Origin of the sequence: Pseudomonas sp. 2024-210 (assembly GCF_045062345.1) — a bacterium.
Taxonomy (GTDB): Bacteria; Pseudomonadota; Gammaproteobacteria; order Pseudomonadales; family Pseudomonadaceae; genus Aquipseudomonas.
This window is the reverse complement of sequence record NZ_JBJGEJ010000006.1, coordinates 10660-126002: the sequence shown is the minus strand read 5'-3', so window position 1 is coordinate 126002 and position 115343 is coordinate 10660. Positions and strand designations below refer to the sequence as shown.

Here is a 115343-nt window from a genome sequence, read left to right as displayed (position 1 = left end):
CATCAACGGCAAGGCCGAGCAGCAACGCATCAGCAGTGCCACGGTCGAACGCGTGCGAGCGGTGGTTGAAGAGCATGGCTTCACCCCCAACCCGCAAGCGGCCGGGTTGCGTAGCCGGCACACACGCACATTGGGGTTTATCCTTCCCGACCTTGAAAACCCAAGTTATGCGCGTATTGCCAAGCAATTGGAAAAAGGCGCCCGTGCCCGTGGCTATCAGCTACTGATCGCCAGCTCCGATGATGCACCCGACAGCGAGCGCCAGTTGCTCAAACTGTTTCGTGCCCGTCGTTGCGATGCCCTGTTCGTCGCCAGTTGCTTGCCCGCCGAAGATGACAGTTACAGCACCCTTCAAGCGCTGGGCATGCCGATTATTGCTATTGACCGGACGCTGGACCCGGCGCGCTTTTGCTCGGTGATCAGCGATGACTGTGAGGCCAGTCTGCAATTGACCCGCAGCCTATTGCACCCTATACCGCGACAAATCGCGTTGATCGGCGCTCGCCCTGAGCTGAGCGTCAGTCAGGCGCGGGCCTCGGGGTTCAAAAAAGCCCTGGAGCACTTTGACGGCGACATTCTGATCGAGCACGGCAGCGCCTTTAGCCGGGAGTGTGGCCGACGCATTATCGACGAGTTGCTGGAGCGTCTCGGGCATTTTCCCGAAGCGCTGGTGACTACTTCGTACGTGTTGCTGCAAGGCATGTTCGATGCATTGCTGGAGCATCCAGAACATACACCGCCGTTACGTCTGGCCACCTTTGGTGACACTCAGTTGCTGGACTTTCTGCCTTTGCCCGTCAATGCCATGGGCCAGCAACATCAAATGATTGCTGAAAAGGCGCTGGACCTTGCCTTGGCGGCCATTGAAGATCAGCGTTATGAACCCGGCATCCATGCCATTTCCCGCGTGTTCAAACAGCGCATTCATCAGGCCTGAACATGCATTTGATCGACACCCACACTCATCTCGACTTTCCGGACTTCGATGCTGATCGCGATCAGGTGCTGAGCCGCAGTCGGGCATTGGGTGTCGAGCAAATGGTGGTGTTGGGGGTCTATCAAGGTCATTGGCAGCGGCTTTGGGACTTGGTGCAAACAGACCCTTGTTTGTTTGCCGCATTTGGCTTGCACCCGGTGTACCTCAATCAGCACCGGGCCGAGCATGTCACTGCACTGGGCGAATGGCTGAGTAGACTGGCCGGGCATCCACAGGTGTGTGCCGTGGGTGAAATTGGCCTGGATTACTTTCTTCCCGAACTCGACCGAGAGGGTCAGCAACAGTTATTTGAAGCGCAGTTGCAATTGGCGGCGGATTTCGACCTGCCTGCCTTGCTGCATGTTCGGCGCAGCCATGCGCAGGTGATTGCGACACTCAAACGCGTTCGGCTTAGACGCGGCGGGATTGTTCATGCGTTTGCGGGCAGTCGGGAAGAGGCGCGCGAGTATATAAAGCTGGGGTTTAAATTGGGCTTGGGCGGTGCCGCGACATGGCCGCAGGCTTTACGGATGCGCAGGGTAATTGCTGATTTACCATTGAGTGCCATTGTGCTGGAGACGGACGCTCCGGATATGGCGCCTGCCATGTTTGCCAACCAGCGCAACAGCCCGCAGCATCTACCGGCCATCTGCCAGGCGCTGGCGCAGGTGATGGGTATCAGTGAAGAGCAGTTGGCTGAGGTGACGACGTTGAATGCGTGTGAGGTGTTTAACTGGAACCCTCACCCCAACCCTCTCCCAAAGGGAGAGGGAGCTAAATGAAGGTGATCTTGAAACTCCACTCGGTCAGTCCCCTCTCCCCCCGGGAGAGGGTTAGGGTGAGGGGCGTTTGACGTTTAGAGCAACAACGTCCACACCGCAAAACCGGCATACCACAACAACGCTGCGCGCAGCAGCAAAGCCCACAGCGCGTCCAGACTCGAAATACCCTCGGGCCCCGACTGCGGTGCCGCGATTTCTGCCGCCGCACAACCGGCCTTGTTGATCAACTGCTCTGCGCTAATGTCCCAGTTCAACAACTCATGCAACATCACTCGGCCCACCGCCGCAAAATTGCCCACCAACGCAAAACTTGCCGCCAGCAACCGCACCGGCACCCAGTCAAAAGCATGGCGAAGTTGCTGCGCGCGCTCAACCAAAGCCGGGGTTTTGCCTTGCTCAGCAGCCAGCGCCAGCAAGCGATAGCTCAAGGCCGCCACCGGCCCCAGCAGGAAGTACCAAAAAATCACCGCAAAAAAACCCTGATACGACTGCCATAGCAAATGGCTTTGAACTTGAGCCATTAATTGCTCGCCATTTTCAGCAGTGATACCGATGTCACGCTCCGCAACATGAGCGCCCGCCTGCAAGTCACCGCGGCGCAAGGCATCTCGAAAAGGTCCTAGCCCGGCCTTTATATCGCCTCTGCCCAAGCTGTAGATCACCACCAACACATGCACGGGCAGCGCCAACAGCCCATACGCCACAGGTTCAAGCACCCACAGCAACAAGGCCAGAACGACCACTGGGCATAGAATCAGAATGGCTAATACCAACCAGGGACGGGTCGCGAACTTCGGGCTGGCTTCCAGGGTGTGCAATTCTCGCAGCCAGCCCCGATCACGCTGAAAACGCTGGCGCAAACTTGAAAACTTTTCGATCACAATCGCCAGCAGTAACACCACAAAACTCATTGCATCTCTCCTGTGTGCTGCAACGCACCGCGATAACGCTGCCAATCAAACGCAGGGCCCGGGTCTGTTTTACGCCTGGGGGCCACGTCGCTGTGGCCACATATCCGCTGCACGGTAATGGCGGGGTAAGCCCCTTGCAGTTGCAAGGTCAAATCGACCAACGCGTCGTATTGCGCCTCGGTGAACGGTAACTCATCGGTGCCTTCAAGTTCGATTCCCAGCGAAAAATCGTTGCAAGCCTCACGACCGCCAAAGCTTGAAACACCTGCATGCCATGCGCGATCAAGGCATGAAACAAACTGTGTGATCTTGCCATCCCGCTCTATCAGAAAGTGCGCACTGACTTTCAATTCTTTGATGCTTTCAAAGAATGGATGCTCTGTGGCATTCAGGTGATTCTGAAAAAACGCCTGGACCTTTCCGGTGGCAAACTGGCCGGGCGGCAAGCTGATGTTGTGGATAACCAGCAAGGAGATTTCGCCATCAGGGCGCTCATTGAAGTTGGGCGACGGGCAATGGCACACGCCTTCACACCAACCGCTAGCGGGGTCCAGCAGCATACAGTCTCCTTCGACAGCTCAAACCAAAGGCGCAGTATGCCGCGATGTGCACACCGATGGGCAGCAATCTGCCGTGGTCGCCTTAACGCGCCAGGCTGTCGATGACCGACGCCAGTGCCCGATCGAATAACAGACTTTCATCGAGCAGCACCATCGCACCGCAGCGCAACTGTGCAGTCAGCTCGCAACGGGTTTTTTCCAGCACCCGAAGACCGCTTCGATTGACAAAAACATAGCGGCCCTCAGGTTCGACAATCGCAATCAGCTTGCAACGCTGGCGAACGCCCTGCCCAACCTTGATTTCGATCCAACGGCCGATGCGCAGTTGACTGACCCACAACAACCCCAGATGATCCTGCTCGTCCGGCCCGGCAGAGGGCCCGGCTGGCACCTGCTGAGAAGGCGTCGACAGGTCATCGCCCAAGGACAATTCAAGCACTTGGATGCGCTCTCTTTCAGCGTTGGTAAATAACAGAAGATCGTGACACAAAATTTCTAGAGCTTCAGGCGCGTCCCCTGAATAAGCAGCCAATTGCTGCACGACGTGTTCAATGTGTGCGTGGAGCGGGTCATTAGCGCAATCAAGGTTCCCGTCCCACCCGATGGCGGCCTGCGCCATAAGATTGAGCAAGCGTCGCGCCGGATGACTGTCAGAACTGAAAAAGCGCTGGTCCCTTTGCGCAATGTTGAGTATTGGCTGCTGCACTTGGGCGATGAGATGTTTAAGCGCCGGCGAAAGGGTGCGATCACCGCTGATGTATTCAAACAGTTGGCCGACCAACTGGCTCGCATATCCCCCCGCCCCAGGAACACCCTGAGCATTGTCCGACGTGACAGCGCAGACGTTGGGCAATACACCCATGGCGATCAACAACTGATTGGCATCGGCATACAGTTGCCCGGTATGCCTGAGCAGGTAATGTTCGAATAACTGCAGCGTGATCAGTTTGACTTTGATGTCGACACCTTGGTCGCGCTCGGCCTGAAGAAAATACTCACACAGCATCGCCGGCCCCAGAGGGTTGCTCTGTTCATCCAGCGTTACCCAGCTCAAGGTGTTGAAACGCGTACTCAAATGGCACAAAGCCCGATGATCACGAATCAGCACTTTGGACACCATCGAGTTGACAGCCTGGGCACGTTCAAAATCATTGCCCAGCAACGTAGAAACACTCGGGGACAGACCTTTGCCCAAAAAAGTCGGTTCATTCACCGGAGGCTGGGTCAGCGTGATAAATGCATCAAACAGGCGGTAGAGAAAACCACGCTCAATATTTTTACGCTTAAGCCGCAGGTCGCGCATGGCCTCGAAATACAGGCTTTGCTCCGCATCGCTCTGGGCTTTGTCGGCCATTTCGAACAGGGTTTTATCCGCATTATCAAACAGCACCTGCATCTGCTGCTTGAGTTGCTGTGCCGCCTTGTCATGCACCTGTGACAGGATTACGGGCAAGCGGGTAATCGGCGAGTGCGTCGCCGACTCCGTTGAGGCCCATTGTGGCCCCCCGCCTTTCCCGTCAATGTGCATCCCGCCCTCCCGTCTTGAGCGTCAAAGCTATGACGCCAAATAGAGGGCGAATTATCTTGTAAATCATGCCGCTTGTGCCAGCAGACTCTTCACTTCATGGCATGCGAGGATGAATTAAACCTCAAACTGCCAAAAATCGCACAATTGGAGCCGTTTACCCTTGGTGTCGCGCGCACCTTGGGTTCATTCCCGGCATGCCTCTATAATCGAAGCACTTTGTTTGTGGAGCTCGTTATGCCGAATTTACGTCTGGCCGACCTCACTGCCGAAATCGAAGCCAACGTGCGCCGTGCGTTAGCCGAAGACCTCGGCAGCGGCGACATCACTGCACAGCTGATCCCGGCCGAGCGCCTGGCAAAAGCCTCTATCATTACGCGCCAAGCGGCTGTCATCAGCGGAACAGCGTGGGTCGATACCGTGTTTCGTCAGCTGGACCCGCGTGTTGCAGTGCATTGGCAAGTGTCCGATGGCGAGCGGGTAACCCCTGACCAAATACTCTTTCACCTTGAGGGTCCGGCTCGCTCTCTGCTCAGCGGGGAACGCAGTGCCCTGAACTTTCTGCAACTGTTGTCGGGGGTGGCAACTCACGCGCAGTCGCTGGCCGATCAGGTTGCCGGAACTCAGGTTAAATTGCTCGACACCCGTAAAACCCTGCCGGGCCTGCGTCTTGCTCAGAAATACGCCGTGACCTGTGGCGGTTGCCACAATCACCGCATCGGCCTGTATGACGCCTTTTTAATCAAGGAAAACCACATTGCAGCCTGTGGCGGCATTGCTCAGGCCATCATTGCCGCGCACAAAATTGCACCGGGTAAACCCGTGGAAATCGAAGTAGAAAGCCTGTCTGAACTCAAGGAAGCGCTGGCGGCCGGGGCAGACATCATCATGCTCGACGAGTTGAGCATGGACGACATGCGCGAAGCCGTGCGACTTAACGCGGGCAAGGCCAAACTGGAAGCCAGCGGCGGTATCAACGAAGCCACCCTGCTCCCTATTGCCCAAACCGGCGTGGACTACATTTCGATTGGCGCCATGACCAAGGATGTCAAAGCGGTGGATTTGTCGATGAGATTGAGTGTGTAGCGGGGCTTCAGCGGCAAGTCACAAGCGGCAAGCTACACGTTGGTTTTACGCTTCTAGCTTGCCGCTTAAATCTTAAAGCTTGCCGCTGCTTCAAACCCCAACAACCATTGTTTGGCGGCCAGCCCGCCAGCAAACCCGGTCAAGCTGCCATTGCTGCCAATCACGCGATGGCAAGGAATGATGATCGGGATCGGGTTGCGTCCGTTGGCTGCGCCCACCGCCCGCGAGGCTTTGGGCCGATCAAGCTGTTGCGAAATCTGCCCGTAGCTGGCCGTCGTTCCATAAGGAATGGTCGTCAGCGCCTGCCATACCGACTGTTGGAAATCAGTGCCCTGGGGCTTGAGCAGCAGATCAAAAGCTTGCCGTTCTCCCGAGAAATACGCTTCGAGCTGGTGACGAACCTGCGCCAACTGTTGCGCTGAATGCACCCAGCCGTCTAACGGCTCGTGCGGGCGCTTCTCAAACTCGAAACGCACTTCACGCAGTCCTTCATCATCGGCAACCAAAAACAGAGGGCCGATAGGTGAAGGCATTTGATCGTAATAAATAAGGCTCATGCTCTTTCCTTGCGTGCTGCCGCCGAGTCTGTGGCAGCGCGCCATAAATACATGACGGAATAGGCCCGCCAGGGGCGCCAGCTTTCAGCCAGCGATTGCAACGCTTTTGTCGTCAAGGGTGCGCCGTGGGGGTTGGCCTCGCGCCGCAAAATCAAGTCTGCTGCGGGAAACGCATCCGGGTGTTTAAGCACGCGCATGGCGATGTAATGGGCCGTCCATGGGCCGATGCCCGGCAATTGCACCCACCGCTCAATAAATGTGGATAAAGGTTGCTCAAGGGCAAAATCCACACGCCCTTCGATCAGGGCACGCGCAATCCCTTTGATTGTATCGATACGCGCCTGAGTGATGCCCAGCTGTCCCAGATCCGCGTCGGCCATTTGTGCAGGGCCGGGAAACAACCTGTCAAGGTGGGTGCCGGCCGGGGACTCAATGACCCTGCCGAAGCGTTGCACAATGCGACTGGCCAAGGTACGCGCGGCGGCCACGCTGACTTGCTGGCCCAATACTGCCCGCACGGCCACTTCAAAACCGTCCCAACCGCCCGGCAGCCGCAGGCCCGGATAGCGGGCGATTATCGGCGCCAGCAGCGGGGAGGCGCTTAAGGTTTGATTAATCGCACGTGGGTCAGCGTCCAGATCGAACATCCTCCTAACCCGCGAGACCACGCCCAGCATGTGGTTGGGTGCCACATTTAACAGTTCCAATTGCAACGCATGCTGCTCACCGGGCCACGCACTGATCCTCAACCAACCGGGGGCATCGCCTGCATCAAAAACCCGTTGATAGCTGTGCTCATCCACCAGTTCAATGCCGGGTAACGCACGGTTCTTTAAAAAACCCAACAGCGCCTCGAAATCATAAGGCGGGCGGTAACTCAGGCGCAGTACCAACGCAGTGTCCGCCCGGGCTTTTGGGCTGCGTCTGAAGGCTCTGGGCTGCACGTGATTAGCCTCGGCAAAGGCTGCATTGAAACGCCGCAGGCTACCAAAACCTGAGGCCATAGCCACTTCAGTGATCGACAGAGGGGTTTCGGTCAATAGTTGTTTGGCGAAAAGCAATCGCTGAGTGGCATGCACCGCCATCGGGGGGGCGCCCAAATACTGGACGAACAACCTGCGCACTTGCCGGGCGCTGACGTGCAAGCGTTCAGCCAGCCTCTCCAGCGAGTGTTCGGCCAAAAAGCCTTCATTGATCAGTTTCAATGCTCGGGCTACTAAGTGCTCACCCTGCTGCCAGAAGGGATTACCCGGTGCCAGTTCCGGACGGCAACGCAAACAAGGACGAAAACCCTCGGCTTGAGCCGCCGCAGCGCTGGGGTAATACACCACGTTTACAGCTTTGGGCGCGCGCGCCGGACATACCGGCCGACAGTAGATGCGCGTACTCAGCACCGCTGTAAAAAACACCCCATCAAACCGCGAATCGCGGCTTAAACGCGCGATTTCGCAGGCGGCGGTGCTGGGTACGCAAAGACTGTCGGATGTGTTCATAGGCCGCACGATAGCACTGGCAATGGGTCAAATCTCGCCATTTTCGGACGTGTAAATACACGGCTTTAGTCGTGGAGAGTGGAACGAGGCTGCGACCAAGGACGACGTCCTCGTAAACCCAGCCAATGCGCTCCTCTTGGATTACCGAACTGAATGGCTTCACGACTGCTGCGCAGCCGATCGCAGCCTCGTGCCTCGTCAGCGGCAAGATTACTTGCACGCCCCTTTTTCCAGACACGTACCGCTTTGTGTCCATACAAGGGTGCTGCCCGATGCACTCAAAGCAGGCGTCAGCACGCTGGTCCAGCCACCCGCCGCCTGTGTGCCGGTCATGGTAATTACGCCATCAACCACGGTCATGCCTGCTGCCAGATTGTCCGTCGCATCGGCCGGACCAGGAATGCCATGACTCCCGGCATCGCATACCGCCAAATCATTGCTCTCGCTGTAGCACAGTGCTACCGCGGTTTTGTAGGTGTTGCTGATGGTGTTCACTTCCGCGAACCGGGCCTTCATCGTGTGCTCGGTGTAAGCCGGCAATGCAAAAGAGGCGATCAGGCCAATAATCGCTACCACAATCATCAATTCGATCAGGGTGAAGCCTTTTTGTTGTTTCACAAGTCATCTCCAAAATAAGGACGCGGCACTTTGGCCTTATGCCTTAGCCATTCTGAACCGCCAAAAATGGCGCACAGGCTATCAAGGTTAGCCCGCCGATGCTCCATAACCGCGCCGCTGACACCTTTAGACACGCTCCAATGGACAACCTGACAAGAACGGCACCTAGTCTTTTGGTTCAGCGCTCGCATGAGCTATCAGCGCCACAAGGACTAGCCGTATGCCTACACAACCCGTTAAGACCCGCCTGTATCGGTGGGAAGGCACAGATCTCACGGGGGCCAAAACCAAGGGGGAAATCAGCGCCGAAAGTCAGGCGATGATCCGCGTTCTGCTGCGCCGCCAAGGCATTACCGCAGGTAACATTCGACGTAAAACACATCGGGGGCGGTCCAGCGGTCAATCCATCAAGTCGTTGGATATCATGCTGTTCACCCGCCAACTGGCCTCATTGATCAAAGCAGGCATTCCACTGTTACAAGCCTTGGACGTTATCGCCGAAGGGGTTGAACTCCCGGCCATGCGCCAGCTGGTGAACGACCTTAAGCAGGACATCAGCGCAGGCACCAGCCTGGCCAATGCATTACGTAAACAACCGGCGCACTTCGACGCCCTTTTTTGCAATTTAATTGACGCGGGCGAACAGGCAGGCGCCTTGGATGTACTGCTGGAACGCATAGCCACCTATAAAGAAAAAACCCAGGCACTGAAAAAGAAGATGAAGAAGGCCATGACCTACCCTATCGCCGTCGTGATTGTGGCAGTGATGGTGTGCGCTATTTTACTACTCGAAGTCGTGCCGCAATTTGAACGTGTGTTCAGTTCGTTTGACGCTCAACTTCCCGCGCTCACCCTGTGGGTCATCGCGTTATCGCAGGTGCTTCAAGACTACGCACTGGGGTTACTGTCAGCGGTGTGCCTTGTGATTGCGGGCCTGGGTTATTGGCACAAACATTCCGAACCGCTGCGTCAAAGCATCGATAAATGGCTACTAAAAATGCCCGTTGTGGGTAACCTGCTGCACTTATCGGCCATTTCCCGCTTCGCCCGCACACTCGCAACAACCATTGGCGCCGGGGTGCCCTTGCTGGAGGCGCTGAATGCTGTCGCCGGCACCACGGGCAATAACGTTTATAAAGACGCCGTGCTACAGCTTAAACATCAGGTGGCCACGGGATCGCAGATCCATGTCGCCATGGCCGCTACCGGCGTATTTCCGGTCATGGCGATTCAGATGACAGCCATTGGCGAAGAATCCGGCACACTGGAAAGCATGCTTGACCATCTGGCCACCTATTATGAAAACGAGGTCGACACATTGACCGATAGCCTGACAACCTTGATGGAGCCAGCCATCATGCTGGTATTGGGCGTCATGGTAGGCGGTCTGGTAATCGCTATGTATCTACCCATATTCAAACTAGGCCAAGTAATTTGAGCATGATCGACTTGTTCACCCGTTATCCCGACCTCTTCGTTGCCAGCGCACTTGTACTTGGGCTGCTTGTCGGCAGTTTTCTCAATGTGCTGGTGTGGCGCCTGCCCCAGATGCTTGAGCAAGACTGGCAAGCGCAGGCTCGCGAGTTACTGTCTCTGCCCGTGCCTGACAAAGGCCCTGTGTATAACCTGATGCTGCCCCACTCTCATTGCCCGCACTGCCAGCACCGCTTGCGTGCATGGGAAAACATCCCGCTAATCAGTTACCTGTTCTTGCGCGGCAAGTGCTCTGCGTGCAAAAAAGCCATTAGCCCGTGTTACCCCCTGACCGAGCTGGGCTGTGGATTATTGTCAGCCTTTATCGCCTGGCATTTTGGCGTCAGTGCGCAAGCAGGCTGGATGCTCGGATTGACCTGGGGTTTGATCGCCATTTGCCTGATCGATCTGGAGCATATGATCGTTCCTGATGTGCTGGTGCTGCCCCTGCTGTGGCTGGGGTTGCTGGTTAACAGTTTCGATACCTTTACCAGCCTGTCGCAGGCGGTTTGGGGGGCAGCATTGGGCTATGCCTGCCTGTGGTCGATCTTTTGGGTCTTTAAACTGCTGACCGGCAAGGACGGTCTGGGCTATGGCGATTTCAAATTGCTGGCCATGATCGGCGCGTGGGGCGGCATCGTGGTATTACCGCTGACCCTCCTGCTTGCCTCACTTACGGGCGCAGTGGTGGGCGTGTGCATGCTGGCCTTGCGCCGAACGCAAACCTCGACTCAGATCCCCTTTGCCCCCTATCTGGCCATTGCTGGCTGGATTGCATTGCTCTGGGGTGATCAAATAACCACTTTCTATTGGCAGCTTTCGAGTTGATATGAATACCCCTTCTGCACAACCCTGGATTCTCGGCCTGACTGGCGGCATCGGCAGCGGCAAAAGTGCTGCTGCCGAGCATTTTGCGGCGTTGGGTGTCCACGTGGTTGATGCCGACCAGGCGGCGCGCTGGGTTGTTGAACCGGGGCGCCCGGCGCTGAGCAAAATTGCTGAACACTTCGGCGAGCACGTTCTGCAAGCCGATGGCCAGCTCAATCGCGGCGCGTTGCGCGCACTTATTTTTAGCGAACCTGAGCAACGTCGCTGGCTCGAAGCCCTTCTGCACCCGCTGATTCGTGAAGAAATCACTCACAATCTGGCACAGGCTCAATCGCCCTACGCCATTCTGGTTTCACCGCTATTGATCGAATCCGGGCAATACACCACGACTCAGCGAGTGCTGGTGATCGACGTGCCGCAGGCGTTGCAGATTCAGCGCACGCTTAAACGCGACAACACCAGCGAAGAACAGGTACACGCCATTCTCAAGGTACAAGCCAGCCGCGAAGATCGCCTTCGCCACGCTGACGACGTGCTCACCAATGACCGCGACCTGGAAGCGCTCAAGACAGAAGTCGAGCGCCTGCATCATTTTTATTTAACGTTGAGCGGAGGCCAACCATGACCAAACCTATGACCATAGACTGCCCGACTTGTGGCACTGCCGTGGAATGGAAGACCACCAACCCGTTCCGTCCATTTTGCTCCGACCGCTGTAAATTGATCGACTTGGGGGCATGGGCCAGCGAAGAACATAAGATTCCGGTAAGCCCGGACGCTGAGGATGATCTGTTCTCCGAGGACTTGCCTGAGCGACTGCACTAAACGAGGAGCTGGGCAACTGGTACAAGCCCGAACGTGTTTCGGGCTTTCAGTCACTCCTGTTTCAAGGCTAAGGTGCTTGCATGGACGATTCAGATTATCTGCGCCTGCTTACGATCCAGGCCGAACAAGCCAATGCTTTTCTATCCAATGCACGCAAATGGGAGCGTGAGCGCTGGGTATGCCAGCGCCTGCTCCAGGGGTTAAATGTTCCCTACCACACCGAAGATTTCACGCCCGCAAGCCAGGAACCCCCGGATGTCCTGTTTGGCGAAGCGCGCTTCGAAGTGTTTTTTGTGCTGGATGAAGGTCGACGCTTGAATGACGAATGGCGCGAAGAGCTCCAGCGCCGACGCAGTGCTTATTCCCTGAGCCAACTGGTGCGCCGTGAAGCGCGCCCCAAACGCATTCCTGCGAGCAAGCTGTTGCAACGTCTGGGACCCACCTTGCATAAAAAAGCCAAGAATTATTTAGAACGCGACATCGATCTGGGGCAGTTGGACATCATTGCCTTCTCCAGCCTCAAACGTGAAGTCCTGGACCTTAACAGCCACTTCCCACCGCCAACCGAATATTTGCGTATGGGTTGGCGCTCTTTATCGCTCGTAGGTCCGACCTTCGCCCGTGTGCTGTTCGCGCAACCGAATGCCCCGGATTTTTTGCGCAACAACCTGGGCCGCAGCATTATTTTTGATGTGGGTATCAGTCTGTGAGCCCTCTGCAAGAGTTGATTGCGAACGTCCCACAATCCGGGCTCGTGCGCTGGATTGGCGTGCGTCCCGAGTCTCGTGCCGAAATGCTGGTGCTGGATGCCGTCGAAGCTCGGCGCGAAGCCGGGCTGACCGGCGACCATGCACGACCCGGCGCTCGCAATGCCCGACAAGTGACACTCATTCAGTGGGAGCATCTGGCTGTGATCAACTCATTGCTGGGACGGGCAACAGATCAACCGGTTCTGGCGCAAGACTTGCGCCGCAATCTGGTGGTCAGCGGGATCAACCTGTTTAGCCTTAAAGGCCGACGCTTCAAGATTGGCCAGGCCGTTTTCGAAACCACGGGCTGGTGCCAGCCCTGCGCCCGGCTAGAGCAACGCCTGGGTGAGGGGACTTTTCAGGCGGTACGCGGCCACGTCGGTATCACGGCACGGGTAATTGAAAGTGGCATCATTCGTCTAGACGACCAAGTACGTGTCGAGCCGCTGGGCCCCAACGGCTATGCTTCATTTCATCCCGGTTGATCAAGGCTGTAGCGTTCACACCGCCTGCAACGTCTATCGGATGAGGCCTTAAATATGTCCAGCCGCCTGAACCCAGATGATCAAAAGCATGTCGAAGAGTACCTGCTGCTTCCTCAACATCAAGTTGAGCGCCGGCCTTTCAGGCCTTGGCTGCTCCTTGCTGTGGTGGTGATCGTGGTCATTGGCCTCGGCCTTTTGAGCCGCCTCCTGAGTTATCTGGCGCTATGAGCTGCTTAGCGCTCGCCCGGATGGCTCAGGCACAGAATTTTTTTTCAAGCCTTGTGAGTGATACCTATGTCCCATCGTATTGTTATTGTCGGCGGCGGCGCCGGCGGCCTGGAGTTGGCGACCCGCCTGGGCAAGACTCTGGGTAAGCGCGGCAAAGCCAGCGTCACGCTGGTCGACGCCAACCTGACCCACATCTGGAAGCCGTTGCTGCATGAAGTCGCCGCGGGCTCGCTGAACTCCTCTGAAGACGAGCTCAACTATGTCGCCCAAGCTAAATGGAACCACTTCGAGTTCCAGCTGGGGCGCATGAGCGGTCTGGACCGCGATGCTAAAAAGATCTCATTGTCGGCGACCCTCGACGAAAACGGCCAGGAGTTGGTGCCTGCGCGCGACTTGAGTTACGACACGCTGGTGATTGCCGTAGGGAGTACAACCAACGACTTCGGCACCCAGGGCGCAGCGGAGCACTGTTTGTTTCTCGACACCCGCAAACAGGCAGAGAAGTTTCATCAGCAACTGCTCAATCACTACCTGCGCGCGCACGCCGGGCAAACTGATGCCGTTGAGCAAATCAGCGTCGCTATTGTGGGTGCCGGGGCCACCGGAGTTGAACTGGCCGCCGAACTGCACAACGCCGCGCACGAGCTGGCGGCTTACGGGCTGGATAGGATCAAGCCGGAAAACATGCACATCACCCTGATCGAAGCCGGTCCACGGGTATTGCCTGCCCTGCCGGAACGTATTGGCGGGCCTGTGCATAAAACCCTGGAAAAGCTTGGTGTCAGGGTGCTGACTAACGCCGCCGTGAGCGAAGTGACTGCTGACAGCCTGATCACCAAGGATGGCCAAGTCATCCCTGCCAGCCTGAAAGTATGGGCGGCTGGCATTCGGGCACCGGGCTTTCTGAAAGACATTGCCGGGCTGGAAACCAACCGCATTAACCAATTGGTCGTGCGCCCTACCCTGCAAACGACGCACGACGACAACATTTTTGCCTTTGGCGACTGTGCGGCGTGCCCGCAACCGGGCAGCGACAAGATGGTCCCACCTCGCGCGCAAGCCGCTCACCAGCAAGCCTCGCTGCTGGCCAAGTCGTTGAAGCTGCGGCTGGAAGGTAAAACACAACTGCCGGACTACCACTACCGCGACTACGGCTCGCTGATTTCGCTGTCGAGTTTTTCGGCGGTGGGTAACTTGATGGGCAGTTTGATGGGAACCGTCATGCTGGAAGGCTGGTTAGCGCGAATGTTCTATATCTCGCTGTATCGCATGCACCAGATGGCGCTTTACGGGACGTTCCGCACGTTAATGCTGATGCTTGGCAGCAGAATCGGACGCGGCACCGAGCCGCGCCTGAAACTTCACTAAATAACCACCCGCTGCCCCGCGAGCAAGCGCTTGCGGGGCCCAGGGCCTAACGACCCGTGTGGTTACCTGCCTCACCCTCGCGCCCCTTGAAGCCATGAGGCTGGTGCTCATCGAAGAACTCAACTGCGCGCTTGAAGTCCGCCAACAGTAACTTGGCCATGTCGATCGACAGGCCCTGCTTGACCAAAATCCGCTGCACGACGACGTTTTCGACATGTGCAGGGAGGCTATACGCCGGTACCAGCCAACCGCGGGTACGCAGCCGATCCGCCAGATCATAGAGCGAATAACCCACTTTTGCGTCAGGCTTCAAACGCCATGTCAGCGCTGGAATGCCCAGCTGTGGATTACCGTCATAGAGCATTTCGAACGGGCCGATCTTGACCACTTCGCTGGACAAAAATTGTGCCGTCTCATAGCACGCCGAATGAATTCGCTCGTAACCTTCACGCCCCAAGCGCAAGAAATTGTAGTACTGCGCAATGATTTGTCCCGCCGGACGCGAGAAGTTCAAGGCGAAGGTTGGCATGTCCCCGCCCAGGTAATTCACGTGGAAGATCAAACCTTCAGGGAGCTCTTTGACGTCACGCCAGATCACCCAGCCTGCCCCCAGCGGTGCCAGGCCAAACTTGTGCCCCGAGGTGCTGATGGACTTGACGCGTGCGACACGGAAATCCCAAAGAACATCCGGGGCACAAAACGGAGCGAGCATCGCACCACTTGCACCGTCGACGTGAATATCAACGCTCAGGCCAGTGCGCTTGTCCAGATCATCCAGCGCATCCGAAAGCGGTTTTACCGTTTCATAGAGACCGGTGAAGGTCTGCCCAAACGTTGGTACTACCACAATCGTATTTTCATCAACACGCGACAGCATGTCTTCGGGCGTCATAAACCACTGACCTTCGGACATCGGCACTTCACGAATTTCGACATCCCAGTAACGGGCAAATTTGTGCCAGCAGACTTGTACCGGACCACAGACCATGTTCGGTGTGGACGTAGGCTTACCTGCCGCCTTGCGTACCGCACGCCAGCGCCACAGAGCAGCGAGACCGCCGAGCATGCAAGCCTCACTGGAGCCTACGGTTGAAGTGCCGATAGTGGTCGCCGCTTCCGGGGAATGCCATAGGTCCGCCAGCATGTGAATGCAACGGTTTTCCAGCTCGGCGGACTGAGGGTATTCGTCCTTGTCGATCATGTTTTTGTCGATCGACAGGTCCATCAGTTTGTGAACTTCATCCTCTTCCCACGTTTGGCAAAAGGTGGCGAGGTTCTGCCGAGAGTTGCCATCCAGATACAACTCATCATGAACCAACTGAAACACATCCTGAGGCGACTGCTCAGCCTCGGGGAACTGCTTGATCGCGGCGGTATGCGCCAGCGTAGAAGAACCAAATACCGGGTCAATGTCCTTATTGCTCTTGATACGGTGAAGGGCCATGTCTTCTCTCCTTGAGTATGGGTCAACCGGGGAGCCTGCCTTGATCAACTGCGGCTCGGGTCAAGCCCAGCCAGCATAGACAACCTTTTGGGGTCTGTTGTCCGATATTCGATCAGCGTAAATTTTCCGATCTATAGTCTTGTTTCTTCAACGTACTCACGGAGCGAGCACTATGAAACAACGACCCACCACCCTTAACAGCGAGGTCAAGCAGGCACTGACGATGCGCTCCAGCGGTATTCCGGCAACCATCACGGCAAAAACGCAAGTTACATTCCCTACCTGGCCTCAGTCCCTTCGAATCTGTTTGGCATCAGCATCATGTTTTGCGATGGCACGCATGCCGAAGTGGGCGACACCGATTACGCCTTCGCCATTGAGTCGATCTCCAAGGTTTTTACGCTGGCGCACGTGCTGGATGAAGTAGGCCCCCAAGTCTTGCGCAGCAAGATCGGCTGCGACCCGACCGGCGAAGCTTTTAACTCGGTGATTGCCGTGGAACTGCACAAGGGGCGCCCCCTTAACCCCTTCGTCAACGCCGGCGCGATGGCGACTGTGAGTCTGATCAAGGCCGAGACGGCGAAAGATCGCTGGGATCAGATTCAAACCACCTACAACGCTTTCGCAGGGCGCGAATTACCAGTCAACGAAGAAGTTTATCAATCGGAGGCCAGCACCAATCAGCACAACCGCGGCATTGCCTGGCTGTTGCAAAGCTATGGCTATATGCACGCCGACCCTATGCACGTGTGCGACGTCTACACCCGCCAATGCTCCGTTTCGATTACCTGCCATGACCTCGTGACCATGGGCGTGACACTGGCCAACGGCGGTGTGAACCCGATCACCGGCAAGCGCGCTGTGGCCGCTAAAAATGTGGCACCGATTCTTTCCGAGATGACCTTGAATGGCCTGTATGACACCACGGGCGACTGGTACTACAAAGTCGGCTTGCCGGGTAAAAGCGGGGTCGGTGGTGGGATTCTGGCCGTAGTGCCGGGCGTGTGCGCCATTGCCGCCTTTGCCCCGCCTCTGGATGTGGCGGGTAACAGCGTGCGCGGCCAGCTAGCCGCCGAGCACCTGAGCCGCACGCTTAATCTAAGCCTGCTGCACGAATTCGCGTAAAGGAGCGAGACATTTATGGCTACTTCCAGCAAAGCTAAAACATACATGTCGTGGCTCACCATCTGCTTCATGATGGTTGCCGCTGTTGCCAGCATCCGCTCCTTGCCAAGCATGGCGGTCTACGGCTTAGGCTCGGTGTTTCTGTACGTGATTCCGGCGCTGCTGTTCTTCATTCCGGTGTCACTGGTTGCTTCTGAACTGGGCACCGGTTGGAACGGCGGGATTTACGGCTGGGTGCGCCAAGCGTATGGCGACCGACCGGGCTTTTTCATCATGTGGTTCATGTGGGTACAAGTGGTCACCTGGTACCCCATCGTCCTGGGCTTTGGCGCCAGCACGCTGGCTTACCTGATCAATCCTGAGCTGGCCAAGAGCGGGGTTTTCACCACCGCGGTGATCATCGTCCTGTATTGGCTATCAACGTTCGTGGCGCTTAACGGGCTGACAGCCCTGTCGAAATTGACCTCCTGGTTCATGTTGCTGGGCACGGCCTTACCCGCTGCGCTCTTGGTGCTGCTCGGCGTGGCCTGGCTGGTACTGGGGCATAAATCGGCAACACCGCTGACGTGGGACGCGCTGATTCCAGCCATTTTCGACACCCACACCACAGTAAAAACGGGCGCTCATAATCTGCACCCGGACTTTTGGCAGGAATTTACCGGGGCCATCACCGGCCTGGTGCTGATCGTCAGCAACTTCCTGGCGTTCGCCGGTATTGAAATGAACGCTATTCACGCCCGTGAGCTGCGCAACCCGCAAAAAGAAATGCCGCGCGCAATCCTGTTGGCGTTCTTCATGATTCTGTTGGTGTTCATCCCGCCGACCGTGGCGATTTCGCTGGTGGTACCGGCGGATTCGACCAGCCTGACCGCGGGTGTGATTCAGGCGTACTCCGCCTTTTTCGAAGGCTTCGGCATACCCTGGGCAACGCCCATTCTGGCCATCCTGCTGATTATCGGTGCATTGGGCGGGGTGCTGGCCTGGACGGCCGGGCCATCAACAGGCCTGCTGTTCGTCGGTAAAGCCGGCATGCTTCCGCCCATCTTTCAGCAAGTGAACAAAAAGGGCGTGCAGAAAAACATCCTGTATTTACAGGCCATCATCGTCACTCTGCTTTCGACGATTTATATCTTTATCGACAACGTATCCGATGCCTTCTGGATGATCAGCGCCATGGCCGCGTTGATGTACCTGATCATTTACGTGTTCATGTTCCTGGCCGCCATGAAGTTGCGTAAAACTCAGCCCAACGTCAAACGCGGTTATGTGCTCAAAGGGCTACACGGCTGGTGCTATCTGGGACTGTTTTCGACCTGCGTGGCGCTGATCTTTGGCTTTATTCCACCGAACAGTTTCAGCAGCATGCCGTTCTTTGAATACGCGGGGATATTGCTGCTCGGGCTGATCATCGCGGGCATACCGCCCTTTATCTTCTATGCGGTGCGCAAACCTTCATGGCAGATGGTGCCCAAGGCAGAAGCCGATCAGTACTCAGCAGCACTGCAAGACTTGCAAGATGCAGACGACAAGGCTGCTGCAGCGACGGCCGCAAGCAACGGCACGACGTCATCGACCCCTCCTCCCGCGCCAGCGGCAACCTAAAACGCCTGTGGTCCTGCCCAGGGCAGTGACCACAGACTGGGTTTAACGCAGGTATAAAAAAGCGTCCCAACGGACGCTTTTTTTATGAGTAACGCGAATACGGATCTTGATAGAGCCATTTTTTATCAAGCTTTTCAGAACAAACCATGCATTACCCGCATACAAAAAAAGATACTTTTTAATCAAGACAGGCTCTTTGGCTAAGTTAAGCTCGGACGCATTTTGCTGTGCAATACACACAATTTTTACTCCACACGGGTCTCTTCCATCATGAGCAATCAGGGTACAGGTTCATGCATCAAGGCCAATAAAGAGATCAAGCACACGTTTTTGTACCTGTATTTAACCATCTTCATCCCCTTTGGCCTTGGGCATTTTGTGTCCTACCTGTTTCGCACAGTCAACGCGTTGATCTATGTGGACCTTGAAAGAGAACTGAACCTGCCCGCCAGTAGCCTGGGCTTGCTGACCGGCGTTTACTTTCTGACCTTTGCGGCGGCGCAAATCCCGCTCGGCGTCCTGCTCGACCGCTACGGGCCGCGAAGCGTGCAGGCCCCCATGCTGCTGTTTGCTGTAGCAGGCTCGCTGATTTTCAGCGTTTCCCATACCGAGCTGGGTCTGATTATCGGTCGCGGTCTGATTGGCCTGGGTGTCGCCGGCTCGCTTATGAGTGCGATCAAGGCGTGCGCCATCTGGCTGCCCGTCGAACGCCTGCCCCTGAGTACCGCGTGCCTGTTATCCGTAGGCGGTCTTGGCGCCATGGCGTCCACTACGCCACTGCATGAACTGCTCAAGTGGGTGTCATGGCGAGAAGCATTTCTGATGCTGGCGCTGCTGACGTTGTTCGTCTGCGTGATCATCCATATCAGCGTGCCGCGCACTTATAAGCCCAACCCTACAACGCTCGCCGAAATGTCAAAGGCCGTAGGAAGGCTTTACTCCTCGTGGGTATTTTGGCGATTGGCGCTGTATTCAGTGTGTGCACATGCGATCTACATGTCAGTGCTATCACTGTGGATGGGACCGTGGCTACGTGATGTCGCCCAGTTGAGTGAGTCCAGCATGGCCAATACATTGCTCTGGGGAACCGTGGCGATGGTTGCAGGCTCTCTGGCATTCGGCTCGATCACCGACTACCTGCGCCGCTTCGGCGTACAGCCGATCATGGTGTGCGGGTTCGGGATTTTTATTTTTATCGTTTTTCAATCGCTGATGATCAGCGGGCTGCCGATATCGCCCCTGATGATTGCAACGGGTTTCAGTTTCTTTGGTACGTCCACCACCATGAACTACGCGATCGTAGCGCAGTCGGTGTCGCCTGAATTAGCCGGACGAGTTAGCTCGTCGTTCAACCTGGTGGTGTTCGTGCTTGCCTTTGTTCTGCAATGGACAATGGGGGAAATTCTGAACCTGTGGCCAGCAAGTGGGCAAGGACACCCCGTGGAGGCTTATCGGTGGTCGCTGGGAATAATGATCGCGTTACAAGTGCCGGGAATGTTGTTATGGCTGAGTTTTAAGCCATGGAAACTGAAAACAATAGCGGTTCAATGAGAACTGTGCCCTTAGCCATATTTAACGACATCAATGACCCGCTCATCAATGACTGCTCCATGCACCTGACGGCCGCCTGCGTCTTGCCAATCTGATGCCGTCATTCAAGAATCATTTCGTCCTGATATTGATTGATACTCAAGGGGCACGCTCGGCCATGCTGGAGATAGTCGCTCTGGCTTCGGATCAGCAAATGCTCGACGGCTAGCTGCACGCGAGCACGCGGTTGCACTTTAATTACCCCAGCGTTACCCTTCCGACGTCGCTGCTCATCAGCGAACGGGTTTAGCGGCCCGATAAACAATAGGCGCACAGGCGCCCCCATTACGATTGCAGGCGCTTTTTTTGCGTCAGCTTCTTCGTTATGGCGGCTGTGCGTGGGAGACCTTCGGGTCTGCCGGGTTCCTATTGTCCCGGTCCGCTAACCTGCGCACAGCTGCCACCCTAATTCGTTTAGCGGCGAACCGTGGTAGCTCCTCAACAATAGGAGTAATGCCAGATGCACGCTCTCAATCCGTTCAAAAAATGCCTGAAGCGTACTGTCGACCTGCCCAACGCCCTAGAGCTCGATGTGAAACGAGGTGACCTATGAACGTCTCCCCGTTGATCAAAACCGTTGGCGGCGCCACCTTTGGCGCCTGCAACGCAGAGAACCAGCGCCTGTTCAGCGTCATTGCCGGCATCTCGGGCGAAGAAGCCCTACAACACGCCTCATTACTGTTGAACTGTGTCAACCGGCTCTCTTATCTGGGCGCCATGGACGATGGCCACGAAACCATGCGTTGGGCGTCGCACTACCTCAGCGAGATGGCGAAGGCGATCATTGATGACGTGACCCTGGGGCTGCAAGACGTTCCCTAGCGGTGCGGGCTTGGTTCAAAAAACCGTGGGCAACCCAATCGCTACACTTCACGGTCACTAAGGCCAGTGCCCGAGCTGGCGCCAGCCCTGGCACCCCGACGCCAATCACCACACATTCGATATCGACGTTCAGCCCCCGCCCCTGCCGTCAAACTGCGTGATCAGCGTGGCGACCTTCTCCACATCTCCATCCGATAAATGATGATGACAAGGAAGTGTCAGCATTTGTCGGGACAGACGTTCGGTCGTGGGCAACACTGTGTGCGCCTGACTGCTGGACCAGGCTTTTTGCCAATGAATGGGCACCGGATAATGAATGGCCGTTTGAACACCATTCTGAGCCAGAAACGCCTGCAGCCCGTTACGGTTGGCAGACTGCACGACATAGTGATAGTAGGAGCTTCCAGGCTTGCCGCCCCCCAAGTCTGCTCCCGTTCGGGTTGCGCTCAGGGCTTGATCATAGAACGCGGCGATTTCCATGCGTCGTTTCAGCCACTGATCCAGATACTGCGCTTTGACATTGAGCGCTGCCGCCTGCAACGCGTCGAGTCGCGAGTTAATACCAAACCGGACCGATTCGTTACGTGTTTCCAAGCCATGATTGCGCGCGATACGCGCGTATTCGGCAATCTTCGGATCGCGGGTGACCAGCATCCCGCCATCCCCCAGGCCTCCAAGTGTCTTCAGGGGGTGCATTGAAAAGGCTGACGCATGACCGCGAGTTCCAACTTGCCGGCCGTCAATCGTGGTGCCTATCGCCTGTGCGCAATCCTCAATAACGGCCACTCCACGAGAGCGACACGCGTCGATGATTGCATCAATATCCAGCGGACGTCCGCGCAGGTAGACAGGAATGACGGCTTTGGTCCGATCACTCAGAAGGGGTGCAAGGGTGTAGACGTTCATCAGCTCATCATGACCCACGTCCGCCAGGACCGGCCGGGCACCGGCAGAAACAATTGCCCCGACGGTGGCAACAAAGGTGTTGCTGCAGGTGATCACCTCGTCACCGGGGCCAATCTCAAGCGCACGCAACGCCAGAAACAACGCATCCGTGCCTGAGTTGAGGGAGACGGCGTGCGCCCCGCCGCATCGACCCGACATCCAGGCTTCGAACGCCAGAACCTCATCGCCCAGAATAAAGTCGCCCGATTGCAGTAATTCCTGCCAGCGCGCAAAGATCTGACCCGAGAGATCCTGAGCCTGTTCCTGTACGTTATTGCACTTGATCATGACGCGCACTCCTTGGCATGAACAGGAGGGCAGTCAGGGCAATCAGCAGTATTGCGACCGCACTGACGACGGCGGTGAGCGTCAGGGTCTGGGAGTAGCCGATCATCCCGCCGACCACACCGCTGCCCATATAAATAAAGGGGTGCGCGCCGCTGGTGACGACGGTATCAACCGCCACGACTTTGCCCAGATCCTTCTCCGGGGAAAGTGTCTGCATGGCGGTTGCCCAGCCCGTAAGCCAGGAGGCTTCGACGATACCGACGAATGTCGCCCCCAGAATAGCCATCCATGCCAACGTACCCAGCCCGAGCAACGCCATGGCTCCCGCCAGAAACAGCCCGCAAATGACCGCAAGCCTCACCAGTCGCTCATGCCCCGAAGCCAGCACGGTGATGACCGAGCCGACACAAGCGCCGAACCCCGACGCTGCCAGGCAATAACCCCACATGTCTTCGCTGAAGCGATGACTGATCGCGTAAGGTGCAACCACCAGAAAAATCGGAAAACACAAAACGTTCAGCAACAGCGTCGCGGCAAATCCCAGCAACAGCGTCGCGTTATTGATAACCACAGTGACGCCATTGAGCGCTTCACGCAGCGAGAACTCTTCGTCTGATTCATGATGGCCGACATTCGGCAACTGAGCGGTGAAAATTGCAGCGCAGAAGAAGGTCAGGCCATCGATCAATATCCCCCAGACCGGCTCCCACAGAATGATGAACACGCCCAGCGTGGCCGGGAACAGAATAGCGACCAGATTATCAATGAAGTTCATCGCTCCGTTGCCTGCCACCAGTGCTTGTTTGGGCAGCAGATTGACCAGCAGAACCTGAGCGCATGGCCGTGAAACACCGATGCCGATACCGAAGATCAGATAGGCGAGCACCAACAAACCCCAAGGCGCCCCTGTCATGAGCAACGCAACGACGGCAAGTTGCGCCAATCCTCTGGCCGTATCGGTATAAATGAGCACCTGTCGAGGCGACTTTCGATCCGCCAGCATCCCCCCGGCCAGAGCACCGATCACCGTTCCGACGCCCACTGCGGCCATGACGAAGCCAAACACATCCCCTCCTAAACCTTCTCGAATAAGCGCTATCGGCAGCGCAGCCAGACAAATCGCATCGCCAGCCATCGACAGGCCCTGGCCGATGAGCAGCTTGCGAAAAGGCAAGACACTCAGCGCTTCGTTATAGGGTGAGAAGCGATCCTTGATAGGCATCATGGGCGCTCCTCCTGGATGCCTATTTGCCCATCCTGCCTGCGCACGGTCGCCAACTGTCGATCGCCCTGGCGGATTTCCAGTTCACCGTCACCGAGTACGGAAACCCGTAGTCGCTGGCCTCGGAACTGCAGGGTGAAATGGTAGGCATCCCACTGTGCGGGCAACCTCGGGCGGAAGGCCAGTTGGCCCGATCCGATATCAAGTCCCGACAGCCCTTCCACCAATCCCTGCCAGGCTCCGGCATAGGCAGAAAGATGCAGCCCATTGCTGTACTCGACGACCGGAGTGAAATCCAGGTTGTATCGGGTGGCACGGGCAATGAAATCGGCGCTGATTTGCGTCATGCCCAGATGCGCAGCAACGACAGCATGCGGGCCGTAACTCAACGACGACTCATGTACCGTACGCGGTTCGTAATAATCAAACGCTACACGCTTCACAACCTCTGGAAAATCGTCGGGAAACATCGCCATTAACAATATGATGTCGGCCTGCTTGATCAGCTGCGAATCAAAGTTCTGCAGTTTCTCCGCACTTTCCCGCTCGGTCTCGTCGGCGAACTGAGGCCCGCGCTTTTTGTTGATACGCAGCCGAGTGTCCGGCAATGCGGCATAACCTTCGAACTCTTCAGGAATGGACACCCCGCCCACCGTGATCCAGGGGAGGTAGACATTGTCGGCTATCAATTGCAAGCGCCTGCGCTCGGCTTCCGGCAGTCCTGGAAAGCGCGGCCGGTCGCACAGCGAAAGCGCTAACCGGATACACCACCGCAGCATGTAATTGGTAAAGAAGCTGTTGTCCACATGGTAGTGATACTCGTCTGGCCCCATGACCGAGTTCACCACATACGCCTGTTTGACCTCGGACCACTGGAGCACCGACGCGGCAAATCGAGCGCTTTCAATCAGCATCTCGAAGCCGCGAGACACCATGAATGTGTCGTCACCGGTCACTTTCCAGTAGTGGTTCACCGCATAGCAAACGTCTGCCGAAATGTGCAAAACCTCATCGACACTCCACTCTCGTCGAATGCTCTGATCAGGATAGGAGAGCACATAATGCGGACCATTTTCCCGTCCCAGGTCGTTGGATGCTTCCGGAAAACGCGCTCCGGAAAAGCCGCTGGCACGGGCAAACTCCAGCGCTCTTTGCAGGGAGTTGTAGCGATAGTCGATCAGCGCTTTGGCGACGTCCGGCTCGTTCCAAATCCAGAACATGCACTTGTGCAATTCGGTGTCGAAAAAGGTCGCGCCAGAGTGGTAAGTGCTGGTCAGGCCTCGGGCCGGCGAGAGCGTACCATTGGCCCTGTTCACCGTTCCCAAGCCATGTTGCAGCAACTGAAATACCGCGTACTTCATGCCTAGATCAGTGCGCCCCTGCGCTGTCTGGACAGTGACTTCATGCTCGCTCCAGATCCTGGACCATAGACTCAGGTGACCATTCTGGATCCCGGCAACATCGAAATCGCAGAAACGCGCGTCAGGTGTATTGCCCTCGCCATCAACCCCGACCCGCCAATGCGTAGCAAGCCGATGCTGACTGACCGTAGCAAAGTCCAAGGTTACTGAAGCAACACACCCCTCTTGCTTCTGGCGCCATGTAACGACAGAACGTGCAGGTGAGTCGATCTGTTCGATGCGCACGTTATAGCGCAGCCGCTGTTCTGCCGTATGGACGATTACACTGAAAGACGCTTGATCGAGAGTGCTTTGCCCGAAGTCGTAATGCCGGGCTGTCAGCCAGTCACAAGCCCCCAGGTATTCGTTCAAAGCACTGCCGTCCACACCGTAATCAAGCCGCAATCGGTGTGAACCGGTAGCAGCGCCAACGCGTTTCAAACTGACCTGTGTCGACACCCCGCAATCATCAGGGGCATCAATGAACTGACTTACCGTCAGCTCATACATCACTTCCCCCAGTTGAAACTGCTCGCAACTGCTGACCGTCGCCTGATCCAGCGCCAACACCACCGTAGGATCATCGCTTAGAGGCTCGAGAGGTTCGCCGGTGTCGACATCATAAAGCCGCAGGATTGCCGGCGCTGGCAAGGAAATGATTTCCCGCGAAACGCCAACGCCGGCCGCATAGGCACCCGCCATCAGCAACTGCGTGCGCCGGGTGCGTGGCGATGCTTTGGGCATGTGCGGGCGCACGCCTATTGAAGGATTGGCCAGCGTCGCCACGCACGCTGCAAAGGACGACGAGCTCAATTCGATCCCGATGATATCCTCGCAATAGTCTCCATAAGAAATGGTCAACACGACGCACCTCCTGGCGCCTGATACGACCAGTCGTTGTGCAGCATGTTGCGCACGTTGTGATAGCGGATATCCGATAACACATCGCTACTGTCGTTGAAGTGTCCTGACTGCCACTGCTCGCAGAGCTCCACGATAGCGTCCCTGATCGAGTAGATGAATTCGAAACCCAGAGTCTGCTGTACCCGCCGGGAATCCAGACGATAGGATCGAACATCATCACTGAGGGTCGTGGTGATAGGCACGTTGACAAGGAAGTAACGATCAACGATCTCTTTCACCTGATCGGCAATATCGCTCACCGTATGGTTCTCGTACCCGACATTGATTGCAGTGCCGCAAACCTCGCCTAGAGATTCACGTTCGACGAGCACCGTATACAACCGGGTAAGATCGCCGATATGAACATTGGGACGATACTGACTACCGCCAAACACCCTAATTTCACCGCGTGCCAGCGCACTGACGGTAAGGATGTTGACAGTCAGATCCAGGCGCTGGCGGGGAGACCACCCGCATACCGTTGCGGCTCGAACCGCAACGGTTTCAAAAGCTGAATCGGTGAGTTCGAACAGTATTTTCTCTCCATCAGCCTTGAATCGGTTGTAGTCGGTAATAGGCACGCAGGGTTGACGCTCATCGACTAAGGGTTCCGCATTGATGCCGTAGACACTCGCTGACGATGCATAGATAAAACGCCGGCAACCCAGACGCTTAGCGCTACACATAAGATGCGGCAGGCAATCGATATTTATTGATTGCCCAAGCTCAGGGGCCGAATTGAAACTTGGGTCGTTTGCCACAGCGGCAAGATGCACAACGGTTTCGACTCCCTTAAGCGACTGTTCTACGAGTAACGGATCGCGGATATCACCCTTGATGAACTCCAGAGCGGGATGGTTCATCAGACCTTCGAGCCCGTTGGCGAAATACAACGCATCCAGCACCCGGACCTTGTAACCGGCAGCCAGCAGTTTGGGCACCAGACGCGAGCCGATGTAGCCCGCGCCACCTGTAACAAGAACAGTCGAATTCTTAATCATGGCTATTCCTTCCCTGTGGCTTGTTCTCCAGAGTGAATTCATCAAGCGATGACAGTATTGAAGCGCGAGGATGAACAGCCATGGGTTCAAGATGATGACGGCGGATCTGCCAGGCACGGAGTCCCAGGTCGCATGCCAGATCAGTCACATAGGGGCTGTCATCAATAAGATGAACACCCTGCGGATCGTGGTTGCCAATGAGTTGTTGAACCAATGCTTGGCGCGTCTGATACGACGCCTGCCGGGTAATGGATACCTTCGTGTTACGCAGCACATTCGAGCGATCCAGAGCCGCCTCAAACAACTGCGGCGCATTCAGAGAAGCCGTATAGAACCTCACCGGCTGCGCTGAATATTCAATGCGCTCCAGCAATCGCAATGCATCATCGAACAGATCGGTGCCGGGCGAGAGCCTCAAAAATTCCTTCTGTTTATAGGCTGCCAGTTGGTCAGCACTGAACGATCCGACCTTTGCACCGCCGACATCATCGTTGGTCAGCTCCAGCAGTCGTGAAGCGCCTTCCATGCGTGGGCGGCCGGCAATGTGCTCAATGTATTGCTGCCGCGTCAGTTGTTTTCCTGAAAACTCATGGGCTGCATTGCACCAGGCTTCGAAATGCGGTGTATCAATCATTGTTCCGTCGAGATCAATCAGCAAAAGTTTCGACATGGTTGATTACCCGTCACCTGTTCGTGGACATGACCAGCCTGGCGATTCTGGAAGTCGAGTCGAATATCTTGTCGTCCGTGAGAATCATCCGCCCACCTGCACGTTCAACCAGTTCCCGCTCCGCCTGAAGTCTGGCATCCGATCCATCAATGTAATCCGCACCCTTGAAGTACAGATTGGGACGCAGCGTCTTGATCACGAATTCAGCAGTTGGCGTATGGTTGACAATGACGTGATCGCAATAACGGATGGAAGCCAGAAGCTCCGCGCGTTTCTGATCGGGAAACACCGGTCGATCCGCACCTTTGTTGACGTACTGGTCTGCTGTGACCGATATGAATAGTCGATCAACCATCGTACTGGCCCGCTGCAGATGATGAATATGCCCAGGATGAACAATGTCGAAACAGCCGTGACAAAGCCCGATGGTCAAACCTTTTACGCGGCAATAAACAGCCTCATCCTGCAATGCAGTCATGTCATTTAAAACGCCCATAATGAATTCAGCCCTTTGAGATAAGAGATTTAGCCATGATGTTCAAGTGTTCAAAATCACCCCAATAATCGGGAAGCTGTCCGACGATTTGAAAGCCATTGCGTAAATGAAAGCGGTAGGCGGCCCGTTCTCTGTCTATATTGCCGATATCCAGACACAGCCAGGTTTTCCCATGTTCCAAGGCATATTCTTCAATTTCGGCATATAACAACGAAGCGACACCATATCGACGATATTCACTATCAACGATTAACCAGTCTGCCCATAAGACATGCTTTGACGGGATGAGGCCTGCGGCGCAGCCCATCGTCCCGATCACCCTGTCGCCAAGAGCGGCGACAAAGCGGGCGCCCTCATAATTTGGTTCATCAAGTTCATTCGCAAATTGCTGTCCGGCAGACTCAGAAAGATCCTCCCCAGAGGCAATCTGGGCGACCAATAACAGGACTGCCGGCATGTCAGCCTTTGTGAATTGGCGAATATAAATATCCTGAACCAGTTCATTTTTCATGGAATTGAATCCTCTTGAGTGCCGAGTCCAGCCGTTCACAAGCATCCGCTATCATTTCTGGCGTGTGCGATGCACTCAGGGTTACAGGCTCTGGACAATAAGCAAGCGGCATCAAGAAGCCGTACAAGTTGTACTTGCGGGACAGCAGGTCAAATAACTTCTGGGCAAACTCGATCGGGTAGAAACCTTCTATCTCCTTCATTGTGCGGGGACGCTCGTAAGCTCCGATGTGGACGCCGACTCGACCGCCATAACCATCGATATGACAGGGTATCCGGTGCTGATCGAACACTTCCCTTAGTCCCGATTTCAAGCGAGACTCAAGCATGGCTATATGCTGATGTACCCGCCCGTCCTGCAGGTGATCAATGGCGGCAAGCGCGGCGGACACGGAAAGGTATCGGCCCGTGTTGGTCCCGCTGATCTGTAGCGGGCCACGCGGCGAGATAACGTCCATATACTCGGCTTTGCCGGCAATTCCAGCGATCGGCATTCCGCAGCCAAACGCCTTGCCGAACGCGGCTATGTCGGGAATGACACCGAAATCCTTCTGCGCACCACCGATGTTTGCACGAAACCCGGTCAGCACTTCGTCGAAGATTAATAGCGCACCATGCTGAGTCGCCAGCGACCGCAAATTTTGCAGAAACCCCTCGTCCGGTTTGATGCAACCGATGTTTAAGGCGACAGGCTCCAAAATCACGCCTGCCACATCGTCCTTGTACTTTTCAAACGCATTCTCCAGCGCTTCAAGATCGTTCCATGAAACCGCTACCGTTAACTTTCCGAACTCGCCCGGAATACCAACGGTGCCTGACAAACGCTCCAGCTCACCCCCCGCCAATACATCTGCGGAGCGCGGCGAAGAATCCACGTTCCAGGTCAGAGAGTCATTGAGCCCATGAAAATGGCCTTCAAATTTTATGATGATGCGTCTGCCGGTAACGGCACGAGCAATACGTGTTGCATACATGGTGGCTTCCAGGCCGGAATTCACCAGTCGCAACTTTTCGGCGCAAGGTACGGCTGCACAAAATTTTTCGCTCAATAGACGATGTTCATCGGTTTCATATTGCTGGAGAAAACCTCGCTCCAATGCTTTGACAATAGAACTTTTGATAACGGGGCTATCGTGTCCCAACAGACAAGAGCCCCAACCCATAATGTAATCATCGCACCATTCGCCCGACGACAATTGAATACGCGCACCCGCAGTATTCTGCACATTTATCGGCCCAACTACTGACAAGTGATTCCATCCTGACAGCACATTGCCAACACGTGTTTCTCTTATATAGCTCATGACTATTGATACTCATGTTATGAACTTTAGAGTGTCTTAATATTCAGTCCCGCCCTTACTGAGAAAATGGTGCAACAACTAAAAATACAACTGCTAACAAACGTATAACCCAGCAAACAGTAGACTGCTCGGAGTTAAGAAAACTTCCAATCAAACGCAAAAAGTATTGAAACATGCATTGGAGTTTTATGGAGTAAAGTCCTGATACTGCGCGCCACAAAAAGGGCAAATTGAATGAGTGGAGAGGTCTTCTCCGAAAATAACGATCGGCACTATAGGGTAATGGCGATGTGAGCAATCAGTGTGATTTATCTCGACCACGTTATCAGCCCTCTTTGAAGAAGTCCGCTCTGGCAAGCCAATATATCTTCTAATGAGGCCAGGCCAAAAACGAGCACCCTGTTTTAGGTTTGAGATGCGCTCTATAAACTCCCTATAAAACTGGCACTTAAAGTTCTATTCGTAAACCACGAAAGCATACTTTCGACCAAAATAGTCAAAACCTACAAACTTGCCAGATATTTCCTACATATCAATTTTTATTTCTGTTCACGCCTCGTTCAGAGGGCTGCTGCAGATTGACATCAGCCCGTTCGAACCTACTGTTCGCCATAAGACGTCTGCATGTCCACGCCGATATCTCGGCAAAGTGCACACCTGAGGAGGGCGATTCTTATCAAACCGCAGGCACAAAAAAGCCGGTCATCCCTGAGGATAACCGGCTGTTTTGGTCTTGCGATATGGTGGGTCGTGTGGGATTCGAACCTACGACCAATTGGTTAAAAGCCAACTGCTCTACCAACTGAGCTAACGACCCAAAAAACAGGTTTGAAAATGGCTCCACGACCTGGACTCGAACCAGGGACCCAATGATTAACAGTCATTTGCTCTACCAACTGAGCTATCGCGGAACTGCATATTTCAATTAAAACAGTATAAAAAAAGCGTCCCTGCGGACGCTTTTTTTATGGCAACTGATGCAATTGGCATCAGCACCGTATTTTCCACACCCATTACTGACGGGCAGAAAATGGTCGGGGTAAGGGGATTCGAACTCCTGACATCCTGCTCCCAAAGCAGGCGCGCTACCGGACTGCGCTATACCCCGGTAAAAAAAAGGCACCTTCAAGAGGCGCCTTCTGCGATCAGTGCTTTTGGCCTCTGATCTTAAGATCTAGCTTCAGCGAACTGAAACCAAAAATGGTGGGTCGTGTGGGATTCGAACCTACGACCAATTGGTTAAAAGCCAACTGCTCTACCAACTGAGCTAACGACCCAAAAATGGTCGGGGTAAGGGGATTCGAACTCCTGACATCCTGCTCCCAAAGCAGGCGCGCTACCGGACTGCGCTATACCCCGGCTTGAAAATGGCTCCACGACCTGGACTCGAACCAGGGACCCAATGATTAACAGTCATTTGCTCTACCAACTGAGCTATCGCGGAACTACATATTTCAATTTACAACATTACTGCCTTACAACTTTGCAGCACTCTTTGACTTCTTCGTATCACTACGCTTGCGTCTCTGAGGCGGGCCATTTTACAACCTTTGAAACCCTTGTCAACCCTTATTTTTCGTTAGAAGACAATGATTTAGCTCTTCTAGCGGGCTTCCTGGTTTGGGCCAAGTTGCCGTTACGGGTGACTGACTGCGGGGCGCATCTTACAAGCGTTTTCCTTACAGATCAACACTCTAAGAAAAAAAAGACCTCGCAAAGCGAGGCCTCTCTTAAAACACCGCCACAGAGCGTTATGTGAAGACGATTTCGTCGTCTTTCACAGTGGCCACCACTGTGGTGCCCGGCATGAACTGACCCGAAAGAATCAGCTGTGCCAGCGGGTTTTCGATCCAACGCTGGATCGCACGTTTCAGAGGACGTGCGCCATAGACAGGGTCGTAACCTACCGCTATGAGCTTGTCCAACGCTTCCTGGCTCAACTCCAGGCTCAGGTCACGCTCAGCCAGACGGCTACGCAGACGACCCAGCTGGATTTCAGCAATACCTGCAATCTGATCACGGGCCAGAGGCTCGAAGATCACCACTTCATCAATCCGGTTCACAAACTCCGGACGGAAGTGCGTGCTGACAGCATCCATCACCGCTGCCCGTTGCGCTTCGCGATCGCCTACCAGTTCCTGGATCTGTGCAGACCCCAGGTTGGAGGTCATCACGATCACCGTGTTGCGGAAGTCTACGGTGCGACCATGACTGTCAGTCAGGCGGCCATCTTCAAGCACTTGCAGCAACACGTTGAACACGTCCGGGTGAGCCTTTTCGACTTCGTCGAGCAAGATCACCGAGTACGGTTTGCGGCGTACAGCCTCGGTCAGGTAACCGCCTTCCTCGTAACCCACGTAGCCAGGTGGCGCACCAATCAGTCGAGCCACGGAGTGTTTCTCCATGAACTCGGACATGTCGATCCGCACCATCGCCTCTTCCGTATCAAAGAGGAACTCGGCCAACGCCTTGCACAACTCAGTTTTACCCACACCGGTTGGGCCCAGGAACATGAACGAGCCGCTTGGACGGTTCGGGTCACTCAGCCCGGCGCGCGAACGGCGTACGGCGTTGGACACGGCCACTACGGCTTCGTCCTGACCAATCACGCGTTCATGCAGCAAGCTTTCCATTTTCATCAGCTTGTCGCGCTCGCCTTCGAGCATCTTGGATACCGGAATACCGGTCCACTTCGACACGACTTCGGCAATTTCTTCTTCAGTCACTTTGCTGCGCAACAATTGGTTCTCGGTCTTGTTGCTGTGCTCATCGACCATTTGCAGGCTGCGCTCCAGATCGGGAATGACCCCGTACTGCAACTCGGCCATGCGATTGAGGTTGCCGCTACGACGCGCCACTTCAAGCTCTTGGCGCGCTTGCTCGATCTTTTGCTGGATCTGGGCAGAACCCTGCACTTCGGCTTTTTCCGAGGTCCAGATTTCTTCCAGGTCAGAATACTCACGCTCATGGCGCTCGATTTCTTCCTGCAATTTCTCGAGGCGTTTTTTCGCAGCCTCATCCTCTTCTTTCTTAAGCGCCTGAGCTTCAACCTTCAGTTGAATCAGGCGGCGCTCAAGACGGTCCAGTACTTCAGGCTTGGAGTCGATCTCCATGCGAATACGGCTGGCCGCCTCGTCCATCAGGTCAATCGCCTTGTCAGGCAACTGCCGGTCGGTGATGTAACGATGGCTCAGTTTCACTGCCGCGATAATCGCGCCATCAGTGATCGCCACTTTGTGGTGAACTTCATAGCGTTCTTTCAAGCCACGCAGAATCGCGATGGTGTCTTCTTCGCTGGGTTCATCCACCAATACTTTCTGGAATCGACGCTCAAGAGCGGCGTCCTTCTCTATGTATTGGCGATATTCGTTGAGCGTGGTGGCACCGACACAGTGCAGCTCACCACGCGCCAGCGCTGGCTTGAGCATGTTGCCCGCATCCATTGCGCCTTCGCCTTTACCGGCGCCGACCATGACATGCAGTTCGTCAATGAACAGGATGATTTGCCCTTCCTGTTTCGACAGCTCATTGAGCAACGCTTTCAGACGCTCTTCGAACTCACCGCGGAACTTGGCACCGGCAATCAGCGCACCAATGTCCAGCGACAGCAGACGCTTGCCTTTCAGTCCGTCAGGCACTTCGCCATTGATGATTCGCTGGGCCAGACCTTCAGCAATCGCGGTTTTACCCACACCCGGCTCACCGATCAACACGGGGTTGTTTTTAGTCCGGCGTTGCAACACTTGAATGGTGCGACGAATTTCATCGTCACGACCTATCACTGGGTCGAGCTTGCCTTCTTCAGCACGCTTGGTCAGGTCAATGGTGTATTTGTCCAACGCCTGACGCGACTCTTCCGCGTTCGGATCATTGACCGCTTCACCGCCACGCAGGTTGTTGATGGCGTTTTCGAGCGCTTTCTTGCTGACGCCCTGCCCCAGCAACAACTTGCCCAGCTTGCTGTTTTCATCCATCGCAGCGAGCAACACGAGTTCGCTGGTGATGTATTGATCACCTTTTTGCTGTGCCAAACGATCCGCCTGATTCAGCAGGCGCGCCAAATCCTGCGACATATTCACGTCGCCAGTAGGATTCTGAATTTTTGGCAGTTGATCGAGCTCTTTGGTCAGCTCTTTACGCAGGCTGTTTACATCAAAACCGACTTGCATCAACAACGGCTTGATCGAGCCGCCCTGTTGTTCCAGCAATGCCTGCATCAAGTGCGCAGGCTCAATGGCCGGATGGTCAAGGCCTACGGCCAAGGACTGAGCATCGGACAACGCCAATTGCAATTTGCTGGTTAATCTATCTATACGCATTCGTCACCTTCCTTATGAGCAGGCCGGAGGGATGGAAACTCCTGAATGAAGAAACCTGCCAGATACCATAGTAGATGCGGGCGAATACGGGAGTTTCAAGATGGACAGATTTGATGCAGATCAGCTGGACGGTCTGTCGATCCAGACCAGAGAGGCAAAGCGGCCAGTGCGAGGACTGCGCCGGTAGGAGAAAAAGCGCGGATCAGTCACGGTGCAATAACCCCCGCCATACACGGCCGTGATACCGCATCGAGCCAGACGCAGGCGCGCCAGCTCATAAATATCGGCCATAAAGCGTCCCGGATTGATACTCGGAACGAAAGCGGCGGCGGACAGCGGCAAGTCTTTCACAAAGACCTCCCTGACCTCGCCTCCCACCTCGAATGCGGTAGGTCCGATAGCCGGGCCTAGCCAGACCAGCACCTCTTGAGGCTCAACATTGAGGCTTTTGGCGGTGGCTTCAAGTACCCCGGCGGCGAGTCCGCGCCAGCCCGCATGAGCCGCAGCCACGCGCGTGCCGGCACGATTGCAGAACAACGCGGGCAAACAGTCGGCCGTCATGACCGTGCAGGCAATACCGGGCGTAGAGGTCCAGCTGGCGTCAGCTTCAACGACGCGGCCCGGTGAAGCAGGTGCAACGAAAACCCCGTGAACCTGGCTAAGCCAAGCGGGCTGTACGTCAAAAATATGGGTGAGACGCTGGCGGTTGGCAGCAACGGCCAGGGGATCGTCATCAACATGGTCGCCCAGGTTCAGGCTGTCGAACGGCGCCACACTGACGCCGCCCGCACGGGTGGTCACGCAGGCCCTGATGCCTGCCGGCGCAGGCCAGTCAGGAATCAGGAACGTATTCACCCGATGAATGCCTCACGGTCTTGCTTGAGTAGCGTCAACAACCAGACAAAATCGTCCGGCAGTGGCGATTCCCAGCTCATGCGCTTACCGGTCGTCGGATGATCCAACTCAAGGAAACGCGCATGCAGCGCCTGACGCGGGAAGTTTTTCAGTGATTCGACCATCGTCACGTTGGCCGCTGGGGGAATACGGAAGCGACCGCCGTAGGCAGGGTCTCCGACCAACGGGAAATTGATGTGCGACATATGCACGCGAATCTGGTGCGTACGGCCGGTCTCCAGTTTGACCCGCACATGGGTGTGGGAACGGAAGCGCTCAAGCACACGGTAATGACTCACCGCCTGCTTGCCGCCTTCCATTACCGCCATGCGCTGGCGCTGCTGACCGTGACGGCCGATGGGCGCATCAATCTTGCCCCCGGCGGTGACGACACCAATAACGATGCACTCGTAGATCCGGCTGACACTTCGGCTCTGCAACTGGGTGACCAGTTGTGTCTGCGCCTGAATGGTCTTGGCGACCACCATAAGGCCCGTGGTGTCTTTGTCCAGGCGATGCACGATACCCGCACGCGGCACATTGATAATGTCCGGTACGTGATGCAGCAAGGCATTGAGCAAAGTGCCATCGGCATGCCCCGCAGCCGGGTGTACCACCAGGCCCGCAGGCTTGTTGATGACCAGGATGTCATCGTCTTCGTAAACGATGTCCAGGGGGATGTCTTGGGCGACCCACTCACCCTGGGCTTCCTGCTCGGCAGTCAGCTCCAGGATGGCACCACCGTGAACAATGTCACGGGGCCGAACAACGGCTCCGTCCACAGTCAGGCGGCCGTCTTTGATCCAGGCGGAAAGGCGCGAGCGCGAGTGCTCAGCGAATAATTGTGCGGCGACTTGATCGAGGCGTTGGCCACCCAGTTCGGACGGCACCTCTTCGCGAAGTTGAATTTTCTCGGACATGCTCATCAGGACCGCGCCAAGCCTTTGGTTTCGGCTGCGCGCTTGTGGTTAAATACGGCGTCTTTTGCCCCGAGGCTTTTCACGGGGCGCTCATCATAACAGGACGGACCCGCCCAAGACAGCGGCCGTCATAGGGACGCAAGCCGCCATGCAAGTGAGACACCTGCTGCTGATCGCCATCCTCGCACTGACCGCCGCCTGCTCGTCGACCAAAGAAGTCGTGGACGACAACTTGAGCGAAGTCGAGCTGTACCAGCAGGCGCAGGCCGACCTGGATAACCACAGCTATACCAGTGCTACCGCCAAGCTGAAGGCTTTAGAGTCGCGCTATCCGTTCGGACGCTATGCCGATCAGGCTCAGCTCGAACTGATCTACGCCTACTATAAAAACTCCGAACCGGAAGCTGCAAAATCAGCTGCCGAACGGTTTATCCGCCTGCACCCACAGCACCCGAACGTCGACTATGCCTATTACCTTAAAGGCTTGACCTCGTTCGATCAGGACGTTGGCCTGCTGGCGCGCTTCCTGCCGCTGGACATGTCCAAGCGCGACCCGGGTGCCGCACGCGACTCTTACAACGAGTTCGCTCAGCTCACCAGCCGCTTCCCGGATAGCCGCTACGCACCCGATGCCAAGCAACGCATGATCTACCTGCGTAACTTGCTGGCCGCTTATGAAATTCACGTTGCCGACTACTACCTGACCCGTCAGGCCTATGTAGCCGCGGCTAACCGTGGACGCTACGTGGTCGAAAACTTCCAGGAAACTCCGTCGGTAGGTGACGGTCTGGCGGTGATGGTTGAGGCTTACCAGCGCATGCACCTCGATGAACTGGCCAACACCAGCCTCGAAGTACTGAAAGACAACTACCCGAACCACCCAAGCCTGGTTGACGGTCAGTTTGTGCCGCAGGTGTCCGATTCGGATAACCGCTCGTGGCTGAGCAAGGCTACGCTGGGCCTGATCGAATCGAGCACACCGCTGCCGCCGGGTGAAACGCGCGCCAACCTTGATATTCAGAAGCAATATCAGGATGCCAAGGATTCGATTCCTGCCGAACTGAAGCCAAAAGACGCCGACGGCAACGTCATCCCTGAACCGGAAGCGGAAGGCAAAAGCCGTTCGTGGTTGAGCTACATGACCTTTGGTCTGTTTGATTGATCAATCAGCGCCACAAGAAAGAGCCCTTCGGGGCTCTTTTTTTATGTGCAATTTGGCCCTGTGCGCCTGCGGAGTCCTTGGCTAAACTGACGCATCTTCTTTCTAATAGCGAATGACCATGTTTCGTCTACTGTTGTGGGCTGCACTGATTGCTGCGGGCGTGTGGTGCTGGCGTAAATACAAAGCGAGTATTGCCGCGTCTAAAAAGTCGGTGGATCCCGGCGCGATGCCGATGGTGCGTTGCGCCCACTGCGGCGTTCACTTACCCCGTGATCGCGCACTGAGCCAGCAGCAAGAATGGTACTGCACCCAGAGTCACCTGGAACAAGGCCCGAAATAATCACGCTGAAAGCCATTCGATACGTAGCCGCGCGAGGCTACGTCCGGCTGCGCAGCCGTCGTAAACCTGTAAATCGGCTAGTTCAGATGTACCGCGTCCAGCCTATTTACGAAGGCTGCGCCTTCGGACGCAGCCTCGCGCTGTTCGTCAGCGGCAGGGATTGCGCTAGAGCGTTTAAATCCGCCCTTCAGGCGCATAGGGCCGCGGGTCGATAATGGGTTCACGCCCCAACAGTAGATCAGCAAACAGATGGCAAGACGCCGGAGCCAAAACCAAACCGTTTCGGTAATGCCCGCAGTTCAGCCATAACCCTTCAAACCCAGCCACCCTGCCGATAAACGGAATACCTTCAGGCGAACCCGGCCTCAATCCGGCCCAATGCGCCACCGGCTGAGCATCTGCCAAGGCTGGGATCAACTCAACCGCCGATGCCTTCAAACTTTCAAGGGCATTTTGAGTCGGGGTTTTATCAAACCCTTCGTGCTCCAGCGTGCTGCCAATCAAGATATGGCCATCACGGCGCGGGATCGCGTAACGTCCTTTTGCCAGTACCATGCTGGACAATAAATCGGGCGCGCACTTGTACAAAATCATTTGGCCTTTGACAGGTTCAACAGGTAATTCAAGGCCAAGATTGCTTAACAACGCTCCACTCCAGGCACCTGCCGCCAAGACCACCTGGTCAGCCAAGCGCTCCCCTTGGGCCGTCTTCACGCCCAGAATTTTTTCACCCTGGTGAATAAACCCCTGAACCTCACAGTGCTCTTCAATCGTGACATTAGGCATTGCCTGCAACGCCGCCCGTAGCGATTTAACCAGTCGCGGATTGCGAACATTAGCGACACCGGCCATATAAATAGCGCGCAAGTAATAACCAGCACCTAATACCGGCACTGCACGTTCAACGTCCGAAATATCAACTGAACTCAAGGGCCGCCCCTCGCGCTTTGCCCACGCCAGCGCTTGGGCCTCATCGTCAAGGTCTAGCCAGTACAAGCCCGTGGTATGAACCTCAGGGTCCAGGCCCGTCTTAGCTAACAAGCGCTGTGCCAGTTGGGGATAAAAGTCTTGCGACCAATGAGCCAATGCGGTGACCGCCGTGTTATAGCGCCAAGGGTATAACGGAGAAACAATGCCACCACCGGCCCATGACGACTCTTGGCCTACACCGCTACGATCCAGCAATACAACGTGCTCAACGTGCGCCGCCAGATTAAAGGCGGTCAGCAGCCCAATAACACCGCCCCCTACAATTACCACTCGTTGCTGCTTAGCCATCAATCCACTCAGCTCACATAAAAAAACGTTAGTGCCCCCAACACTGCTGCTCTGTCAGGTCCGGAGCGGCTTGCGTAATCGCCATTAAGCCAGTGTGGGCCAATGTGAAGTTGCCGCAGGCATCATCCACCATAGACGCACCTTCTCGGCGGGTGGCCGTCAGCAAGAAGTCGTGATCGCCTAACGCATGGGTTACCCAGTAATGCTTATTGCCCACACTCAAATTTTCAGCCCCCCTGTATACGCCATTTTTCGAAAAAAAACGCTCGAGACTTTGGGATTGCTCCCACAACAAAACCACGATTTGCGAGCGATTGGCACGCTTTACCGAGTCGCTGTAGACCGGATACACGAATGCACCCAGCAGACCGACAATCGCCACTACGACCATGAGTTCTATCAAGGTAAACCCTGCTCCATGCTTGCCCACAACCTGCTCTCCTATTGGATTTGACGCCACATCACACGCCTGAAGACAAGACCTTGGGGCTGCCCTGCCTCTGCACCGACCTGTTGATAACTCACCAATACGCTCTCCAGAACCGTGCGGGACAATCCGCGCAAACCAATGCCTGTTACTCGATAAAATTGGCCGACAGTAATACCCGGCAGGTTTGCCGGCATCCCACCCTCCCCCAAACTCTGGATGCCAAATAAACCGTCGGGGGTGCGCTCCCATATCACCCGCGATACAGGGTCAAGACCCGGCGACTTTTGAGTGCGGGATTCTTGAGGAGGGATGCATTGAACCGCCGAGGCGCACGCAATTAGTCGCGGCCATTGTGCTTGCACCTGGGACTCGCCCTTGCGCAATGCTGTTTCTGCGGCTTGCAATGACTGATGGCCGAACAAGACGCTGCCAGCGATTTTTTGCTGCTGACCCGCGCTTTGCAGGGCTGATACGCCGAGCACGCTCAGCATCAGTAAAAATGTCAGGCAAGCCAGTAAGGCCATGCCCTCTTGATGGCGTGATAAAGACGTCATTAGCGATTTAACCCAATCGATTACGCAGTGCGACAACGAGGTGATAGACCTGATCTTTGACCTGAAACCCGGGATCTCGCAGGGTAAGGGCAATACGCACACTGCGAATGCTGCCCAAATTCGTAGGGTTGGCCTCATAACGCTGAACAGACTGATCGCTGCCTGCACCGGAAACACCGAAGCTCATATCAAATGCGACAACGTTATCCAGCAGTACAGCTTTGTTCGCCCCAACCTTTAGCTGATTGCCTTCGAACCAATAAAAAATCTTACGCAACGCAAAAGCAGTCTCTCCGGGCGCCAAAACAGTCCGCGATCCAGAATAGGCTTGTGCATAACTTTTACAGTCCGAAACCACGGTCCAATCCGGTGGTGACGATTGCGACCCGACATCCGCACTCATCAATGTCAGCGATCGTGAGGTTGCTGAGCCTTGCCAGGTGATGGGTATTTGAAACGCAGCCGGCGCATCGACAATGCGGTCGGCGGCCAGACAACCGAACATGCCGGTCATGCGGATTTCCTGAGCTATTTTGCTTAAGACAAAACGCGCATCCTGTTGCGCCATTGCGCCAGCGTGTTGGGCCAGATAGGTGTACCGGGCACTCAAAAAAACCTGAGTAACCGCTAACACCAACAGCATTCCCAGTGCCAGAGCCACCATCAATTCAATCAGGCCAAACCCTGCATTACGCCATCTCATAGAGCAGCTGCCAGTGCGTCGGCGGAAATCTGACTGGTCAGGGTGATGGTTTGCCGTGCGCCGATTTGCGAGGACGTGCGAGCCTCACTCCACTCAAGGGTGACTGTCACCCCGCTACCAGTGGCCGCAATCATGCCGATTGCACTCTCTCCACCGAAATCGAGAATGTTGCGCTTGAAATCATTCAAATCCTGGCTTACCGAACCACGTGGGGCTGCGCCACCAGCGCTCGAATAACTGTAATCGGCCTGATCGTTCGCACGCACCCGGTCCAGCATGCTGTAAGCAATAAAGCTGGCTTGGGAGGTCATCAGCGCACTGTCGGTGTGTTTTAGGGCACTGAGCTGAACTGCCGCAGCCCCCAGCACACCGCTGGATAAAATCAACGTCGAGACCATCACCTCAATCAAGGTCATGCCACATTGAGGGTATTTGTGTGTTCTAGCCATTTGCCCATCCCTAAGCACTCCCTGGGCGACACGTCCTGTGTCGTCAGGAGGAAAGCCTAGCCTCGGAATTTGGGCCTACCTGTAGGAGAACCCTGGCAAGGCTTACGGATTGTTCTTCGAATGAATCCAAAAGCGCCTTAAACATGATGAAACTGTTGCCAGCGCGGGCTTTTAAACCCTGAGCTATACCTCAAATAGTCAACGAACAGCGCAAGGAAGGCGCCTGCAAATCTGTCCAGGGAGGACCTCGTGAACCAACAAGGCATGAGCCTGATTCAACTGTTATTCGTTCTGCTGATCGTCGCGCTTACCGCTCAGTTCGCCAGTCCGGCTTATAACGTTCTGATTGAACAGCAACGGCGGCAAGTCGCTGCACAGCAATTGGTAAACAGCCTGCGCAACGCCCGCGTCGAGGCGCTGGTGCGTCATCAGACTGTGGTGGTTCATGCATTAGGCGCAGATTGGAGCCGAGGCTGGCAGGTCATTCTGGACGTGAGTGGACGAGGACATCAGGACCCCAACAACCCGGTACTGACACACAGACAAGGCGACTCACGCATTCCGATTGCCGGTAATACACCGGTCAGGCATTACGTGCGTTTTAACCCGCTGGGTGAACCCTTATTGAGTGGAGGGGCGTTTCAGGCAGGGACGTTGCATATTTGCCAAGCAAAGACAGCACAGAGCCACTATCAAGTGGTGTTGGCAAAAACCGGGCGTATCAGCCTGCGCAACGATAAAGCCGCGCAGGCGTTATGTGCTTAAAGCAGCGAGCGTACGCGCAGCTCTTTGGGCATGGAGAAGGTGATGTTTTCTTCGCGACCGGCCAATTCATCAGCGCCGGTAGCGCCCCAGGCGTGCAATTGCTGGATCACGCCACGCACCAACACTTCAGGCGCAGAAGCACCGGCCGTAATACCGATAGTTTGAACGCCGTCGAACCAGCTTTTCTGCAAGTCTTCAGCACCATCGATCAGGTAGGCCGGGGTCTTCATGCGCTCCGCCAGCTCACGCAGACGGTTCGAGTTAGAGCTGTTCGGGCTCCCCACCACTAATACCACGTCACACTCGTCGGCCAGTTGCTTGACGGCATCCTGACGGTTCTGAGTGGCGTAGCAGATGTCATCCTTGCGTGGGCCACCAATAGCCGGAAAGCGGGTGCGCAAGGCGTCGATCACTCGACTGGTGTCGTCCATCGACAGAGTGGTCTGTGTCACAAACGCCAGTTTTTCCGGGTTGTTCACTTGCAGGTTGGCGACGTCTTTCTCATCTTCAACCAGATAAATGGCACCGCCATTACTGGCGTCATACTGGCCCATTGTGCCCTCAACCTCAGGGTGACCGGCATGACCGATCAAAATGCATTCGCGCCCGTCGCGGCTGTAACGAGCCACTTCTATATGCACCTTGGTCACCAGCGGACAGGTGGCATCGAATACTTTCAGGCCACGGCCAGCGGCTTCGGTACGCACGGCCTGGGAAACACCGTGAGCACTGAAGATGACGATGACGTCGTCCGGAACCTGATCCAGTTCTTCGACGAAGATCGCGCCACGGGAGCGCAGGTCTTCAACGACGAATTTGTTGTGCACCACTTCGTGGCGGACGTAGATAGGCGGACCGAATACTTCGAGAGCGCGATTGACGATTTCAATCGCCCGGTCCACCCCAGCGCAAAAGCCACGGGGGTTGGCGAGTTTGATGTGCATGCTAGGCCTCGTGGGACGCGCAGAGAAATAATGCCAATCAGGCCCGGCTTTCGCCGGGCACTGAGTTACAGCGCTTTGACTTCGAAGATTTCCACGTCGAAGGTCAGGGTCTTGCCTGCCAACGGGTGGTTGAAATCGATAGTCACTTGTTCATCATCAAAGGCTTTGACCACACCCGGCAACTCGGTATTGGCGGCATCATTGAAGATGACCAGCAGACCTTCCGACAGCTCCATGTCGTTGAACTGGGAGCGCGCAATGATTTGTACGTTTTGCGGGTTAGGCTGACCGAAGGCGTTTTCCGGCAGAATCTCCAGCTTGCGCTTGTCACCTGCCTTGAAACCAAACAGAGCGGCTTCGAAACCCGGCAACAGGCTTCCGTCGCCGACCTTGAAAGTGGCTGGCGATTTGTCAAAGGTGCTGTCAACGGTGTCGCCATTTTCAAGACGCAAAGCGAAATGCAAAGTGACTTGGGTGTTCTGGCCAATACGTTGCTCAGTCATGAGCGGGTTCTCCGGACTTTTTACTTTTGAACATATCCAGTGCCAGCATCACTGCCCCTACACAAATCGCGCTGTCGGCGAAGTTGAATGCAGGGAAGTACCAGCGATTTTGCCAATGCACCAGAATGAAATCGACAACATGTCCGTAGGCTATGCGGTCATACAGATTGCCCAAGGCGCCCCCCAGAATCAGTGCAAGCGCGATAGCCAACCACGTGTCATTGCGCCCCAGTCGCTTGAGCCACACTAACAGCACGGCGCTAACCACCACAGCAATCAATGCGAACAACCAACGTTGCCAACCCGCACTTTCGGCCAGAAAGCTGAAAGCCGCACCCTCGTTGTAAGCCAGCGTCCAGCTAAAGAGGTCTGGTATCACCACAATCTGTTGGTACAAATGCAGGGCGTTATCAAAATAGACCTTGCTGGTCAGGTCAATGACCAGAACCAGCACAGTCAACCAGAGCCAGCCCAGGCGCCCGAAGCGCCCGGCAGTACTGGTGTTAGGCATAATGACGTACCTCGCCGGCGCCGCTGATGTTGTCGACGCAACGACCGCAGATTTCCGGATGCTCCGGGTTCACGCCAACGTCTTCACGGCAATGCCAGCAGCGCGCGCACTTGGCGTGTGCAGACTTGACCACTTTGAGCTTGAGGCCCGGTACTTCAGTGATCACGGCATCCACAGGTGCCAGTGCAAACGGCGCAACGCTGGCGGTGGAGGTGATCAGAACAAAGCGCAACTCATTGCTCAGCTTGGACAGGTCAGCTGCCAGCCCTTCTTCGGCAAACAGAGTGACTTCAGCCTGCAAGTTGCCGCCAATGGCTTTGGCCGCGCGCAGGTTTTCCATCTCTTTGTTAACCGCAACCTTGACTGCCATGATCCGCTCCCAGTAGGCGCGATCCAGCTCGGTGCCTTCCGGCAACTCGCTCAGGCCTTCGTACCAAGTGTTCAGCATGACCGACTCGTTACGCTCACCCGGCAGGTATTGCCACAACTCGTCAGCGGTGAACGCCAGGATCGGAGCAATCCAGCGAACCAAGGCTTCGGAGATGTGGAACAGCGCGGTCTGGCACGAACGGCGAGCCTTGCTGTTGGCGCCAGTGGTGTATTGGCGGTCCTTGATGATGTCGAGATAGAAGCCGCCCAGCTCCTGAACGCAGAAGTTGTGCACCTTGGAGTACACGTTCCAGAAACGGTATTCGCCGTAATGCAGTTCCAGCTCGCGTTGCAGCAATAACGCACGGTCCACCGCCCAACGGTCCAGTGCCAGCATTTCTTCGGCAGGCAGGATGTCAGTGGCCGGGTTGAAGCCGGTCAGGTTGGAGAGCAGGAAGCGCGCGGTGTTACGGATACGACGGTAGGCGTCTGCACTGCGTTGCAGGATCTGGTCGGAAACCGCGATTTCACCCGAGTAATCGGTCGAGGCCACCCACAGGCGCATGATGTCAGCACCCAAGGTGTCATTGACCTTTTGCGGTGCAATCACATTGCCCAAGGACTTGGACATTTTGCGGCCTGCTTCGTCCACCGTGAAACCGTGGGTCAGCAACTCGCGATAAGGCGCATGGTTGTCGATGGCGCAGCCAGTCAGCAACGACGAGTGGAACCAGCCACGGTGCTGGTCCGAACCTTCGAGGTACAGGTCTGCACGCGGGCCGCTTTCGTGGCCCATCGGGTGCGAACCGCGCAGTACGTGCCAATGCGTGGTCCCCGAATCGAACCAGACGTCCAGCGTGTCGCTGATTTTGTCGTACAGCGGCGCTTCGTCGCCCAGCAGCTCGGCAGCGTCCAGCTTGAACCATGCCTCGATGCCTTCAACTTCAACGCGCTTGGCCACTTCTTCCATCATTTCGACGGTGCGCGGGTGCAGCTCGCCGCTTTCCTTGTTCAGGAAGAACGGGATCGGCACGCCCCAGTTACGTTGACGCGAGATGCACCAGTCCGGACGGTTGGCGATCATAGAGTGCAGGCGAGCCTGACCCCAGGCGGGTACGAACTGGGTGTCTTCGATGGCTTGAAGTGCGCGGGTGCGCAGGGTGTCGCCTTCGACGGGCTCTTTGTCCATGCCGATAAACCACTGCGCGGTAGCGCGGTAGATCAGCGGCGTCTTGTGGCGCCAGCAGTGCATGTAGCTGTGGCTGATGGTCTCGGTGAACATCAACGAACCGACTTCGGTTAGTTTGTCGATGATGTTCTGGTTGGCTTTCCAGATGAACTGGCCACCAAAGAATTCCAGCGACGGCACATATACGCCGTTGCTTTGAACCGGATTGATGATGTCGTCGTTGACCATGCCATAGGCTTTGCAGGTCACGAAGTCGTCTACGCCATAAGCCGGTGCGGAGTGAACCACGCCCGTGCCTGCGCCCAGCTCAACGTAATCGGCCAGGTAAACAGGCGACAGACGGTCGTAGAACGGGTGACGGAAGTTGATCAGTTCCAACGCTGTGCCGGTCGTGGTGGCGATGACCGAACCTTGCAGGTTGTAGCGCGCCAGACTCGGCTCGACCAGCTCTTCAGCCAGCACCAGCAGTTTGTCGCCCACGTCGACCAGCGCGTAGGTGAACTCAGGGTGCACGTTAAGTGCCTGGTTCGCCGGGATGGTCCACGGGGTGGTGGTCCAGATCACGATCGAGGTCGGCTTGCTCAAGGCAGCCAGACCGAAGGCTTCGGCCAACTTGGCTTCATCGGCAACCGGGAAGGCAACGTCGATGGCGGCGGACTTTTTGTCCTGGTATTCAACTTCAGCTTCAGCCAGTGCCGAGCCGCAGTCGAAACACCAGTTCACCGGCTTGAGACCTTTGAACACGAAACCGCCCTTGACGATTTCGGCCAAGGCTCGAATTTCACCAGCTTCGTTTTTGAAGTCCATGGTTTTGTACGGGTTGGCGAAATCGCCCAACACGCCCAAACGGATGAACTCGGATTTCTGACCTTCGATCTGCTCGGTTGCGTACGCACGGCACAGCTCGCGGGTTTTATCCGCGCTCAGGTTTTTACCGTGGGTCACTTCAACCTTGTGCTCGATCGGCAGGCCGTGGCAGTCCCAGCCCGGCACATACGGCGCATCAAAACCCGACAGGGTTTTGGAGCGGATAATCATGTCCTTGAGGATCTTGTTCAGCGCATGACCGATGTGGATGGTGCCGTTGGCGTACGGAGGACCGTCGTGAAGTACGAACTTCGGACGATCCTTGCCAATCTCGCGCAACTTCCCGTACAGGCCAATGCTGTCCCAGCGCTGCAAAATTTGCGGTTCGCGCTGTGGCAGGCCGGCCTTCATTGGGAAGGCTGTGTCCGGAAGGTTTAGCGTGGCTTTGTAGTCGGTCATTTCAGGCTCTTTTTAAGCGGTTGACCCAGCCAGAAGGCTCGGGCGGCGGCGACGTCCGCATTGATCGCCGTCTTGAGCGCCTCAAGGGAGGCGAAACGCTGCTCATCACGCAGCTTGTGGTGGAATGCCACGGTCAATCGTCGGCCATACACATCGCCGGCGAAATCCAATAGATGTACTTCGAGATGGGCGCTGCCATCCCCTGCTACGGTCGGTCTGACGCCGATATTGGCGACTCCCGGCCAGGTTTTACCGTCGATTTCAACGCTGACCAGGTAAACACCGGTCAACGGAGCGCGACGACGCTTGAGCTGGATATTGGCGGTTGGTGTGCCCAGTTGGCGCGCCAGTTTCTGACCGTGCAAAACCCTGCCTTCAATGGTGAAGGGGCGCCCCAGCAAACGTTCTGCGAGGTCGAAATCTGCACTGGCCAGGGCGTCTCGCACCTTGGTACTGCTGATTCGTACGCCATCAAGCTCAACGGTTTGCGCGGCTTCGACCGTGAATTTCTGCATCAGCCCTGCTTGTTGCAGGAAGTCAAAGTCGCCCACCCGGTCACAGCCAAAGCGGAAGTCGTCGCCGACTTCCAGGTGCTGAACACCCAGGCCGTCAACCAGAATGGTATCAACGAACTCTGCCGCGCTGAGTTTGCACAAGCGTTGGTTAAACGCCAGGCACAAGACCCGATCAACCCCGGCGTCGGCCAACAACTGCAGCTTGTCGCGCAGGCGTGCCAGACGGGCCGGAGCCGTTTCAGGGGCAAAGAACTCGCGCGGCTGCGGCTCAAAAATCACCACGCAGCTGGGCAGGCCCAACTCCAGTGCACGCTCACGCAGTCGCTCCAGAATAGCCTGGTGACCACGGTGTACACCGTCAAAGTTGCCAATAGTGGCGACACAGCCCCGATGCTGGGGCCGCAAATTGTGTAGGCCTAGAACCAGCTGCATAACGCGCTTCTTGCTCATAAAGTGGCCGATTATAACCACACCCGGCCCGCTACGACAGGCAACTGCACACGGCAAATCGAGTGAAATCGACAAAATGGACGTCTGACAGGTCATTACCTTACATAAGAGACTTGCGGGCGAAATCCCTCAAACGCAAGCCTAGCAGCAATAACATGCCGAAATAAGTCGCTACACCGGCAATCACCAAGCCGCCCAGACGAATAAACCGTTCGAGCATATGACCCTGATCCCAAGCGGGCATCAACTGCATAAGGCCCAACAATACGGCGGACATCACTGCCACCGCCACCGCCAGTTTGAACAGGTATTTGGTCCAGCCGGGCTGTGCCACAAACAGCTTTTGCTTACGCAATTGCCAGAACAGCAAACCGGCATTGATACAGGCCCCCACACTGATGGCCAAGGCGAGGCCGGCGTGTTGCAGCGGCACAATAAAAACCAGGTTGAGCAACTGAGTGATGATCAACGTGAACACTGCGATTTTGACCGGCGTGCGGATGTTTTGTTGAGCATAGAACCCGGGTGCCAAGACTTTGATCAAAATCAGCCCGAGCAAACCAACGGAATAGGCCACCAGCGCGCGCTGGGTCATCGACGCATCAAACGCACTGAACTGACCGTACTGAAACAGCGAAACCGTCAGCGGTTCAGCCAGGATAGCCAGCGCCAGTGAGCACGGCAGCACCAACACAAAACAAAGGCGCAAGCCCCAGTCGAGGATCCGCGAGTATTCCTGACGGTCTTTGCTGGCATAGGTTTTGGACAGGGTGGGCAGCAGGATCGTGCCCAGGGCAACACCCAGCACCCCAGACGGCAATTCCATCAAACGGTCGGCGTAATACATCCAGGACACGGAGCCCGCGACCAGGAATGACGCAAAGATGGTGTTGATGATCAGCGAAATCTGGCTAACCGAAACACCGAGAATGGCCGGCAGCATTTGCTTCATGACCCGCCATACACCGGTATCGCGCAGGTTGAGTCGCGGCAGTACCAACATGCCGATTTTCTTCAGATGCGGCAGTTGGAACAGCAACTGGGCCAAACCACCCACCAGCACTGCCCAGCCCAACGCCATGACGGGCGGATCGAAATACGGCGTCAGAAACAAAGCAAAGATAATCATGCTTACGTTCAGCAGCGTCGGCACAAACGCGGGCACCGAAAACCGGTTCCAGGTATTGAGAATGGCACCGGCCAATGAAGACAACGAAATCAGCAATATGTAAGGAAACGTGACCCGCAACATGTCAGAGGTCAGTTCGAATTTCTCAGGCGACGTGGCAAAACCAGGCGCTGTTGCCCAAATCACCCAAGGTGCCGCCAGCATGCCGAGCACGGTGACAATGGCCAACACCAACGTCAATAAACCGGCCACATAGGCCACAAAGGTGCGCGTAGCTTCCTCACCTTGCTGACTTTTGTATTCCGCCAAAATAGGCACGAACGCTTGAGAAAAAGCCCCCTCTGCGAAAATCCTGCGCAGTAGATTGGGCAATTTAAAGGCAATAAAGAACGCATCCGTGGCCATTCCGGCACCAAATGTACGCGCGACGATGGTGTCGCGAATAAAGCCCAAAACCCTTGAAATCATTGTGATAGAGCTGACGGCTGCTAGCGATTTGAGCAAATTCATTGAAAGAGTTTTTGCCTATAGAGAAAGAGCAGGCGAACAAAGCGTCCACTTATGCGATACTGCGCGCCGCAACAGCACAGAGCCAAGCTCGCGAGTTTACAGGTCAAGCGCCGGAAATAAATCTCCCGTCTCCCTCGATCCACCACTCAGCGGATCGTATCAATCGCCCTTGACAAGAGTTGTCGTCATCGGCATGATTCGCGGCCTATTTTGTTTGTTATTTCCCAAAAGTCTTTCGAGGAGCTCGACGGTGGCCAACACACCTTCCGCCAAAAAACGTGCAAAACAGGCTGAGAAGCGTCGCAGCCACAACGCCAGCCTGCGTTCCATGGTTCGTACCTACATCAAGAATGTAGTTAAAGCCATCGACGCAAAAGACGCTGCTAAAGCGCAAGCTGCTTATGTTCTGGCTGTTCCTGTTATCGACCGTATGGCCGATAAAGGCATCATCCACAAGAACAAAGCTGCTCGCCATAAGAGCCGCCTGAATGGCCACGTCAAGGCGTTGAACCTTGCGACTGCCGCTTAAGCGACAAGCTTTTTAAAAAACCGACCTTAGGGTCGGTTTTTTATTGCCTGCGATTTATGGGCAACCCAACAATACCTTGCAGGCGTAAAAAAGCTGCGACCGGGATATCCCCGCCGCAGCTTTTTATGCACTCGATTACTGCTGTGGCCACGGCAGAATCGGAATGGCCGTCACCGCATTCTGCGGGCTACCTTCGATCAAGCGATCGCTGTACACAAGATAAACTAGGGTATTGCGCTTTTTGTCGAGGAATCTCACGACCTGCATAGTCTTGAATACCAGCGATGTCCGCTCCTTGAACACCTCTTCGCCATCTTTAAGCTCACCCTTAAAACTGATAGGCCCCGTCTGGCGACAAGCAATAGACGCTTCAGCACGATCCTCAGCCAAGCCCAAACCACCTTTCATACCGCCCGTCTTGGCACGCGAGAGGTAACACGTAACGCCTTCGACCTTGGGATCATCGAACGCTTCGACCACAATACGGTCATTGGGCCCAACCAATTTGAAGACCGTCGACACCGAGCCAATTTCTTCCGCCGACGCCACGATGGGCATCATCAACATCAAACCCAACAGCCCGCCAATCAAGCGCATCCCACACCTCGAAATCAAACCAAAATCAGGTTATCGCGATGAACCAGTTCCGGCTCTGCCATATACCCCAGCACACCGACAATCGCGTCTGACGGCAGCCCGATAATTTTTTGCGCTTCCGGCGCACTGTAGTTGGCCAGACCACGCGCTATCTCTCGCCCGTCGGCCGCCACACAGACCACCATCTCGCCTCGCCGAAAACCGCCTTGCACCGCCTTCACACCCACCGGCAACAAACTTTTATTGCCTTTGGACAAAGCAGCGACCGCGCCATCATCCAGCACCAGCGTGCCACGCGTCTGCAGATGCCCGGCCAGCCACTGCTTGCGCGCAGCCAGCAGACCGCGCTCAGGGGACAACAAAGTACCCAGGCGCTCGCCAGCCTTGAGGCGATCCAGCACCCGCTCCAGCCTGCCCCCGACGATAATGGTGTGCGCCCCAGAACGCGCCGCCAGACGCGCAGCACGTAACTTGGTCTGCATCCCGCCACGACCCAGCGCACCGCCGGTACCACCCGCCACAGCATCAAGGGCAGGGTCGTCGGCACGCGCCTCGTAAATCATTTGTGCATCGGGATTATTGCGAGGGTCCGCATCAAACATGCCGTCGCGATCCGTCAAAATAACCAGCAGATCCGCTTCGACCAGATTGGCGACTAATGCGGCCAGCGTGTCGTTATCACCAAAACGAATCTCGTCGGTCACAACGGTGTCATTTTCATTGATGACCGGGATCACACCCAACTCAACCAGCGCACGTAAGGTGCTTCGCGCGTTCAGATAGCGCTTACGGTCAGACAAGTCATCATGAGTCAGCAGAATTTGCGCGGTATGCCGGGAGTGCTCGGCAAAGCTCGACTCCCAGGCCTGCACCAGACCCATCTGGCCAATGGCAGCAGCGGCCTGCAACTCATGCATGGCACTCGGTCGTACCGTCCAGCCCAAGCGACTCATGCCCGCCGCCACCGCACCGGAGGAGACCAGCACCAACTCCACGCCTGCCTCGTGCAGGGCGACCATTTGCTCGACCCAGACACCCATTGCTGCGCGATCCAGACCCTTGCCATCTGCCGTCAGTAATGCGCTGCCGATCTTCACGACCCAACGTTGCGCACCCGTCACCTTGCTCCGCATCATCACTCAACCTATGCCTGAGAGCAGCGCGACCGAGCGCTGCCCATGGAATTATTTTGACCTCTGTACCACAGATGCTAAAACGCCGCTCAATTGAGCGGCGCTGTAGTTTACTGCAACAAATCAGTCGCGGACGTAAATGATTTCCGGACCATCTTCGTCATCAACATCTTCCTCGTCCCAGTCATCTTCACCGATGTCATGAACGCTTTTCACGCCGCTGCGACGCAGGGCACGCTTATCGTCCAGCGCTTGCAACTGTGCACGCGCCTCGTCTTCGATACGCTGATCAAGATCCGCCAACTCAGCCTTGTAGGCCGGGTCATTGGCCAGACGGTCAGCACGGTCTTCCAGGTAACGCATGATGTCGTGGCACAGCTTTTCAGTACCGATTTTGGCTATCGCCGAAATCACGTACACAGGGCCTGTCCACTCAAGACGATCTACCACTTCTTTGACGCGAGCGTCGTGCTCTTCTTGTGGCAACGAATCGCACTTGTTCAGCACAAGCCAGCGATCACGCTCAGCCAGCGACGGGCTGAATTTGGTCAGCTCGTTAACGATGACTTCAGCGGTATCGGCAGCACTTTCAGTGCCTTCAACGGGCGCCATGTCGACGAGGTGCAACAACAGACGCGTACGCGCCAAATGCTTGAGGAAACGAATGCCCAGGCCCGCACCATCGGATGCACCTTCAATCAAGCCCGGAATATCGGCAATCACGAAGCTTTTCCAGCGATCGACACTGACCACACCCAAGTTTGGCACCAGGGTGGTGAACGGATAATCCGCCACTTTTGGCTTGGCTGCAGACACCGAACGAATGAAGGTACTTTTGCCAGCATTCGGCAAGCCCAACAGACCGACGTCCGCCAGTACTTTCAACTCCAGCTTCAGATCGCGCTGCTCACCCGGCTTGCCCGGTGTGGTTTGACGCGGAGCGCGGTTGGTACTGGACTTGAAACGTGTGTTACCCAGACCGTGCCAGCCACCGTGCACCACCATCAAACGCTGACCCGCCTTGGTCAGGTCGCCAATGATTTCTTGAGTGCCCGCATCGATCACTGTTGTGCCTACCGGAACACGCAGTTCCAGGTCTTCACCTTTGCGCCCGGTGCAATCCGCGCTGCCACCGTTCGAGCCACGCTGAGCATCGAAGTGACGGGTATAACGGTAGTCAACCAAGGTGTTCAGGTTTTCGTCGGCGACCATATAGATCGAGCCGCCATCACCCCCATCACCACCGTTAGGACCACCGTTTTCGATGAATTTCTCGCGACGGAAACTCATGCAACCATTACCACCGTCGCCTGCTTTTACTTTGATCGATACTTCATCAACAAACTTCATAACAAAACGCGCCTCTCGTCATCAGGACGAGCCGATTAAAACCAAGACATAAGACTCTTGCAAAAATGAGCGCAGCGACCTCAATCAACGTCTGTTAAATCCAGCGCCAGCAGCCCATACAAACAGTTTTGCAAGAGACTCACCCCACAAACGAAAAAGCCCCGTCGCAAGACAGGGCTCTTCCAGCTACCAAGCTATTACGCTGCGACGACTGCTGTCTTCGGAACGATGCTTACATAGCGACGACCGAAGGCGCCTTTAACCTGAAACTTGATCACGCCTTCCACTTTCGCGAACAGGGTGTGATCTTTGCCCATACCAACGCCGTAGCCAGCGTGGAATTGGGTGCCGCGCTGACGCACGATGATGTTGCCCGGAATGATAGCCTGGCCGCCATACATCTTCACGCCAAGGCGTTTGGCTTCTGAGTCGCGACCGTTACGGGTACTACCACCAGCTTTTTTGTGTGCCATGAGTCAATTCTCCTAGTGAGGAATTAGGCTGAAATTAAGCCTGAATACCGGTGATTTTGATCTCGGTGTACCACTGGCGGTGGCCCATACGCTTCATGTGGTGCTTACGACGACGGAACTTGATGATGCGGACTTTATCGTGACGACCTTGGGAGATCACTTCAGCCACAACAGTGGCGCCAGGTACAACTGGAGCGCCGATATTTACGTCGTCGCCATTGGCGACCAACAGAACGCGATCAAAAGTTACGGATTCGCCGGTAGCGATTTCCAGTTTTTCGATCTTCAGGTATTCACCTGGAGCTACTTTGTACTGCTTGCCACCAGTAACGATTACTGCGTACGACATGGTATTTCTCCGATAATCCTGCTCACCCAGCGCTTTATAGGTAAAGGTATTGGCTGGCATGGCTGCATGGGGCTGGAACGGCCCAGATGCAATTGCGTAAGGCAGGTGCTGCCCAGGAAGTTCAGGGTGCGCGATTGTACGCAAGGCAAGTCTGGCTTGCAAGGGGCCGTCCATCCGCCTTGACACGCCCAGCCCCCCGACCTAGCATGCCGCGCAACCCTTCTGGAGCACCTGTCGCTGATGCAACCCCAAGCTTTCTACCGCGCGGTGGCGGACGATTTTAGCGCCGTCGACGGCATCATCAAGAAGCAGCTGACTTCACGCGTACCGCTGGTCTCAAAAATCGGCGACTACATTACTTCGGCGGGCGGCAAGCGTCTGCGTCCTTTATTAGTGTTGCTGTGTGGCAAGGCCCTGGGTCGCGAAGGCGATGATTTGCGCCTGCTGGCCGCCACTATTGAGTTCCTGCACACCGCCACCCTGCTTCACGATGACGTTGTGGACATGTCTGGCATGCGCCGTGGGCGCAAAACTGCCAATGCTACCTGGGGCAATGCGCCCAGCGTACTGGTCGGCGACTTTCTGTACTCACGCTCTTTCGAAATGATGGTTGAGCTGGGCTCGATGCCGGTGATGAAAATCCTGTCGCAAGCCACCCGCATCATTGCTGAAGGCGAAGTGCTGCAACTGTCCAAGGTACGAGACGCCAGCACCACCGAAGAAACCTACATGGAAGTCATTCGCGGTAAAACCGCCATGCTTTTCGAGGCTTCGACCCACAGTGCGGCGGCGCTGGCCGGTGCAACCCCTGAGCAAAGTGAAGCGCTGCGTACGTTCGGCGACCATCTTGGCGTCGCGTTCCAGTTGGTCGACGACTTGCTCGACTACCGGGGCGATGCGGAGTCCTTGGGCAAGAACGTCGGTGACGACCTTGCAGAAGGTAAACCGACGCTGCCGCTGATCTACACCATGCGCGAAGGCACGCCTGAACAGGCGGCCCTGGTTCGCAAAGCCATCCAGAAAGGTGGCATTGAAGACCTTGAAAGCATTCGTGAGGCCGTTGAAGCTTCTGGCTCCCTGGACTACACCGCCCAGTTGGCCCGCGACTTCGTTGCCCGCGCCATTGTGTGCCTCGAAGCCCTGCCGCCAAGCGAATACCGCGATGCGCTGGTTGAGCTGAGCGAATTTGCGGTCGCGCGTACGCACTGATAACAAGGGTGCATCCTAAACCCTCACCCCAACCCTCTCCCGGAGGGAGAGGGAGCTGATTGTCGGTGATCTTGAATTCGCGCACGGTCAGTCTCCTCTCCCTCTGGGAGAGGGAGCTGATTGTCGGTGATCTTGAGTTCGCGCGTGGTCAGTCTCCTCTCCCTCCGGGAGAGGGAGCTGATTGTCGGTGATCTTGAATTCGCGCGTGGTCAGTCTCCTCTCCCTCCGGGAGAGGGAGCTGATTTGTCGGTGATCTTGAATTCGCGCACGGTCAGTTCCCTCTCCCTCTGGGAGAGGGCTAGGGTGAGGGTTTTCGCCTTCGCCGATAAAACCCTATATAATGCGCGCCTTTTAGCCGACCTGACGCTTAAGGAGCTTTAGTGAGCACGTTGCCACCCTGCCCAAAATGCAATTCCGAATACACCTACGAAGATGGCGCACAGCTGATCTGCCCGGAATGCGCCCACGAGTGGTCTGCCAGCGGCGACGCTGAAGTCGCTGACGACGTAAAAGTCTACAAAGACTCCGCAGGCACTGTGCTGAACGATGGTGACACCATCACCGTGATCAAAGACCTGAAAATCAAGGGCACTTCACTGGTGGTTAAAGTCGGCACCAAAGTTAAAAACATCCGCTTGTGCGACGGTGACCACGATATTGACTGCAAAATCGACGGCATCGGCCCGATGAAACTCAAGTCCGAGTTCGTTCGAAAAGTCTGATTCTGCTGCATGCCTTCCTGCTCCCTGCGCAGGAAGGTGCACCACCCTCCCCACCCCGCAGTATCAAAAAGCCAGCAACTTTGATCCGTAGCAGTTGTAACGCACAAAGATCAGAAATCTGCCAATAGGCACTTGCTATTAACTGAATAAGAATTATTCTCATTGGTATTAACCAAGGAGATGACGACCATGACGTATTTGATTGATGCCTGGCTGGACCGCCCACATCCATACCTGCGGATCCTGCACAGGGAAACCGGAGAAGTCTGTGCGGTACTGGAAGAAGAAGCGCTGAACGAACTTCAGGATCAAGGTGATCTTGATTTCAATGGCCTCAACTCAAACGAGCCAGGGGTGCTCAAAGAGTTGGTGCGCAATCTGTTTCTGTTTTGCTACGCCCGGGCATTGCGCCCTGCTGGCGTGAGCGAGACGCACGAACATCACGCCAAGATCGAAATATGAAACGCCCGGTGTAGCTGCGGGTTTGCCAGCAAACCCGCAGCCAACGTCAAAACGCCGGGTTCTTACAGAACTTCCAGCAACTCAACGTCGAATACCAGCACGCTGTGCGGAGCAATGCTGCCAACGCCTTGAGCGCCGTAAGCCAGTTCGCTCGGCACGTAGATGCGCCATTTGCTGCCGGCATTCATCAGTTGCAGGGCTTCGGTCCAACCTGCAATCACGCCACCCACCGGAAACTCGGCTGGCTGACCACGCTCGTAGGAGCTGTCAAAGACAGTGCCGTCGATCAGGGTGCCGTGGTAGTGAACACGCACGGTGTCTTCACGGGATGGCTTGGCGCCTTCGCCCGTTGTCACGACTTCAAATTGCAGACCCGAAGCCAAGGTGGTGATGCCGTCTTTCTTGGCGTTTTCAGCCAGGAAAGCCTTGCCTTCGCCAGCCGCTGCTTCTGCCTTGGCAGCCGCTTCTGCTTGCATGATCTCGCGGATCACTTTGAAGCTGGCCGACATTTCTTCCTGACCAACACGGCTTTCCTTACCTGCGAAAGCGTCAGTCAGGCCAGCCAGAATGGCATCCAGGCTTACGCCAGGTGGTGGGTTGTCGCGCAGTTGATCGCCCAGCTGGCGGCCAATGCCGTAGCTAACGCGGGTTTCGTCGGTCGACAGATTTACTTCGGACATAACACTGCTCCGCTGTAGTAGGGCGCGTAGGAAAACCTGTTTTTCAACAGGCACTTCCCGGGCGCCAGGATCCAAAAAAAGGGCGAGCAGACTATCACAGCCCCCAAAGCCATCGAAGCCCGGGTTCTTGTAAGGCGCGTTTGGACACAGGTCAGTGCTTGGTCAGCTTATCGAGATAACCCATCGCAAAGGCTGACACCACAAAGGTCATGTGAATGATCACGTACCACATCAGGTACTGAGGCTCGATATTGCGTGCATCCATAAACACCCGCAGCAGGTGGATAGAGGAAATGGCCACAATTGAAGCGGCGACTTTCATCTTCAACGACGTCGAGTCCATCGTGCCTAGCCAGCTGAGCTTTTCCTTGTGCTCGTCGATGTCCAGTTGCGAGACAAAGTTTTCATAGCCCGAAATCATGACCATCACCAGCAGGCCGCCTACCAGCGCCATATCAATCAACGACAGGATGACCAGGATCAAATCCGACTCAGATAATGCAAACACGTTGGGAATGACGTGAAACACTTCCTGAAAGAACTTCAATGCCAAAGCCAGCAAGCCCAAAGACAGGCCAAAGTAAATCGGCGCCAGAATCCAGCGGGAGGCGTACATTGCGTTTTCGATAAAGCGTTCCATTGAATCTCACTGGGTATTAAAAAATGGGCGCGAGTATATCAGTGACAAAAGCACAGAGATAAAGCCTTCGAAACAGCCTGTAAAAACATTTTCTGCTAGTGTCCATCCCTTCGGCATCGTTACGCACAGGAACTGAACAATGGATCTGCGATTCCCCTTGGGTTGTCTCGGGCTTTCAATAGCGTTGCTCATCACGGGCGGCTGTTCGCCGGACGACAAACCTCAGCAGGCCAGCCTGGAAGACAGAAACGCAGCGTTCGAAAAGACCCTCGACTCGATTCAGGATCAGCAGCTCAAAGACGCCGTTGCAGACCTTGGCGGCTCGCTGCTGCTACTGGAACGCGCGCGCATCAAGCTGCAAGAAAAGCCCGTCGAAACCGAATATGGTAACGACGACCTGGCGCTGCTCAAGCACTACCCCGACAGCCAGGCCCTCAGCGACACCTACATCAATGGCCTGTTTGTAGTGCGCAAAAACGCCAGTTCTGATTACTTGACTGATCTGGAGCCAATCTTTCCGTTCCCTGCCAATAGCAATGCCGAGTTCCCCTTCCCCCATGCACTGGAATGGCAGTCCGTGACCCTGAGCAACAAACAAGAGGTGCCCTTCCAGCCTGAGTGGTCTGAAACCGATCCAGGCATCCAACTCAGCCCTTCCAGTGCCAATTTGAGCAACCCTGACGACCTCACCATCACTTACCCCTATGTCGACGGGATCGAAACTGCGAACGAACAACAGCCGCAACCCCTGATGTTGCACGGTAAAGTTGAGGTGATCGCACCCGGCAACGTGGTTAATTTCAACCTGACGCCAGAAGACGTGGGCAAAACCCGCACCGAAGGCACGATCAGTGTGACCCTGCTGGCGCTGGATAAAAATATCGCTGAAGTCGATATTTACAACAGTGCGCCGCTGGCCGCTGAAGTCCGCGACATGCCGCTCAACCCTCTGATCATTCAGGCCCGCGACCACACCGGGCAGTTTCTGTCACGTGCCGGTTCCATCAATGAAAACGCCGAGCAACTGGCGTTTTATCAACAGCAATTGGCTGAAATGCTCAAACAAACCGCATGGAGCGACGCGTTTGGCCAACAGTTGGATGACGAACAAAAAGCCTTTGAGGCCGAACACCCGCATCACTACAGCAAGGTGTATTTCAACGGCACAATCGAAAACCTCGATATCAGCGTGCTCGACTTCTCCACCGCCAATGTCACGCGCAAAGCCATTGACTTGCCAGTACGCAAACTCGACAAGACAGTGGTAAGCAAAGATATTCAAACGCTGCCGTTATCCGTCGTGGTGTATGACGACCAGGCCGCCAACTACCTAAAGGGTTCGGCACTTGAGCCGCAGCAACTGACCAAGAGTGTGGTCATCAGTCAATCGATTGAAGATGCCAGTGCGGCGACGATTGAGTTCAGTCACCCTCCCACATTCAATGACGAATTGCTGGGGCTACTGCCAGACATCTCTGAGGCACCTGTCACCTTCTTCGCTGAAGATGAGCACGGCAAGCGCAGCGAGCCGCTCGAACTGCCTGTCGAAGCGTTTGATGTCGATCCGCACACCGGCGTTATCACCTATGACCTTAACTTGTTCCCCGAAACACCTGCTTATGCGGTGGGGTCAATGCCACTGTTTATCGCCTCCATCGACACACACACATTGAATACCGCTCAGTTACCTAAAGGCCTAGAGCTCAAAGGCAACGCACTGGTCGTTGATCAAAAACTGTTTCCAGCCGAAGCCTGGCGCTTTTACGCCAAAGACGAAACCGGCAACTACCTGAAAGAAGTACTGGCCGTCAGCCATACCGCCGAACCGGATGGCCCCGCATTATTTGACGTGCATTACTTTTATGGGCAGCCGACCCGGATTGAGAGCTACCACCGCACAGAACTGAACCCGGTCGAGTACGGCTTTGAAGTCAAACTCGTCAAAGTGCCGGACATCACAGCGCCGCACTAGCTGAACGCGTTAGCACGGTTCCCGTTGATCTCACGCAATTGTGCCTGCACATGCAGACACCAGATTTGCGGGTCATTGGCAACGTGATAGCCATGCAGCGTCAGGCTTTCGACGATGGAGTCAAGGGTGGATTCAGCCGCAAACGGGCCGGGAAAAGGGCCTTGGGCTTTGATCGTGGTCGGTTGCTCGCCTGCCAGGCCTGCGGCAAAGAGCAGCGTCCACATCCCGGTATTGCCTGCCAGCGGTCGAACGCTGCATTCAATGCGGGTCACCAAGCCAAAGCATTGGCGTGTAAGGCAAAGGTTGCGCGACATGGCGGCGACCCTCGGTAGATCCTGTATCAGCCGCTCTAAACGGGCTGCATCAATCCGCTGACGACAGTGGAGGTCCTTGAAATCAGCATAGAAGAAATATCTGACAGCCGAGAATGTCGTGACCAACGGAAAGAGGATGAGTGCTCAACGCCCTCACCCCAACCCTCTCCCAGAGGGAGAGGGGGCTGATGAGTGGCGATGCGCAAAACCGCTTTTGCTTTTAGTCCCCTCCCTCAGGGAGAGGGCTATGACCAACGAAAAGAAGCTGGGTGCTCAACACCCTCACCCCAACCCTCTCCCAGAGGGAGAGGGGCCTGATGAGGGGTGCTGCGCCAATCCGCTTTTGCTTTTAGTCCCCCTCCCTCAGGGAGAGGGCTATGACCAACGAAAAGAAGGTGGGTGCTCAACACCCTCACCCCAACCCTCTCCCAGAGGGAGAGGGGGCTGATGAGTGGTGCTGCGCAAATCCGCTTTTGCTTTTAGTGCCCTCTCCCTCTGGGAGAGGGCTATGACCAACGAAAAGAAGCTGGGTGCTCAACACCCTCACCCCAACCCTCTCCCAGAGGGAGAGGGGGCTGATGAGTGGTGCTGCGCAAAACCGCTTTTGCTTTTAGTCCCCCTCCCTCAGGGAGAGGGCTATGACCAACGAAAAGAAGATGGGTGCTCAACACCCTCACCCCAACCCTCTCCCAGAGGGAGAGGGGGCTGATGAGGGGTGCTGCGCAAATCCGCTTTTGCTTTTAGTCCCCTCTCCCTCTGGGAGAGGGCTAGGGTGAGGGGCTTTTAAGCGGGCTTTTTCGTCGCTGCCAAGGTTTCAGCAATCAGCTCTTTCTCGGCCTCTTTGAGGTCTTCATCGCTGATCATCTCGGCAATCACCCGCAAACGCTCAACCACCCGGGCATTGACGCTGCCTTCAGGGAATTGTCCCTCAGCATCGGGTTCACCCGCAGGCTCACCCACCAGCAGACTCAACGCCTCATCCGCCTGACGCACGGCGTACACGTGGAATTTGCCATCACGCACGGCTTGCAGCACCTTCTCGTCCAGCATCAAGGTGGCCACGTTGGCTTGCGGAATGATCGCGCCCTGCTCCCCCGTTAGACCGCGCGCTTCACACAGCCGGAAGAAGCCTTCGATTTTCTCGTTAACCCCGCCCACCGCCTGAACTTCACCAAATTGGTTGATCGATCCCGTAATTGCAAAACACTGCTTGAGCGGCGTTTTCGACAGCGCTGAAATCAGCGTGCAGGCCTCGCCCAGTGACGCACTGTCGCCATCGACGTAACCGTAGGACTGTTCCAGCGCAATACTCGCCGAGATCGCCAGCGGGAACTCCTGTGCATAACGGCTCCCCAGATAACCGGTCAGAATCATTACACCCTTGGAGTGAATCGGCTGCCCCAGGTTTACCTCGCGCTCAATATCGACAATACCGCTGCCGCCCGGATACACCGTGGCGGAAATGCGCGCCGGCACGCCAAACGCCGAATCGCCGACCTCAAGTACGGTCAAGCCATTGCACTTGCCGACCGCAGCGCCATCGGTGTCGATCAGAATGATCCCGGCCAGCATGTCATCGAGAATCCGTGCAGACACGCGCCCGGTACGCGTGGCCTTGGCCTTCAACGCACGTTCGATATGCCCCGCGTCGGTCATTTCATCGTTGGCCAGGTGACGGATAAAGTCCGCCTCGCTGACCAGCTGAAACAAGTCGCCGATACGGGCTGATAAACGCCCCTGATGCTCGGCCAGACGGGCACTGTAGGTGGCCAGTCGCGCCACGGCATCGGCCGTCAGTGGCGCCATGCCTTCTTCGGAGGTGCGCGTGGTCAACAGCTGAGCGAACTGTTCAAGGCTCTCATCGACCATCGGGATATCTTCATCGAAGTCCACCAGCACCCGGAACATCTCCTGGAAGTCCGGATCAAGGTCTTGCAGCGTGTAATACAACTGGCGAGCACCAATGATGATGACCTTGACCTGCAAGGGAATCACTTGCGGGCTCAGGGTAATAGTGGCCAGACGCCCCATTTCACCCAGAGGCGATTCCATTTTCAGTTTGCGCGATTGCAAAGCCCGCTTGAGCGCGTCCCACACATACGGTTCGCTCAGCATCTTCTCGGCTTCAAGGATCAAAAAGCCACCGTTCGCACGGTGCAACGCCCCCGGACGCAACTGCCGATACGTGGTGTACAGCGCGCCTTGGTCGGTGCTGTATTCAATGCGGCCAAACAGGTTGTCGTAGGTCGGGTGCGGTTCAAACACCACCGGCGCGCCACCACTCATGGGTTGGCCAACCACCAGACTCGGCAGGTATTGCTCCTCCAGCAACTTGCGCGCTTGAGCATCGGTCTTGCTGTCATCGACCAGTTGCTCGACCACAGTTTTAAGCAGATACACCTGCATCGCCTGCAGATAACCGCAAACCTCGGCATTTTCGGCGTACTTTTGCGACAAAGGCGCCAACAAGGGTTGCAACGCCAAGGTGATCGTTTCTTCGTTCAACTGGCGCAGCTGGTTGTTTGACTCACGCTTCCACTGCGGCAAGCTGGCCAGCTCTTCGTTGAGACGCTCTTCGAGTGCAGAAATATCTTCGTGGAAGCGCTCGCGCTCTTCCTCCGGCAACTGCGAGAACTCAGCTTCGTCCAGCGCTTTGCCGTCACTCATGGGCGTAAACGCGACGTTGCTGCTGTCGCGGTACAACGCCACGCCCTTTTCCAGTGCCAAGCGCTCGATCACATCCAGCGCACGGTCGTAGCGCTGGTTGAAGCCGCGATCAATGGCACTTTTGCGCTGTTGGTACGTCGGGTGCTCAAACACCGCCGGGAACGTCGCCAACAAGTTGTCGATCAGGCCATTGATGTCACCGATAAACGCGCCCGCCGTGCTGGCCGGCAGTTCCAGTGCTCGCGGCTCGCGAGGATCATCGAAATTGTTGACGTACACCCAGTCGCTGGGTGACTTGAGCCGCTTGCCTTCAGCTTTGAGGTAGCGCTTAACAAACGAAAAACGCCCGGTCCCGGGCTCGCCCATCACAAACACGTTGTAACCGGGGCGCGGCATGGCCACGCCAAACTGCAGGGCTTCGACCGCACGCTCCTGGCCGAGAATGCCGCGAAAGGGCTCCAAATCATTGGTGGTCGAGAAGCTGAACTGTTCAGCGGAGAACGGACGGGTTAGCGCGTCAGGCGCTAGACGCAAGCTGGCAGCAACAGAATCAGGCATCGGGCTTCCTTACATCGGGCGGGGCAGATGCAGGCATTCTGGCGCTGGCCATGCACGACTGGCAAGGCACACAACGCGTGAAATCTTACCCCCCCGTATTTACGGGGCGAAAACAGGCTCAATCCATAATTGTTTTACAAAAAATCACGGAACCTGCCGATCATGCCTAGACTCCTACATGTTACGCGGCTGGAGTAATAACCGGCCCGTACTGGCGCTACAAGCCAGACACCCCTTGTCCATTGGTTGCATACACATAGAGATCTCAGCTTATGAAACGGATTCTTCTTGGTACTCTCTTTACCGTTGTATCCCTCAATGCCATGGCGCAAGCCCCTGGTGGCCCGAACTGCGGTTGGGGCAACATGTTGTTTGAAGGTCAGCGCGGCACACCTGCCCACTTCCTGGCATCCACTACCAACGGCACTTCCGGCAACGCCACCTTCGGCATGACCTCCGGCACCAACGGCTGTACCACCAAAGACGCCCTGACCTACGGCGGCAAATCGTGGATTGCCATGAATGGCATGATGAACGAGCTGTCCGAAGACATGGCAAAAGGCAATGGCGAAGCACTGACCACCTATGCGGTGGTTCTGGGTGTTGCACCTGAAGATCGCGACCATTTTGCTGCCGTCACCCACGAACACTTCCAGCAAATCTTCAGCAAAGCTGATGTGACAGCGGAAGATATTCACAACAACACCCTGGCCGTGCTGAAAAGTGACGCACGCCTGTCCAAGTACGCAACAGCTGCGTAAATGAAGCCTGCCCGCTCCTTCGGGAGCGGGTATTCTCCCGCTACATCTCTCTTCGTCTGACAACAGTTGCCGAACATGCTCAAACGCCTTGCCTATCTGGCGCTCTGTGCCTGCGCCCCGCTGTATGCCTCTCCCCAGCTCGACAATCAACGTGTGCAACAGCTGGCCAATGATCCGTTCTGGATTTCTTTAGGCCATTACGAGGCCGGCAAGCTCAGCGGTTGGCGCAGCTACGTCAGCGATGACAAATTCTTTTTGGCCCCTGACGGTGCTCATCACCCGGACGCGGAACTGCGTGCCACTGTGGAGGCGTTGTATGCCCCCCTGAGCCTGGGCGATAAACACCCGCAGTGCGTCTACCCGGCACGGACCCGTTGGCTAAAAGCCCAACTGAACCTGACCGACCTGCCCAAGGCCGATTGCGCAGAGTTCACTCAATGGTTCAAAGACGTGGCGCCGCACAGCACGGTGATGATTTTCCCGGCCGCGTACCTGAACAGCCCGTCCTCCATGTTTGGCCATACCTTATTACGTATCGACCAGGCCGATGTGCAGAGCAACAAGACGGCCCTGCTCAGCTATGCGATCAACTTTGGCGCTTACATTGAAGGCTCCGACAACAGCATCCTGTATGCCTGGAAAGGCTTGGCCGGCGGTTATCCCGGCCTGTTCGCGCTGGTGCCGTATCAAGAAAAGCTCTCGGAATACCGCAGTCTGGAAAACCGTGACCTGTGGGAATACCGCCTGAACCTGACCCCCGAAGAAACCCAACGCATGGTTGAGCATGTGTGGGAGCTCAAACAAATCCAGTTCGACTACTTCTTTTTCGACGAGAACTGCTCGTACCGCTTGCTGGAGTTGCTGCAAGTCGCGCGTCCGGGCTTGCAACTGACCACCCAGTTCCCGCTGACCGCCATCCCGACCGACACCGTGAAAGCGGTAAAGGAAGCCGGGCTGGTGGAAAGTATCGAATACCGGCCGTCTCGCGAGCGGGAACTGCTGGATCGGGCCAAGGTGCTCGATCCTGAAGAGCAGCAATGGGTGCTGCAGGTCAGCGCCGATCAGGCCCAGCTGCAAAACCCGCAATTCAAAGCGCTGCCCAAAGAACGCCAGGCGCTGATTATCGACGCGGCGTATCGCCTTGAACGCTATCGTGCCAATGGCCTTGAGCGCGATACCGGGCGCTCGCAACGCAGCTTTGAATTGCTGCGAGCGATCAATCAAAACCCTGCGCCAGAACTTAAAGTCGAAAAACCCGAGTTACCGGAAAACGGCCATGAGTCGCGCACCTGGCAATTAGGCGCCGGTAGCCGCGACGACAAAGCCTTTGCCGAGTACGGCTTGCGCATGGCCTATCACGACTTGAATGACAATGCGCCGGGCTTTCCGCTGGGAGCGCAGATTGAAATCCTGCAACTCAAATTACGCCAGTACGAAGGCAACAAATGGCAAGTCCAGCAGTTGGATCTGGCCAATATCCGCTCCTTGACGCCGCGTAACGAGCTGCTTAAACCGTGGTCATGGCAAGTCGGCGGCGGGCTTGAGCGGGTGCTAGGCAAACATGGTGATGAAAATCTGGTCAGTCATGTCAACGGTGGTGCGGGCGGCACCTGGCAATTGGGTGAAGACATGCTCGGCTTTGCGCTGGGCACTGTGCGGGTGGAACACAACAATGACTTCGCCGCCTTTGTCTCACCCGCCGCCGGTTTTAATACCGGGGTGCTGTGGCGTAACCCGGTGGGTAATCTGAGCCTTGAGGCCAAGGGTGACTACTTTGCCAACGGAGAAATACGCCGTAGCCTCAGTTTGAATCAACAGTGGGAAGTGTCTCGTAATCTGGGTGTGCGCTTGAGTGCTCAACGGGAGTTCAGCAAGCTCACCTCCCCCATCAACGAAGTGATGCTGGAAGTGAAGTGGTATCACTATTGAAAGAGCACCTAACCATGGCTGAAAACGGTCATTCACTTGAGCAAGTGCGCGAACACATTGACAGCTTGGATCGTCAGATAGTCAGGCTGATCGCGGAACGCGGAATCTATGTTTCGCACGCAGCACACTTTAAAAAAGATAGAGATGCCGTTAAGAATCCGCAGCGAGTAGAGCAAGTGATTGCCAAGGTCACGAATTTGGAGGTGGAAATGAGCGCGTATCCGATCGTAATCGAAGCTGTATATCGCGCCATGATTGCTGCGTTTATCGAACAGGAACTGGCAGAGCATAGTGCTTTACACAGTTCTTTTTAGCCGGTGCGGCTACGATTGCACCCTGCAGGGGGCTTGGCCGACGCCCTACTGGGTCTCACGTGCCGCATATTAAAACTGAGGAATGTTTTTTTCCGCCAAAGTCAGTAATACACACAGAACCAAAATGTGTGCCGCTGCACCCAGCGTTTCAATATCGAGATAGGTAGGAGCCAATCGGATATTACTGTCATATGGGTCTATCCCGCCGGGGTAAGTCGCCCCGGCTGGAGTCAATGCCAAGCCCGCTGCCAATGCCAGTTCGACCACTCGGCTGGCGCATCCTTCGGGTAAAGTCAGGCTCACGAAATAACCGCCCTTGGGCCGAGTCCAGCTCACAGAGCTAACACCTGAAAACCCCGCAGACAACTCGTCTTCTAGCCTCTTGAACTTCGGCTCAAGCATAATTCTGTGCTTACGCATATGCGCAACTACACTTTCGCTGTCACTAAAAAACAGTAAATGCCGCAACTGGTTAACTTTGTCAGGGCCAATTGTTCGACTTTTCCGATGTCGCAACCACCACTCGATATTGGCAGGTGAACCTCCAAAAAAAGCTAGCCCCGCACTGGGCAATACAACTTTCGAAGTTGAAGCAAATATGAATACGCGATCCGCACACCCCGCTTCTTCACACAACTGTGCAATGGGCTGATTGGGAACTTCGTCATCGGTTAAATGATGTACGGCATAAGCATTGTCCCAGAACAAAACAAAGTCCGACGCGGCGGTTGGCATACTCGCCAGTCTCTGCACCGTGTCATGGCTGTAGATAGCGCCGCAGGGGTTACTGTATTTAGGTACACACCACATGCCTTTTATAGAGGGGTCGGCGAGCACGAGCCTTTCTACGATATCCATATCAGGCCCCGTGTCGAGCATTGGCACTTGTACCATCTCAATCTGATAAGCATCACATATTGCAAAATGCCGGTCGTAACCTGGCACAGGGCAAAGAAATTTAGTTGGTGCGGCTTGGCTCCATGGCTCGGTTGAGCCGGGTAATCCATACCTGAATGCGTAACCCAACGTCTCATACATTAAAGCCAAGCTGGAGTTTTCAGCGATAACGACTTGATCCGCCGGCAGTCCTAATAGAGTCTCTGAGAACAGAGCCCTGACTTCCGGTAAACCTTGCAAACAGCCATAGTTACGCCAGTCCACCCCGTTGTTCGATGTAAAGCTCGCCTTCTCGGGCAGAAACAGAAATTCAGTCGCCAAGGCTAACTGCTCAGACGAGGGCAAACCGCGGGTCATGTTGATAGGCAACGGTTCAACAAGAGTGCAGGCATAACAAGCCTCCAGTTCTACACGCGTTAAAGCGCCGGGTCGGCTCTCAACGTCTGCAAATATAGCCATACCTATACACCCTCAGCGAAAACGGAATTTATAACGGCATTGTCCTTACAGCACATACAACGCCCCACTGTATATCGACACACAACAGATCAAGGATTTAAAAACACTGCGTGTCCAAGCGGCCACACTAAAAGCCAGAACTATGACTACTAACTTGACGAGCTGATCACTTTCAAAGTGCCCTGCCCAATGATTAAAATGGACATCGCCAAAGGCGATTGTATAAATAATGCCCCCCATTACAGCGCAGGCCGCATAGCTCAAGTATTGGTAGAAATCGCCTTGCCCATTGATCTTAAATCGACGAAATATGAGCACCGGCAAAAAACGCAACGTATAAGACAATGCCGCCGCTACTGCAATCAGTGTCCAGTTACTCATGGGCGATTACTCTTTAACTTGTCCACTACTAAAAACAGTGCGCCCAATAGTAGAGGCACTACAAACACTTGATAGGCACCTAGCCCTGCTCCAGCTAAAGGGGTGGCTATAAACCCTGCTATCGTCGCCAGTACAGGTCGCCACTTAGGCCATGACATGGCCGCCAATGCGGTAAAGTGAATCGGGAGTATCATACCAATTACACTCATGATCATTGGGTTCAAGTCCGTGCGCATAACATACCCGACCCCTGTAAAAATAACCGCAACCGACAAACTGCTAATACCACAACCTAGGTAGTAACGATAACTGTCCAATGCTTTATCTTTGCGTGCGCTGGCTAAAGTAAAGGTGGAGACTGACAAGAGCTGAACGGAAAGTATCATTTTAAGCAGCGATACTGATTTGAACTGCTCGCACAATACCGACGACATAATCATAAAGCGAAAGTTAACTAATAGGGTGATTGCAACTAATGCCCACAGCCCTGCGCTTCCACCTGACTGACCAATAAAAACCTGCAAGGGTGCAGCATGAACCAACACCGTCATCATGACGGACTCAACTAATGAAAAACCTGCTGACGCCAACAGCACGCCAATTGAAAAAAACATAAAGACAAAAGCAATACAGACAGGCGCTGAGTCAATACATCCCTGTACAAAATCGCTTCTGTCACAGTCGCAAATTTTTTGTTTTAATGCACGCACGAAGAATACCTGCGAAGTGAAAAGTTGAATATTGATCTTCAACCTTTAGAGAAAGACAGCCCACTTATGTCAGACGTCAAGCGAGAGAGCCTTATGCTTCACAGTCAAGGTGGTTAAGATAAGCCATGCTTTCTGACAGCACGCTGCCTCGCGTTTCAAAACCAACCAACCCTTGCCATTTATATTTCTTAATAGAGGATACAAGTCTCGAATAATCCAACGTCCCTTTGCCCAATGGGAAGTGTGAATCACGTTCTCCTTTATTATCGCTAAAAGACATTCCTACCATGGACTTGTGTAACCGCTCGAAAACCTTGACTGGATCTCCGTCATTCACATGAGCATGTGACACATCGAAGAAAAATTTTAGTCCTGGCACACTATCAAGCACTTCTGCATATTCGTCCTCCGTCACACACACATAATAAAACGGATGAAAACGCGTGTAATTACTCAAGTTCTCCAGCCATATTTCTACATTTTGTTGACGGGCGTATTCAACCAGCTCAGCCACGTTCTTGATCAACATCGACAACCCACTGCGCCGGGCTTCAATTACACGACGCGGCTCAACAATGCCGCCGCCATGGACAATAACGGGGGCACCACCTATTGCAGCACTTAAATCCACTTCGCGCTTTATATACTCTAATGCCGAACGACCCAACTCAGGAATGTCACTGCCTAAAGGCGCCTTAAAATTACCGTGATAAATCGGTTTGACACCGACAGTTGCAATCATCTCATTGAGCGTGCGAATACGCTGGTAATTCCAGTCGCCGGGCCGTTCCCCCGGCAAACTTCCATCTATGTACCAGTGGCTGTAGCCTTGCTCAGCCGCTTTTAAAATACCGTCTTCAGCTTTCAAATAGTCTTGTTGCGCCGCCGCAGTTATATATGACGGCCACGGCTCTCGACCCACATTATTAATGACACCCACTGATCAACTCTCCATGTATATATATTTAACACTGACTTCTGCCAGGCATTCCTGGAACGCACTGCATAACCACCCAATTAATTTGACGCACATAGACCAAACTAAAAACCCGCAAACACTAGGTACACAACCACCATAGACGATTGCCCTCAAAAATAACTCACAACAAACAATACAAAATATTAGCGTGATCGATATTTTTCCTGGAGTTTCATTTGGTATCTATGAGCGCCAGCTTGATACTTAAAAGCCACTTACCTGAACAAGAAAGCTTTCATACATTTTTCAGATACCATCCCTACAAAATTTACCAAGTTATCAAGCCCGCACACACTAAAGTCACACACAGCTATTGCTCATATCTAGCCTATGTTTTCGACAATTTATTATTCTGAACCCTTGTTCCTGCACGCGTTCATATAGCTATAGCCTATTTACACGGAGAGCAACCATGAGCCGCGCTTTTGTAAATGAAGACAACGCTGCCGATCAGGCCAATACCCCCATTGAGCGCCACGTCAGCGAGCAACCCAATCTGGTGACCGCTGACGGGCTGGCCCAGATGCAGGCCAAGGTCAGCGAATTACAGCGCCAGCACAGTGAAGAAACCGCACGTGGCGAGCAGGCCGATAAACAACGAATAGCCGAGCTTGAACGCGACTTGCGCTACTTCAATCAGCGCTTAAACTCCGCCCGCGTCGTTGCCCCCGCGACCTCAACGTTGGAGGTGCAGATTGGCAGTTGGGTGACATTTGCCGATGAACACGGCGATGAGCAGCGGGTGCAATTGGTGGGCGAGGATCAGGCAGACACCCGCAAAGGGCTGATCAACTGGGGCTCGCCGCTGGGGCGAGCCCTGCTCAAGGCACAAGTGGGGGATGAGGTGTTGTGGGTACGACCTGCCGGCAATGTGCAGGTCGAAATCATCAAGATTGAACCGGCTTACACCACGCCCTGAGCCAGCATGGCATCCGCCACTTTGACGAAACCTGCAATGTTGGCGCCTTTAACATAGTTGATGCGGCCGTTTTCTTCACCGTAGTGCACGCACGCATGGTGAATGGACTGCATGATGTTGTGCAACTTGCTGTCCACCTCGCCTGCTGTCCACAGTAAACGCATGGCGTTCTGCGACATTTCCAGGCCGCTCACGGCCACCCCACCAGCATTTGAAGCCTTGCCCGGCGCAAACAAGGTACCCGCTTCAATAAACAGATCGACCGCTTCAAGGGTGGTCGGCATGTTCGCACCTTCAGCCACGCACACGCAGCCATTGCGCAATAGCGTACGCGCCGCCTCGGCGTCCAGCTCGTTCTGGGTCGCGCAAGGCAGGGCTATATCACACGCCAGGCTCCACGGGTGCTGGTCGGCCAGGAACTCCAGACCAAACTGTGTCGCCAGCTCGCTGATGCGGCCTCGCTTGACGTTTTTGAGCGCCATCAGCGCTTCCCATTGCTCCTCGGTCAAACCCGCTTCGCAGTACAGGGTGCCTTCGGAGTCAGACAGCGAAATCACTTTGCCGCCCAGATCCATCACTTTGCGTGCCGCGTACTGCGCCACGTTACCGGAACCGGAGATGGCAACCCGCTTGCCGTCAATCCGCTGACCGCTGCGTTTGAGCATTTCCTGAGCGAAGTACACACAGCCAAAACCGGTGGCCTCCGGACGAATCAAACTGCCGCCGTAGCTCATGCCTTTGCCGGTCAGCACCGAGGTGAATTGATTACTCAGGCGCTTGTATTGGCCAAACATAAAGCCGATTTCCCGTGCACCCACCCCGATATCGCCGGCGGGTACGTCCACATCCGAACCGATATGGCGATACAACTCGCTCATGAATGCCTGACAAAAGCGCATGACTTCGGCGTCACTTTTGCCTTTGGGGTTGAAGTCTGATCCACCCTTGCCGCCACCCATTGGCAACGAGGTCAGGGAGTTTTTGAAGGTTTGTTCAAAGGCCAGAAACTTTAGAACACCCAAATTGACCGACGGGTGGAAACGCAACCCACCTTTATACGGACCAATTGCACTGTTCATCTGAATACGGAAACCGCGGTTGACCCGCACTTTGCCTTCATCATCGACCCACGAGACCCGGAACACGATGGCACGCTCGGGCTCACAGATGCGCTCAAGAATGCCTGAGGTCAGGTAATGAGGGTTGGCTTCAAGAAAAGGCCAAAGGCTGCGCAGGACTTCTTCCACAGCCTGGTGGAATTCCGGCTGATCCGGGTCACGTTTTTTCAGGCGGGCAAGGAAGTGGTCGACGGATTCGATCATGGAAAAGTCTCGGCAAATTTGTTGTCGTTAGAAGGCGATTGGCCAGAACTTTATCAATTCATGTCGCACCGTGACAGCGCAAAATGTCGCAGTTCTGAATTTAAATGGTGCTTTTATATAAATAGTGCCGATTTTAAAGGGTTTTGCGCACCAAAAAATGCCTTCTTGTACCCACTTTTGCACCATTGAAAGACCGTAGCCGCTGACGAAGGCTGCGTCCGATTGCGAAGCGATCGTAAGATTCGTCTCTGCATGTTTAAAGGAACACCGCCTTTACGACGGCTTCGCCGCCGGACGCAGCCTTCGGCAGCTGCTACGAATTGAAGTCCGCGCACCAAAAAAAACGGCGCCCGAAGGCGCCGTCTTGTGTTGCAACCGCCCTTACTGGGCCAGCTTTTTGTGACGCACGCGGTGCGGCAAGGTGGCCGCTTCGCCGAGGCGCTTTTTACGATCAGCTTCGTACTCGGTGTAGTTGCCTTCAAAGAAGACCGCTTGCGAGTCGTCTTCGTACGCCAAGATGTGAGTCGCGACGCGGTCAAGGAACCACCGATCGTGAGAGATCACAATGGCGGCGCCCGGGAAGTCCAGCAGCGCTTCTTCCAGCGAACGCAAAGTCTCAACGTCAAGGTCGTTGGACGGTTCGTCGAGCAGCAACACGTTGGCGCCCTCTTTCAAGGTCAGGGCCAGGTGCAAGCGACCACGCTCACCACCGGACAGGTCCTTGACGAACTTCTGCTGATCGCCGCCCTTGAAGTTGAAACGACCGACATAAGTGCGCGACGGGATTTCATAGTTGCCGATGCGGATCACATCAGAACCATCGGAAATCGCCTGGAACACGGTTTTGCTGCCATCCAGGTCGTCACGGCTCTGGTCTACACACGCCAGTTGCACGGTGTCGCCGATTTCAATGCTGCCCGAATCAGGCTGTTCTTTGCCCATCAACATGCGGAACAGAGTCGATTTACCGGCACCGTTACCGCCGATCACACCCACAATGGCGCCTTTAGGCATAACGAATGACAGGTTGTCGATCAACACGCGATCGCCATAACCCTTGGAGACGTTTTTGAACTCAATAACCTTGTCACCCAGGCGCGGACCGGCCGGGATGTAGATTTCGTTGGTTTCGCTGCGTTTCTGGAATTCTTGCGATTGCAGTTCTTCGAAGCGTTGCAGACGTGCCTTGGATTTGGACTGACGCGCCTTGGCCCCTTTACGAACCCATTCCAGCTCGTCTTTCATGGCCTTTTCATGGGCCGACTGCTGCTTGGATTCGGCAGCAAGACGGTCGGACTTGGCTTCAAGCCAACCCGAGTAGTTGCCTTCGTAAGGAATGCCCGCACCGCGGTCAAGTTCCAGAATCCAGCCCGCCACGTTATCCAGGAAGTAACGGTCGTGCGTAATCGCAACCACAGTACCCGGGAAGTCGTGCAGGAAGTGCTCCAGCCAGGCCACCGAATCGGCGTCCAAGTGGTTGGTCGGTTCGTCGAGCAACAGCATGTCCGGGGCCGACAGCAGCAGGCGGCACAGGGCCACACGGCGTTTTTCACCACCCGACAGGTGCTCGACCTTGGCATCCCAGGCCGGCAGGCGCAGTGCATCAGCAGCGACTTCCAGCTGGCGCTCAAGGTTATGACCGTCACTGGCTTGCAGAATGGCTTCGAGTTTGGCTTGTTCAGCAGCCAGTTTGTCGAAGTCGGCATCCGGGTCTGCGTATTCGGCATAGACCTGATCCAGACGCGCTTGGGCGTCCTTGATCACACTAACGGCTTCTTCAACCACTTCTCGAACGGTTTTGTTTGGATCCAGTTGCGGTTCTTGCGGCAGATAGCCTATGTTCAGGTCCGGCATTGGACGGGCTTCACCGTCAAACTCGGTATCAACGCCAGCCATGATTTTCAACAGGGTGGATTTACCCGAACCGTTCAAACCGAGTACGCCGATCTTGGCGCCCGGGAAAAACGACAGGGAGATATTTTTCAGGATTTCCCGCTTCGGCGGAACAACTTTGCTCAGCCGATGCATGGTGAAAACGTATTGGGCCATGGAGAACCTAGCGTCTGTGACTGATGAATAAAGCGCGAGCGATGCCCGGATCAGGCCATAGCCGTCAGTCAGGGACTGATCGAGATCAATACCTGCTCGCACAATAAGCCTAAATGTAGGAGATCGAATGCTCCCGCGTAACCGGCAAAGCTACCTGAATGCGCTGATCAGGGCAAACCAGCCGACACCACAGAGCTGGCACTTTGCCACAACCCAAGGCATGCTAAGGTCTGTGCGAAATGTATTCGAGCGAAAGTAAGGCAAGGCACAAACAGGCAACTAAGCGGCGTTTACGTGTTGTCAGTGAGCATTGCGAGCCTGTATTCAACGCTGCATTACCACCGAGCGCAGTTACATTTCGTACAGAGATCAGGCGTCCTCTAGGCGCAGGCTTAGAGCCGTACAGCCAACCCGCAGGATCACAGCTTGTCCAACGTCAACGCATCAACGTCCACTCGCGCCCCCAGCCCCAACCCCACCCAACGCACTGGCACGCCTGTTCCCGGCACGCTCAAAGGGGCACTGGCGACGCTGGTTCTGTTCTTGCTGGGTCTGTTGTTCTGGTTGTTAATTGAGCAATTCCAAGAAACGCTCCATCAAGAACGGCTATGGAGCATTAATTACAGCGCGGACCTGGCTGACAACATCAGCCTGAATATGGCCCTGAGAGCCGAAATCGCGCTGAATCAGTTGCCCCAGTACGAGCAGCCAACCACACCGCGCCAGCAACAAGCTCTGGTCAATCGACTGCGCCAATCCTTGCCGTCCCTGCATAGCCTGGCCTGGTTAAGCCCCGCCGCAGAAGTGCTGATTGACAGCACGGGCACCAGCCCCGATGCCGCCTACCTGGAGGATTGGATTAAACACCGCCAGCCCAACCACCGTACCGACGGCTACTACTACGCCAGCAACCGTGATGGCAGCCTTGCTTATTTATTGCTCAACCATCCTATCGGCCCGACCAAAGGTTACTGGCTGCTGCGCATGACCCCCGACTTGCTGCAAAACCTGACACGTCAGACAGACCCAGCCAAGCGCCCGCAATGGCTGATTGAAAACACGCCCACGGGCAGAGTGCTCAGCCATAGCGACAAAACCATTCGTCCCTCCTCAGCCATGACTCAGGCAGACCTAGAGGACACCGTACTGTTAACGCCCCTGAGCCATAGCGACTGGCATCTACGGGGGCTGTTCAACGAACAGAGGACGGTTCAAGCGCTCTTGCCCGGATTGATCGCAAAGTGCCTGCTTGGTTTGCTGTTTTCACTGTTGCCGATAGTCGCGCTGATGAACATGCGCCGCCGTCAACGGCAGTTGCACGAGGGGCGCCGGCGATATCACGATATTTTTGAGGGCACCGGTGTGGCACTTTGCGTGCTCGATCTGGCCAGCTTGCCGGGTTTTCTGGAGCGCGAAAAATTACACAGTGTCGACGCACTCACGCATTGGCTCATCCAGCATCCTGAACATCACCCGTCATTGCTTGAGCAGTTGCGCATCACCGAAGTGAATCAGGTCGCCATGCAATTATTGCAGGTCGAATCTGAAGAAGGGGCGTGGTTAAAACTGATTAACGGTTGCCCGAAAAGCGCTGCTGCTATTGGTTATCGATTGGTCGAAGCCGTGATTAATCATCAGCAACAGCTTGAGCTGGAAATCAAACTGAGTGACGTTAAGGGTGAAGACCAGCATTTATGGCTGGTCGTGCGCTTTCCGGAGACCGAGCAGGACTATCACGCGGTCATTCTGAGCATTACCGACATTACCAGCCGCAAGCTGATTGAACTGTCCTTGCAAGAACGTGAGCGCTTCTGGTCAGAGGTCGTGCGCACTGTGCCTGATCATTTGTATGTACAGGACGTTAATAGCCAGATGATGATTTTCAGTAATCACCATCTGGGCTACAGCTTGGGCTACAACGACGCAGAGCTCCACCAGATGGGCGCTTACTTCTGGGAAATCCTGCTACATCCCGAGGACGCCGAACGTTACGAGCAACGGCGCATCTTGCAGCGGGCTAACGCGTACAGCCAATTGTTGCACTGCCAATTACGTTTTCGCCATCGCACGGGTGTGTGGCGACGCTTTGATATACGCGAACAGGCCCTGGCCCGTAACGCACGCGACCAGGTCACGCGGATCATCGGGGTGGCAAAAGACATCACCGACCAGATAGAAGCCAGCGAATCCTTGCGCATGGCTGCCACCGTGTTCGAGCACTCGACCTCGGCCATTCTGATTACTGACCCGGACGGGTTTATCGTTCAAGCCAACGAAGCCTTCAGTCTGGTCAGCGGTTACAGCGTGTCACACGTTCTTGACCAACTGCCCACCATGCTCACGGTGCACGAACAACAGCAGGCGCACTTGCGCTACATCTTCAAACAACTGCGCCAGCACCGCTCATGGGAAGGCGAGGTGTGGCTCAAACGGCGCAATGGCGAGCACTATCCGGCGTGGGTCGGGATCACCGCCGTACTGGACAATGAAGGCGACTTGGCCAGTTACGTGTGCTTCTTCAGCGATATCAGCGAGCGTAAGGCCAGTGAGCAACGCATCCATCGCTTGGCGTATTACGATGCTCTGACCCACCTGCCCAACCGCACCCTGTTTCAAGATCGCTTGCACACCGCGCTGCAACACGCCGATCGGACTAAATCGTGGGTGGTGCTGATGTTCCTCGATCTCGACCGCTTCAAACCCATCAATGATTCCTTGGGGCACGCCGCGGGCGACCGCATGCTCAAAGACATGGCCATACGCCTGCTGGCGTGTGTCGGTGACGACGATACCGTGGCCCGGATGGGCGGAGACGAATTCACCCTGCTATTACAGCCGCGCGATACTCGAGAGCACGCGCTTAACCGTGCCGTTCATGTGGCCGAAGAAATTCTCGCCAGCCTGGTAAAACCCTTTGTTCTGGAAGGCCGGGAGTTCTTCGTGACGGCCAGCATCGGAATCGCCCTGAGCCCTCAGGATGGCAAGGAACTCAGCCAACTGATGAAGAACGCCGACACGGCGATGTATCACGCCAAGGAGCGGGGCAAAAACAATTTCCAGTTCTATCAAGCCGACATGAACGCCAGCGCGCTGGAGCGTCTCGAACTGGAGAGCGACTTGCGCCATGCCTTGGATCTGCAAGAGTTCATCCTCTATTACCAACCACAATTCAGCGGCGACGGTAAACGCCTGACCGGCGTAGAAGTGCTGCTGCGCTGGAATCATCCGCGGCGCGGGCTAGTGCCGCCGGGCGATTTTATCCCGGTGCTTGAAGAGTTGGGGCTGGTGGTAGAAGTCGGCGACTGGGTGCTGACAGAAGCCTGCCGACAGCTCAAGCAATGGCACTTGGCCAAAGTGCGTGTTCCCAAAGTGTCGGTCAACATTTCGGCCCGCCAGTTTTCCGATGGCCAGCTTGGCACACGCATCGCCAACATCCTCAAAATGACCGGCTTGCCCCCCGCCTGTCTGGAGCTGGAATTGACCGAAAGCATCTTGATGCGCGAAGTCAGCGAAGCCCTGCATATTCTGGCCAGCCTTAAAAATCTCGGCCTGAGCATTGCCGTCGATGACTTTGGCACGGGTTACTCGTCGCTCAATTACCTCAAACAGTTCCCAATCGATGTGTTGAAAATTGACCGTTCCTTCGTCGATGGCCTGCCGCTGGGCGAGCAAGATGCACAAATTGCCCGGGCCATCATCGCAATGGCCCACAGCCTGAACCTGTCGGTGATCGCTGAGGGCGTCGAGACCCATGAACAGTTGGATTTTTTGCGCGAGCACGGTTGCGATGAAGTGCAGGGTTATCTGTTTGGCCGACCGGTGCCTGCCGAGCAATTGGCACTGCAACTAAAAGCCGCCAGTTGCGAACTGACGCCGTGAAGTTCGCAGCTCGTCACCATGAATCGCATTCATATGCCAGAAAAAATCCATTGAGTTAGAATGCCCTCCTTTTCTGCCCCCCGATCCTTGAGGACCGCCATGTTCAGCCGTGATTTGACACTTGCCAAGTTCGACGCCGACCTTTTTGCCGCCATGGAGCAAGAAGCTCAGCGCCAGGAAGAACATATTGAGCTCATCGCCTCGGAAAACTACACCAGCCCAGCGGTCATGGAAGCTCAAGGCTCGGTACTGACCAACAAGTACGCCGAAGGTTACCCGGGCAAGCGTTACTACGGCGGCTGCGAATACGTCGACGTGGTTGAGCAACTGGCCATCGACCGTGCCAAAGAACTGTTCGGTGCCGATTACGCCAACGTTCAGCCGCACGCGGGTTCCCAGGCCAACAGCGCTGTTTATCTGGCGCTGCTGTCGGCAGGCGACACCATTCTGGGCATGAGCCTGGCTCACGGCGGTCACTTGACCCACGGCGCCAGCGTTTCATCCTCGGGCAAGCTGTACAATGCCATTCAGTACGGTATCGACGCGAATGGCCTGATCGACTACGACGAAGTTGAACGTCTGGCCGTTGAGCACAAGCCAAAAATGATCGTGGCCGGTTTCTCTGCCTACTCGCAAATCCTCGACTTCCCGCGCTTTCGCGCTATCGCCGACAAAGTGGGCGCTTACCTCTTCGTCGACATGGCTCACGTAGCCGGTCTTGTAGCCGCGGGCGTTTACCCGAACCCGGTGCCGTTTGCAGACGTAGTGACCACTACGACTCACAAAACCCTGCGCGGTCCACGTGGTGGTCTGATCCTGGCCAAGGCCAACCCTGAAATCGAGAAAAAGCTGAACTCGGCTGTTTTCCCGGGTTCGCAAGGCGGCCCACTGGAGCACGTGATTGCGGGCAAGGCGGTGTGCTTCAAAGAAGCCCTGCAACCTGAGTTCAAGGTTTATCAGCAACAAGTGGTTAAAAACGCTCAAGCGATGGCTTCGGTCTTTATCGAGCGCGGTTTTGATGTGGTATCGGGCGGCACTGAAAACCACCTGTTCCTGCTGTCGCTGATCAAGCAAGACATCTCCGGCAAAGACGCTGACGCCGCACTGGGCAAAGCGTTTATCACCGTGAACAAAAACTCCGTGCCAAACGACCCTCGCTCCCCGTTCGTGACTTCGGGCCTGCGTTTCGGCACACCAGCAGTCACCACTCGCGGCTTCAAGGTTGAAGAATGCCGTGAACTGGCGGGCTGGATCTGCGACATCCTCGACGACATCAACAACGAAGCCGTGATTGATGCTGTTCGCGAGAAAGTGAAAGCCATCTGCGCCAAGCTGCCGGTCTACGGCAACTGAGTGTCGATAGCTGAATAAAAAGCCCGGCATTGTGCCGGGCTTTTTTGTGGGCGGTGCTTTACTTACGGGCTTTGAGAATCACGAACTTGGGTGTGGCCGCCACTTGCTCTACACCGCGAAACAACTTGGCCAGCTTGCTGTGATAGCCCAGATGACGGTTGCCGACGATATACAAAGCACCACCGACGACCAGCGCTTCACGGGCTTGCTGAAACATGCGCCACGCCAAAAAGTCGCCCACCACTTGCTGCTGGTGAAACGGCGGGTTGCACAGCACCACGTCCAGTGAGTCAGGCGCTTGCCCGGCCAAGCCGTCACCCGCCCTCACAATGACCTCACGATCACCCAGAATCGCCTGCCAGTTTTCACGGGCGGACTGCACGGCCATAAACGATTCATCAACCAGCGTGTAGTGAGCCTCGGGATTGTTCAGCGCGCTGGCAATTGCCAACACCCCGTTGCCACACCCCACATCAGCCACGCGCGCAGCGCCCAAGTTTTTGGGCAGATGTGGCAGAAAAGCCCGAGTTCCGATGTCCAGCCCTTCACGGCAGAAAACGTTGGCATGGTTGAGCAGCTCAATCGCCGGTTCGTCCAGCAGATAGCGCGTAGGGTAAGGCGAAACAAAGGGTTGCTTAGCTTCAGGGGTGGCAATCAGCAGGCGGGCTTTTTTAACCGCCAATGATGCCTGTACCGGGCCGATATAACGCTCCAGCAGATCACCTGCGGCGCGCGGCAAATGTTTGACCATCGCCCCCGCAATCACCTGAGCGTTTGGCGCCAACTGGCCTTGCAGACGAATAAGCTGTTCCTCAAGCAGGGCCAGGGTTTTAGGAACACGCACCAATACGCAGTCGAAAGGGCCCGTTAAGCGTTCGCTGGCAGGGATGATCGTGACCGCATCAAATGCCTGACCGTTGAGCACCAGATTCTTCTCCAGCGCCTGAATGGCGAGAAACGAGTCGCTGCTGCTGGTGACCTTCATCGTGGGCGCAAGGCTAACTGCCAGTGCTCCGAAGCTGTCATTGAGGATCAGCACCCGGCTACCGGCGGGAAGACCCTGTTCGGCCACATGGTTTAGTAAATATTCATCCGCAGCGTCAAAAGCCTGTAACGGCTCATTTTGCTGTTCAGGTTGGCGAATCAAACGGAGTTGGGCGAACGGGCTTTCGAGCACTGGCATTTATACAAACTCTGGGGCATCGATACCCACGAACATCCCCTTTGGGCGGTTTACAGGCAATCGAGACCGGTGGGTTTTACAGGTGGCGCTGATTTTACTTTTTTTTAGCACTAATTGCCTGAAGCGATTTAGCGCGCTGGTCAGAGGGACTGCTCAAAAGCGCACTCAATTAAATAAAACCGCGTTGAGTGGCGAGCACCACCGCTGACGTTTTATTGCTGGTGCCCAGTTTTCTGATCGCACTGCTGATATGAAAATTCACAGTGCGTGTCGTCAGCCCCAAAATCATGCCGACATCCGAAGCGGTTTTGCCTTGAGCTGTCCACTTCAACACCTCTGCTTCGCGCAACGACAAACGCTCCAGAGTAGGTTGAGCCCTTTGTTCGGGTGAACGCTGGGCGAACACGGCGCCATGCAATTGATTGCACAGCCACAGCACATCGGCCGCTTTTCTATCAAACTCTTCTTTAGTGATAGCCGGGCTGTATCTGGCCATGCTCAAAATACTGGTTCTGCCCAGAGTGTCATGCACCGCTTGTGTCCAGCCATAGTTCAGTCCATGAGCCTGAGTGTATTTCCAAAGTTCGGGGCTGCTTTTAAAAACAGACTCATCCCAAATAATGGGGTCAATGGAATGTTGACAGTGACTGACTAAGGGATCTTTACCAGAGACTTCCATACCTCTGTAATACTCAACAAGTTCATTCGAATAGTTGGTAATATTTTTTGCATTCAGATGAGTGTCATTAAGATGAGTGTCATTAAGATGAGTGATCAAACGAAAGAAGAAATATTCAAATCCAAAGCGCTGTATCTGGCTGAGGGTGTACGCGTATAAGTCGCTCGGGTTAAGCCTGATAACGTATTGTTTTTCTTCGGGTACGCATTTAATGCCCATGATATAGACCACCCCCATAAGAGCGAAAAACACGAATTTTATTAGGTAAATAAATAAAACCACTGTAGGAAATTACACCATTTTGAACGATTGGCTAAACAATATTGACGAATGGATCCATCTTTTAGAAAGCAATAAAAACAGAACTAAAGTGTTAACTTTATGGCGCCAATATTTTGTTTCTGAAGTGAAGTATAAATAGACTTATTACTCTAATTTATTTGGCCATTATCACTCTTCAACTTTCTTAACAGCGAGATTTTTCATGCTCTGAACAGGTGATGCCCTTACCCCTCGCGGGTGTTCTCACGAGCGGGTTTGCGCGACACTAGCGCCTCAGCCAACACGGAGCGCACCATGACCGACAGTGCCGACAAATTCACACGCCAGACGCTGCTTGAGGTAAACCCTCTGACCCCCAGCCTGTTTACGCTGCGCACCACTCGCGACCGAGGATTTCGTTTCCGCGCAGGGCAATTCACCAAGCTTGGCGTTACCAAGGCCGATGGCAGCACCGTATGGCGAGCGTATTCGGTCGTTTCATCACCTTACGACGAATTTCTGGAATTCTTTTCCATTGTGGTGCCAGGCGGGGAATTCACCAGTGAGCTGAGCCGGCTCAAGGTCGGTGACACGCTGATGGTTGAGCGCCAGGCGTATGGCTATCTAACGCTGGACAGATTTATTGACGGTCGTGACTTGTGGTTGCTAGCCACGGGAACGGGGGTGGCCCCCTTCTTGTCGATCCTTCAGGACTTTGAGGTCTGGGAAAAATTTGAACGGATCGTGCTGGTTTATAGCGCACGCGAAGCACGCGAACTGGCCTATCAGGACTTGATTGCTAACCTGAGCCAACGTGAATACTTGGCTGAACACGCGCACAAATTAACCTACATTCCGATAGTGACGCGCGAAGACGTGCCTGGCGCACTCAATGGCCGCATTACCACACTGATTGAAAGTGGTGCGTTAGAGCGTGCTGCCGGCGTTGAACTAAGCCCAGAGCACTCCCGGGTCATGCTGTGCGGTAATCCGCAAATGATTGACGACACGCGCAAACTGCTTAAAGAACGCAATTTGCAACTTAGCCTGACGCGACGTCCAGGTCAGGTCGCCGTGGAAAACTATTGGTAATTGCACCTCTATAAACGACGGCGCCCTGAGGCGCCGTGGTTTAATCGAAAGGGTTATGGCTTGTTGTTCTGGACCTTGAGCAAGTCACGAATCTCACCCAGCAGTTCTTCTTCTTTGGAAGGCAACGGTGGTGCACTCGGCGCCACTGCTTCTTCGCGTTTAAGTCGGTTGATTGCCTTTACACCCATAAAGATAGCGAAGGCGACGATAACGAAGTCAATAACACTCTGGATGAACTTGCCATAGGCCAACACCACGGCAGGCGCATCCCCCACGGCAGCTTTGAGGGTAATGGCCAGATCAGTGAAATCCACCCCGCCGATCAACAAACCCAGGGGCGGCATGATCACATCGCCTACAAAGGAGGAAACGATCTTGCCGAACGCTGCGCCGATGATGATACCAACGGCCATATCGACCACGTTACCTTTGACCGCGAAGGCCTTGAACTCACTTATCACGCCCATAGGTTATTCCTTGTTACAGATGAGGTTGAGGATGAAGTGTAAATCAGCCTGACAGTTCTTGCCTGCCAGTCATCTTTTATGCTGAACAATTGACCGGCAGAGGGGGGCAGAAGTTTAAAAAAAGGCTCGCTAAATAACCGTTTAAGGGCTTGAGCGCCAGACCTTTTTTTCAATCGACTGTGTGTGACCTTTCTATTTAGAATTTTCGTTGCAGGCCTCTAGCCTTTGCTCAGCGCCTTGATGCGCAGACCAATAATTAGAGGACTTACGCATGACCACCCCCCTAGGCTCAGGACTGCTTTCGCAGGGTCGCCTGCTGTGTGTTTTGAGCGCCAGCCTGCTGTCGGTTTCAGTTAATGCTGCGACCTTGACGCGCGACAACGGCGCCGCTGTTGGCGACAATCAGAATTCGCAAACGGCAGGCGCCAATGGCCCTGTGATGCTGCAAGACGTGCAGTTACTGCAAAAGCTCCAGCGCTTTGACCGCGAACGCATCCCCGAGCGCGTCGTGCATGCGCGCGGCACGGGTGCTCACGGCACCTTTACCGTGACCAATGACCTGAGTGACCTGACCAAAGCCAAGGTGTTTGCCGCTGGCGTGACCACCCCCGTGTTTGTGCGATTCTCAGCCGTGGTGCACAGCGCCCACTCGCCCGAAACCTTGCGCGACCCGCGTGGGTTTGCCACCAAGTTCTATACCGCCGACGGTAACTGGGACTTGGTCGGCAACAACTTCCCGACGTTCTTTATCCGCGATGCCATCAAGTTCCCGGACATGGTTCACGCCTTCAAGCCTGACCCGCGTACCAACCTGGATGATGACTCACGCCGTTTTGATTTCTTCTCGCACGTCCCGGAAGCCACCCGCACCCTGACCGAGCTGTACTCCAACGCGGGAACACCGGCCAGCTATCGCGAAATGGACGGCAATGGTGTGCACGCCTACAAATTGGTTAACGCCAAAGGCGACGTGCGTTATGTGAAGTTCCACTGGAAGAGCCTGCAAGGCCTGAACAACCTTGATCCAAAACAAGTGACTCAGGTTCAGGGGCAAGACTACAGCCACATGACCCATGATTTGGTCACGCACATCAACAAGGGCGACTTCCCTAAATGGGATCTGTACGTACAAGTGCTCAAGCCTGAAGACCTGAAGTCTTTCGACTTTGACCCATTGGACGCGACCAAAATCTGGCCCAACGTCCCTGAGCGTAAAGTTGGCCAGATGGTGCTGAACCGCAACCCGGCCAACGTCTTCCAGGAAACTGAGCAAGTTGCAATGGCGCCGGCAAACCTGGTGCCTGGCATCGAGCCGTCTGAAGACCGCCTGCTGCAAGGTCGCGTGTTCTCGTACGCCGACACCCAGATGTACCGTTTGGGGGCGAACGCCATGCAGTTGCCGATCAACGCCCCACGTGTGGCGGTGAATAACGGCAATCAGGACGGTGCGATGAATGCCGGTCACACCACCACGGGCGTGAACTACCAGCCGAGCCGATTGATGCCGCGTGAAGAGCCGCAATCTGCCCTTTACAGCCAGATGCCCGTCTCGGGCACGACCCAGCAAGCGAAGATCCAGCGTGAACAGAACTTCAAGCAGGCCGGTGATCTGTATCGCTCATACAGCAAAAAAGAGCGCCAGGACCTGATCGAAAGCTTCGGCGGCTCGTTGGCAACCACCGATGACGAAAGCAAGCACATCATGCTGTCGTTCCTTTACAAAGCAGACCCTGAGTACGGCACAGGCGTCACTAAAGTCGCCAAAGGTGATCTGGCGCGGGTTAAAGCGCTGGCGGCCAAGTTAGTGGATTAACTTTTTACCCTCACCCCAACCCTCTCCCAGAGGGAGAGGGAGCTGATATGCGGTGATTTTGAAGGCGCACGCAGTCAGTCACCCCTCCCCGCTGGAGATGGGGCCGATATGCAGTGATTTTGAAGGCGCACGCAGTCAGTCACCCCTCCCCGCTGGAGATGGGGCCGATATGCGGTGATTTTGAAGGCGCACGCAGTCAGTCCCTCTCCCCGGCAGGAGAGGAAGCTGATATGCGGTGATTTTGAAGGCGCACGCAGTCAGTCACCCCTCCCCGCTGGAGATGGGGCCGATATGCGGTGATTTTGAAGGCGCATGCGGTCAGTCCCCTCTCCCTCCGGGAGAGGGCTAGGGTGAGGGGCTTTTGATCCAGCCACTTAAACAGGCAGCTCAACATGAACATTTTTCTTTCCCTGGCCTTGCTGCTCGTCAGCAGCCTAAGCCTTGCAGATGAACCCGACGTGCCCAGCCAACTGCAAACCTACTATTTCGACGCTGCCCGCCGAGGCGATGTGGAGATGCTCGATACCTTTATCGCCTCTCACTACCCGCTCGATGTACAAGACGATAAAGGCTACACCGCGCTAATCCTCGCGGCCTACAACGGCCAAGGCAAGGCGGTTGAACACCTTCTGAACGCCGGAGCCAATGCCTGCGTGCAAGACAAGCGCGGTAACACCGCCCTGATGGGCGCCATTTTCAAAGGTGAGCTGAAAATCGCCAGACGCTTATTGGCCACCGAATGCGATCCCGATCAGCGCAATGGCGCCGGGCAGACCGCCGCCATGTATGCAGGCCTGTTCAAACGGGTCGAACTGCTCAACGATTTGACCCGCAAGGGCGCCGACCTGAATGCCGAAGATGCCGTAGGCAATAGTGCCGCTCGGCTGGTTAATGGCGAAATCCGCATGCCTGCGTCGCACTGATCACAAGCAGGTGGGCTATCATCGCGGTTTTTCCCTGGAGTTCAGATGGCCAAGCCAAAGCGCATATACGGCTGCACCGAGTGCGGCGCAACCTTTCCCAAATGGGCCGGGCAATGCGGCGAGTGCGGCGTTTGGAACACCTTGGTCGAAACAGTTGTAGAAAGCGGCGCCGCCGCGCCTCCCAGCGGGCGCACCGGCTGGACCGGGCAGCAAGCGCAACTTAAAACCCTGGCCGAAGTCAGCATCGAAGAACTGCCCCGCTTCTCCACCGCTTCCGGCGAGCTGGATCGAGTGCTCGGTGGCGGACTGGTTGATGGCTCGGTGGTGCTGATCGGCGGCGACCCCGGCATCGGTAAGTCGACCATTCTCCTGCAAACCTTGTGTCAGATGGCCACCCGCATGCCTGCACTGTACGTGACGGGTGAAGAGTCTCAGCAGCAAGTGGCCATGCGCGCCCGGCGCCTGGGGTTGCCACAAGACAAACTCAAGGTCATGACCGAGACCTGTATCGAAAGCATCATCGCCACGGCCAAGCTGGAAAAGCCCAAGGTCATGGTGATCGACTCGATTCAAACCATCTTCACTGAACAGCTGCAATCGGCACCCGGTGGCGTTTCTCAAGTGCGTGAAAGTGCCGCGTTGCTGGTGCGCTACGCCAAATCCAGCGGCACAGCGATTTTCCTGGTGGGCCACGTGACCAAAGAAGGCGCATTGGCCGGGCCACGCGTCCTGGAGCACATGGTCGATACCGTTCTGTATTTCGAAGGCGAGTCTGACGGTCGTTTGCGTTTGCTGCGGGCGGTGAAAAACCGTTTCGGCGCCGTGAACGAACTCGGCGTGTTCGGCATGACCGATAAAGGCTTGAAAGAAGTCTCCAACCCTTCGGCCATATTCCTGACGCGTGCTCAGGAAGAGGTTCCCGGCAGTGTGGTCATGGCGACGTGGGAAGGCACACGGCCCATGCTGGTCGAAGTGCAGGCGCTGGTGGATGACAGCCATATGTCCAACCCGCGCCGTGTGACCTTGGGTCTGGATCAGAATCGTCTGGCTATGTTGCTGGCCGTCTTGCACCGGCATGGTGGCATCCCGACCCACGATCAGGATGTGTTTCTTAACGTGGTGGGCGGGGTCAAGGTGCTTGAAACGGCCTCTGACCTGGCGTTGATGGCCGCCGTCATGTCCAGCTTACGCAACAAACCGCTGCCCCATGACTTGCTGGTCTTTGGCGAAGTGGGCCTTTCAGGCGAGGTTCGGCCGGTGCCCAGTGGTCAGGAGCGCTTGAAAGAAGCCGCCAAACACGGTTTTAAACGCGCGATCGTTCCCAAAGGCAACGCCCCCAAAGAATCGCCACCGGGTCTGAAAGTCATCGGCGTGACGCGTCTGGAACAGGCGTTGGATGCTTTGTTCGAATAACGGTTGAGGTGTGCAGCGCCGGCTACTGAAAATGGGCAAAAGAAGGCTCTAGACCAACGTCAGGGGGTGGTCTTTAGTGCTGGGAGCGCTAAACTCCAGAGGCAGTCCTTCTTGTCCAACTGGCCGGAATATAAAAATGAATAATAAAAATAGCTTGCTCCGCCACATCCCGTGGCTGGTGCTGGCAATTGTGGGAGCCTGCGCCCTTGGCGTAGTGGCATTACGCCGGGGCGAGGCAATTAACGCTTTATGGATCGTGGTGGCAGCAGTTGCCATCTATCTGGTCGCTTATCGTTATTACAGCCTGTTTATCGCCACCAAAGTCATGCAGCTGGACCCTATGCGTGCAACGCCAGCCGTCGTTAATAACGACGGTCTGGACTATGTACCCACCAACAAACACATTCTATTCGGTCACCACTTTGCGGCAATCGCCGGCGCCGGGCCTTTGGTCGGGCCGGTATTGGCCGCGCAAATGGGCTACCTGCCAGGCACGCTCTGGCTGATCGCCGGTGTCGTACTGGCCGGGGCCGTGCAAGATTTCATGGTGCTGTTCATGTCCACCCGCCGCAACGGTCGCTCCCTGGGCGACATGGTGCGCGAGGAAATGGGCAAGATTCCCGGCACCATTGCGCTATTCGGTTGCTTCCTGATCATGATCATCATCCTCGCGGTGCTCGCGCTGATTGTGGTCAAGGCACTGGCCGAAAGCCCGTGGGGCATGTTTACGGTGATGGCAACCATACCGATCGCCATGTTCATGGGCGTTTACATGCGCTACATCCGCCCGGGCCGCATTGGAGAAATCTCGGTTCTCGGCGTGCTGCTGTTGCTGGGTTCCATTTGGCTGGGGGGCCAGATTGCAGCCAGCCCGGACTGGGCTCATGTATTCACCTTCACCGGCACGCAAATCACCTGGATGTTGATCGGCTATGGTTTTGTGGCCGCGGTACTGCCTGTGTGGCTGGTGCTGGCCCCACGAGACTACCTGTCAACGTTCCTGAAAATCGGCACCATCGTGGCGCTGGCCATCGGTATTCTGGTCACCATGCCCGAGCTGAAAATGCCGGCACTGACCCAATTCATTGATGGCTCTGGCCCAGTGTGGAAAGGCGGCCTGTTCCCCTTCCTGTTCATCACCATTGCCTGTGGCGCCGTGTCGGGTTTCCACGCCCTGATCGCCTCGGGCACCACACCCAAATTGCTGGATAACGAAACCAACGCCCGTTACATCGGTTACGGCGGCATGTTGATGGAGTCGTTCGTGGCCATCATGGCAATGGTTGCTGCTTCGGTGATCGAACCGGGTGTGTACTTCGCCATGAACAGCCCCGCAGCCATTGTCGGCGGCGACGTGGTGACGGTCGCGCAAACAGTCAGCAGCTGGGGCTTTGCAATTACCCCGGATGCCCTGACAGCGTTGGCCCATGATATCGGTGAAACCACCGTTCTGGCCCGTGCGGGCGGCGCACCGACCTTGGCGGTCGGTATCGCTCAGATCCTGCACAACGTGTTGCCAGGCGAGAACACTATGGCGTTCTGGTATCACTTCGCCATTCTGTTCGAAGCCTTGTTTATCCTGACAGCGGTTGATGCGGGCACCCGTGCCGGGCGCTTCATGCTGCAAGACTTGTTGGGCAGTTTTGTTCCGGCTCTCAAGCGCACCGAGTCGTGGCCTGCCAACCTGCTGGCAACGGGCCTGTGTGTCGCCATGTGGGGTTACCTGCTGTACCAAGGCGTGATCGATCCATTGGGTGGCATCAACACCTTGTGGCCGTTGTTCGGTATCTCCAACCAGATGCTCGCGGGCATCGCGTTGATGCTGGCCACGGTTGTACTGATCAAAATGAAGCGTCAACGCTATATCTGGGTGACCATGTTGCCCGCTGTGTGGCTGCTTATCTGCACCACGGTGGCGGGCTTTATCAAGCTGTTCGACGCCAACCCGGCGGTCGGTTTCCTGGCCCTGGCCAAAAAATACAGCACTGCGCTGGATGCTGGCCAAGTGATTGCTCCGGCGAAAAACATCGACCAGATGCATCACGTGATTATCAACGCTTACACCAACGCCGGTTTGACCGTGCTGTTTCTGTTCGTGGTGTTCAGCATCCTGTTCTTTGCGATCAAAGTGGGTGTTGCCTCATGGGGCACCAAAGAGCGTACGGATAAAGAAGCCCCGTACCACACCATTCCGGACGCTTAACCATGTTCAATGACCTGAGTCGCCTCGGTAAATACCTCGGTCAGGCTGCACGCCTGATGGTCGGCATGCCTGACTACGACAACTACGTCGAGCACATGAAAACCAAGCATCCGGACAAACCGGTGATGAGCTACGAGGCGTTCTTTCGAGAGCGTCAGGAAGCGCGATACGGTGGCAAAGGTGGGCCAAAATGTTGCTAGCCCGCTAAGCCGCGTTGCATGACATCAGTGGGAGCAGCCAGTCTGCTCCCCTTTTTATTTCTGCTGTTCGGGAGACTTCAGCATGTCTGCGCCAATCCCCGTTACCATCCTCAGCGGTTTTTTGGGGGCCGGTAAAACCACCTTGTTGCGTCATATGCTCAAGGCTGAACACGGGCTGAAAATCGCCGTGATCGAAAATGAGTTCAGCGATGCGGGCATCGACACCCAATTGCTGGGCGACGAGCCTGTGCAAGTCATGACCCTGTCCAATGGCTGTGTGTGCTGCACCATTTACACCGACCTGACCAAAGCGCTGTACTTGCTGCTTGAGCGGCTGGACAGTGGCGAGATCGCCTTCGATCGACTGGTCATTGAGTGCACCGGGCTGGCCGATCCGGCCCCTGTCGCACAAACCTTCTTTATTGATGAAGAGCTGCGTGAGCGTTACCTGCTGGACGGCATTATTACCTTGGTGGACGCGGCCCATGCCGATATTCATCTGACGCAAACCATCGCCCAAGCGCAGATTGGCTTTGCAGACCGGTTACTGGTGAGCAAGCGCGACCTGGTGGACGACGCCACTTATGAAGCGCTGTGCGAGCGCCTGACGCGGATTAATCGGCGGGCACCTATTCGGGCGGTTGAGCAGGGTCGTATTGATCTGGCTGAACTGCTGGACGTGCGTGGGTTTAACCTGAATGCGGACATAGGCGGTGGGCTGAGCCTGCGCCCGGTGCAGCCGATAAAGACGGCAGATCGTATTTCCAGTTTGGTACTGCGTACTGAAACGCCTCTGGATATCGATCGCCTTAGCGCGTTTATGAACGAGCTGCTGGAGGAGCATGGGCCGCAATTGTTGCGTTACAAAGGCGTGCTGAACATTGCCGGCGAGGATCGACGCTTGGTGTTTCAGGGCGTGCTCAAGCTTTACGGCTTTGACTGGGACACCGATTGGGCCGAGGGTGAGCCGCGTGAAAGCGTGATGGTATTTATTGCTGATGACTTGCCAGAGGCCAAAATTCGCGAGGGGTTTGCACGGCTGTAGGATTGAGTCGCGGCCGGCCCTCACCCCAACCCTCTCCCGGAGGGAGAGGGGGCTGATATGCGCTGTGCTTTTAGTCCCCTCTCCCTCTGGGAGAGGGCTAGGGTGAGGGGCTCTTGACTGAAATAGGGGTCAGTGGCTTTTCATGCCAGCGGCGGTCATGAACAGCCGGATCAGCATGGCAAATACAAACAGACTCGCCACACTGGCCGTCCAGATCAGTACCAACCAGCCAATGCGTTGCCACAGTGGCTTTTTCTCAGCCTCTTGCACGTCATTCAGATAATCCTTGCCAGCCATGTTCAGGCCTCCTCTTGGGAAAGGCTGCGGCCATCAGGCCGCAGCGGCAGTGACGACTAGTGGTAACCGTCTTCGTGGGTTACTTTGCCGCGGAACACGTAGTAGCTCCAGAAGGTGTAACCCAGGATGAACGGGATGATGAACAAGGTGCCCACCAGCATAAAGCCCTGACTTTGAGGAGGTGCAGCGGCATCCCAGATCGAGATCGACGGCGGAATGATGTGTGGCCACAGGCTGATGCCTAAGCCGCTGTACCCCAGAAAGACCAACACCAGCGTCAGCAGGAACGGGGTGTAGTGAGCATTGCGGGCAATCGCCTTGATCAACCCATAAAGGGTGACCAATACCAGAATCGGCACCGGCAGGAACCAGAACAGGTTAGGCAAGGTAAACCAGCGTGCAGCAATGTCTGCATGGGTCAGCGGTGTCCACAGGCTGACAATACCCATGATCACTAGCAACGCCAGCGCCAAGGGTTTGCCCAGCTTGTGCATGCTAGCTTGCAATGGCCCTTCAGTTTTCATGATCAACCAGGTGCAACCGAGCAAGGCATACGCCACGATCAGCGCGATCCCGCAGAACACGGAGAACGGCGTCAACCAGTCCAGCCCGCCTCCCGCATACTGGCGATTGATTACCGGGATGCCATCAATGAAGGCCCCCAGCGCCACGCCCTGAAAGAACGTGGCAACCAGCGAACCGCCAATGAACGACATGTCCCAGATATGACGTTTCTCGGCACGCGCTTTAAAGCGGAACTCAAAAGCTACACCGCGAAAGATCAAGCCCATCAGCATCAAGATCAACGGCAAGTACAACGCCGACAAGATGACCGAATAGGCCAGCGGGAAGGCGCCAAACAATGCGGCACCGCCCAGAACCAACCAGGTTTCGTTACCGTCCCAGACAGGCGCAACGGTGTTCATCATCACGTCACGGTCTTTCTCGCCCTTGATAAAAGGAAAGAGGATGCCGATCCCGAGATCGAAGCCATCCATGACCACATACATCATGACGCCGAAGATGATGATGATTGCCCAGATAAGTGGCAGATCAATTCCCATGACTCAATTCCCCTTAGGCAGGCTGTCGCTATGGCCTTCTTCTGTACCCTCATGGGCAGCAGAAAGAGGACGTGCAGGCGTGCGCGGCTGACCTGGCCCACCTTCGTTATGTTCGTCACCCTCATGGGTAATAGGACCTTTGCGCACCAGACGCATCATGTACCCCAGACCCACACCGAACAGCGAGAAGTACACCAGCACAAACAGAACCAGGGTGACGCTCATTTGCGTAACGCTATGGTTGGACGAGGCATCTGCGGTGCGCATCAGCCCGTACACCACCCACGGCTGACGACCGATTTCAGTGGTGAACCAGCCAGCAAGAATGGCGATCAGTCCCGAAGGTCCCATCCACAGCACCAGCCGCAAGAAGTGACGGTTTTCATACAGCGTGCCGCGTTTACGCAACCACAGGCTCCACAGACCGATAAAGATCATCAACATGCCCAAGGCAACCATGATGCGGAAGCTAAAGAACACGATGGTCGAGTTCGGACGGTCCGCAGCCGGGAAGTCTTTCATGGCCGGGATTTGTTCATCCAGACTGTGGGTCAGGATCAGGCTGCCCAAATAAGGCAGTTCGATCTTGTAGTCAGTGGTTTCGGTTTTCATGTTCGGGATGCCGAACAGGATCAGCGGGCTAGGCTCTCCGGGTTTGTTTTCCCAGTGACCTTCAATGGCGGCAATTTTTACCGGCTGGTACTTCAGGGTGTTCAAACCGTGCGCATCACCGATGAAGGCTTGCACGGGTGCAACCACCAGCGCCATCCACATGGCCATCGAAAACATACGGCGAATCGTTGGTGTATTACGCCCGCGCAGCAAGTGCCAAGCCGCCGACGCGCCTACAAAGAAGGCGGTGGCCACAAAGGCTGCTGTTGCCATGTGCGCTAGACGGTACGGGAAGGAAGGGTTGAACACCACCGCCAGCCAGTCCACCGGAATCACTCGACCATCGATAATTTCGAAGCCCTGAGGGGTCTGCATCCAGCTGTTGGACGCCAGAATCCAGAAGGTCGAAATCAGCGTGCCAATAGCGACCATGATGGTCGAAAAGAAGTGCATGCCGCGACCAACACGGTTCCAGCCGAACAGCATAACGCCCAGAAAGCCGGCTTCAAGGAAGAATGCGGTCAGTACTTCGTACGTCAACAAAGGCCCGGTTACAGCACCGGCGAAGTCAGAGAAGCGTGACCAGTTGGTGCCGAACTGATACGCCATGACCAGGCCGGACACCACGCCCATCCCAAAGTTGACTGCAAATATCTTCGACCAAAAGTGGTACAGATCACGGTAGGTATCGTCACGGGTTTTCAGCCACATGCCTTCGAGCACCATGAGATAACTGGCGAGACCGATGGTAATGGCGGGAAAAATGATGTGAAACGACACGGTAAACGCGAACTGAATTCGGGCGAGATCGAGAGCCTCCAAACCGAACATAAGTCTTCCTCTATCAGGTATCAGGTCGTTCAGGACACCGGCAGGACACCGGAATCCAACTGCCCAGCGGGCGATGGTCTTGGCGAATAAGGCTTCGCTCTCCTAAACCAGTACTCAAAGGGATCTGGCCGTCTGGCCACTCCAGAAACCTTAAAAAGGCTTTGATCTGGATCAAGCATTGAAGCAAGAGTAGTCCAATATTGGCACGACGCTAATGTGGTTTGTTGTCGCGTGACAGGTTGCCCCAGCCCTTGAAATAGACCGTTGCCAGATCCGTAAGAACGCCTAAATGACGCGTTATTTCATCGCACTGGCGTCGCTTTTAGAGGGGGGCTCGACCAAGTCATTGTTTGTTACATAAAAATGATAACCTCGACACACCCCGCCCATTGCCACGATGTTTTCAATGACCAGCCAGCCTCTTTTGCTACGTCACCACCGGCCGTTTGTGGCCTTTTGGTTTGCCCGTATCTTCACCGCCAGCGCCTTTCAAATGCTCACCGTGGCCATTGGCTGGAACCTCTACCAATTGACCGGCAGTGTGATGGACCTTGGCTGGGTCGGTTTGATCGAATTCGCGCCACGCCTTCTATTTATGCTGCACACCGGGCATGTGGCTGATCGCTATGATCGGCGTAAAGTGGCGGCCCTGTGTCAGACCTTGCAAGCCATAATCGCGCTGACACTGGCCATCAGCAGTGCAACCGACCAGATTTCGCGTGAAATGATCTTTGCGCTGGCCTTTGCACTGGGCGCGACCCGCTCCTTTGAAATGCCCGCGACCCAGGCATTGCTCCCCTCAATCGTGCCGGTCGAACTGTTCCCGCGAGCCGTAGCAGCGGCGCAGGCCGCACAACAGTCGGCCACCATTGTTGCGCCCGCGGTTGGCGGGTTGCTGTATGCGTTTGGCAGCGTGTGGGTCTATGGCCCCAGCGTGGCGCTGTACCTGATTGCGGCCCTGCTGATGAGCACCCTGCCCGCCCGCCAGTTACCCCTCAATAAAGCCAAGGCCACGCTGGACTCATTGTTGGCGGGCATTCGCTTTATTCGCAGCCGTCCGGACGTGCTGGGCGCGATCTCTCTCGATTTGTTTGCGGTGCTGCTGGGCGGCGCGACAGCATTGCTCCCGGTATTTGCCAAAGACATCCTGCTCACCGGCCCTTGGGGACTGGGCATGTTGCGCTCGGCCCCTGCAGTTGGGGCTTTGCTGATGTCCTTGTGGTTGGCCCGATTCCCGGTTGAGCGCAAAGTGGGGCGCGTCATGTTTACTGCGGTAGGGGTGTTCGGCGTCGCGACCATTGCGTTCGGGCTGTCCACATCCTTCTGGTTTTCGCTGGCTGTTTTGGGGGTACTGGGCGCTGCAGACATGATCAGCATGGTGATCCGCGCCTCGTTTGTGCAGCTCGAAACGCCGGACGAAATGCGCGGCCGCGTCAGCGCCGTCAACGGGCTGTTTATCGGCGCGTCCAATCAACTGGGCGAGTTTGAATCCGGCACAACTGCGCATTGGCTGGGCACTGTGCCCGCCGTCGTACTGGGCGGTGTTGGCACGCTGGTGGTCACAGGGCTGTGGATAAAACTGTTCCCTGGGCTGGCCAACCGGGATCGGATGGTGGAGCTACCTAAACCATAACACCCAATTGCGTACGGCCCGTAGCCGCTGCCGAAGGCTGCGTTCGATTGCGAAGCGATCGTGACAGGGTGGCTGACTTTACGACGACTGCGTCGCCGATCGCAGCCTTCGGCAGCGGCTACAGGTTTATTAGGGCATTACGCCGGGCCTTGCCGCACAGTTGCTCCACCAGCGCCAGGGCAAAGGCCAGTGCCGCCGCCGAGCCTTGCGCCGTGATGCAATTGCCATCGACTACCACGGGTTGGTCAACGTAGTTGCACCCCGAGAGTTGATCGCTTACCGATTCCATGCAAGTCATGCGCCTGCCTTTAAGCACTCCGCCTTCCTGCAACACCAACACGGGCGCCTGCGCAATGGCTGCATAGAAGCGACCCGCCCGCGCTTGCTCCTTGAGCATTTGCATCAATGGCTGATGCGCCGCCAAATGCTCACACCCCACCACGCCACCCGGCAATACGATCAAGTCAAACGGCTGCGCCAGCAGATCGACCAGCATACCGTCGGCTGTCAGGCGGGTGCCTCGGGCGCAGGTCAGCATGCGCCGCCCTTCAATACTGGCGACCACCACTTCTATGTCGGCGCGACGCAGCACATCGATCAGCGTCACGGTTTGCAGGTCATCAACACCTTCGGCTACAGGTATCAGGGCTCTAAAGGTCATAAGCGTTCTCACACAGAGGTCCTATGAGCTTAGGCCAGCTTCACTTTATAAACAGCCGCGCAGCCAACCGAGTGTGTGGAGGCACCAGTGAGGTGTTACTGAACTCAAACCAACCCTCGTTTTTGTTACCCAAATCGAAGGTATACAGGTAGCCCGTGGTCGTTCCACCCCGCTGACAGTCTTCCAGCCCCGTGCCCCGGTTGCAGACAGGGGCACGAACACCGTCTATTTTCTGCCCATTGAGCGTCACATTCGGCTGGCCGCCATAGCCCCGTTCAAGCACATACACCTTTATATTCGGGCCATTGTGATCGCATCGGGTTTGCTCCCGGGCATCGGAAACGTCCTCTGCGGCGCAGGTTCGCGACACCACCTTGAGAATTTCAACAGCGCTCAACGGCATGGCCGGCGCAGCGTGCAACATGCCACTGGCCAGCAGGCTGAGAAAAACAAAAAAACCTGTGAACGTACGCTTCATAAATCTCCCTCAAACTTGGCACGCAGTATGCCTGTGCCCTCCTCGTTACAAAACATCGCCCGCTGGGGTCACCAAGGCAGCCAGACGCCCACGCTGCTGGTATGATGCGCGGCTTTTTCCGAGCGACAGATAATCTTCAGATCCAAGAGGTCTGTGCGTTGCTGTTGAAAACGATTTAATTACGGCGCATTGGGCGCCACGGGGACTGGCATGCTGGAAAGGCTGTTTCAACTCAAGGCACACAATACCAACGTGCGCACCGAGATACTGGCGGGTATCACCACGTTTCTGGCGATGGCCTACATCCTGTTTGTGAACCCGAGCATTCTGGGTGAAACAGGCATGGATAAAGGCGCCGTCTTTGTGGCCACCTGTCTGGCGGCCGCTATTGGCTCCGCCGTCATGGGCCTGATCGCCAACTACCCGATTGCCCTCGCGCCGGGTATGGGCCTGAACGCCTTTTTCACCTACACCGTGGTGCTGCACATGGGCCACACCTGGCAAGTGGCGTTGGGTGCGGTATTTATTTCAGCGGTACTGTTTTTCCTGTTGTCGATTTTTCGCATCCGCGAATGGATCATCAACAGCATCCCGCTGCCGTTGCGTTCGGCCATTGCAGCCGGTATCGGCCTGTTTCTGGCGCTGATTGCGCTGCACAACGCCGGCATCGTGATCTCCAACAAGGACACCTTAGTGGGAATGGGTGATCTGGCCCAGCCGAAAGTAGTGCTCGCGTCCTTGGGTTTTGCCCTGATCGTCGCCCTTGAAGCCCTTAAAATGCGCGGCGCCGTGCTAATCGGCATTCTGGCCGTGACCATTGTTTCGATTCTGATGGGCGTGACCGAGTTTGGTGGCGTGGTGTCGATGCCGCCGTCTCTGGCGCCGACCTTCCTGCAACTGGACATTAAAGGTGCACTGGACGTTGGCCTGATCAGCGTGATCTTCGCCTTCCTGTTCGTTGACCTGTTCGACAACTCGGGCACCCTGATTGGTGTGGCCAAGCGCGCAGGCCTGATGGGCAAAGACGGGCACATGCCGAAAATGGGCCGCGCCCTGATCGCTGACAGCACCGCGGCCATGGCCGGTTCGTTGCTGGGCACCTCGACCACCACCAGCTACATCGAGTCGGCAGCCGGCGTGAGCGCTGGTGGCCGTACCGGTCTGACCGCTATCGTGGTCGGCATCATGTTCCTGCTGGCGTTGTTCTTCTCGCCACTGGCCGCCAGCGTTCCCGCCTTTGCGACCGCCCCGGCGTTGATGTTTGTGGCCGTGCTGATGATGAGTGGCCTGGCCGAAATCGACTGGGAAGACATCACCGTGGCCGCGCCGGTGGTCATCACCGCGCTGGCCATGCCGTTCACCTACTCCATCGCCAGCGGCATCGCCTTCGGCTTTATTTCCTGGACGGTGATCAAGTTGCTGTCGGGCCGCGCCCGCGAGCTGAACGCGCCGTTGGTCATTCTGTCGATTCTGTTTGTGGTCAAGCTAGGTTGGTTCCCCGCATGAGTGTTTTGCCGTTTGATGCTGCTACCTACGCCGTTGAGTTAGAGGCCAAGGCCAATCGCCTGCGCGAGTTGTTGGCGCCTTTCGATGCCCCTGAGCCTTTGGTGTTCGACTCGCCCCTCAAGCACTTTCGCCTGCGCGCCGAGTTCCGCCTGTGGCGTGAGGGCGGCGAGCGTCACTATGCGATGTTCGCCCAGGACGACAAGCGAACGCCGATCCTGATTGAAGACTTCCCGATTGCCAGCCTGCGTATCAATCAACTGATGCCGCAGCTCAAAGCCGCGTGGCAAGCCAGCGCTGCCCTGAGCCACAAGCTGTTTCAGGTGGAGTTTCAGACCACGCTGGCGGGCGATGCGATGGTCACTCTGTGCTATCACCGCCCGCTGGACGAGCATTGGCACACCGCTGCCGAGCAGTTGGCCAAAGACCTGGACATCAGCGTGATTGGCCGCTCCAAGGGCAAGCGCACGGTGATTGGTCGCGATTACGTGGTCGAGAAGCTGGACGTGGCCGGTCGCACCTTCACGTATCAACAACCTGAAGGCGCGTTTACCCAGCCTAACGGCACGGTCAACCAGAAGATGCTCAACTGGGCGTATGAGGCGCTGGGCGAACGTTCGGATGATTTGCTGGAGCTGTATTGCGGCAATGGCAACTTCACCCTGCCGCTGGCGACCCGGGTGCGCAACGTGCTGGCCACTGAAATCAGCAAGACCTCGGTGAATGCTGCGCTCAATAACCTGCGCGATAACGCTGTGGATAACGTCACACTGGTGCGGTTGTCGGCAGAGGAATTGACCGAAGCGTTGAATGACGTGCGTCCGTTCCGTCGCTTGCAGGGGGTAGACCTGAAGGGCTACGAATTTGGCAGCGTATTCGTTGACCCGCCGCGTGCGGGCATGGACCCGGACACCTGCGAGCTGACCCGTCGTTTCGACAACATTCTGTATATCTCGTGCAATCCGCTGACTTTGGCCGAGAACATTGCCCAACTGCACGATACCCATCGTATCGAGCGTTGCGCCGTGTTTGATCAGTTCCCGTGGACTCACCACATGGAATCGGGTGTGTTGCTGGTTCGTCGGTAAGACAGAGCTACCCTCACCCCAACCCTCTCCCAGAGGGAGAGGGGGCTGATTTGTGGTGATTTTGAAGCCGCGTGCGGTCTGCTTTTAGTCCCCTCTCCCTCTGGGAGAGGGAGCTGGATCTGTGTCATTACGCAAATCTGCTTTTGCTTTAAGTCCCCTCTCCCTCTGGGAGAGGGCTAGGGTGAGGGTCTGCTTTTAAGCTTTTAGATAGCGCAACACCGAGTCACTGATCATCTCCCGATGACGCTGTTTGATCTGATCATCCGACAGGTCGATCTGGAATATCTCTCCCAGCGTATAGCGGTTCGACACCCGATAAAAACAGAACGAACTGACCAGCAGGTGAACGTCCAGTGCATTAAGCCCTGGCCGAAAAACACCCTGCTCAACGCCCCTGCGCAATATCCCGTCAAGCGCCTGCACAATCGTGTCGTTGGTCGCCTTGATCCCTTCCGAGCGCTTGATGTATTCGCCTTTGTGGATGTTTTCGACGCTGACCATCCGCACAAAATCGACATGCTGATCGTGATGATCGAAGGTGAACTCCACCAGCCGCTGGATCGCCTGCACCGGCTCTAGTTCATCGAGAGGCATCTGGCTCTCGATGCCCCTGATGTCCCCGTATAACTTCTCAAGAACCTCGACGTAGAGCTGCTCTTTGCTGGTGAAGTAGTAATAGATCATGCGCTTGGAGGTGCGCGTGCGCTCGGCGATGGCGTCCACCCGCGCACCGGACAAGCCTTGCTGGACAAACTCCACCAAGGCTTCCTGCAGGATATTTTCCCGAGTCTTTTGCGGGTTGTTCTTGCGGCTTTTACGCGGCTCGGCAGCCGCAGCCTGCGCGTCGGGTTCTGGTATAGAAGTCATTGGAGGCTCACGGCCATCGAAAGATGGCGGCGATTATGAGCCGCCCCGACCTGCGAAGGAAGACGCCAATCGTATGAGCCCATGCCTTTACAACTTGGTCTGGCGAACCGCACCACTGCGTGATTTGGCCATCGCCGCCAAACGCACCGCCACATTGGCTGCACCATAACCGGCATAGCCGTTTTTGCGCTGTAACAGCTCGAAAAAGAAACGCCCTTCAAACGGCTCGGTATACACATGGAACAACTCGCCGCCGTTGGCGTCACGGTCATACAACACGTTGTAATAGGCCAGCTCGCTCAAAAACTCATCATCAAAATCAAAACGGGCCGCCAAGTCATCGTAGTAGTTGAGCGGGATGTCCAATAGCGGTACGCCCGCCTCTTTGGCCCGGCTGACTTCGGCAAACAGGTCGTCGCATTCAAACGCAATGTGGTGCACGCCCGAGCCGCGATAACTCGACAAGGCATGGGAAATCGCCGTGTTTCTATTCTCGGAAATGTTGAGCGGTAGACGGATCGAGCTGCATCGGCTGCGCAGCGCACGGCTTTTAACCAGACCGTAAGGGTCGGGCAACACCACTTCATCGTCGGCCTCGAAATCGAGCACGCTTTTGTAAAACAGCACCCAACTGTCGAGGCTATCCGCCGGCAACGCCATCGCCATATGGTCGATACGCTTGAGCCCGGCCTGCGGTGTCGCGCCAGGGTTCAAGTTGAAATCCGACTCGTACAACGGTTTACCGGCAGCGTCTTTATCGACCAGATAAATCAGGCTGCCATCAGGCGCACGCACGGCCGCCAGCTCCAGCTCATTGGGCCCGACCAACCCGCGATAGGGCTGGCCCTTGTAGGCCACCGCCCGCGCCAATGCGCTGGCACTGTCCTGCACCCGTATCGCCGTGGCACACAACGAAGGGCCGTGGGCTTCAAAGAAATTATGCGCAAACGAATAAGGCTCGGCATTGAGGATCAAATTAATGTCGCCCTGACGCAGCAAACTGACATTTTTGGAGCGATGCTGCCCCGCTTTGCTGAACCCCAAACGCTCCAACCAGTGGCTCAGTTTGGCACCCTGGCTTTCATCCACCGCGAACTCCAGAAACTCGATACCGTCGTAGTCGCTGGCCTTGGGCGGCGCGAACAACGGCTCAAGGGCGGGCGCCGGAGCGGCCTGTTCAATCAGCCGCGCGCGGGTTTTCTCTTCCAGGTACAGCAATGAACGGAACCCGTCTGCCGCATTGGCACGGGTCGGTGCAGCGCGAAAACCATCGTTGAAGATTTCCAGCGATAACGGCCCGGTGTAGCCACTTTCAATGATCGGTGCCAAAAAGCCCGGCAAGTCGAACTCGCCCTGCCCCGGAAAACAGCGGAAATGGCGACTCCACTCCAGCACGTCCATGGCCAGAATCGGCGCGTCGGCCATTTGCACAAAGAAGATTTTGTCACCGGGGATCTGTGCAATCCCACTCGGATCCCCTTTGAGCGACAAGGTGTGGAAGCTGTCGAGCAACACGCCCAGATTCGGGTGATCGATCTGGCGAACCAGGTCCCAGACCTGTTGCCACGTGTTGACATGGCGTCCCCACGCCAGCGCTTCGTAGCCAATGCGCAAGTCGCGCGCGCCCGCACGCTCGGCCAGCAGGCTCAGGTCATCCAGCAGGATCTGCCGGTCGCCGACTGAATCGGCGGCCGCGTTACTGCACACCAGCACCAGATCAGTGCCCAACTCCTGCATCAAATCGAACTTGCGCTCTGCGCGATCCAGATTGCGCGCCAGCCGGTCACGGCGGCAGCCTTCAAAGTCCCGAAAAGGCTGGAACAGACTGATGGTCAAGCCCAGATCAGCACAGATCTGGCGCACTTCACGCGGGCTGCCGTCGTAATACAACAGGTCATTCTCGAAGATTTCGACCCCGTCAAAACCCGCCGCCGCAATAGCGTCCAGCTTTTCCGGCAGGGTGCCGCTCAGGGAAACAGTGGCAATCGAGCGCTTCATTTATAACTCCCGGTAGACGCTGGCATGTGTTGATAGCTTGATTATTAAGGGCGCTCTATTATTGAGCAATCACTGTGTACCAACCGGTTAGTTTTATGTGCGATTATCGAACAAAATGCCCTGTCGTGAATTGACGGTTTTTTATCCAGTCGCCACCATCAAACCCGTATGACGTGCTGCACATGCGCCACACCAAAAAACAATTCCAAGAAACGGGTAAACACCTCATGGTCCCTTCTCAGACTGCACGTACCACGCCTGCCCAAAGTGTTCCGCACGCCGGTTTCGGCGGCAAGATCCGCGGTGCCATGGCAAGCGGCAAGACCCGCTGGGGAATGCTCGCGCTGGTCTTTTTCGCCACCACGCTGAACTTTATCGACCGCGCTGCCCTCGGCGTGATGCAACCGGTTCTGGCCAAAGAGATGAGCTGGACGGCGATGGATTACGCCAACATCAACTTCTGGTTTCAGGTCGGCTATGCCATAGGCTTCGTCCTGCAAGGCCGCTTGATTGACCGCATCGGCGTCAAGCGTGTGTTCTTCTGCGCCGTGCTGCTATGGAGCCTGGCCACGGGCGCGCATGGTCTGGCCACCTCAGCCGTCGGCTTTATGATCTGCCGCTTTATTCTCGGCGTGACCGAAGCCGCCAACTACCCGGCCTGCGTAAAAACCACGCGTCTGTGGTTCCCCGCCCAGGAACGTGCGGTGGCCAGCGGTATCTTCAATGCCGGGACGAACGTGGGCGCCATGTTTACTCCCATGATGCTGCCACTGGTGCTGCATGTGTGGGGTTGGCAGGCTGCGTTTCTGTGCATGTCTGCGCTGGGTGGTATCTGGCTGATCTTCTGGGGCTTGAAGTACTTCAACCCTGAAGACCACCCCACCGTTTCCAAAGAGGAACTGGCCTACATCCAGCAAGAAAAAGAGCCGGAGCAAACCACCGTTTCGTTCTCCAGCATCCTGAAGATGCGTGGTACGTGGGCCTTTGCCCTGTCATACGCGATGACCGCGCCGGTGTTCTGGTTTTACCTGTATTGGTTGCCGCCTTTCCTCAACCAGCAATACAACCTGGGCATCAGCGTCACGCAGATGGGTATTCCGCTGATCATCATCTACATCACCGCCGACTTCGGCAGCGTGGGTGGCGGCATTCTGTCTTCGGTCTTGATCAAACGGGGCATGGCGGCAGTCAAGGCGCGACTGGTGTCGATGCTGTTGTGCGCCATTGCCATTATTGGTGTGGTCTTGGCCGCCGGTTCCAGCGACCTCTGGATGGCCGTGGGTGCCATTGCCCTGGCGCTGGGCGCGCACCAAGCCTGGACGGCCAACGTGTGGAGCATGGTCATGGACTACACGCCCAAACACATGATGGGCACGGTGTTCGGCTTTGGCGGCATGTGCGCAGCCATCGGCGGTATGTTTATGACCCAGTTTGTCGGCTATGTGCTGACTGTCACAAACAACAACTACACCGTGTTGTTCACGATGATTCCAGGCATGTATTTTATTGCGCTGGTCTGGATGTACTTCATGGCTCCGCGAAAAATCCCGCAGGTCTGATACGCGAGCTTAATCGAACCTCTTGTGAGCGTCAGGCTGTCTGACGCTCGACACGCCGTCCTTCAATAGAGGTGCTCGATGACATTGCCAACGCCACTTTCAGGGGTTAACCACCCTCTGAAGGGGATTCTGCTGATTGTCACAGCCACTGCGCTGTTTTCCAGCCACGACGCACTGTCCAAATACCTCAGTGGAATCTACCCCGTGGTGATGGTGGTGTGGGCGCGCTATCTGGTGCACACCGTCTTGATGGCGGGGATTTTCCTTCCCCAGTCAGGGCTGAGTGTATTGCGCAGCACCCGGCCCCTGCTGCAAGCGCTGCGGGCCATCTGTCTGTTGGGGTCGGGGTTGTTCTTCACCTACGGATTGCTGTTTATCCCATTGGCGGAAAACACCGCCGTCAACTTTATCGCGCCGTTGCTGGTGGCGGCATTGTCCGGCCCGCTGTTAGGCGAAAAGGTATCGAAGGGCCAGTGGCTGGCCGTGGTCTGCGGATTCATCGGCGTGGTGGTGATCATCCATCCCGGCGGCGGGCTGTTCACGCCGGCGGTGTTGCTGCCGATGGCTGCGGCGCTTTGCTTCTGCTGCTACCAGATCCTGACGCGCAAACTCAGCGCTTACGACAGCCCGACCACCAGCAACTTCTTTGCCGGGCTGTTCAATGCAATCGTGATGAGCGCGCTGGTGCCTTTTTTCTGGCAGACACCCACGTTTATCAATGGCCTGGCCATGCTCGCGCTGGGCACCTTGGGCATGACCGCGCACTTGCTGCTCACGCAATCTTTCAGGGTCGCTGCACCGGCGCTGCTGGCACCGTTCAGCTATTGCCAGATTGTGTTCTCCGGCATTTTGGGATGGTTTCTATTTGGCCACATGCCCGACCTGTCAGCCCGCATCGGCATCGCCATTATCTGCCTCAGCGGGCTGGCCGCAGCGTGGCAGCAACGCCGCGCGCGTGGTTGAGCTTTAAAAATCGAAAAACACCGTTTCGCCCGCACCCTGAATATAAATATCAAATCGGTAAGCCGGTTTGCCATTCACTTCGCAGCGCTGTGCGATCAAAGTTTCACGCCGTTGCGGCTGCTCAATCAGATTGAGCACCGGGCACTTCGCGTTGGCCTCAGGCTCGTCGCTGAAATACAGGCGCGTCTGCAAATGGATGTTGATGCCACGGGCAAACAGCGACACGTTGATATGCGGCGCCATCGGCACACCGGCAGCCGTGTTTACCACGCCAGGCTTGATGGTATTAAGCGTCCACTCGCCGGCATCAAAGGTGGTGGCAGTGCGGCCAAAACTGTTGAACGTCTTTTCCGAATCAAATGCTTCGTCGTAGCGCCCTTCATGGTTGGCTTGCCACAGCTCAAGAAATGAGTCGCGCACCAGATGGCCATTACCGTCATAGACATGGCCCAGCAGCACAATGTGCTCACCCGGCGAGCCGGGCTTGGCCATTTCGTTCCAGATTTCTTCGGGACGCGACGGATTACCGGCAGCGGACAGCGCCAGACCGATATGCACGTAAGGGCCAGCCGTTTGCGAAGGGGTTTCGGGTAGCAGTTCGATAGGCATGATAGGGCTCCTCAGCGATTTTCGAAGTGAGTCTGGCGCTGACCGCGCAGCACGATGTCGAAGCGGTAGGCCAGGCAATCCATCGGGTTGGCAGCGCCCATGTCCAGACGGGCGATCAGGCTTTGCACCGCTTCGGGGTTGGCAATCGACTTGACGATCGGGCACATCGGGATCAACGGATCGCCTTCGAAATACAGCTGGGTAATCAAACGTGTCGCAATCGACGGGCCACTGACCGACACGTGAATATGCGCCGGACGCCAGTCATTCGGGCCATTGCGCCACGGGTACGGGCCGGGTTTGACCGTGCGAAAGCTGTAGTAGCCCTGACTGTCAGTCAGGGTGCGACCGACACCGCCGAAATTGGGGTCAAGCGGTGCCAGGTAACGGTCATTCTTGTGGCGATAGCGCCCACCGGCGTTGGCTTGCCACATTTCCACCAACGTATTGGGAATCGGCTTGCCGTATTGATCGCAGACCCGGCCCGCGACCAGAATGCGTTCTCCGATAGGCAACCCGCCATTGTTGAAATTGAGCAGCAGATCGTTGTCGAACTGGCCGAAGCGCAGATGGGAAAAATCAGGCCCACTGGTTTCGCTGACCGATTGCGGGATACTCACCAACGCTTGACGCGGGGAACGGGCAATGGAGGTTTTGTAATCCGGGGTCAGAGCTTTGGGGTGCCAGTTGCGGTCACGAATGACAAAGCGCCGGCTGTCTGCATCAGACATGTCGATCTCCTGTTGTTTTTATTGGCTGCACGGTAAGCCAGCAGTTTAAACAACAGGTCAACAAGGACTACTGAAAAGGCCAGGGCCATCCATAACCATTCAGTTATGGATAAACCCCTGCGGCATACGCCTGCCCCAGCTCACGCAACACTTCGATGCACCCTTGCGCAGCCAACGAGACGGGCACGTGGGCGTTGCGACAAATACCGATAGAACCGCCCGGCTCTCGCTGTCCCACGTCCAGTTCGTGAAACTCGCCACTGGCCAGATCCAGTCGAACCGCATCCAGCGGCGCAATCCAGACGGCGTCGTTACACAGCACATAACGGCGGCTCAGGGTCACGGACAGCGTTTCCAGGCGCTGACGGGACGGGTTGATGCCGCATTGCACGAACAAGCTGTCGGCATACGCCCGGATGGTCGTATTGGCTAAAGGCACGACCAAGGGGTAGTTTTCCAGCAGGCTGCGATCCAGCGGTTGGCGCGCCAATGGGTGCCCGGCTCGCACCACCAGCGTCATGGACTCGCTATACAGGTGTTCAAAATTCATACCCTGAATTTCCGGGCTGTCGGTCATTCGCCCGACCACCAGATCCACATCCCCTACCCGCAATTGCGAGAGCAAATAGGCGCTGGGTCCCGTCACCACACTGACCACCAATGAGGAATGCTGCTGATGCAGGCGTCGCACCAATTCGGGTATCAACACACTCTCGACGGTCGACAGCACGCCAAGGCGCACCGCCCCGCCCGCAAATTCGCCGCCGCGCAGCGCATTGACCCCTTCGCGTAACGCCTGCACCGATGGCGTCGCATACCGCAGGAAGGCCACCCCGGCCTCAGTCAGGCTTATTCCGTTTTTACTGCGAACAAACAGGCTGACCGTGAGTAAGGCTTCCAACTCCTTGAGGGTCTTGGACATGGCCGGCTGACTCACCGCCAACACATCCGCCGCCCGCGCCAGACTGCCTTGGCGTGCCATTTCCAGAAAGCACACCAGATGACGGTATTTGATGCGGGTATCTATATTCACAGGGATAACAACTCCGGGGCGATCTGCGGTTCAGGCGCTATTCAACCACTTGAGACTAAGGTCTGGAACTGTCATAAGCCCTTTGGGTCTTTTAAGAAGACTCCACCGAGGAAACGTCTGACGACCGGGCTGGCGCAGTCAGGTCTCAGCAACAACACTTATAGACACGATTTATTAGAGGATTCCTCCATGCTGTGGAAAAAAGGCCGCCGTAGCGACAACGTTGAAGACGTGCGCGATCAAAGCACTGGCGGCGGTGGAGGCATGCGTTTCGGGGGCGGCAAAGGATTGAGCCTGATGGCCGTGGTCGTGATTGTCGGCTTCGGCCTGCTGACCGGCCAGGACCCCATGCAGATTCTCGGGCAATTAAGCGGCCAGATGACCGAGCAATCTGCTCCCCAAGTGACTCAGCAAGCCGGGCATGCGCCGCCGGCCAATGACGAACAAGCCGATTTTGTTCGCGCCGTGCTGGGCGATACCGAAGACACTTGGGCACAGATTTTTCAGCAGTCGGGCCGCCACTATAAAAACCCGACCCTGGTGCTGTTTCGCGGGCAGGTCGGCTCGGCCTGCGGCTATGCCACGGCAGCCAGTGGTCCATTCTATTGCCCGGCAGACCAGAAGGTGTACCTGGACATGAGTTTCTTCCAGGAAATGGCGCAGCGCTTCAAAGCTTCGGGCGACTTCGCGCAAGCCTATGTGATTGCCCATGAAGTGGGCCATCACGTGCAAACCTTGCTGGGCATCTCCTCAAAAATGCAGATGGCCCGTCAGCAAGGTCGGCGCATGGAAGGTGACGGCGGGTTGTTGGTGCGTCAGGAGCTGCAAGCCGACTGTTTTGCCGGGGTGTGGGCGAATCTGGCGCAAAAGCGCCATAACTGGCTGGAACCCGGCGACATTGAGTCGGCGCTGAACGCCGCCAATGCCATTGGTGATGATCGCCTGCAACAACAAAGCCGTGGCCGCGTCGTGCCGGACTCTTTCACCCACGGCACTTCGGCGCAGCGGGTCAAGTGGTTCAAGACTGGCTTTGCTCAAGGCAATATCAATCGATGCGACACGTTTTCAGCAAGGAACCTCTAAATGGCTACACGCTTGTTCGCTTCAATGATGGTGTGGATGGTGGTGTGTTGTAGCGTTCAAGCAGCCGAACATGGGGTTAAAGAACTCAGCCCCGAGGCTATGAAAATCGGTGCCAGCGAATTGAAAGTCGGCGTCAGTCAGGACTGGAAACACCCTCTGCCCGACGTGCAACGGGCGCTGATTGTCATTCACGGGCGCTTGCGCAATGCACAGACCTACCTGCACAGCGCCGAACAGGCTGCGACACAGGCCGGACAGTTATCCACAACCTTGATCATCGCGCCGCAGTTTCTTAATCAAACCGACAGTAACCGCCATGCCCTGCCGGACGCCGTGCTGCGCTGGCAGGGTAACGACTGGATGGCCGGAGCTCCCGCCCTTGGGCCTTCCCCCCTCAGCTCATATGCGGCGCTGGATCACATACTTGAGCGCCTTGGCGACCGTAAACGCTTCCCGGGGTTGCGCGAAGTGGTGATTGCCGGGCATTCAGGCGGTGCCCAAGTGGTGCAACGCTACGCATTGACGACTCAGGCCGATACGGCGTTGAAAGCCAAAGGCATCAAGGTGCGTTATGTGGTCGCCAACCCTTCTTCCTACGCTTATTTCACTGCGCAGCGGCCAGTTCCCACCTTTGATCAAGCCAGTTGCCCTGGCTTCAATACCTGGAAATACGGGCTTGTAGGCCTGCCTGCGTATGCAGAAGGGCAAAAGCGGCGGGCGCTTGAACAGGCCTACGTAGAACGCGATATCACCTACTTGTTGGGCGCCAAGGACACCGACCCCAACCACCCGGCGCTGGATAAAAGCTGCGAGGCGCAGGCACAGGGTGCGTTCAGGTTGGTGCGCGGCAAGAATTACGTTGAATACCTGACTCAACGCCATCCACAGGGGCTCAATCAACGGCTGGTTGAAGTGCCCGGCGTTGGGCACAACGGCGACCAGATGTTCACCTCACCTGAGGGGCAAAAGGCGTTGTTCGGACACTGAGCCGGACGTCGTAGCAGTTGCCGCAGGCGACGTCCGATTGCGCAGCAATCGTAAATTCAGTCACCTGAGTGTCCCATTAAGATCCGGGGCTTAATTATTACGATCGCTGCGCAATCGGACGCAGCCTTCGGCAGCTGCTACGGGGATGTAAACAACGCATGCAGTTCATAGCAGTCCTGCACATGCCAGTCGGTCAGTTCCGGCCAGGGATTGACCGGCACGTTGACCAGCACGGTTTTACAGCCCGCCGCACGCCCGCAGTCGAGGTCAAAACGATAATCGCCCACCATCACCATCCGGGCAGGCTCCACCTGCCACGACCGCGCCAGTTTCAGCAGGCCGTCCGGGTCAGGTTTATGCACCGCACACTCACGCCCCAGCACATCTTCAGGCTTAAAGCAGTCGGCCAGGCCAATGGCCTGCAGGGTGATCAGCGCCAACTCCCGCGCATTGCGCGTCAATATTCCAAGGCGATAACCCCGCGCAGCCAGATCGCGCACCAGTTCAACCGCGCCGGGTGCAGCCGTGGAGGCCTTGGCCAGCTCCCGCTCATGCTCAAGTAACCATGCGTGTTTGGCCGCGGCTTGCGCCGCAGGCAAAGCACTGAGATGAGTCAGAATATCCTCATCAGGCGGGATGCCCAACGCCCGGCGAATCTCGGCAAAGTCATGCACGGCAACGGTCAAAGTGCCATCCATGTCAAACACCCAATGGCGGATGTCTTTGAGCCTCATGCCCAGTCCTTGCGATGGCGAATCAGACCTTCCTGAGTCACCGATGCAACCAGTTGGCCCGCACGGTTATACACGCTGCCACGGGAGAATCCGCGCGAGTTGCCCGCCCACGGACTGTCCATCGCGTAGAGCAACCAGTCATCGGCACGCAAATCGGCATGAAACCACAGGGCGTGGTCGAGGCTGGCAACTTGCATGTCTTTTTGCCATACGCCTTTGCCGTGGGGCAGCAACGAGGTCGTCAGCAAGCCGAAGTCCGACGCATAGGCCAGCAAGTATTTGTGCAAGGCCGGGGTATCGGGCAGCGAGCCGTCGGCACGAAACCACACGTATTTGATTGGGTCAGAGACCGCAGGGTTGAACGGATCTTCGCCAACGATCGGGCGAAACTCGATCGGTTTTGCGCACAGCAATTTTTCGCGCATCGACTCCGGAATCAGGTGCGCTCGCTGGCGAATCATCTCCAGCTCGGAGGGCAGGTTTTCTGGGCCAACGACGTCGGGCATTGACGTCTGATGCTCAAACCCCACTTCGTCGTACTGGAACGAAGCGCTGCTGGTGAAAATCGGCTGGCCCTTCTGAATGGCCGTTACCCGACGGGTGCTGAAACTGCCGCCGTCGCGTACCCGGTCAACCTGATAAACCACGGGCAGGCTGGCATCGCCGGGGCGCAAAAAATAGCCATGCATAGAATGCACATGGCGGGCGTCTTCAACCGTCTGGCTCATGGCCGACAGCGATTGCCCAAGCACCTGACCGCCGAACAACTGGCGAAAGCCCAAGTCCTGACTGCTGCCACGAAAGAGGTTTTCTTCGATCGGCTCCAGCGTCAGCAAATTGACCAGATCATCCAACACTTGGCTCATTCCGATTCTCCTCACACAAAGCAATAGCGCCGTACATCGGAGGACGACGCTCAACAAAATTCCGACTTGCGTCGCTCTACATCGACCTACCCGTGCAGGGTTTCCAGCCATTGTGCCCGCGAAATGCGGTACAGCACATGCGACCTTAATGGATGCCCTTCAGGCAGGCGCGGGTGTTCAAAATCACCTGCGCGGTCGCGGTGCATGCCAATCGCTTGCATGACCTTTTGCGACGGCAGATTTGCCTCACTGGTGAAAGACACCACCTGATCCAGCGCCAAACGATCAAACCCGCAGCGCAACGCCGCCCAGGCCGCCTCGCTGGCGTACCCCAACCCCCAGTGTTCTCGCGCCAGTCGCCAGCCAATTTCGACCGCCGGGGTAAAGGCAGCGGCAAAATTGACATTCGCCAGCCCGGTGAAGCCAATGAACTCGCCGGAATCCTTGCGTTGCAACGCCCAGAAACCGTAACCATGCTCAGCAAAATGGCCGCGCATGCGGCCTATGAAAGCGGCGCTTTCGAGGCGGCTCAAGTGCGCAGGAAAATAGCGCATCACCTGAGGGTCCGTACACATCGCAGCGAACTCAGGCAAATCGGTGTCGCGCCAGGGGCGCAACAACAACCGAGGGCTTTCGAGTTCTTTGATCTGCTCCATCAGGCCTCTCCGATTGATGACCGGGCTTTTCAACTGTTGAGCAGTGTACAGCGCTGTTAATATTCCGCGCTCGCTCAGACGTGAATTCCCTATGCCTGTACCGCTGATATACCACGATGATTACAGCCCTGAATTCCCGGCAGAGCACCGCTTTCCGATGGACAAGTTCCGTTTGTTGCGTGATCACCTGATCGACACCGGGTTGACCCGTGAAGTCGACCTGTTGCGCCCCGAACTGTGCCCTGTGGATATCCTCGCGCTGGCCCATGACCGCGCCTACATCGAGCGCTATATGGCCGGGGAGTTGGCGCGTGAAGATCAACGCCGTCTGGGCCTGCCCTGGAGCGAAGCCCTGGCGCGTCGCACGATTCGCGCAGTGGGCGGGTCACTGTTGGCCGCCGAACAAGCCCTTGAGCATGGGCTGGCTTGCCACTTGGCGGGCGGCACTCATCACGCGCATTACGACCACCCGGCGGGGTTTTGCATCTTCAATGATCTGGCAGTCATCAGTCGCTACCTGCTGGAAAGTGGCCGGGTCAATCGCGTGCTTATTTTCGACTGCGATGTGCATCAAGGCGACGGTACAGCGCGCATCCTTGAGCAGACGCCAGACGCTATTACGGTTTCCCTGCACTGCGAAAAGAACTTTCCGGCGCGCAAGGCGCAAAGCGATTGGGACATCGGCTTGCCGATGGGTATGGGTGATGCCGACTATTTACAAGTGGTCGACGAGGCGCTGAATTACCTGTTGCCGTTGTACCAGCCGGATCTGGTGCTGTATGACGCCGGGGTCGACGTGCACAAGGACGATGCGCTGGGTTATTTGAAGTTGACGGATGCGGGCCTCGCCGAGCGCGATGAGCGCGTGATGCGTCATTGCCTGGGCCGCGATATTCCGGTGGTCGGCGTGATTGGCGGGGGTTACAGCAAAGACCGCGAAGCCCTGGCACGGCGTCATGGCATCTTGCATCACAGCGCACAAAAGGTCTGGCTGTCATCAGGGTGTCATTGAGGCGTGATTTTTTACCCACAATGCCTGTGGAACTGCCTGTGGATAACCTGAGTGAAAGCCCTCGCAGGCCACAGCGCGTATAGCCTGCACAGCACTGTATGTTTTTCGTACAGCTGCTGGTCAATTCTTGTAGCCGCTGCCGCAGGCTGCGATGGGATGCGTAGCGTCCCCGCTTTAGCAAGGCCCCTTCGGCCCTATCGCAGCCTGCGGCAGCGGCTACAGGGTTTGACGCACTCAGGTAGAATGCCCGACTTATTTCGCCGATTTGCAGCCTTGTCATGACTCAGCCCACCTCCTCTGCGTCCCCTCATGTCGCCATTATTGGCGGGGGCCCCGCCGGTTTAATGGCCGCCGAAGTGTTGAGCCAGGCAGGCGTAAAGGTGGACCTCTACGACAGCATGCCGTCCGTGGGCCGCAAGTTTTTGCTGGCGGGCGTGGGCGGCATGAACATCACCCACTCCGAAGCCTACCCGGCCTTCCTGTCCCGCTATGCCGAACGTGCCCCGCAGATAGCCCCGCTGCTGCGGGCGTTCGACGCGGATGCCCTGTGCCAGTGGATTCACGACTTGGGTATTGAAACCTTCGTCGGCAGCTCAGGCCGTGTCTTCCCCACCGACATGAAAGCCGCCCCGCTCCTGCGCGCCTGGCTCAAGCGATTGCGCGACAGCGGTGTGGTTATCCACACCCGCCATCGCTGGCTGGGTTGGGACGCTGAGGGTCAGTTGCGCATCGACAGCCCCGAAGGCGAAAAGCGCTGCAAACCCGATGCGGTCATCCTGGCGCTGGGCGGCGGCAGTTGGGCCAGACTGGGTTCCGACGGCGCATGGATGCCGCTGTTGGCTGAGCGCAATGTCGAGTTGGCCCCCCTGCAGCCGAGCAACTGCGGCTTTGATGTGCAAGGTTGGAGTGAGGTGCTGCGCAATAAATTCGCCGGGGCACCGCTGAAAAATATCGCCATCGCTCTGGAGCACCACGCCCCGCGGTTGGGCGAGTGCGTAATTACCGCCAGCGGGATTGAAGGCAGTTTGATATACGCCTGGTCGGCACCGATTCGAGAAACTATCCACCAACAGGGCAGCGCAACGATCTTGATCGACCTGCTGCCGGGCAAGCCTGTGGATAAAGTAGCCGCCGCACTGGCCAAGCCTCGCGGCTCGCGCTCGATGAGCAAACATATGCACAGCCAGTTGGGACTTGATGGCGTGAAAGCGGCGCTGTTGCGTGAGCTGGCCCCCGCTGATGTCTTCAACGAGCCGGCACGACTGGCCAAAGCGATTAAAGCCCTACCGCTCAAACTGGTGAAGGCGCGACCACTGGACGAGGCCATCAGCAGTGCGGGAGGCGTTCGATTTGAGGCGCTGGATGAAAACCTGATGCTCAAGCCATTACCCGGCGTCTTCTGCGCAGGCGAAATGCTCGATTGGGAAGCCCCCACCGGCGGCTATTTGCTCACAGGCTGTTTTGCCAGTGGGCGCGCCGCCGCGTTGGGGGTTTTAAGCTGGCTTAACGCTTAAGGCTTGCGCTTGCGCGGGCCGGTGTTGAATACAGGCACTTTGCGCACCGGTTTGACCGATGGCTCGGACGGCGCAGCTTCACCGCTGTCGACCCACTTGCCCAGGTTACGCTTACCACCACCGCCCGAAGTTTTCGGCTTCTTAGGCTTCTTCGGTTTTTTGATCACCTGCCCGCTGGCATCGGTCTCGGGCACACGGTGCTCAGGCTCGAAGTCCTGCTGCTCATGGCGCGGCAAGGTCTGGCGGGTCAGCATTTCAATGGCCGACAGCATGTTCACTTCATCGGCGCACACAAACGAAATGGCTTCGCCCTTCTGCCCCGCACGGCCCGTACGGCCGATACGGTGGATGTAGTCTTCCGCCACAATCGGCATGTCGAAGTTGATCACCAACGGCAAGTCTTCGATGTCCAGGCCACGGGCTGCCACATCGGTCGCCACCAGAATCTGCACTTCGCTGGCCTTGAAACGATCCAGTGCCCGTTGACGGGTCGCTTGAGGCTTGTCGCCGTGAATGCCATCGGCATTGATACCCAAGGCTTGAAGCTTGCCGACCAACTCGTCCACGCCATTGCGGGTCTTGGCGAATACCAGTACCTGCTTCCAGTGCTGGGTGCGCAGCAGGTGCAAAAACAGCTCCGGCTTGCGCTTTTTATCCACCGGAATGATCCACTGCTTGACGCTGCTGGCCGCCACGTTGCGCGGGCTGACTTCGATGCTCAGCGGGTTGTCGAGCATCTGCTCGGCCAACAGGCGAATCGGGTCAGAGAACGTCGCCGAGAACAGCAGGGTCTGGCGCTTCTTCGGCAGTACGCGGTAAATATCCTTCAGCTCTTCTGTAAAGCCAAGGTCAAGCATGCGGTCAGCTTCATCAAGAATCAGCGTTTGCAGTTGCGTGAACTTGATGGCTTTTTGACGATACAGATCGAGCAGACGACCCGGTGTGGCCACCAGCACATCAACGCCTTTGCGCATTTTCATCATTTGCGGGTTGATGCTGACACCGCCGTACACCGCATAGGTGCTCAACGGCAGGTGTTCGGCGTATTGGCGGATGCTCTCGTGCACCTGTTCGGCCAGTTCACGGGTCGGCACCAGTACCAGTGCACGCACCATGTTACTGGCGACTTTCGGCCCTTCCATGGTCAGCGACTGCAACAACGGCAGGGCAAAACCCGCGGTTTTGCCGGTGCCGGTCTGAGCCGCGGCCATCAGGTCACGGCCCGCCAGCACTGCGGGGATCGCTTGGGCCTGAACCGGGGTTGGGGTCTTGTAGCCGAGCGCCTCAAGGGCGCGCAGCAAGGGTTCGATGAGGCCAAGGGTGGCGAATGTCATGGGAATACCGTCGAAAAAGGTCAGCGCAGAGGTGCAATGGCGCGCAGTTTACCCTAATTCATGCGGGATTCTTCTTACGCCACTGCGGCAACCCGATCAACACCACGGCGCTGATGATGACCGCCATCGCCAAGCACTCTTCCACACCGATGGTTTCACCGGCGAAGGCAATGCCCAACATAACGGCCACGGCCGGGTTGACGTAGGCGTAGCTGGTGGCAGCGGCCGGGCGCACGTTTTTCAACAGGTACATATACGCACTGAAGGCGATGATTGAGCCGAAGAACACCAGATACAGCAGCGCACCCCAGCCAGCAGCGGTGGGCATTTGGGTCATGCGCTCGCCACTGAGCAAGCTCGCCGCCAGCAGCATGGCTCCTGCGGCGAGCATTTCAGCAGCGCTGGCCATCGGCCCGACGGGCAGTGGTAAGTGTCGGCTCCACACCGAGCCGAATGCCCACGCGGCGGCGGCAAAAATCACCATCGCGGCGCCTATCGGACTGGCTTGCAGGTTGGAACCCAGGTTGAGCATGCCGATGCCGATCAATCCGAGAATGATGCCCGCCCATTCCAAGCGGGTATTACGTGCGCCCCAGAAGTAACCGAACAGCAGCGTAAACAAGGGCACAGTGGCTACAGCCAGAGCGGCGACGCCTGACGCCACGCCGGAATGTTCGGCCAGCGTGACGCCGCCATTGCCGCAGGCCAGCAGCAGAAAGCCGATCATGGCTGCCGAGCGCCACTGGATGGCTGTGGGTGAAGGTGCTCCGCGCCAGCGCATATAGACGTACATCAAGCTGCCCGCGATAAGGAAACGCACGCCGGCCATCATCAACGGCGGCCAGGATTCGATACCGATGCGGATGGCCAAATAGGTCGAGCCCCAGATGACGTACAAGGCAAAAAAAGCACCGATCAGTTGAAGCGGAAAACGGCGTGCGGCAGGCATGAAGGCAGCTCAAAGGCAGATACAGGGGACTGGGGAGTTTAGACAACGAAGGAAGAAATAATAAGTAACAGAACGCGCCAAAAGTGACCGTACACTTTTCTTTCAAAATCAAAAGCACCCTCACCCTAGCCCTCTCCCAAAGGGAGAGGGGACTAAAGGCAAAAGCAGATCCGTGCAACACCCACATCAGACTCTCTCCCTTGAATGCAGTGGGAGTTAAAGTCAAAAGCAGATCTGCGCAACACCGCCAATCAGCTTCTCGCCCTTGAATGCAGTGGGAATTAAAGTCAAAAGCAGATCTGCGCAACACCGCCAATCAGCTTCTCGCCCTTGAATGCAGTGGGAATTAAAGTCAAAAGCAGATCTGCGCAACACCGCCAATCAGCTTCTCGCCCTTGAATGCAGTGGG

At 56.1% G+C, this 115343-nt stretch carries 107 protein-coding genes, 6 tRNA genes and 1 pseudogene (1 of these 114 running past the window's edge); 46 read left to right on the top strand and 68 right to left on the bottom strand.

Annotated features, from left to right (window positions below):
• Together cra and ACI7MX_RS11025 are read left to right on the top strand one after the other, a co-directional pair.
• On the top strand, positions 1–937 hold the 3' portion of the coding sequence (gene cra / locus ACI7MX_RS11030; RefSeq protein WP_405586813.1) for a catabolite repressor/activator. Its footprint begins 59 nt before the window's first position; 937 of the gene's 996 nt are visible here — the last part of the coding sequence; the start codon falls outside the window, past its left edge; the stop codon is at positions 935–937.
• Between the two features lie 2 nt (positions 938–939).
• Positions 940–1758, top strand: coding sequence for a TatD family hydrolase (locus tag ACI7MX_RS11025; RefSeq protein ID WP_405586821.1), 819 nt, complete (start codon positions 940–942; stop codon positions 1756–1758).
• 74 nt (positions 1759–1832) lie between these two features.
• On the opposite strand, the gene ampE is transcribed toward ACI7MX_RS11025, so the two are convergent.
• The 3 genes from ampE to ACI7MX_RS11010 form a co-directional block, all read right to left on the bottom strand.
• Positions 1833–2669, bottom strand: coding sequence for a regulatory signaling modulator protein AmpE (gene ampE / locus ACI7MX_RS11020; RefSeq protein WP_405586824.1), 837 nt, complete (start codon positions 2667–2669; stop codon positions 1833–1835).
• On the bottom strand, positions 2666–3229 hold the full coding sequence (gene ampD / locus ACI7MX_RS11015; protein WP_405586827.1) for a 1,6-anhydro-N-acetylmuramyl-L-alanine amidase AmpD: 564 nt from the start codon (positions 3227–3229) through the stop codon (positions 2666–2668). Before ampD ends, ampE begins: the two co-directional genes overlap by 4 nt.
• 82 nt (positions 3230–3311) lie before the next feature.
• Complete coding sequence (locus tag ACI7MX_RS11010; RefSeq protein WP_405586830.1) at positions 3312–4757, bottom strand: DUF1631 family protein; 1446 nt, start codon at positions 4755–4757, stop codon at positions 3312–3314.
• Between the two features lie 234 nt (positions 4758–4991).
• On the opposite strand from ACI7MX_RS11010, the gene nadC reads away from it, so the two are divergent.
• Positions 4992–5840 carry a carboxylating nicotinate-nucleotide diphosphorylase gene (gene nadC / locus ACI7MX_RS11005; RefSeq protein WP_314487125.1) on the top strand — a complete coding sequence of 283 codons (849 nt, stop codon included), beginning with the start codon at positions 4992–4994 and terminating at the stop codon, positions 5838–5840.
• Positions 5841–5905: 65 nt separating this feature from the next.
• On the opposite strand, the gene ACI7MX_RS11000 is transcribed toward nadC, so the two are convergent.
• The 3 genes from ACI7MX_RS11000 to ACI7MX_RS10990 form a co-directional block, all read right to left on the bottom strand.
• Positions 5906–6397, bottom strand: coding sequence for a methylated-DNA--[protein]-cysteine S-methyltransferase (locus tag ACI7MX_RS11000; protein WP_314487128.1), 492 nt, complete (start codon positions 6395–6397; stop codon positions 5906–5908).
• The gene (locus tag ACI7MX_RS10995; protein WP_405586834.1) at positions 6394–7890 is read right to left on the bottom strand and encodes an AlkA N-terminal domain-containing protein; all 1497 of its coding nucleotides are present in this window, start codon (positions 7888–7890) and stop codon (positions 6394–6396) included. Before ACI7MX_RS10995 ends, ACI7MX_RS11000 begins: the two co-directional genes overlap by 4 nt.
• A gap of 210 nt (positions 7891–8100) precedes the next feature.
• On the bottom strand, positions 8101–8508 hold the full coding sequence (locus tag ACI7MX_RS10990; RefSeq protein WP_314487134.1) for a prepilin-type N-terminal cleavage/methylation domain-containing protein: 408 nt from the start codon (positions 8506–8508) through the stop codon (positions 8101–8103).
• Positions 8509–8728: 220 nt separating this feature from the next.
• Here ACI7MX_RS10990 and ACI7MX_RS10985 point away from each other — a divergent pair, with 220 nt between their 5' ends.
• From ACI7MX_RS10985 to ACI7MX_RS10950, 8 genes are all read left to right on the top strand, one after another.
• On the top strand, positions 8729–9946 hold the full coding sequence (locus ACI7MX_RS10985; protein WP_405586838.1) for a type II secretion system F family protein: 1218 nt from the start codon (positions 8729–8731) through the stop codon (positions 9944–9946).
• A 2-nt stretch (positions 9947–9948) separates the two neighbouring features.
• Positions 9949–10809: a prepilin peptidase gene (locus ACI7MX_RS10980; protein WP_405586841.1), complete on the top strand. Its 861-nt coding sequence runs from the start codon at positions 9949–9951 to the stop codon at positions 10807–10809.
• Between the two features lies 1 nt (position 10810).
• The gene (gene coaE, locus ACI7MX_RS10975; protein ID WP_405586844.1) at positions 10811–11434 is read left to right on the top strand and encodes a dephospho-CoA kinase; all 624 of its coding nucleotides are present in this window, start codon (positions 10811–10813) and stop codon (positions 11432–11434) included.
• Positions 11431–11634 carry a DNA gyrase inhibitor YacG gene (gene yacG, locus ACI7MX_RS10970; protein WP_314487148.1) on the top strand — a complete coding sequence of 68 codons (204 nt, stop codon included), beginning with the start codon at positions 11431–11433 and terminating at the stop codon, positions 11632–11634. The genes coaE and yacG overlap by 4 nt, the downstream gene beginning before the upstream one ends.
• 80 nt (positions 11635–11714) lie before the next feature.
• Complete coding sequence (locus ACI7MX_RS10965) at positions 11715–12344, top strand: DUF1780 domain-containing protein (RefSeq protein WP_314487151.1); 630 nt, start codon at positions 11715–11717, stop codon at positions 12342–12344.
• Positions 12341–12868 (top strand): MOSC domain-containing protein, encoded by a 528-nt coding sequence (locus ACI7MX_RS10960; RefSeq protein ID WP_405586849.1) that lies wholly within the window; start codon positions 12341–12343, stop codon positions 12866–12868. The genes ACI7MX_RS10965 and ACI7MX_RS10960 overlap by 4 nt, the downstream gene beginning before the upstream one ends.
• Positions 12869–12922: 54 nt before the next feature.
• The gene (locus ACI7MX_RS10955; RefSeq protein WP_122785821.1) at positions 12923–13096 is read left to right on the top strand and encodes a DUF3094 family protein; all 174 of its coding nucleotides are present in this window, start codon (positions 12923–12925) and stop codon (positions 13094–13096) included.
• A 66-nt stretch (positions 13097–13162) separates the two neighbouring features.
• Positions 13163–14464, top strand: a complete 1302-nt coding sequence (locus ACI7MX_RS10950) for an NAD(P)/FAD-dependent oxidoreductase (RefSeq protein WP_405586852.1) — start codon at positions 13163–13165, stop codon at positions 14462–14464.
• 46 nt (positions 14465–14510) lie between these two features.
• On the opposite strand, the gene ACI7MX_RS10945 is transcribed toward ACI7MX_RS10950, so the two are convergent.
• Complete coding sequence (locus tag ACI7MX_RS10945; protein WP_314487163.1) at positions 14511–15908, bottom strand: glutamate decarboxylase; 1398 nt, start codon at positions 15906–15908, stop codon at positions 14511–14513.
• Positions 15909–16181: 273 nt separating this feature from the next.
• Between ACI7MX_RS10945 and glsA the strand changes: the two genes are divergently transcribed.
• The 5 genes and pseudogenes from glsA (at position 16182) to ACI7MX_RS10920 (ending at position 21047) form a co-directional block, all read left to right on the top strand.
• Positions 16182–17033, top strand: a complete 852-nt coding sequence (gene glsA / locus ACI7MX_RS10940) for a glutaminase A (protein WP_405587018.1) — start codon at positions 16182–16184, stop codon at positions 17031–17033.
• A 15-nt stretch (positions 17034–17048) separates the two neighbouring features.
• On the top strand, positions 17049–18635 hold the full coding sequence (locus ACI7MX_RS10935; protein ID WP_405586856.1) for an amino acid permease: 1587 nt from the start codon (positions 17049–17051) through the stop codon (positions 18633–18635).
• Positions 18636–18905: 270 nt separating this feature from the next.
• A complete protein-coding gene (locus ACI7MX_RS10930) occupies positions 18906–20186 on the top strand; it encodes an MFS transporter (RefSeq protein ID WP_405586859.1) in 1281 nt (426 codons plus the stop codon).
• Positions 20187–20197: 11 nt separating this feature from the next.
• Positions 20198–20373: pseudogene (locus ACI7MX_RS10925) on the top strand (ParA family protein); the annotation flags it as partial.
• A 401-nt stretch (positions 20374–20774) separates the two neighbouring features.
• Positions 20775–21047 carry a DUF3077 domain-containing protein gene (locus tag ACI7MX_RS10920; RefSeq protein ID WP_339408185.1) on the top strand — a complete coding sequence of 91 codons (273 nt, stop codon included), beginning with the start codon at positions 20775–20777 and terminating at the stop codon, positions 21045–21047.
• A gap of 129 nt (positions 21048–21176) precedes the next feature.
• Here the strand turns inward: ACI7MX_RS10920 and ACI7MX_RS10915 are convergent, their stop codons facing one another.
• The 17 genes from ACI7MX_RS10915 to rluD all read right to left on the bottom strand — a co-directional run bounded on the left by ACI7MX_RS10915 (position 21177) and on the right by rluD (position 35919).
• Complete coding sequence (locus ACI7MX_RS10915; RefSeq protein ID WP_405586862.1) at positions 21177–22280, bottom strand: DegT/DnrJ/EryC1/StrS family aminotransferase; 1104 nt, start codon at positions 22278–22280, stop codon at positions 21177–21179.
• Positions 22264–23505, bottom strand: a complete 1242-nt coding sequence (locus ACI7MX_RS10910; RefSeq protein WP_405586865.1) for an MFS transporter — start codon at positions 23503–23505, stop codon at positions 22264–22266. The genes ACI7MX_RS10915 and ACI7MX_RS10910 overlap by 17 nt, the downstream gene beginning before the upstream one ends.
• The gene (locus tag ACI7MX_RS10905) at positions 23502–25766 is read right to left on the bottom strand and encodes a glycosyl hydrolase family 65 protein (protein ID WP_405586868.1); all 2265 of its coding nucleotides are present in this window, start codon (positions 25764–25766) and stop codon (positions 23502–23504) included. The genes ACI7MX_RS10910 and ACI7MX_RS10905 overlap by 4 nt, the downstream gene beginning before the upstream one ends.
• Positions 25760–26806 (bottom strand): NAD-dependent epimerase/dehydratase family protein, encoded by a 1047-nt coding sequence (locus tag ACI7MX_RS10900; RefSeq protein WP_405586871.1) that lies wholly within the window; start codon positions 26804–26806, stop codon positions 25760–25762. The genes ACI7MX_RS10905 and ACI7MX_RS10900 overlap by 7 nt, the downstream gene beginning before the upstream one ends.
• Positions 26799–27476 (bottom strand): hypothetical protein, encoded by a 678-nt coding sequence (locus ACI7MX_RS10895; protein WP_314487191.1) that lies wholly within the window; start codon positions 27474–27476, stop codon positions 26799–26801. The genes ACI7MX_RS10900 and ACI7MX_RS10895 overlap by 8 nt, the downstream gene beginning before the upstream one ends.
• A gap of 13 nt (positions 27477–27489) precedes the next feature.
• Positions 27490–27972, bottom strand: coding sequence for an adenylyltransferase/cytidyltransferase family protein (locus ACI7MX_RS10890; protein WP_314487194.1), 483 nt, complete (start codon positions 27970–27972; stop codon positions 27490–27492).
• Between the two features lie 7 nt (positions 27973–27979).
• A complete protein-coding gene (locus ACI7MX_RS10885; RefSeq protein ID WP_405586874.1) occupies positions 27980–28483 on the bottom strand; it encodes a GNAT family N-acetyltransferase in 504 nt (167 codons plus the stop codon).
• A complete protein-coding gene (locus ACI7MX_RS10880; RefSeq protein ID WP_405586877.1) occupies positions 28473–29786 on the bottom strand; it encodes an aspartate aminotransferase family protein in 1314 nt (437 codons plus the stop codon). The genes ACI7MX_RS10885 and ACI7MX_RS10880 overlap by 11 nt, the downstream gene beginning before the upstream one ends.
• A gap of 741 nt (positions 29787–30527) precedes the next feature.
• Positions 30528–30603, bottom strand: a tRNA-Lys gene (locus ACI7MX_RS10875).
• An 18-nt stretch (positions 30604–30621) separates the two neighbouring features.
• Positions 30622–30697: transfer RNA gene (locus tag ACI7MX_RS10870), tRNA-Asn, on the bottom strand.
• 120 nt (positions 30698–30817) lie between these two features.
• A tRNA-Pro gene (locus tag ACI7MX_RS10865) sits at positions 30818–30894 on the bottom strand.
• Between the two features lie 93 nt (positions 30895–30987).
• Positions 30988–31063: transfer RNA gene (locus tag ACI7MX_RS10860), tRNA-Lys, on the bottom strand.
• Between the two features lie 5 nt (positions 31064–31068).
• Positions 31069–31145, bottom strand: a tRNA-Pro gene (locus ACI7MX_RS10855).
• A 9-nt stretch (positions 31146–31154) separates the two neighbouring features.
• A tRNA-Asn gene (locus tag ACI7MX_RS10850) sits at positions 31155–31230 on the bottom strand.
• A gap of 307 nt (positions 31231–31537) precedes the next feature.
• On the bottom strand, positions 31538–34105 hold the full coding sequence (gene clpB / locus ACI7MX_RS10845) for an ATP-dependent chaperone ClpB (protein WP_314491468.1): 2568 nt from the start codon (positions 34103–34105) through the stop codon (positions 31538–31540).
• Positions 34106–34225: 120 nt separating this feature from the next.
• On the bottom strand, positions 34226–34960 hold the full coding sequence (gene pgeF / locus ACI7MX_RS10840; RefSeq protein ID WP_405586880.1) for a peptidoglycan editing factor PgeF: 735 nt from the start codon (positions 34958–34960) through the stop codon (positions 34226–34228).
• A complete protein-coding gene (rluD, locus tag ACI7MX_RS10835; RefSeq protein ID WP_153379909.1) occupies positions 34957–35919 on the bottom strand; it encodes a 23S rRNA pseudouridine(1911/1915/1917) synthase RluD in 963 nt (320 codons plus the stop codon). Before rluD ends, pgeF begins: the two co-directional genes overlap by 4 nt.
• Positions 35920–36067: 148 nt before the next feature.
• Between rluD and ACI7MX_RS10830 the strand changes: the two genes are divergently transcribed.
• A complete protein-coding gene (locus ACI7MX_RS10830) occupies positions 36068–37081 on the top strand; it encodes an outer membrane protein assembly factor BamD (protein WP_314491474.1) in 1014 nt (337 codons plus the stop codon).
• Between the two features lie 118 nt (positions 37082–37199).
• Complete coding sequence (locus ACI7MX_RS10825) at positions 37200–37421, top strand: PP0621 family protein (protein WP_314491477.1); 222 nt, start codon at positions 37200–37202, stop codon at positions 37419–37421.
• 174 nt (positions 37422–37595) lie between these two features.
• Here the strand turns inward: ACI7MX_RS10825 and thiO are convergent, their stop codons facing one another.
• Genes thiO through pilV form a run of 5 tightly spaced genes read right to left on the bottom strand, consistent with a single transcriptional unit; the run spans position 37596 to position 40835 of the window.
• Complete coding sequence (gene thiO, locus ACI7MX_RS10820) at positions 37596–38699, bottom strand: glycine oxidase ThiO (RefSeq protein ID WP_405586885.1); 1104 nt, start codon at positions 38697–38699, stop codon at positions 37596–37598.
• 28 nt (positions 38700–38727) lie between these two features.
• The gene (locus ACI7MX_RS10815; protein ID WP_314491483.1) at positions 38728–39129 is read right to left on the bottom strand and encodes a type IV pilin protein; all 402 of its coding nucleotides are present in this window, start codon (positions 39127–39129) and stop codon (positions 38728–38730) included.
• An 11-nt stretch (positions 39130–39140) separates the two neighbouring features.
• Complete coding sequence (locus tag ACI7MX_RS10810) at positions 39141–39683, bottom strand: pilus assembly protein PilX (RefSeq protein ID WP_405586889.1); 543 nt, start codon at positions 39681–39683, stop codon at positions 39141–39143.
• 7 nt (positions 39684–39690) lie between these two features.
• Positions 39691–40386, bottom strand: coding sequence for a prepilin-type N-terminal cleavage/methylation domain-containing protein (locus ACI7MX_RS10805; RefSeq protein ID WP_314491491.1), 696 nt, complete (start codon positions 40384–40386; stop codon positions 39691–39693).
• On the bottom strand, positions 40383–40835 hold the full coding sequence (gene pilV, locus ACI7MX_RS10800; RefSeq protein WP_314491493.1) for a type IV pilus modification protein PilV: 453 nt from the start codon (positions 40833–40835) through the stop codon (positions 40383–40385). Before pilV ends, ACI7MX_RS10805 begins: the two co-directional genes overlap by 4 nt.
• 264 nt (positions 40836–41099) lie before the next feature.
• Between pilV and ACI7MX_RS10795 the strand changes: the two genes are divergently transcribed.
• Positions 41100–41600: a GspH/FimT family pseudopilin gene (locus ACI7MX_RS10795; protein ID WP_405587021.1), complete on the top strand. Its 501-nt coding sequence runs from the start codon at positions 41100–41102 to the stop codon at positions 41598–41600.
• Here the strand turns inward: ACI7MX_RS10795 and ispH are convergent.
• The 6 genes from ispH to murJ all read right to left on the bottom strand — a co-directional run bounded on the left by ispH (position 41597) and on the right by murJ (position 48986).
• Positions 41597–42544 (bottom strand): 4-hydroxy-3-methylbut-2-enyl diphosphate reductase, encoded by a 948-nt coding sequence (ispH, locus tag ACI7MX_RS10790; protein ID WP_314491500.1) that lies wholly within the window; start codon positions 42542–42544, stop codon positions 41597–41599. The two genes, ACI7MX_RS10795 and ispH, sit on opposite strands and share 4 nt — an antisense overlap.
• A gap of 65 nt (positions 42545–42609) precedes the next feature.
• Entirely contained in the window at positions 42610–43047 is a 438-nt protein-coding gene (gene fkpB / locus ACI7MX_RS10785) for an FKBP-type peptidyl-prolyl cis-trans isomerase (protein WP_314491502.1), read from the bottom strand.
• On the bottom strand, positions 43040–43558 hold the full coding sequence (gene lspA / locus ACI7MX_RS10780; RefSeq protein ID WP_314491505.1) for a signal peptidase II: 519 nt from the start codon (positions 43556–43558) through the stop codon (positions 43040–43042). The genes fkpB and lspA overlap by 8 nt, the downstream gene beginning before the upstream one ends.
• The gene (gene ileS / locus ACI7MX_RS10775) at positions 43551–46382 is read right to left on the bottom strand and encodes an isoleucine--tRNA ligase (protein WP_405586895.1); all 2832 of its coding nucleotides are present in this window, start codon (positions 46380–46382) and stop codon (positions 43551–43553) included. The genes lspA and ileS overlap by 8 nt, the downstream gene beginning before the upstream one ends.
• Complete coding sequence (ribF, locus tag ACI7MX_RS10770) at positions 46379–47329, bottom strand: bifunctional riboflavin kinase/FAD synthetase (RefSeq protein ID WP_405586898.1); 951 nt, start codon at positions 47327–47329, stop codon at positions 46379–46381. The genes ileS and ribF overlap by 4 nt, the downstream gene beginning before the upstream one ends.
• 118 nt (positions 47330–47447) lie before the next feature.
• A complete protein-coding gene (gene murJ / locus ACI7MX_RS10765; RefSeq protein WP_314491515.1) occupies positions 47448–48986 on the bottom strand; it encodes a murein biosynthesis integral membrane protein MurJ in 1539 nt (512 codons plus the stop codon).
• Positions 48987–49236: 250 nt separating this feature from the next.
• Between murJ and rpsT the strand changes: the two genes are divergently transcribed.
• The gene (gene rpsT / locus ACI7MX_RS10760; protein ID WP_003443902.1) at positions 49237–49515 is read left to right on the top strand and encodes a 30S ribosomal protein S20; all 279 of its coding nucleotides are present in this window, start codon (positions 49237–49239) and stop codon (positions 49513–49515) included.
• Positions 49516–49650: 135 nt separating this feature from the next.
• Here the strand turns inward: rpsT and ACI7MX_RS10755 are convergent, their stop codons facing one another.
• The 5 genes from ACI7MX_RS10755 to rplU all read right to left on the bottom strand — a co-directional run bounded on the left by ACI7MX_RS10755 (position 49651) and on the right by rplU (position 53417).
• Positions 49651–50112 carry a CreA family protein gene (locus ACI7MX_RS10755; RefSeq protein WP_314493157.1) on the bottom strand — a complete coding sequence of 154 codons (462 nt, stop codon included), beginning with the start codon at positions 50110–50112 and terminating at the stop codon, positions 49651–49653.
• A gap of 14 nt (positions 50113–50126) precedes the next feature.
• A complete protein-coding gene (proB, locus tag ACI7MX_RS10750; RefSeq protein WP_314493160.1) occupies positions 50127–51245 on the bottom strand; it encodes a glutamate 5-kinase in 1119 nt (372 codons plus the stop codon).
• Between the two features lie 123 nt (positions 51246–51368).
• Positions 51369–52595: an Obg family GTPase CgtA gene (gene cgtA, locus ACI7MX_RS10745; RefSeq protein ID WP_405586902.1), complete on the bottom strand. Its 1227-nt coding sequence runs from the start codon at positions 52593–52595 to the stop codon at positions 51369–51371.
• A 197-nt stretch (positions 52596–52792) separates the two neighbouring features.
• Positions 52793–53068 carry a 50S ribosomal protein L27 gene (rpmA, locus tag ACI7MX_RS10740; protein ID WP_003443913.1) on the bottom strand — a complete coding sequence of 92 codons (276 nt, stop codon included), beginning with the start codon at positions 53066–53068 and terminating at the stop codon, positions 52793–52795.
• A 34-nt stretch (positions 53069–53102) separates the two neighbouring features.
• Entirely contained in the window at positions 53103–53417 is a 315-nt protein-coding gene (gene rplU / locus ACI7MX_RS10735) for a 50S ribosomal protein L21 (protein ID WP_007901869.1), read from the bottom strand.
• Positions 53418–53657: 240 nt separating this feature from the next.
• Between rplU and ACI7MX_RS10730 the strand changes: the two genes are divergently transcribed.
• From ACI7MX_RS10730 to ACI7MX_RS10720, 3 genes are all read left to right on the top strand, one after another.
• The gene (locus ACI7MX_RS10730; RefSeq protein ID WP_122785847.1) at positions 53658–54626 is read left to right on the top strand and encodes a polyprenyl synthetase family protein; all 969 of its coding nucleotides are present in this window, start codon (positions 53658–53660) and stop codon (positions 54624–54626) included.
• Between the two features lie 380 nt (positions 54627–55006).
• Positions 55007–55348: a zinc ribbon domain-containing protein YjdM gene (locus ACI7MX_RS10725; protein ID WP_405586907.1), complete on the top strand. Its 342-nt coding sequence runs from the start codon at positions 55007–55009 to the stop codon at positions 55346–55348.
• 189 nt (positions 55349–55537) lie between these two features.
• A complete protein-coding gene (locus ACI7MX_RS10720) occupies positions 55538–55810 on the top strand; it encodes a hypothetical protein (protein WP_122785849.1) in 273 nt (90 codons plus the stop codon).
• A gap of 62 nt (positions 55811–55872) precedes the next feature.
• On the opposite strand, the gene ACI7MX_RS10715 is transcribed toward ACI7MX_RS10720, so the two are convergent.
• Together ACI7MX_RS10715 and ACI7MX_RS10710 are read right to left on the bottom strand one after the other, a co-directional pair.
• Positions 55873–56490, bottom strand: a complete 618-nt coding sequence (locus ACI7MX_RS10715; RefSeq protein WP_405586911.1) for an FKBP-type peptidyl-prolyl cis-trans isomerase — start codon at positions 56488–56490, stop codon at positions 55873–55875.
• Between the two features lie 151 nt (positions 56491–56641).
• Positions 56642–57130 carry a TIGR00645 family protein gene (locus ACI7MX_RS10710; protein WP_153379873.1) on the bottom strand — a complete coding sequence of 163 codons (489 nt, stop codon included), beginning with the start codon at positions 57128–57130 and terminating at the stop codon, positions 56642–56644.
• Between the two features lie 139 nt (positions 57131–57269).
• On the opposite strand from ACI7MX_RS10710, the gene ACI7MX_RS10705 reads away from it, so the two are divergent.
• Entirely contained in the window at positions 57270–59102 is a 1833-nt protein-coding gene (locus tag ACI7MX_RS10705) for a hypothetical protein (RefSeq protein ID WP_405586915.1), read from the top strand.
• Here ACI7MX_RS10705 and ACI7MX_RS10700 read toward each other — a convergent pair.
• The gene (locus ACI7MX_RS10700) at positions 59099–59416 is read right to left on the bottom strand and encodes a hypothetical protein (protein ID WP_314484725.1); all 318 of its coding nucleotides are present in this window, start codon (positions 59414–59416) and stop codon (positions 59099–59101) included. The two genes, ACI7MX_RS10705 and ACI7MX_RS10700, sit on opposite strands and share 4 nt — an antisense overlap.
• 783 nt (positions 59417–60199) lie before the next feature.
• A complete protein-coding gene (locus ACI7MX_RS10695; RefSeq protein ID WP_314484722.1) occupies positions 60200–62641 on the bottom strand; it encodes an AAA family ATPase in 2442 nt (813 codons plus the stop codon).
• A 272-nt stretch (positions 62642–62913) separates the two neighbouring features.
• Between ACI7MX_RS10695 and ACI7MX_RS10690 the strand changes: the two genes are divergently transcribed.
• The 3 genes from ACI7MX_RS10690 (at position 62914) to ACI7MX_RS10680 (ending at position 65645) form a co-directional block, all read left to right on the top strand.
• Entirely contained in the window at positions 62914–63402 is a 489-nt protein-coding gene (locus ACI7MX_RS10690) for a DUF3015 domain-containing protein (protein WP_405586919.1), read from the top strand.
• A gap of 75 nt (positions 63403–63477) precedes the next feature.
• On the top strand, positions 63478–65331 hold the full coding sequence (locus ACI7MX_RS10685; protein WP_405586922.1) for a DUF4105 domain-containing protein: 1854 nt from the start codon (positions 63478–63480) through the stop codon (positions 65329–65331).
• Between the two features lie 14 nt (positions 65332–65345).
• On the top strand, positions 65346–65645 hold the full coding sequence (locus tag ACI7MX_RS10680) for a chorismate mutase (protein ID WP_405586924.1): 300 nt from the start codon (positions 65346–65348) through the stop codon (positions 65643–65645).
• A 69-nt stretch (positions 65646–65714) separates the two neighbouring features.
• On the opposite strand, the gene ACI7MX_RS10675 is transcribed toward ACI7MX_RS10680, so the two are convergent.
• The 4 genes from ACI7MX_RS10675 to ACI7MX_RS10660 all read right to left on the bottom strand — a co-directional run bounded on the left by ACI7MX_RS10675 (position 65715) and on the right by ACI7MX_RS10660 (position 69032).
• Entirely contained in the window at positions 65715–67001 is a 1287-nt protein-coding gene (locus tag ACI7MX_RS10675) for an aminotransferase class I/II-fold pyridoxal phosphate-dependent enzyme (protein WP_405586927.1), read from the bottom strand.
• A 45-nt stretch (positions 67002–67046) separates the two neighbouring features.
• Positions 67047–67382 carry an AzlD domain-containing protein gene (locus ACI7MX_RS10670; RefSeq protein WP_405586930.1) on the bottom strand — a complete coding sequence of 112 codons (336 nt, stop codon included), beginning with the start codon at positions 67380–67382 and terminating at the stop codon, positions 67047–67049.
• On the bottom strand, positions 67379–68092 hold the full coding sequence (locus ACI7MX_RS10665) for an AzlC family ABC transporter permease (RefSeq protein WP_314484706.1): 714 nt from the start codon (positions 68090–68092) through the stop codon (positions 67379–67381). The genes ACI7MX_RS10670 and ACI7MX_RS10665 overlap by 4 nt, the downstream gene beginning before the upstream one ends.
• A gap of 91 nt (positions 68093–68183) precedes the next feature.
• Positions 68184–69032 (bottom strand): sugar phosphate isomerase/epimerase family protein, encoded by an 849-nt coding sequence (locus ACI7MX_RS10660; protein WP_405586934.1) that lies wholly within the window; start codon positions 69030–69032, stop codon positions 68184–68186.
• A gap of 451 nt (positions 69033–69483) precedes the next feature.
• Here ACI7MX_RS10660 and ACI7MX_RS10655 point away from each other — a divergent pair, with 451 nt between their 5' ends.
• On the top strand, positions 69484–69990 hold the full coding sequence (locus ACI7MX_RS10655; protein ID WP_314484700.1) for a GreA/GreB family elongation factor: 507 nt from the start codon (positions 69484–69486) through the stop codon (positions 69988–69990).
• On the opposite strand, the gene gdhA is transcribed toward ACI7MX_RS10655, so the two are convergent.
• Entirely contained in the window at positions 69975–71312 is a 1338-nt protein-coding gene (gene gdhA, locus ACI7MX_RS10650; RefSeq protein ID WP_314484698.1) for an NADP-specific glutamate dehydrogenase, read from the bottom strand. The two genes, ACI7MX_RS10655 and gdhA, sit on opposite strands and share 16 nt — an antisense overlap.
• Positions 71313–71693: 381 nt before the next feature.
• Positions 71694–73361 carry an energy-dependent translational throttle protein EttA gene (gene ettA, locus ACI7MX_RS10645; protein WP_405586938.1) on the bottom strand — a complete coding sequence of 556 codons (1668 nt, stop codon included), beginning with the start codon at positions 73359–73361 and terminating at the stop codon, positions 71694–71696.
• Between the two features lie 426 nt (positions 73362–73787).
• Here ettA and ACI7MX_RS10640 point away from each other — a divergent pair, with 426 nt between their 5' ends.
• Positions 73788–77240, top strand: coding sequence for an EAL domain-containing protein (locus ACI7MX_RS10640; RefSeq protein WP_314484691.1), 3453 nt, complete (start codon positions 73788–73790; stop codon positions 77238–77240).
• 99 nt (positions 77241–77339) lie between these two features.
• Positions 77340–78593, top strand: a complete 1254-nt coding sequence (gene glyA / locus ACI7MX_RS10635) for a serine hydroxymethyltransferase (protein WP_153379852.1) — start codon at positions 77340–77342, stop codon at positions 78591–78593.
• Positions 78594–78651: 58 nt separating this feature from the next.
• Here glyA and ACI7MX_RS10630 read toward each other — a convergent pair whose 3' ends face one another.
• Both ACI7MX_RS10630 and ACI7MX_RS10625 read right to left on the bottom strand, forming a co-directional pair.
• Entirely contained in the window at positions 78652–79776 is a 1125-nt protein-coding gene (locus tag ACI7MX_RS10630; protein WP_314484685.1) for a class I SAM-dependent methyltransferase, read from the bottom strand.
• A gap of 169 nt (positions 79777–79945) precedes the next feature.
• Positions 79946–80674, bottom strand: a complete 729-nt coding sequence (locus tag ACI7MX_RS10625) for an autoinducer binding domain-containing protein (protein ID WP_405586944.1) — start codon at positions 80672–80674, stop codon at positions 79946–79948.
• 357 nt (positions 80675–81031) lie between these two features.
• Here ACI7MX_RS10625 and ACI7MX_RS10620 point away from each other — a divergent pair, with 357 nt between their 5' ends.
• Complete coding sequence (locus ACI7MX_RS10620) at positions 81032–81808, top strand: ferredoxin--NADP reductase (protein WP_314484679.1); 777 nt, start codon at positions 81032–81034, stop codon at positions 81806–81808.
• Positions 81809–81861: 53 nt separating this feature from the next.
• On the opposite strand, the gene mscL is transcribed toward ACI7MX_RS10620, so the two are convergent.
• Positions 81862–82275, bottom strand: coding sequence for a large-conductance mechanosensitive channel protein MscL (gene mscL / locus ACI7MX_RS10615; RefSeq protein WP_314484675.1), 414 nt, complete (start codon positions 82273–82275; stop codon positions 81862–81864).
• A gap of 271 nt (positions 82276–82546) precedes the next feature.
• On the opposite strand from mscL, the gene katB reads away from it, so the two are divergent.
• The 6 genes from katB (at position 82547) to yjiA (ending at position 89872) form a co-directional block, all read left to right on the top strand.
• The gene (katB, locus tag ACI7MX_RS10610; RefSeq protein ID WP_405586948.1) at positions 82547–84088 is read left to right on the top strand and encodes a catalase KatB; all 1542 of its coding nucleotides are present in this window, start codon (positions 82547–82549) and stop codon (positions 84086–84088) included.
• Positions 84089–84480: 392 nt separating this feature from the next.
• On the top strand, positions 84481–85011 hold the full coding sequence (locus tag ACI7MX_RS10605; RefSeq protein ID WP_405586951.1) for an ankyrin repeat domain-containing protein: 531 nt from the start codon (positions 84481–84483) through the stop codon (positions 85009–85011).
• 45 nt (positions 85012–85056) lie between these two features.
• Positions 85057–86424 (top strand): DNA repair protein RadA, encoded by a 1368-nt coding sequence (gene radA, locus ACI7MX_RS10600; RefSeq protein WP_314484669.1) that lies wholly within the window; start codon positions 85057–85059, stop codon positions 86422–86424.
• Positions 86425–86560: 136 nt separating this feature from the next.
• Positions 86561–88627: a carbon starvation CstA family protein gene (locus ACI7MX_RS10595; RefSeq protein WP_405586954.1), complete on the top strand. Its 2067-nt coding sequence runs from the start codon at positions 86561–86563 to the stop codon at positions 88625–88627.
• Positions 88628–88629: 2 nt separating this feature from the next.
• Positions 88630–88827, top strand: a complete 198-nt coding sequence (locus ACI7MX_RS10590) for a YbdD/YjiX family protein (RefSeq protein ID WP_122785869.1) — start codon at positions 88630–88632, stop codon at positions 88825–88827.
• Between the two features lie 82 nt (positions 88828–88909).
• Entirely contained in the window at positions 88910–89872 is a 963-nt protein-coding gene (yjiA, locus tag ACI7MX_RS10585) for a GTPase (protein WP_405586957.1), read from the top strand.
• A 129-nt stretch (positions 89873–90001) separates the two neighbouring features.
• Here the strand turns inward: yjiA and ACI7MX_RS10580 are convergent, their stop codons facing one another.
• Genes ACI7MX_RS10580 through ACI7MX_RS10570 form a run of 3 tightly spaced genes read right to left on the bottom strand, consistent with a single transcriptional unit; the run spans position 90002 to position 92676 of the window.
• A complete protein-coding gene (locus tag ACI7MX_RS10580; RefSeq protein ID WP_314484658.1) occupies positions 90002–90169 on the bottom strand; it encodes a DUF2474 domain-containing protein in 168 nt (55 codons plus the stop codon).
• Positions 90170–90225: 56 nt separating this feature from the next.
• Entirely contained in the window at positions 90226–91233 is a 1008-nt protein-coding gene (gene cydB / locus ACI7MX_RS10575) for a cytochrome d ubiquinol oxidase subunit II (RefSeq protein ID WP_314484655.1), read from the bottom strand.
• 3 nt (positions 91234–91236) lie between these two features.
• Positions 91237–92676, bottom strand: coding sequence for a cytochrome ubiquinol oxidase subunit I (locus ACI7MX_RS10570; protein WP_405586961.1), 1440 nt, complete (start codon positions 92674–92676; stop codon positions 91237–91239).
• A gap of 406 nt (positions 92677–93082) precedes the next feature.
• Here ACI7MX_RS10570 and ACI7MX_RS10565 point away from each other — a divergent pair, with 406 nt between their 5' ends.
• A complete protein-coding gene (locus ACI7MX_RS10565; protein ID WP_405586964.1) occupies positions 93083–94309 on the top strand; it encodes an MFS transporter in 1227 nt (408 codons plus the stop codon).
• Between the two features lie 118 nt (positions 94310–94427).
• Here ACI7MX_RS10565 and ACI7MX_RS10560 read toward each other — a convergent pair whose 3' ends face one another.
• Complete coding sequence (locus ACI7MX_RS10560; RefSeq protein ID WP_405586967.1) at positions 94428–94970, bottom strand: DJ-1 family glyoxalase III; 543 nt, start codon at positions 94968–94970, stop codon at positions 94428–94430.
• A 40-nt stretch (positions 94971–95010) separates the two neighbouring features.
• Positions 95011–95448, bottom strand: a complete 438-nt coding sequence (locus ACI7MX_RS10555) for a DUF4879 domain-containing protein (RefSeq protein WP_405586970.1) — start codon at positions 95446–95448, stop codon at positions 95011–95013.
• A 210-nt stretch (positions 95449–95658) separates the two neighbouring features.
• Here ACI7MX_RS10555 and ACI7MX_RS10550 point away from each other — a divergent pair, with 210 nt between their 5' ends.
• Complete coding sequence (locus ACI7MX_RS10550; RefSeq protein ID WP_314484642.1) at positions 95659–96954, top strand: NCS2 family permease; 1296 nt, start codon at positions 95659–95661, stop codon at positions 96952–96954.
• Complete coding sequence (gene trmA, locus ACI7MX_RS10545) at positions 96951–98039, top strand: tRNA (uridine(54)-C5)-methyltransferase TrmA (RefSeq protein ID WP_405586974.1); 1089 nt, start codon at positions 96951–96953, stop codon at positions 98037–98039. Before ACI7MX_RS10550 ends, trmA begins: the two co-directional genes overlap by 4 nt.
• 195 nt (positions 98040–98234) lie before the next feature.
• On the opposite strand, the gene ACI7MX_RS10540 is transcribed toward trmA, so the two are convergent.
• Complete coding sequence (locus ACI7MX_RS10540; RefSeq protein WP_314484636.1) at positions 98235–98906, bottom strand: TetR/AcrR family transcriptional regulator; 672 nt, start codon at positions 98904–98906, stop codon at positions 98235–98237.
• Between the two features lie 87 nt (positions 98907–98993).
• Entirely contained in the window at positions 98994–100904 is a 1911-nt protein-coding gene (quiC, locus tag ACI7MX_RS10535; RefSeq protein ID WP_405586977.1) for a 3-dehydroshikimate dehydratase QuiC, read from the bottom strand.
• A 227-nt stretch (positions 100905–101131) separates the two neighbouring features.
• Between quiC and ACI7MX_RS10530 the strand changes: the two genes are divergently transcribed.
• Both ACI7MX_RS10530 and ACI7MX_RS10525 read left to right on the top strand, forming a co-directional pair.
• Positions 101132–102463 carry an MFS transporter gene (locus ACI7MX_RS10530; protein WP_405586980.1) on the top strand — a complete coding sequence of 444 codons (1332 nt, stop codon included), beginning with the start codon at positions 101132–101134 and terminating at the stop codon, positions 102461–102463.
• Between the two features lie 78 nt (positions 102464–102541).
• The gene (locus ACI7MX_RS10525; RefSeq protein ID WP_405586983.1) at positions 102542–103426 is read left to right on the top strand and encodes a DMT family transporter; all 885 of its coding nucleotides are present in this window, start codon (positions 102542–102544) and stop codon (positions 103424–103426) included.
• Positions 103427–103429: 3 nt separating this feature from the next.
• Here ACI7MX_RS10525 and pcaG read toward each other — a convergent pair whose 3' ends face one another.
• From pcaG to pcaQ, 3 genes are all read right to left on the bottom strand, one after another.
• Positions 103430–104035 (bottom strand): protocatechuate 3,4-dioxygenase subunit alpha, encoded by a 606-nt coding sequence (gene pcaG, locus ACI7MX_RS10520; RefSeq protein WP_314484619.1) that lies wholly within the window; start codon positions 104033–104035, stop codon positions 103430–103432.
• 11 nt (positions 104036–104046) lie between these two features.
• Complete coding sequence (gene pcaH / locus ACI7MX_RS10515; RefSeq protein WP_314484616.1) at positions 104047–104766, bottom strand: protocatechuate 3,4-dioxygenase subunit beta; 720 nt, start codon at positions 104764–104766, stop codon at positions 104047–104049.
• A gap of 103 nt (positions 104767–104869) precedes the next feature.
• Positions 104870–105799: a pca operon transcription factor PcaQ gene (gene pcaQ, locus ACI7MX_RS10510; protein ID WP_314484613.1), complete on the bottom strand. Its 930-nt coding sequence runs from the start codon at positions 105797–105799 to the stop codon at positions 104870–104872.
• A 189-nt stretch (positions 105800–105988) separates the two neighbouring features.
• Here pcaQ and ACI7MX_RS10505 point away from each other — a divergent pair, with 189 nt between their 5' ends.
• Positions 105989–106882 (top strand): neutral zinc metallopeptidase, encoded by an 894-nt coding sequence (locus ACI7MX_RS10505; protein WP_405586988.1) that lies wholly within the window; start codon positions 105989–105991, stop codon positions 106880–106882.
• Entirely contained in the window at positions 106883–107869 is a 987-nt protein-coding gene (locus ACI7MX_RS10500) for an alpha/beta hydrolase (RefSeq protein WP_405586991.1), read from the top strand.
• Between the two features lie 137 nt (positions 107870–108006).
• Here ACI7MX_RS10500 and ACI7MX_RS10495 read toward each other — a convergent pair whose 3' ends face one another.
• From ACI7MX_RS10495 to ACI7MX_RS10485, 3 genes are all read right to left on the bottom strand, one after another.
• Positions 108007–108603 (bottom strand): HAD family hydrolase, encoded by a 597-nt coding sequence (locus ACI7MX_RS10495; RefSeq protein ID WP_405586994.1) that lies wholly within the window; start codon positions 108601–108603, stop codon positions 108007–108009.
• Entirely contained in the window at positions 108600–109469 is an 870-nt protein-coding gene (gene tesB, locus ACI7MX_RS10490) for an acyl-CoA thioesterase II (protein ID WP_314484601.1), read from the bottom strand. The genes ACI7MX_RS10495 and tesB overlap by 4 nt, the downstream gene beginning before the upstream one ends.
• 86 nt (positions 109470–109555) lie before the next feature.
• Positions 109556–110125, bottom strand: coding sequence for a GNAT family N-acetyltransferase (locus ACI7MX_RS10485; RefSeq protein ID WP_314484599.1), 570 nt, complete (start codon positions 110123–110125; stop codon positions 109556–109558).
• A 91-nt stretch (positions 110126–110216) separates the two neighbouring features.
• Here ACI7MX_RS10485 and ACI7MX_RS10480 point away from each other — a divergent pair, with 91 nt between their 5' ends.
• Complete coding sequence (locus tag ACI7MX_RS10480) at positions 110217–111137, top strand: histone deacetylase (protein ID WP_405586998.1); 921 nt, start codon at positions 110217–110219, stop codon at positions 111135–111137.
• A 278-nt stretch (positions 111138–111415) separates the two neighbouring features.
• Positions 111416–112651 (top strand): TIGR03862 family flavoprotein, encoded by a 1236-nt coding sequence (locus ACI7MX_RS10475; RefSeq protein WP_405587001.1) that lies wholly within the window; start codon positions 111416–111418, stop codon positions 112649–112651.
• Here ACI7MX_RS10475 and ACI7MX_RS10470 read toward each other — a convergent pair.
• On the bottom strand, positions 112648–113985 hold the full coding sequence (locus ACI7MX_RS10470; RefSeq protein WP_122782238.1) for a DEAD/DEAH box helicase: 1338 nt from the start codon (positions 113983–113985) through the stop codon (positions 112648–112650). The two genes, ACI7MX_RS10475 and ACI7MX_RS10470, sit on opposite strands and share 4 nt — an antisense overlap.
• A 58-nt stretch (positions 113986–114043) precedes the next feature.
• Positions 114044–114934: a drug/metabolite exporter YedA gene (gene yedA / locus ACI7MX_RS10465; RefSeq protein ID WP_405587005.1), complete on the bottom strand. Its 891-nt coding sequence runs from the start codon at positions 114932–114934 to the stop codon at positions 114044–114046.
• Positions 114935–115343: the final 409 nt, after the last annotated feature.

Coding starts and splice junctions, on each gene's coding strand:
- ACI7MX_RS10695 (WP_314484722.1), bottom strand. CDS start 62,641: ATGCCTGATTCTGTTGCTGCCAGCTTGCGTCTAGCGCCTGACGCGCTA.
- ACI7MX_RS10980 (WP_405586841.1), top strand. CDS start 9,949: ATGATCGACTTGTTCACCCGTTATCCCGACCTCTTCGTTGCCAGCGCA.
- ispH (WP_314491500.1), bottom strand. CDS start 42,544: ATGCACATCAAACTCGCCAACCCCCGTGGCTTTTGCGCTGGGGTGGAC.
- ACI7MX_RS10950 (WP_405586852.1), top strand. CDS start 13,163: ATGTCCCATCGTATTGTTATTGTCGGCGGCGGCGCCGGCGGCCTGGAG.
- rluD (WP_153379909.1), bottom strand. CDS start 35,919: ATGTCCGAGAAAATTCAACTTCGCGAAGAGGTGCCGTCCGAACTGGGT.
- pilV (WP_314491493.1), bottom strand. CDS start 40,835: ATGGCTAGAACACACAAATACCCTCAATGTGGCATGACCTTGATTGAG.
- murJ (WP_314491515.1), bottom strand. CDS start 48,986: ATGAATTTGCTCAAATCGCTAGCAGCCGTCAGCTCTATCACAATGATT.
- pcaH (WP_314484616.1), bottom strand. CDS start 104,766: ATGTCTGATGCAGACAGCCGGCGCTTTGTCATTCGTGACCGCAACTGG.
- ACI7MX_RS10565 (WP_405586964.1), top strand. CDS start 93,083: ATGACCAGCCAGCCTCTTTTGCTACGTCACCACCGGCCGTTTGTGGCC.
- ACI7MX_RS10910 (WP_405586865.1), bottom strand. CDS start 23,505: ATGATGCCTATCAAGGATCGCTTCTCACCCTATAACGAAGCGCTGAGT.
- rplU (WP_007901869.1), bottom strand. CDS start 53,417: ATGTCGTACGCAGTAATCGTTACTGGTGGCAAGCAGTACAAAGTAGCT.
- nadC (WP_314487125.1), top strand. CDS start 4,992: ATGCCGAATTTACGTCTGGCCGACCTCACTGCCGAAATCGAAGCCAAC.
- ACI7MX_RS10930 (WP_405586859.1), top strand. CDS start 18,906: ATGAGCAATCAGGGTACAGGTTCATGCATCAAGGCCAATAAAGAGATC.
- ACI7MX_RS10625 (WP_405586944.1), bottom strand. CDS start 80,674: ATGGGCATTAAATGCGTACCCGAAGAAAAACAATACGTTATCAGGCTT.
- proB (WP_314493160.1), bottom strand. CDS start 51,245: ATGCGGAGCAAGGTGACGGGTGCGCAACGTTGGGTCGTGAAGATCGGC.
- clpB (WP_314491468.1), bottom strand. CDS start 34,105: ATGCGTATAGATAGATTAACCAGCAAATTGCAATTGGCGTTGTCCGAT.
- mscL (WP_314484675.1), bottom strand. CDS start 82,275: ATGGGCGTGATAAGTGAGTTCAAGGCCTTCGCGGTCAAAGGTAACGTG.
- yedA (WP_405587005.1), bottom strand. CDS start 114,934: ATGCCTGCCGCACGCCGTTTTCCGCTTCAACTGATCGGTGCTTTTTTT.
- quiC (WP_405586977.1), bottom strand. CDS start 100,904: ATGAAGCGCTCGATTGCCACTGTTTCCCTGAGCGGCACCCTGCCGGAA.
- ACI7MX_RS11010 (WP_405586830.1), bottom strand. CDS start 4,757: ATGCACATTGACGGGAAAGGCGGGGGGCCACAATGGGCCTCAACGGAG.
- gdhA (WP_314484698.1), bottom strand. CDS start 71,312: ATGATCGAATCCGTCGACCACTTCCTTGCCCGCCTGAAAAAACGTGAC.
- ACI7MX_RS10705 (WP_405586915.1), top strand. CDS start 57,270: ATGGATCTGCGATTCCCCTTGGGTTGTCTCGGGCTTTCAATAGCGTTG.
- ACI7MX_RS10570 (WP_405586961.1), bottom strand. CDS start 92,676: ATGTTCGGTTTGGAGGCTCTCGATCTCGCCCGAATTCAGTTCGCGTTT.
- ACI7MX_RS10470 (WP_122782238.1), bottom strand. CDS start 113,985: ATGACATTCGCCACCCTTGGCCTCATCGAACCCTTGCTGCGCGCCCTT.
- ACI7MX_RS10825 (WP_314491477.1), top strand. CDS start 37,200: ATGTTTCGTCTACTGTTGTGGGCTGCACTGATTGCTGCGGGCGTGTGG.
- ACI7MX_RS10715 (WP_405586911.1), bottom strand. CDS start 56,490: ATGTCCGAAGTAAATCTGTCGACCGACGAAACCCGCGTTAGCTACGGC.
- katB (WP_405586948.1), top strand. CDS start 82,547: ATGACCACCCCCCTAGGCTCAGGACTGCTTTCGCAGGGTCGCCTGCTG.
- ACI7MX_RS10900 (WP_405586871.1), bottom strand. CDS start 26,806: ATGATTAAGAATTCGACTGTTCTTGTTACAGGTGGCGCGGGCTACATC.
- ACI7MX_RS10630 (WP_314484685.1), bottom strand. CDS start 79,776: ATGCCAGTGCTCGAAAGCCCGTTCGCCCAACTCCGTTTGATTCGCCAA.
- yjiA (WP_405586957.1), top strand. CDS start 88,910: ATGTCTGCGCCAATCCCCGTTACCATCCTCAGCGGTTTTTTGGGGGCC.
- ACI7MX_RS10915 (WP_405586862.1), bottom strand. CDS start 22,280: ATGATCAAGTGCAATAACGTACAGGAACAGGCTCAGGATCTCTCGGGT.
- ACI7MX_RS10605 (WP_405586951.1), top strand. CDS start 84,481: ATGAACATTTTTCTTTCCCTGGCCTTGCTGCTCGTCAGCAGCCTAAGC.
- ACI7MX_RS10755 (WP_314493157.1), bottom strand. CDS start 50,112: ATGCGCTTGATTGGCGGGCTGTTGGGTTTGATGTTGATGATGCCCATC.
- ACI7MX_RS10690 (WP_405586919.1), top strand. CDS start 62,914: ATGAAACGGATTCTTCTTGGTACTCTCTTTACCGTTGTATCCCTCAAT.
- ACI7MX_RS10655 (WP_314484700.1), top strand. CDS start 69,484: ATGAGCCGCGCTTTTGTAAATGAAGACAACGCTGCCGATCAGGCCAAT.
- ACI7MX_RS10810 (WP_405586889.1), bottom strand. CDS start 39,683: ATGACGTCTTTATCACGCCATCAAGAGGGCATGGCCTTACTGGCTTGC.
- ACI7MX_RS10500 (WP_405586991.1), top strand. CDS start 106,883: ATGGCTACACGCTTGTTCGCTTCAATGATGGTGTGGATGGTGGTGTGT.
- coaE (WP_405586844.1), top strand. CDS start 10,811: ATGAATACCCCTTCTGCACAACCCTGGATTCTCGGCCTGACTGGCGGC.
- ACI7MX_RS10495 (WP_405586994.1), bottom strand. CDS start 108,603: ATGAGGCTCAAAGACATCCGCCATTGGGTGTTTGACATGGATGGCACT.
- tesB (WP_314484601.1), bottom strand. CDS start 109,469: ATGAGCCAAGTGTTGGATGATCTGGTCAATTTGCTGACGCTGGAGCCG.
- ileS (WP_405586895.1), bottom strand. CDS start 46,382: ATGACCGACTACAAAGCCACGCTAAACCTTCCGGACACAGCCTTCCCA.
- ACI7MX_RS10895 (WP_314487191.1), bottom strand. CDS start 27,476: ATGTCGAAACTTTTGCTGATTGATCTCGACGGAACAATGATTGATACA.
- ACI7MX_RS10945 (WP_314487163.1), bottom strand. CDS start 15,908: ATGGCCCTTCACCGTATCAAGAGCAATAAGGACATTGACCCGGTATTT.
- ACI7MX_RS10675 (WP_405586927.1), bottom strand. CDS start 67,001: ATGGCTATATTTGCAGACGTTGAGAGCCGACCCGGCGCTTTAACGCGT.
- ACI7MX_RS10965 (WP_314487151.1), top strand. CDS start 11,715: ATGGACGATTCAGATTATCTGCGCCTGCTTACGATCCAGGCCGAACAA.
- ACI7MX_RS10480 (WP_405586998.1), top strand. CDS start 110,217: ATGCCTGTACCGCTGATATACCACGATGATTACAGCCCTGAATTCCCG.
- lspA (WP_314491505.1), bottom strand. CDS start 43,558: ATGCCTAACACCAGTACTGCCGGGCGCTTCGGGCGCCTGGGCTGGCTC.
- ACI7MX_RS10540 (WP_314484636.1), bottom strand. CDS start 98,906: ATGACTTCTATACCAGAACCCGACGCGCAGGCTGCGGCTGCCGAGCCG.
- ACI7MX_RS10560 (WP_405586967.1), bottom strand. CDS start 94,970: ATGACCTTTAGAGCCCTGATACCTGTAGCCGAAGGTGTTGATGACCTG.
- cydB (WP_314484655.1), bottom strand. CDS start 91,233: ATGGGAATTGATCTGCCACTTATCTGGGCAATCATCATCATCTTCGGC.
- ACI7MX_RS10720 (WP_122785849.1), top strand. CDS start 55,538: ATGACGTATTTGATTGATGCCTGGCTGGACCGCCCACATCCATACCTG.
- ACI7MX_RS10670 (WP_405586930.1), bottom strand. CDS start 67,382: ATGAGTAACTGGACACTGATTGCAGTAGCGGCGGCATTGTCTTATACG.
- ACI7MX_RS10680 (WP_405586924.1), top strand. CDS start 65,346: ATGGCTGAAAACGGTCATTCACTTGAGCAAGTGCGCGAACACATTGAC.
- ACI7MX_RS10595 (WP_405586954.1), top strand. CDS start 86,561: ATGAATAATAAAAATAGCTTGCTCCGCCACATCCCGTGGCTGGTGCTG.
- ACI7MX_RS10890 (WP_314487194.1), bottom strand. CDS start 27,972: ATGGGCGTTTTAAATGACATGACTGCATTGCAGGATGAGGCTGTTTAT.
- ACI7MX_RS10795 (WP_405587021.1), top strand. CDS start 41,100: ATGAGCCTGATTCAACTGTTATTCGTTCTGCTGATCGTCGCGCTTACC.
- glyA (WP_153379852.1), top strand. CDS start 77,340: ATGTTCAGCCGTGATTTGACACTTGCCAAGTTCGACGCCGACCTTTTT.
- ACI7MX_RS10580 (WP_314484658.1), bottom strand. CDS start 90,169: ATGGCTGGCAAGGATTATCTGAATGACGTGCAAGAGGCTGAGAAAAAG.
- ACI7MX_RS10530 (WP_405586980.1), top strand. CDS start 101,132: ATGGTCCCTTCTCAGACTGCACGTACCACGCCTGCCCAAAGTGTTCCG.
- ACI7MX_RS10880 (WP_405586877.1), bottom strand. CDS start 29,786: ATGAGCTATATAAGAGAAACACGTGTTGGCAATGTGCTGTCAGGATGG.
- ACI7MX_RS10555 (WP_405586970.1), bottom strand. CDS start 95,448: ATGAAGCGTACGTTCACAGGTTTTTTTGTTTTTCTCAGCCTGCTGGCC.
- ampE (WP_405586824.1), bottom strand. CDS start 2,669: ATGAGTTTTGTGGTGTTACTGCTGGCGATTGTGATCGAAAAGTTTTCA.
- radA (WP_314484669.1), top strand. CDS start 85,057: ATGGCCAAGCCAAAGCGCATATACGGCTGCACCGAGTGCGGCGCAACC.
- ACI7MX_RS10730 (WP_122785847.1), top strand. CDS start 53,658: ATGCAACCCCAAGCTTTCTACCGCGCGGTGGCGGACGATTTTAGCGCC.
- ACI7MX_RS11000 (WP_314487128.1), bottom strand. CDS start 6,397: ATGAGCCTTATTTATTACGATCAAATGCCTTCACCTATCGGCCCTCTG.
- ribF (WP_405586898.1), bottom strand. CDS start 47,329: ATGCAGCTGGTTCTAGGCCTACACAATTTGCGGCCCCAGCATCGGGGC.
- yacG (WP_314487148.1), top strand. CDS start 11,431: ATGACCAAACCTATGACCATAGACTGCCCGACTTGTGGCACTGCCGTG.
- pcaG (WP_314484619.1), bottom strand. CDS start 104,035: ATGCCTATCGAACTGCTACCCGAAACCCCTTCGCAAACGGCTGGCCCT.
- ACI7MX_RS10505 (WP_405586988.1), top strand. CDS start 105,989: ATGCTGTGGAAAAAAGGCCGCCGTAGCGACAACGTTGAAGACGTGCGC.
- ACI7MX_RS10700 (WP_314484725.1), bottom strand. CDS start 59,416: ATGTCGCGCAACCTTTGCCTTACACGCCAATGCTTTGGCTTGGTGACC.
- ACI7MX_RS10710 (WP_153379873.1), bottom strand. CDS start 57,130: ATGGAACGCTTTATCGAAAACGCAATGTACGCCTCCCGCTGGATTCTG.
- ACI7MX_RS10485 (WP_314484599.1), bottom strand. CDS start 110,125: ATGGAGCAGATCAAAGAACTCGAAAGCCCTCGGTTGTTGTTGCGCCCC.
- ampD (WP_405586827.1), bottom strand. CDS start 3,229: ATGCTGCTGGACCCCGCTAGCGGTTGGTGTGAAGGCGTGTGCCATTGC.
- ACI7MX_RS10935 (WP_405586856.1), top strand. CDS start 17,049: ATGGCTACTTCCAGCAAAGCTAAAACATACATGTCGTGGCTCACCATC.
- ACI7MX_RS10995 (WP_405586834.1), bottom strand. CDS start 7,890: ATGAACACATCCGACAGTCTTTGCGTACCCAGCACCGCCGCCTGCGAA.
- ACI7MX_RS10985 (WP_405586838.1), top strand. CDS start 8,729: ATGCCTACACAACCCGTTAAGACCCGCCTGTATCGGTGGGAAGGCACA.
- ACI7MX_RS10805 (WP_314491491.1), bottom strand. CDS start 40,386: ATGAGATGGCGTAATGCAGGGTTTGGCCTGATTGAATTGATGGTGGCT.
- ACI7MX_RS10685 (WP_405586922.1), top strand. CDS start 63,478: ATGCTCAAACGCCTTGCCTATCTGGCGCTCTGTGCCTGCGCCCCGCTG.
- ACI7MX_RS10885 (WP_405586874.1), bottom strand. CDS start 28,483: ATGAAAAATGAACTGGTTCAGGATATTTATATTCGCCAATTCACAAAG.
- fkpB (WP_314491502.1), bottom strand. CDS start 43,047: ATGACTGAGCAACGTATTGGCCAGAACACCCAAGTCACTTTGCATTTC.
- ACI7MX_RS10525 (WP_405586983.1), top strand. CDS start 102,542: ATGACATTGCCAACGCCACTTTCAGGGGTTAACCACCCTCTGAAGGGG.
- rpmA (WP_003443913.1), bottom strand. CDS start 53,068: ATGGCACACAAAAAAGCTGGTGGTAGTACCCGTAACGGTCGCGACTCA.
- ACI7MX_RS10830 (WP_314491474.1), top strand. CDS start 36,068: ATGCAAGTGAGACACCTGCTGCTGATCGCCATCCTCGCACTGACCGCC.
- ACI7MX_RS10475 (WP_405587001.1), top strand. CDS start 111,416: ATGACTCAGCCCACCTCCTCTGCGTCCCCTCATGTCGCCATTATTGGC.
- ACI7MX_RS10620 (WP_314484679.1), top strand. CDS start 81,032: ATGACCGACAGTGCCGACAAATTCACACGCCAGACGCTGCTTGAGGTA.
- ACI7MX_RS10920 (WP_339408185.1), top strand. CDS start 20,775: ATGAACGTCTCCCCGTTGATCAAAACCGTTGGCGGCGCCACCTTTGGC.
- thiO (WP_405586885.1), bottom strand. CDS start 38,699: ATGGCTAAGCAGCAACGAGTGGTAATTGTAGGGGGCGGTGTTATTGGG.
- trmA (WP_405586974.1), top strand. CDS start 96,951: ATGAGTGTTTTGCCGTTTGATGCTGCTACCTACGCCGTTGAGTTAGAG.
- ACI7MX_RS10550 (WP_314484642.1), top strand. CDS start 95,659: ATGCTGGAAAGGCTGTTTCAACTCAAGGCACACAATACCAACGTGCGC.
- cgtA (WP_405586902.1), bottom strand. CDS start 52,595: ATGAAGTTTGTTGATGAAGTATCGATCAAAGTAAAAGCAGGCGACGGT.
- ettA (WP_405586938.1), bottom strand. CDS start 73,361: ATGGCCCAATACGTTTTCACCATGCATCGGCTGAGCAAAGTTGTTCCG.
- ACI7MX_RS10590 (WP_122785869.1), top strand. CDS start 88,630: ATGTTCAATGACCTGAGTCGCCTCGGTAAATACCTCGGTCAGGCTGCA.
- ACI7MX_RS10955 (WP_122785821.1), top strand. CDS start 12,923: ATGTCCAGCCGCCTGAACCCAGATGATCAAAAGCATGTCGAAGAGTAC.
- ACI7MX_RS11025 (WP_405586821.1), top strand. CDS start 940: ATGCATTTGATCGACACCCACACTCATCTCGACTTTCCGGACTTCGAT.